The 115,343-nt window shown below is 73.5% G+C and carries 93 protein-coding genes and 1 pseudogene (1 of these 94 running past the window's edge); 30 read left to right on the top strand and 64 right to left on the bottom strand.

The features are described 5' to 3' along the window. The 3 genes in view from Q5530_RS20950 to Q5530_RS20960 are tightly spaced (each overlapping or abutting the next) and all read left to right on the top strand, a layout consistent with a single transcriptional unit that may run on beyond the window. Positions 1-556, top strand: the 3' portion of a protein-coding gene (locus tag Q5530_RS20950) for a glycosyltransferase (RefSeq protein ID WP_415364410.1). The gene continues 494 nt to the left of window position 1, outside the view; the window shows 556 of its 1,050 coding nt (coding positions 495-1,050); its start codon lies beyond the left edge, outside the window; it ends in the stop codon at positions 554-556. Continuing rightward, positions 541-1,983: a lipopolysaccharide biosynthesis protein gene (locus tag Q5530_RS20955; RefSeq protein WP_415364412.1), complete on the top strand. Its 1,443-nt coding sequence runs from the start codon at positions 541-543 to the stop codon at positions 1,981-1,983. Before Q5530_RS20950 ends, Q5530_RS20955 begins: the two co-directional genes overlap by 16 nt. After that, the gene (locus Q5530_RS20960; protein WP_415364413.1) at positions 1,980-3,191 is read left to right on the top strand and encodes a glycosyltransferase family 1 protein; all 1,212 of its coding nucleotides are present in this window, start codon (positions 1,980-1,982) and stop codon (positions 3,189-3,191) included. Before Q5530_RS20955 ends, Q5530_RS20960 begins: the two co-directional genes overlap by 4 nt. Before the next feature lie 261 nt (positions 3,192-3,452). Here Q5530_RS20960 and Q5530_RS20965 read toward each other — a convergent pair whose 3' ends face one another. Continuing rightward, positions 3,453-4,415, bottom strand: a complete 963-nt coding sequence (locus Q5530_RS20965) for a TolB family protein (RefSeq protein ID WP_415364414.1) — start codon at positions 4,413-4,415, stop codon at positions 3,453-3,455. Positions 4,416-4,516: 101 nt separating this feature from the next. Here Q5530_RS20965 and Q5530_RS20970 point away from each other — a divergent pair, with 101 nt between their 5' ends. Together Q5530_RS20970 and Q5530_RS20975 are read left to right on the top strand one after the other, a co-directional pair. Beyond that, entirely contained in the window at positions 4,517-5,632 is a 1,116-nt protein-coding gene (locus Q5530_RS20970; protein WP_415364416.1) for a hypothetical protein, read from the top strand. 1 nt (position 5,633) lies between these two features. Beyond that, positions 5,634-6,980 (top strand): O-antigen ligase family protein, encoded by a 1,347-nt coding sequence (locus Q5530_RS20975; protein WP_415364417.1) that lies wholly within the window; start codon positions 5,634-5,636, stop codon positions 6,978-6,980. A 179-nt stretch (positions 6,981-7,159) separates the two neighbouring features. Here the strand turns inward: Q5530_RS20975 and Q5530_RS20980 are convergent, their stop codons facing one another. From Q5530_RS20980 to Q5530_RS21020, 9 genes are all read right to left on the bottom strand, one after another. Further along, positions 7,160-7,720, bottom strand: coding sequence for an acyltransferase (locus Q5530_RS20980; RefSeq protein ID WP_415364418.1), 561 nt, complete (start codon positions 7,718-7,720; stop codon positions 7,160-7,162). Further along, positions 7,717-8,808 carry a DegT/DnrJ/EryC1/StrS family aminotransferase gene (locus Q5530_RS20985; protein WP_380637144.1) on the bottom strand — a complete coding sequence of 364 codons (1,092 nt, stop codon included), beginning with the start codon at positions 8,806-8,808 and terminating at the stop codon, positions 7,717-7,719. The genes Q5530_RS20980 and Q5530_RS20985 overlap by 4 nt, the downstream gene beginning before the upstream one ends. Next, entirely contained in the window at positions 8,808-9,482 is a 675-nt protein-coding gene (locus tag Q5530_RS20990; protein WP_415364420.1) for a NeuD/PglB/VioB family sugar acetyltransferase, read from the bottom strand. The genes Q5530_RS20985 and Q5530_RS20990 overlap by 1 nt, the downstream gene beginning before the upstream one ends. After that, positions 9,479-14,326 carry a DUF4082 domain-containing protein gene (locus Q5530_RS20995; protein ID WP_415364422.1) on the bottom strand — a complete coding sequence of 1,616 codons (4,848 nt, stop codon included), beginning with the start codon at positions 14,324-14,326 and terminating at the stop codon, positions 9,479-9,481. The genes Q5530_RS20990 and Q5530_RS20995 overlap by 4 nt, the downstream gene beginning before the upstream one ends. A gap of 243 nt (positions 14,327-14,569) precedes the next feature. Beyond that, positions 14,570-15,712: a DegT/DnrJ/EryC1/StrS family aminotransferase gene (locus tag Q5530_RS21000; RefSeq protein WP_415364424.1), complete on the bottom strand. Its 1,143-nt coding sequence runs from the start codon at positions 15,710-15,712 to the stop codon at positions 14,570-14,572. Beyond that, the gene (locus Q5530_RS21005) at positions 15,709-16,710 is read right to left on the bottom strand and encodes an SDR family NAD(P)-dependent oxidoreductase (RefSeq protein ID WP_415364425.1); all 1,002 of its coding nucleotides are present in this window, start codon (positions 16,708-16,710) and stop codon (positions 15,709-15,711) included. Before Q5530_RS21005 ends, Q5530_RS21000 begins: the two co-directional genes overlap by 4 nt. Before the next feature lie 22 nt (positions 16,711-16,732). Then, a complete protein-coding gene (locus tag Q5530_RS21010) occupies positions 16,733-17,833 on the bottom strand; it encodes a Gfo/Idh/MocA family protein (protein ID WP_415364427.1) in 1,101 nt (366 codons plus the stop codon). 1 nt (position 17,834) lies between these two features. Beyond that, positions 17,835-19,316 (bottom strand): sugar transferase, encoded by a 1,482-nt coding sequence (locus Q5530_RS21015; protein WP_415364428.1) that lies wholly within the window; start codon positions 19,314-19,316, stop codon positions 17,835-17,837. Between the two features lie 729 nt (positions 19,317-20,045). Then, a complete protein-coding gene (locus Q5530_RS21020; RefSeq protein WP_415364429.1) occupies positions 20,046-20,267 on the bottom strand; it encodes an RNA-binding S4 domain-containing protein in 222 nt (73 codons plus the stop codon). Between the two features lie 120 nt (positions 20,268-20,387). Between Q5530_RS21020 and Q5530_RS21025 the strand changes: the two genes are divergently transcribed. Next, complete coding sequence (locus tag Q5530_RS21025) at positions 20,388-21,290, top strand: DUF742 domain-containing protein (RefSeq protein WP_415364431.1); 903 nt, start codon at positions 20,388-20,390, stop codon at positions 21,288-21,290. Here the strand turns inward: Q5530_RS21025 and mug are convergent. Genes mug through Q5530_RS21045 form a run of 4 tightly spaced genes read right to left on the bottom strand, consistent with a single transcriptional unit; the run spans position 21,267 to position 24,885 of the window. Further along, on the bottom strand, positions 21,267-21,776 hold the full coding sequence (gene mug / locus Q5530_RS21030) for a G/U mismatch-specific DNA glycosylase (RefSeq protein WP_415364433.1): 510 nt from the start codon (positions 21,774-21,776) through the stop codon (positions 21,267-21,269). The two genes, Q5530_RS21025 and mug, sit on opposite strands and share 24 nt — an antisense overlap. Then, on the bottom strand, positions 21,773-23,575 hold the full coding sequence (locus tag Q5530_RS21035) for a bifunctional metallophosphatase/5'-nucleotidase (protein ID WP_415364435.1): 1,803 nt from the start codon (positions 23,573-23,575) through the stop codon (positions 21,773-21,775). The genes mug and Q5530_RS21035 overlap by 4 nt, the downstream gene beginning before the upstream one ends. Positions 23,576-23,621: 46 nt before the next feature. Then, positions 23,622-24,326: a copper resistance CopC family protein gene (locus tag Q5530_RS21040; protein WP_415364437.1), complete on the bottom strand. Its 705-nt coding sequence runs from the start codon at positions 24,324-24,326 to the stop codon at positions 23,622-23,624. 10 nt (positions 24,327-24,336) lie between these two features. Then, positions 24,337-24,885 (bottom strand): hypothetical protein, encoded by a 549-nt coding sequence (locus Q5530_RS21045; protein ID WP_415364438.1) that lies wholly within the window; start codon positions 24,883-24,885, stop codon positions 24,337-24,339. 172 nt (positions 24,886-25,057) lie between these two features. On the opposite strand from Q5530_RS21045, the gene Q5530_RS21050 reads away from it, so the two are divergent. The 5 genes from Q5530_RS21050 (at position 25,058) to Q5530_RS21070 (ending at position 32,313) form a co-directional block, all read left to right on the top strand. Then, positions 25,058-25,798: a response regulator transcription factor gene (locus Q5530_RS21050; protein ID WP_415364440.1), complete on the top strand. Its 741-nt coding sequence runs from the start codon at positions 25,058-25,060 to the stop codon at positions 25,796-25,798. Further along, a complete protein-coding gene (locus Q5530_RS21055; protein WP_415364441.1) occupies positions 25,776-27,212 on the top strand; it encodes a sensor histidine kinase in 1,437 nt (478 codons plus the stop codon). Before Q5530_RS21050 ends, Q5530_RS21055 begins: the two co-directional genes overlap by 23 nt. 135 nt (positions 27,213-27,347) lie before the next feature. Further along, a complete protein-coding gene (locus Q5530_RS21060; RefSeq protein ID WP_415364442.1) occupies positions 27,348-29,195 on the top strand; it encodes an ArnT family glycosyltransferase in 1,848 nt (615 codons plus the stop codon). A gap of 38 nt (positions 29,196-29,233) precedes the next feature. Then, positions 29,234-30,502, top strand: a complete 1,269-nt coding sequence (locus tag Q5530_RS21065; protein WP_415364443.1) for a glycosyltransferase — start codon at positions 29,234-29,236, stop codon at positions 30,500-30,502. Then, complete coding sequence (locus Q5530_RS21070; RefSeq protein WP_415364445.1) at positions 30,499-32,313, top strand: glycosyltransferase family 39 protein; 1,815 nt, start codon at positions 30,499-30,501, stop codon at positions 32,311-32,313. The genes Q5530_RS21065 and Q5530_RS21070 overlap by 4 nt, the downstream gene beginning before the upstream one ends. Before the next feature lie 114 nt (positions 32,314-32,427). Here the strand turns inward: Q5530_RS21070 and Q5530_RS21075 are convergent, their stop codons facing one another. The 6 genes from Q5530_RS21075 to Q5530_RS21100 form a co-directional block, all read right to left on the bottom strand. Further along, positions 32,428-33,627 (bottom strand): hypothetical protein, encoded by a 1,200-nt coding sequence (locus Q5530_RS21075; RefSeq protein ID WP_380637108.1) that lies wholly within the window; start codon positions 33,625-33,627, stop codon positions 32,428-32,430. 113 nt (positions 33,628-33,740) lie between these two features. Continuing rightward, positions 33,741-34,682, bottom strand: a complete 942-nt coding sequence (locus tag Q5530_RS21080) for a DUF389 domain-containing protein (protein WP_415364446.1) — start codon at positions 34,680-34,682, stop codon at positions 33,741-33,743. A gap of 4 nt (positions 34,683-34,686) precedes the next feature. Beyond that, positions 34,687-36,462, bottom strand: a complete 1,776-nt coding sequence (aspS, locus tag Q5530_RS21085) for an aspartate--tRNA ligase (RefSeq protein ID WP_415364448.1) — start codon at positions 36,460-36,462, stop codon at positions 34,687-34,689. Positions 36,463-36,671: 209 nt separating this feature from the next. Further along, positions 36,672-37,856, bottom strand: a complete 1,185-nt coding sequence (locus Q5530_RS21090) for a S8 family peptidase (RefSeq protein ID WP_380637105.1) — start codon at positions 37,854-37,856, stop codon at positions 36,672-36,674. A 300-nt stretch (positions 37,857-38,156) separates the two neighbouring features. Next, positions 38,157-39,272: a S8 family peptidase gene (locus Q5530_RS21095; protein WP_415364450.1), complete on the bottom strand. Its 1,116-nt coding sequence runs from the start codon at positions 39,270-39,272 to the stop codon at positions 38,157-38,159. A 56-nt stretch (positions 39,273-39,328) separates the two neighbouring features. After that, positions 39,329-40,477 carry a S8 family peptidase gene (locus tag Q5530_RS21100; protein ID WP_415364451.1) on the bottom strand — a complete coding sequence of 383 codons (1,149 nt, stop codon included), beginning with the start codon at positions 40,475-40,477 and terminating at the stop codon, positions 39,329-39,331. A gap of 637 nt (positions 40,478-41,114) precedes the next feature. Between Q5530_RS21100 and Q5530_RS21105 the strand changes: the two genes are divergently transcribed. Beyond that, positions 41,115-42,074, top strand: coding sequence for a hypothetical protein (locus Q5530_RS21105; RefSeq protein WP_415364453.1), 960 nt, complete (start codon positions 41,115-41,117; stop codon positions 42,072-42,074). Between the two features lie 12 nt (positions 42,075-42,086). Here Q5530_RS21105 and Q5530_RS21110 read toward each other — a convergent pair whose 3' ends face one another. The 7 genes and pseudogenes from Q5530_RS21110 to Q5530_RS21140 form a co-directional block, all read right to left on the bottom strand. After that, positions 42,087-43,271, bottom strand: coding sequence for an acyl-CoA dehydrogenase family protein (locus Q5530_RS21110; RefSeq protein WP_415364454.1), 1,185 nt, complete (start codon positions 43,269-43,271; stop codon positions 42,087-42,089). Next, positions 43,268-45,154, bottom strand: a complete 1,887-nt coding sequence (locus tag Q5530_RS21115) for an acetyl/propionyl/methylcrotonyl-CoA carboxylase subunit alpha (protein WP_415364455.1) — start codon at positions 45,152-45,154, stop codon at positions 43,268-43,270. The genes Q5530_RS21110 and Q5530_RS21115 overlap by 4 nt, the downstream gene beginning before the upstream one ends. Before the next feature lie 7 nt (positions 45,155-45,161). Continuing rightward, complete coding sequence (locus Q5530_RS21120) at positions 45,162-46,757, bottom strand: acyl-CoA carboxylase subunit beta (RefSeq protein WP_415364456.1); 1,596 nt, start codon at positions 46,755-46,757, stop codon at positions 45,162-45,164. Beyond that, a complete protein-coding gene (locus Q5530_RS21125; protein WP_415364457.1) occupies positions 46,754-47,905 on the bottom strand; it encodes an acyl-CoA dehydrogenase family protein in 1,152 nt (383 codons plus the stop codon). Before Q5530_RS21125 ends, Q5530_RS21120 begins: the two co-directional genes overlap by 4 nt. Further along, positions 47,902-49,535 (bottom strand): annotated as a pseudogene (locus tag Q5530_RS21130) (acyclic terpene utilization AtuA family protein). The gene Q5530_RS21125 and the pseudogene Q5530_RS21130 overlap by 4 nt, the downstream one beginning before the upstream one ends. Continuing rightward, positions 49,532-50,272 (bottom strand): TIGR03084 family metal-binding protein, encoded by a 741-nt coding sequence (locus tag Q5530_RS21135; protein WP_415364459.1) that lies wholly within the window; start codon positions 50,270-50,272, stop codon positions 49,532-49,534. Before Q5530_RS21135 ends, Q5530_RS21130 begins: the two are co-directional and overlap by 4 nt. Next, positions 50,269-50,868 carry a TetR/AcrR family transcriptional regulator gene (locus Q5530_RS21140; protein WP_415364460.1) on the bottom strand — a complete coding sequence of 200 codons (600 nt, stop codon included), beginning with the start codon at positions 50,866-50,868 and terminating at the stop codon, positions 50,269-50,271. Before Q5530_RS21140 ends, Q5530_RS21135 begins: the two co-directional genes overlap by 4 nt. Before the next feature lie 104 nt (positions 50,869-50,972). Between Q5530_RS21140 and Q5530_RS21145 the strand changes: the two genes are divergently transcribed. Beyond that, positions 50,973-52,376, top strand: coding sequence for an FAD-binding oxidoreductase (locus Q5530_RS21145; RefSeq protein ID WP_415364461.1), 1,404 nt, complete (start codon positions 50,973-50,975; stop codon positions 52,374-52,376). Between the two features lie 9 nt (positions 52,377-52,385). Here the strand turns inward: Q5530_RS21145 and Q5530_RS21150 are convergent, their stop codons facing one another. Continuing rightward, positions 52,386-52,787: a nuclear transport factor 2 family protein gene (locus Q5530_RS21150; RefSeq protein WP_415364462.1), complete on the bottom strand. Its 402-nt coding sequence runs from the start codon at positions 52,785-52,787 to the stop codon at positions 52,386-52,388. 190 nt (positions 52,788-52,977) lie between these two features. Further along, positions 52,978-53,988, bottom strand: coding sequence for a hypothetical protein (locus tag Q5530_RS21155; RefSeq protein ID WP_415364463.1), 1,011 nt, complete (start codon positions 53,986-53,988; stop codon positions 52,978-52,980). 46 nt (positions 53,989-54,034) lie between these two features. On the opposite strand from Q5530_RS21155, the gene pnuC reads away from it, so the two are divergent. The 4 genes from pnuC to Q5530_RS21175 all read left to right on the top strand — a co-directional run bounded on the left by pnuC (position 54,035) and on the right by Q5530_RS21175 (position 58,258). After that, positions 54,035-54,676, top strand: a complete 642-nt coding sequence (gene pnuC / locus Q5530_RS21160) for a nicotinamide riboside transporter PnuC (protein WP_415364465.1) — start codon at positions 54,035-54,037, stop codon at positions 54,674-54,676. Next, positions 54,673-55,797, top strand: coding sequence for an AAA family ATPase (locus Q5530_RS21165; protein ID WP_415364467.1), 1,125 nt, complete (start codon positions 54,673-54,675; stop codon positions 55,795-55,797). Before pnuC ends, Q5530_RS21165 begins: the two co-directional genes overlap by 4 nt. Positions 55,798-55,932: 135 nt before the next feature. Then, entirely contained in the window at positions 55,933-57,384 is a 1,452-nt protein-coding gene (locus Q5530_RS21170; RefSeq protein WP_415364468.1) for a YibE/F family protein, read from the top strand. Positions 57,385-57,394: 10 nt separating this feature from the next. After that, the gene (locus tag Q5530_RS21175) at positions 57,395-58,258 is read left to right on the top strand and encodes a spermidine synthase (RefSeq protein WP_415364470.1); all 864 of its coding nucleotides are present in this window, start codon (positions 57,395-57,397) and stop codon (positions 58,256-58,258) included. 12 nt (positions 58,259-58,270) lie between these two features. On the opposite strand, the gene Q5530_RS21180 is transcribed toward Q5530_RS21175, so the two are convergent. Continuing rightward, on the bottom strand, positions 58,271-58,894 hold the full coding sequence (locus Q5530_RS21180) for a hypothetical protein (RefSeq protein WP_415364471.1): 624 nt from the start codon (positions 58,892-58,894) through the stop codon (positions 58,271-58,273). A 103-nt stretch (positions 58,895-58,997) separates the two neighbouring features. Further along, entirely contained in the window at positions 58,998-59,699 is a 702-nt protein-coding gene (locus tag Q5530_RS21185) for an MBL fold metallo-hydrolase (RefSeq protein ID WP_415364473.1), read from the bottom strand. A 144-nt stretch (positions 59,700-59,843) separates the two neighbouring features. Between Q5530_RS21185 and Q5530_RS21190 the strand changes: the two genes are divergently transcribed. Continuing rightward, entirely contained in the window at positions 59,844-60,710 is an 867-nt protein-coding gene (locus tag Q5530_RS21190) for a peptidylprolyl isomerase (protein WP_415364474.1), read from the top strand. 598 nt (positions 60,711-61,308) lie between these two features. Here Q5530_RS21190 and Q5530_RS21195 read toward each other — a convergent pair. From Q5530_RS21195 to ruvC, 8 genes are all read right to left on the bottom strand, one after another. Next, a complete protein-coding gene (locus Q5530_RS21195) occupies positions 61,309-63,612 on the bottom strand; it encodes a RelA/SpoT family protein (RefSeq protein WP_380637027.1) in 2,304 nt (767 codons plus the stop codon). A 271-nt stretch (positions 63,613-63,883) separates the two neighbouring features. After that, on the bottom strand, positions 63,884-64,402 hold the full coding sequence (locus tag Q5530_RS21200) for an adenine phosphoribosyltransferase (RefSeq protein WP_415364476.1): 519 nt from the start codon (positions 64,400-64,402) through the stop codon (positions 63,884-63,886). Next, a complete protein-coding gene (secF, locus tag Q5530_RS21205; protein WP_415364477.1) occupies positions 64,399-65,604 on the bottom strand; it encodes a protein translocase subunit SecF in 1,206 nt (401 codons plus the stop codon). The genes Q5530_RS21200 and secF overlap by 4 nt, the downstream gene beginning before the upstream one ends. A gap of 1 nt (position 65,605) precedes the next feature. Then, on the bottom strand, positions 65,606-67,450 hold the full coding sequence (secD, locus tag Q5530_RS21210; RefSeq protein WP_415364478.1) for a protein translocase subunit SecD: 1,845 nt from the start codon (positions 67,448-67,450) through the stop codon (positions 65,606-65,608). Positions 67,451-67,608: 158 nt separating this feature from the next. Further along, entirely contained in the window at positions 67,609-67,983 is a 375-nt protein-coding gene (gene yajC / locus Q5530_RS21215) for a preprotein translocase subunit YajC (protein WP_415364480.1), read from the bottom strand. 323 nt (positions 67,984-68,306) lie between these two features. Continuing rightward, positions 68,307-69,440, bottom strand: coding sequence for a Holliday junction branch migration DNA helicase RuvB (gene ruvB / locus Q5530_RS21220; protein ID WP_415364481.1), 1,134 nt, complete (start codon positions 69,438-69,440; stop codon positions 68,307-68,309). Next, positions 69,437-70,027 carry a Holliday junction branch migration protein RuvA gene (gene ruvA / locus Q5530_RS21225; RefSeq protein ID WP_415364483.1) on the bottom strand — a complete coding sequence of 197 codons (591 nt, stop codon included), beginning with the start codon at positions 70,025-70,027 and terminating at the stop codon, positions 69,437-69,439. The genes ruvB and ruvA overlap by 4 nt, the downstream gene beginning before the upstream one ends. Continuing rightward, on the bottom strand, positions 70,024-70,602 hold the full coding sequence (gene ruvC / locus Q5530_RS21230; RefSeq protein WP_415364485.1) for a crossover junction endodeoxyribonuclease RuvC: 579 nt from the start codon (positions 70,600-70,602) through the stop codon (positions 70,024-70,026). The genes ruvA and ruvC overlap by 4 nt, the downstream gene beginning before the upstream one ends. Before the next feature lie 182 nt (positions 70,603-70,784). On the opposite strand from ruvC, the gene Q5530_RS21235 reads away from it, so the two are divergent. Further along, complete coding sequence (locus Q5530_RS21235) at positions 70,785-72,344, top strand: diguanylate cyclase domain-containing protein (RefSeq protein WP_415364486.1); 1,560 nt, start codon at positions 70,785-70,787, stop codon at positions 72,342-72,344. 78 nt (positions 72,345-72,422) lie between these two features. Here Q5530_RS21235 and Q5530_RS21240 read toward each other — a convergent pair whose 3' ends face one another. The 4 genes from Q5530_RS21240 to Q5530_RS21255 all read right to left on the bottom strand — a co-directional run bounded on the left by Q5530_RS21240 (position 72,423) and on the right by Q5530_RS21255 (position 75,517). Beyond that, on the bottom strand, positions 72,423-72,938 hold the full coding sequence (locus Q5530_RS21240; RefSeq protein WP_415364487.1) for a DinB family protein: 516 nt from the start codon (positions 72,936-72,938) through the stop codon (positions 72,423-72,425). A 300-nt stretch (positions 72,939-73,238) separates the two neighbouring features. Continuing rightward, positions 73,239-73,475, bottom strand: a complete 237-nt coding sequence (locus tag Q5530_RS21245; protein ID WP_415364488.1) for a hypothetical protein — start codon at positions 73,473-73,475, stop codon at positions 73,239-73,241. A gap of 190 nt (positions 73,476-73,665) precedes the next feature. Beyond that, positions 73,666-74,268 (bottom strand): uracil-DNA glycosylase family protein, encoded by a 603-nt coding sequence (locus Q5530_RS21250; RefSeq protein ID WP_415364489.1) that lies wholly within the window; start codon positions 74,266-74,268, stop codon positions 73,666-73,668. A 337-nt stretch (positions 74,269-74,605) separates the two neighbouring features. Next, positions 74,606-75,517: a DUF1996 domain-containing protein gene (locus Q5530_RS21255; RefSeq protein ID WP_415364490.1), complete on the bottom strand. Its 912-nt coding sequence runs from the start codon at positions 75,515-75,517 to the stop codon at positions 74,606-74,608. A 187-nt stretch (positions 75,518-75,704) separates the two neighbouring features. Here Q5530_RS21255 and Q5530_RS21260 point away from each other — a divergent pair, with 187 nt between their 5' ends. Next, positions 75,705-77,822: a discoidin domain-containing protein gene (locus Q5530_RS21260; protein ID WP_415364491.1), complete on the top strand. Its 2,118-nt coding sequence runs from the start codon at positions 75,705-75,707 to the stop codon at positions 77,820-77,822. A 134-nt stretch (positions 77,823-77,956) separates the two neighbouring features. Here the strand turns inward: Q5530_RS21260 and Q5530_RS21265 are convergent, their stop codons facing one another. Genes Q5530_RS21265 through Q5530_RS21290 form a run of 6 tightly spaced genes read right to left on the bottom strand, consistent with a single transcriptional unit; the run spans position 77,957 to position 85,123 of the window. After that, complete coding sequence (locus Q5530_RS21265) at positions 77,957-79,357, bottom strand: GH1 family beta-glucosidase (protein ID WP_415364492.1); 1,401 nt, start codon at positions 79,355-79,357, stop codon at positions 77,957-77,959. 45 nt (positions 79,358-79,402) lie between these two features. Continuing rightward, on the bottom strand, positions 79,403-80,407 hold the full coding sequence (locus Q5530_RS21270; RefSeq protein WP_415364493.1) for an ABC transporter ATP-binding protein: 1,005 nt from the start codon (positions 80,405-80,407) through the stop codon (positions 79,403-79,405). Beyond that, on the bottom strand, positions 80,404-81,375 hold the full coding sequence (locus tag Q5530_RS21275; RefSeq protein ID WP_415364494.1) for an ABC transporter permease: 972 nt from the start codon (positions 81,373-81,375) through the stop codon (positions 80,404-80,406). Before Q5530_RS21275 ends, Q5530_RS21270 begins: the two co-directional genes overlap by 4 nt. Before the next feature lie 3 nt (positions 81,376-81,378). Then, a complete protein-coding gene (locus Q5530_RS21280) occupies positions 81,379-82,359 on the bottom strand; it encodes an ABC transporter permease (protein WP_380637009.1) in 981 nt (326 codons plus the stop codon). Continuing rightward, positions 82,356-83,468: an ABC transporter ATP-binding protein gene (locus Q5530_RS21285; protein ID WP_415364496.1), complete on the bottom strand. Its 1,113-nt coding sequence runs from the start codon at positions 83,466-83,468 to the stop codon at positions 82,356-82,358. The genes Q5530_RS21280 and Q5530_RS21285 overlap by 4 nt, the downstream gene beginning before the upstream one ends. Beyond that, a complete protein-coding gene (locus tag Q5530_RS21290; protein WP_415364497.1) occupies positions 83,465-85,123 on the bottom strand; it encodes an ABC transporter substrate-binding protein in 1,659 nt (552 codons plus the stop codon). Before Q5530_RS21290 ends, Q5530_RS21285 begins: the two co-directional genes overlap by 4 nt. A 185-nt stretch (positions 85,124-85,308) precedes the next feature. Between Q5530_RS21290 and Q5530_RS21295 the strand changes: the two genes are divergently transcribed. The 5 genes from Q5530_RS21295 to Q5530_RS21315 all read left to right on the top strand — a co-directional run bounded on the left by Q5530_RS21295 (position 85,309) and on the right by Q5530_RS21315 (position 96,116). Then, positions 85,309-86,532 (top strand): ROK family transcriptional regulator, encoded by a 1,224-nt coding sequence (locus Q5530_RS21295; RefSeq protein ID WP_415364499.1) that lies wholly within the window; start codon positions 85,309-85,311, stop codon positions 86,530-86,532. Positions 86,533-86,808: 276 nt separating this feature from the next. Next, entirely contained in the window at positions 86,809-89,160 is a 2,352-nt protein-coding gene (locus tag Q5530_RS21300; RefSeq protein WP_415364500.1) for a glycoside hydrolase family 3 C-terminal domain-containing protein, read from the top strand. 4 nt (positions 89,161-89,164) lie between these two features. Next, positions 89,165-90,211 (top strand): LacI family DNA-binding transcriptional regulator, encoded by a 1,047-nt coding sequence (locus tag Q5530_RS21305; RefSeq protein ID WP_380637004.1) that lies wholly within the window; start codon positions 89,165-89,167, stop codon positions 90,209-90,211. A gap of 125 nt (positions 90,212-90,336) precedes the next feature. After that, on the top strand, positions 90,337-92,538 hold the full coding sequence (locus Q5530_RS21310; RefSeq protein WP_415364501.1) for a discoidin domain-containing protein: 2,202 nt from the start codon (positions 90,337-90,339) through the stop codon (positions 92,536-92,538). 143 nt (positions 92,539-92,681) lie between these two features. Beyond that, complete coding sequence (locus Q5530_RS21315) at positions 92,682-96,116, top strand: NACHT domain-containing protein (protein WP_415364503.1); 3,435 nt, start codon at positions 92,682-92,684, stop codon at positions 96,114-96,116. Here Q5530_RS21315 and Q5530_RS21320 read toward each other — a convergent pair. Beyond that, positions 96,087-96,998 carry a LysR family transcriptional regulator gene (locus Q5530_RS21320; RefSeq protein WP_415364504.1) on the bottom strand — a complete coding sequence of 304 codons (912 nt, stop codon included), beginning with the start codon at positions 96,996-96,998 and terminating at the stop codon, positions 96,087-96,089. The genes Q5530_RS21315 and Q5530_RS21320 overlap by 30 nt on opposite strands. Before the next feature lie 91 nt (positions 96,999-97,089). Between Q5530_RS21320 and Q5530_RS21325 the strand changes: the two genes are divergently transcribed. Further along, entirely contained in the window at positions 97,090-97,518 is a 429-nt protein-coding gene (locus Q5530_RS21325) for a nuclear transport factor 2 family protein (protein WP_415364506.1), read from the top strand. A gap of 70 nt (positions 97,519-97,588) precedes the next feature. Here the strand turns inward: Q5530_RS21325 and Q5530_RS21330 are convergent, their stop codons facing one another. The 8 genes from Q5530_RS21330 to Q5530_RS21365 all read right to left on the bottom strand — a co-directional run bounded on the left by Q5530_RS21330 (position 97,589) and on the right by Q5530_RS21365 (position 105,095). Beyond that, positions 97,589-98,617, bottom strand: coding sequence for a serine hydrolase domain-containing protein (locus tag Q5530_RS21330; RefSeq protein WP_415364582.1), 1,029 nt, complete (start codon positions 98,615-98,617; stop codon positions 97,589-97,591). 96 nt (positions 98,618-98,713) lie between these two features. After that, positions 98,714-99,844 (bottom strand): DUF418 domain-containing protein, encoded by a 1,131-nt coding sequence (locus tag Q5530_RS21335; protein WP_415364507.1) that lies wholly within the window; start codon positions 99,842-99,844, stop codon positions 98,714-98,716. 93 nt (positions 99,845-99,937) lie between these two features. Then, the gene (locus Q5530_RS21340; protein ID WP_415364508.1) at positions 99,938-101,044 is read right to left on the bottom strand and encodes a DUF6923 family protein; all 1,107 of its coding nucleotides are present in this window, start codon (positions 101,042-101,044) and stop codon (positions 99,938-99,940) included. Then, on the bottom strand, positions 101,041-101,802 hold the full coding sequence (locus Q5530_RS21345) for a hypothetical protein (RefSeq protein WP_415364509.1): 762 nt from the start codon (positions 101,800-101,802) through the stop codon (positions 101,041-101,043). The genes Q5530_RS21340 and Q5530_RS21345 overlap by 4 nt, the downstream gene beginning before the upstream one ends. 270 nt (positions 101,803-102,072) lie before the next feature. Continuing rightward, entirely contained in the window at positions 102,073-102,258 is a 186-nt protein-coding gene (locus Q5530_RS21350; RefSeq protein WP_415364511.1) for a hypothetical protein, read from the bottom strand. 76 nt (positions 102,259-102,334) lie between these two features. Further along, positions 102,335-103,630 carry an NAD(P)/FAD-dependent oxidoreductase gene (locus Q5530_RS21355; RefSeq protein WP_415364512.1) on the bottom strand — a complete coding sequence of 432 codons (1,296 nt, stop codon included), beginning with the start codon at positions 103,628-103,630 and terminating at the stop codon, positions 102,335-102,337. A gap of 275 nt (positions 103,631-103,905) precedes the next feature. Then, positions 103,906-104,313: a hypothetical protein gene (locus Q5530_RS21360; protein WP_415364514.1), complete on the bottom strand. Its 408-nt coding sequence runs from the start codon at positions 104,311-104,313 to the stop codon at positions 103,906-103,908. Further along, entirely contained in the window at positions 104,262-105,095 is an 834-nt protein-coding gene (locus Q5530_RS21365) for a hypothetical protein (RefSeq protein WP_415364515.1), read from the bottom strand. Before Q5530_RS21365 ends, Q5530_RS21360 begins: the two co-directional genes overlap by 52 nt. Positions 105,096-105,241: 146 nt before the next feature. Here Q5530_RS21365 and Q5530_RS21370 point away from each other — a divergent pair, with 146 nt between their 5' ends. Further along, a complete protein-coding gene (locus Q5530_RS21370; protein ID WP_415364516.1) occupies positions 105,242-105,814 on the top strand; it encodes a TetR/AcrR family transcriptional regulator in 573 nt (190 codons plus the stop codon). A gap of 87 nt (positions 105,815-105,901) precedes the next feature. Then, complete coding sequence (locus tag Q5530_RS21375) at positions 105,902-106,708, top strand: family 16 glycosylhydrolase (RefSeq protein ID WP_415364518.1); 807 nt, start codon at positions 105,902-105,904, stop codon at positions 106,706-106,708. Positions 106,709-106,802: 94 nt separating this feature from the next. Here the strand turns inward: Q5530_RS21375 and Q5530_RS21380 are convergent, their stop codons facing one another. The 5 genes from Q5530_RS21380 to Q5530_RS21400 all read right to left on the bottom strand — a co-directional run bounded on the left by Q5530_RS21380 (position 106,803) and on the right by Q5530_RS21400 (position 112,101). Further along, the gene (locus tag Q5530_RS21380; RefSeq protein WP_415364519.1) at positions 106,803-107,615 is read right to left on the bottom strand and encodes a nitroreductase/quinone reductase family protein; all 813 of its coding nucleotides are present in this window, start codon (positions 107,613-107,615) and stop codon (positions 106,803-106,805) included. 447 nt (positions 107,616-108,062) lie between these two features. Beyond that, positions 108,063-109,367, bottom strand: a complete 1,305-nt coding sequence (locus Q5530_RS21385) for an ABC transporter permease (protein ID WP_415364520.1) — start codon at positions 109,365-109,367, stop codon at positions 108,063-108,065. Continuing rightward, the gene (locus tag Q5530_RS21390) at positions 109,364-110,038 is read right to left on the bottom strand and encodes an ABC transporter ATP-binding protein (protein WP_415364522.1); all 675 of its coding nucleotides are present in this window, start codon (positions 110,036-110,038) and stop codon (positions 109,364-109,366) included. Before Q5530_RS21390 ends, Q5530_RS21385 begins: the two co-directional genes overlap by 4 nt. Further along, positions 110,035-110,985, bottom strand: a complete 951-nt coding sequence (locus Q5530_RS21395) for an efflux RND transporter periplasmic adaptor subunit (protein WP_415364523.1) — start codon at positions 110,983-110,985, stop codon at positions 110,035-110,037. Before Q5530_RS21395 ends, Q5530_RS21390 begins: the two co-directional genes overlap by 4 nt. Before the next feature lie 84 nt (positions 110,986-111,069). Further along, entirely contained in the window at positions 111,070-112,101 is a 1,032-nt protein-coding gene (locus Q5530_RS21400; protein ID WP_415364524.1) for a GDSL-type esterase/lipase family protein, read from the bottom strand. Positions 112,102-112,280: 179 nt separating this feature from the next. Here Q5530_RS21400 and Q5530_RS21405 point away from each other — a divergent pair, with 179 nt between their 5' ends. Then, entirely contained in the window at positions 112,281-114,479 is a 2,199-nt protein-coding gene (locus Q5530_RS21405) for an Ig-like domain-containing protein (RefSeq protein WP_415364526.1), read from the top strand. A gap of 4 nt (positions 114,480-114,483) precedes the next feature. Here the strand turns inward: Q5530_RS21405 and Q5530_RS21410 are convergent, their stop codons facing one another. Continuing rightward, a complete protein-coding gene (locus Q5530_RS21410; protein WP_415364527.1) occupies positions 114,484-114,903 on the bottom strand; it encodes a PPOX class F420-dependent oxidoreductase in 420 nt (139 codons plus the stop codon). A 212-nt stretch (positions 114,904-115,115) separates the two neighbouring features. Between Q5530_RS21410 and Q5530_RS21415 the strand changes: the two genes are divergently transcribed. After that, on the top strand, positions 115,116-115,295 hold the full coding sequence (locus Q5530_RS21415; RefSeq protein WP_415364528.1) for a hypothetical protein: 180 nt from the start codon (positions 115,116-115,118) through the stop codon (positions 115,293-115,295). Positions 115,296-115,343: the final 48 nt, after the last annotated feature.

The following is a 115,343-nucleotide window of genomic DNA, read 5'->3' on the forward strand; positions in this document are numbered from 1 at the left end:
GTCCTCCCCCGAGGCCGTGGTGCGCACGTCGGTGCAGCAGGCGGTCGGCGGCTACCGGCCCGACCTGCCGCACGCGGGCGACCTGGAGATGTGGATGCGCATCGCCGCGGTGTCCGACATCGGCTACGTGCGGGGCGAGCCCGCCGCCTACTACCGGGTGCACCAGCAGTCGATGATGCGCACCCGGTTCTCGTCGCTGTTCGCGGACCTGGAGCAGCGGCAGGCCGTGTTCGACCTGTTCTTCCGCGAGCACCCCGAACTGCCGGCGCGCCTGCGGTCGCTGGCCAACCGGTCGATCGCGCGCGACGCGCTGTGGCGGGCGGTGCGCGCCTACGACCGCGACCAGCTCGACGAGATCCCGGTGGCCGAGCTGGAGGACTTCGCCCGCCGCGTCTACCCCGACACCGGGCGGCTGGCCGAGCACCGGGCGTTGCGGCGGCGGCGCGCGCTCGGCCCGAAGGTGTGCAGCCGCACCCAGCTGTTCCTCGGCTCGCACCTGGTCAAGCGCGGCCGGGGCCTGGTCGGCAAGCAGCTGTGGAAGTGGCGCGGGCAGTGACCGCCGGTCTGGAGCGCAAGGTCACCTCGGCGATCCGGTGGAGCGCCGTCAACAGCCTCCTCCAGAGGCTGGGGCAGGTCGGCGTCGGCGTCCTGATCGCCCGGCTGGTCGCGCCCGAGCAGTTCGGCGTGTTCGCGGTGGCGCTGGTGGTGCTCAACATCGTGCTCAGCGTGAGCGAGATGGGCGTGAGCGTCGCGCTGGTGCGCAGCGACAAGCCCGTCGACGAGCTGGCGCCCACGGTGACCACGTTGTCGATCGCCTCGGGCGTGCTGCTGTGCCTGGCGTGCGTGGTCGGCGCGCCGTTCTTCGCCGCCGCCATGGGCACCCCGCAGGCCACCGGCGTCATCCAGCTCATGTCGGTGTCGCTGGTGGTGGCGGGCGCGTCGGCGGTGCCGGGCGCGCTGCTCCAGCGGGAGTTCCGGCAGAACCACAAGTTCGTGGCCGACACCTCGGGGTTCGTCGTCGGCACCGCCGTGGTGGTGGTGCTCGCGGTGCTGGGGTTCGGCGCGTGGAGCCTGGCCTGGCAGCGCATCGCGGTGAACCTGGTGTCGGCCGGGGTGATGTTCGCCTACACCGAGCGGCGCTACCGGCCCGGGTTCGACCCGCGGCAGGCGCGCGAGCTGCTGGCGTTCGGCCTGCCGCTGGCCGGGGCGAGCCTGCTGGTGTTCGGCGTGCTCAACGTCGACCAGATCGTGGTCGGCAGCGTGCTGGGCACCGTGCCGCTGGGGTACTACCTGCTGGCGGTCAACCTGGCGAACTGGCCGGTGGCGGCGTTCTCGCAACCGGTGCGCAGCGTGTCGCTGGCGGCGTTCTCGCAGGTCAGGAACGACCCGGAGCTGCTCGCGCGGACGTTCGCCCGCGCGTTGCGGCTGCTGGCGCTGGCGACCGTGCCCGCGTGCGTGCTGCTGGCCGCGCTGGCGGACCCGCTGGTGCGGATCGTCTACGGCGAGCGGTGGGCGCCCGCCGCTCAGGCGCTGGCGCTGCTGGTGCTGCTGGGCGCGCTGCGCGTGGCGCTGGAGCTGGGGTACGACTACCTGGCCGGCGCCGGGCGGTCGCGGGCCATCCTGGTGATCCACCTGGTGTGGCTGGTCGCGCTGGTGCCGCTGCTGGCGCTGGGCGCGCACCTGGACGGCATCCGGGGCGTGGCGGTCGCGCAGAGCGTGGTCGTGCTGGTGTTCATCGTGCCCGCGTACCTGCTGGCGTTCCGGCCCTACGGGCTGCGGGCGCGGGTGCTGGGCGCGGCCGTGGCGCGCCCGGTGCTCGGCGGCGCGGTGATGGTCGTGGTCGCGGTGGGCGTGCAGTGGGTGGTCGAGGAACCGCTGTGGCGGCTGCTGGCGGGTGGCGCGCTGGCGTCGCTGGCCTACGCCGCCGTCGTCTTCCCCCTGCGCCACGAGGTGCTGGGGCTGCTGAGGAGGAGCAAAGCGTGAGGGTCGTCCAGCAGTTGCAGCGCCGCGCGCACCAGGTCTCGCGCATCGTGCGCGAGGAGGGGGTGCGCCAGGTGGGCGTCCGCGCGCTGCACAACGCCGCGCGGCGGCTCGGGGCGGGCGCCGAGGTGTTCCCGGTGCGGCTGGAGGACGTGCGCGCCGCGGACCTCGGCTCGCCGCGGCCGGTGGTGGTGCCGCCCGTGCCGGCCGACGGGCGGCTGACCGTGAACTGGGTCAGCACGCCGCCGGCGCCCGGTTCCGGCGGGCACACCACGATGTTCCGGCTGGTCGAGCACCTGGAGTCGCTGGGGCACACGTGCCGGCTGTACCTGTACGACGTGTACGGCAGCCGAGCGGCGGACCACGAGCCGGTGATCCGGTCGGCGTACCCGGGGTTCCGCGGTCCGGTGCTCGACGTGCTGGACGGGATGGCCGACGCGCACGCCGTGTTCGCCACCGCGTGGATGACCGCCTACCCGGTGTTCAACGACCCGTGCGCGGGCAGGCGGTTCTACCTCGTGCAGGACTACGAGCCGTGGTTCTACCCGGTCGGCGGGCTGTCGGCGCTGGCGGAGAACACCTACCGGATGGGCTTCCACGGCTTCACCGCCGGCCGCTACCTGGCGGACAAGCTGCGCGGCGAGATCGGCATGTCCGCCGACCACTTCGACTTCGGCTGCGACGCGGACCGCTACCACCTGCGCGAGGGCGTGCGGCGGGACGGCGTGGTGTTCTACGCCCGGCGGCTGGCGCCCCGCCGCGCCATCGAGGTGGGCCTGCTGGCCCTGGAGGTCTTCGCCGCCCGGCACCCGGACGTCACCATCCACACCTACGGCGAGAAGATCGGCTCCCTGGGCCCGCGCCACGTCGACCACGGCCTGGTCACCCCGGACCGGCTCAACGACCTCTACAACCGCTGCTACGCCGGTCTGAGCCTGTCCATGACCAACGTCTCGCTGGTGCCGCACGAGATGCTGGCCGCCGGCTGCGTCCCGGTCGTCAACGACGCCGTCCACAACCGCGTGGTCCTCGACAACGACCACGTCCGCTACGCCCCCGCCACCCCCCACGACCTGGCCCGCGCCCTGAGCGACGTGGTCACCACCCCGGACTTCGCCGCCACCGCCCTGGCCGCCTCCACCAGCGTCTCCGGCCGCTCCTGGGACGCCGCGGGCCACCACCTGGAAAAACTCCTGACCCACTCCCTCTGACCCCGCGCGAGTCGTACGTCCAGACCTCGCGTGTCGTACGTCCGGACCCCCCGAGTTACACGTTCAACCCCGCGCGAGTCGAACGTTCACGACCACCGTGTCGAACGCTCAGGACGGGTGAGTTCACCATTCGCGACCAGGTGAGGGTTACCGGTTGGTAACCGCTGACCAGGCACGGAGCACCGCGAATGTTGAACTCGGGGGTCGCGAACGTACGACACGGTGGGTCTGGACGTACGACTCGCGATTGGTTCGTGGAGGTCAGGCCGGGGAGGGGCTGGTGGCGTCGGGGACGACGAGGGTGGCCGGGGTGGTGGCGTCCGCGGGGACCAGGTGGACCGCCGGGTGCCTGGCGTCGCGCGGGACGGCGGCGAAGGCCAGGGTGTCGTCGTCCAGCCAGGTGGCCTGGTCGTCCACGCCCGCGGTGCCGGGCAGGCGGGTCTCGGCGCCCGTGGCCAGGTCCAGCACGGCCAGGTCCCAGGGACCCAGGCGGCCGATCCGCTTCTTGTAGGCGATCCTGGTGCCGTCCGGGGACAGGGACGGGCACTCGGCGTCGCGGCGCAACGACGTGACCGCACGGGTCCGCAGGTCGCCCCGCACGAGCCAGGTGAAGCCGCCGGAGGCGAGGGTGGCGTAGAAGGTCCGGTCGTCGGTGCCGACGGTCAGGCCCCAGTAGTTGGTGTCCTGCGCCGAGTGCGGGCTGCCCTCGATGTCGGCCGCGAAGCCCTCCAGGCTCTCCACCACCTCGCCGCTGCGCAGGTCCAGGAACCCGGTGCGGGTGGAGAAACCGCCCGGCACCGCGTACGAGTCGCCGGTCACGAACGAGGTCCAGCTGACCACCTGGCCGGACGCCGACACCTTGGCGCGGCTCGGTATCCCGGGCAGCGGCACGGTCTTCACCACCGCCCCGCCGCGCGACACCTCCACCTCGTACGTCGGCCCCGGCCCGGCGAGCCGCAGGCACACCTCGGTGCCGCCCGCGCGGTAGAAGCGCTGGCACGTCCGACCGGTGGCGCTGCGCGCGCCGGGGTCGGCCAGGCTCAGCTGCTCCACCCGCGACCGGCCGTCGGCCAGCTCCACGTAGAGCAGGTCACCCCGGCCCGCCGAGGCGGCCGCGGGAGCCACCCGGGACCCCTCGCGGGCCACCGCCATCACGTAGACCGCGCCCGCCACGACGACCAGTACGATGGCGGCGACGGCGAGCACGACGCGCCGCGAGCCCAAAATCCATCACCACCTGTAACGACAAGGCGCAAGCCAACCGATTTCAGGGTAACAACACCCTTGCACACCTCTACGCAGGGTAAACGCGGATCGGGGAACGGATGGACTTCTGGGGCGCGCTGCGTGTCCTGCGGAGGCGGTGGTACATCGCGCTGCCGTCGGCGCTCCTGGCCGTGGGCGTGGCGGCGGGGGTCTTCGTGTCGATCCCGACCCGCTTCGAGTCCACCGGTGTGATGGTGTTCACCTCGCCGTCGGCGGGCGGCACCTTCTCGGAGAACGTCTCCCCCGAGGAAGCGGTCAGGATCAACCCGCTGCTGGCGTTCGACGGCAGCCTGTCGACCACCTCTCAGATCATCGCCCAGATCCTCGCCGACCCGAAGACCCGCGAGAAGCTCGGCATCGTCGAGGGCTCGACCGCGAACTTCACCGCCGCCGGCGGCGGCATGAACGGCCCGTTCATGTTCGTGGTGACCGACTGCGAGTCACCGGACGAGGCCGAGAAGCTGGTCACCACGGTGCTGGACTTCGCCCGCTCGGAACTGGAGGCGCAGCAGCGCAAGCTCAACGCCCCGGAGCCGACGTTCATCACCTCGCAGGTGATCGTGAACCCGACGACGGCGGAGGCGCAGATCGGCGGGAAGGTCCGGTACGCGGGTGCCGGGTTCGTGCTGATGATGCTGTTCACGCTGGCCGTCACGTTCGCCTCGGACAGCGTCATGGGCAAGGTCAAGCGGCGCAAGGAAGCCGCTGCCGCCGGGGAGGCCGCCGGCGACGGTGGTCCCGGTGGTGGCGGTTCGGGTGGCGGTGGTGGTTCGGGTGGTGGCGGCGGTCCGGGTGATCGTGGTCCGGACGACGCCCGTGGCGGTGACGGCGGGGGGAGGCCCCAGCAGGTCGAACGGGACGGCGGTGGGCCGATCGCCGAGGCCGTCGCGGAGGAGCGCCAAGACCGCCAGGACCGCCAGGGTCAGCAGCAGGCGCAGAACCAGCAGGGCCAGCAGGCGCGGCCCCCGGTCACCGGCCAGCCTCGTCGGCCCGACCAGCCGGTGGGCGCACCCGGGCCGCGCCCGCCCGTGCGCAGGGCGCCCACGGCCGCCGAGCAGACGGTCAAGGTCCAGCCCACGGCCAGCGAGAAGACGGTGAAGATCACCGCCGTCGGCCGACCGGACCAGCCGAAGCCCGGCGCGCCGACCTGGCCCGCCCGCGAAGACACCCCGTGAGATGAGCGCCCTGACCCGCGTGCGGCAACGCGCGGACGGCGCCACGCTCGTCTGCGCCTACCTGTTGGCGCTGCTGGTGATCCCGGCCCGCCTGGTGCTGTCCTTCGTGCCGATGACCCTGCCGCCCGCGCTCGTGGTGGCCCTCGTGCTGGGCGTGCTGTCGCTGTCCGCCCACATGGTGGACAGCCTCGGCATGGGCAAGGGCCGCAACGCGCTGCGCACCGCCGTCCTCCTCTACCTGGCCATGCACCTGGCCACCTACGCGGTCGCCACCCGCCGCTGGCTGCCCATGGACGAGCTGACCGTGGCCGACAGCGGCATGGTCCGCATCGTGGCCACCATCAGCGTGGCGATCTTCGCCTGCGACGCGATCCGCACCCGCGAGCGCCTGGACAAGGTGCTCAAGCTGGTGCTGGCCTGCTCGGCGCTGATCGCGTTCGTCGGCCTGGTCCAGTTCGGCGCCGGCGTCGACCTCGCCTCCTACGTGAGCCTGCCCGGCCTGCGCACCCAGGAGAACGCCTACTCGGCGATGGAGAGCCGGTCGATCTTCCGCCGCCCCACCGGCACCACCAACCACCCCATCGAGTACGGCCTGGTGTGCGCGATGGCCGTGCCGCTGGGCGCGCACTACGTGTTCCGCGCCCGCGACGAGGGCACGCCGCAGCTGCGCTGGTGGCTGTGCCTGGCCCTGGTCGGCCTGGGCGGGCTGACCGCGCTGTCCCGCACCGCCATCCTCGGCATGACCGTGGCGGGTGTCGTGCTGATCCTCACGCTCCCCCGCCGCCGCAAGCTGACCGTCGCGCTGATGGGCACCGCGTTCTTCCTCGGCGCGAGCCTCACCGTGCCGGGCCTGTTCGGCACGATCCGCGGCATGTTCTCCAACATCGAGGACGACCCCAGCGTCAAGGCGCGCACCGCGGACTACGAGGCGGCGGCCGACCAGATCGACCTGAACCCGTTGCTGGGCCGGGGTTTCAGCACGTTCCTGCCGACGAAGTACACGATCCTGGACAACCAGTTCCTGCTGACCCTGATCGAGAACGGCTACCTGGGGCTGTTCGCGCTCGTCGGCATGTTCCTGGCCGCCTGCTACGCGACCGTGCGGGCACGCCTGATCAGCGGCGACGAGAACCTGAAGGGCCTGGCCAGCTGCCTGCTGGCGGCGGTGCTGGTCGGCGGGATCGCCTCGGCGACGTTCGACCTGCTGAGCTTCGGCGTGGCGACCGGCATGGTGTTCACCATGGTGGGGCTGTCCGGGGCGGCGCTGCGGATCGCCTCGGCCGAGCCTGGCGCGGAGCAGCGGATGCGGGAGCGGGCGGACGTGCGGGCCGGCGGAGCGGTCCGCTAGCGGACGGGGCCGGGCGGAGCGGTCCGGTCGCGGACGGGGGCCGGCACAGCGGTCCGCCAGCGATCGCGGGCCGCCCGGCGGCGGCGGGCCAAGCCGGTGAACCACCCGGCCAAGCCGGTGAACCGCCGGGGCGGCGCCCGGTCGTGGACCGGGCGCCGCCCACCGGGCACCTCACCCGATCAGGCCGGCACCAGGCCCTTGTCGCCCTCCGCGTAGCGGTTGCCGCAGTCCGGGCACTCCAGCACGGCGTCCAGGCGCTGCCCGCAGGCGCACACCCAGCCCTTGTGCCGCGCCGGGTTGCCCGCCACGAACGCGTGCGCCGGCACGTCCCTCGTCACCACCGAGCCGGCCCCGGCGAACGCGTGCTCGCCGACCTCCACCCCGCACACCACCACGGTGCCCGCGCCGAGCGTCGCGCCCCGCCGCACCACCGTGGCCAGCAGCTCCGCACCGCCGCGCTTGATCGCCGCGCGCGGTCGCAGGTCGTTGGTGAACAGCACGTTCGGCCCGAGGAACACGTCGTCCTCGCACACCACGCCGTCGAACACCAGCGTGCCGTTCTTCACCGTCACGTTGTCCCCGAGCACCGCGCCGCCCTCGACGAACGCGCCGTCGCAGATGTTGCAGTCCCGACCGACCTGGGCCCCGGGCAGCACGTGCGCGAACGCCCACACCCGCGTGCCGTCGCCGACCTCGGTGCTCTCGCACAGCCCGCGCGGGTGCACGAAGACCCCGCTCACCGCACGGCCCCGGCCAGCGCCGCCACGACCCGCTCCTGCTGCGCCGGGGTGATCTCCGGGAACAGCGGCAGCGACAGGATCTCCCCCGCCACCGCCTCGGCCACCGGGAAGTCGCCCGGCGCGTGGCCCAGGGACTCGAACGCGCCCGTCAGGTGCACCGGGGTCGGGTAGTGGATGCCCGCGCCGATCCCGGCCTCGTGCAACGCCTTGAGCACCCGGTCGCGCTCGGCGACGCGCACCACGTACAGGTGCCACACCGGCAGGTTGCCCTCCAGCACGACCGGCGGCACCACCCCGGGCACGTCGGCCAGCATCGCCGAGTACCGGTCGGCCGCCGCGCGCCGGGCCTCGTTCCAGCCCTCCAGCCGGCGCAGCTTCGCCGACAGCACCACGGCCTGGAGCGTGTCCAGCCGGCTGTTGAAGCCCAGCACGGTGTGCTCGTACTTGCGCGGCGACCCGTGCTCGCGCAGCAGCCGCACCGCGCCCGCGAGCTCCTCGGACGAGGTCAGCACCGCGCCGCCGTCGCCGTAGGCGCCGAGGTTCTTGCCCGGGTAGAAGCTGGTCGCGGCGAGGTCGCCGAGCCCGCCGACGGCCACGCCGTGCCGCCGCGCGCCCTGCGCCTGCGCCGCGTCCTCCACGATCGGCACGCCGAACGCGCGCAGCTCCTCCACGGGCGCGGCCTGGCCGTACAGGTGCACCGGCAGCAGCGCCCTGGTGCGCGGCGACAGCGCGGCGGGCACCAGCGACGGGTCGATCAGGCCGGTGTCGGCCACGCAGTCGACCAGCACGGGCGTGGCGCCGGCGCGGGCCACCGCCTCGGCGGTGGCGATGAACGTGTTGGCGGGCAGCACGCACTCGTCGCCCGGCCCGACCTCCAGGGCGCGCAGCGCCAGCTCGATCGCGTCGGTGCCGTTGCCGACGCCGACGCAGTGCGCGACGCCCTGGTAGGAGGCGAACTCCTCCTCGAACGCGGCCACCTGGCGGCCGCCGATGAACGCGGTGGTCTTGAGCACCTCGGCCCAGCCCTCGGCGACCTCGTCGGCCACCTGGTCGTGCTGGGCACGCAGGTCCACCAGCGGGATGTCGATCACGAACCGTTCCCCTCTCGCAGTCGTCGGGCGGGGTTCCCCGCCCAGACCTCACCCGCGGGGACGTCGTGGAGCACCACCGAGCCCATGCCCACCACGGCTCCCGCGCCGATCGACACGCCTTCCCGGACCGCACAGCCCTGCCCGAGGTAGGCGCCCTCCCCGACGCGCACCGACCCGCCCAGGGACGCGCGGCCGGCGAACGTCGCGCCGTCGGCCACCTCGTCGTCGTGGGTGATCAGCACGTGCGGCATGGCGACCACGTGCGCCCCCAGGCGCAGCGGCGCGGTCACCACCGCCCCGGCCAGCAGGACCGAGCCCGGTCCCACCGCCGTGCCCGCGGCCACCGACGCCGCGGGGTGGACCAGGGTCGCGTACCGGTCGGCCGGCAGGCCGAGCCGGGCCACCACGCCCAGCCGGCCGCGGGGCCGGTGCGCGTTGGCCACGCACACCAGCACCGCCGCGTCGGTCCTCTCGTGCACCAGGTCCGACCCGCCGAGCACCGGCAGGCCGTCCAGGTCCGCGCCGTGGCGCGCCGGGTCGTCGTCCAGCGCGCCCACGGGGCGCCACAGCTCCGGGAGGAGGCGGACCGCCGCGAGGACCTCGCGGGCCAGTCCGCCGCCGCCCACGAGCAGCAGGGGCCTCGGGGTCGCGCCCACCCGCACGGCGCTCATCCGGTGGTGAACACGACGTCGACCCAGTAGTTGCTGCCCGCGTAGGACTGCTCCGGGAAGCCCGCCCCGTCGCCCTTGTACAGGCCGTTCGCCATGCCCTCCGCGCTGGCCGGCGCGCTCAGCGGCGGGCTGGTCACCGAGTTGCCCATGAAGTACCCGATGTCCACCGAGTACCGGCCGTGGGGCGCGTGGTAGGACGCCACGTACGTGGTGCCCGCGCTGACCCGCACCGGTTCGTCGAACACCAGCGCCTGCCAACCGGTGGCGGTCTCGTCGACGAACGTGCCGGTCGCCAGCTCCTGCCCGGTCGCCGACCACAGGGTGCCGGTGTGCGTGCCGGTGTTGCCCGCGCCCTTGTAGAACCGGACGCCGGTGACCTCGCCGTCGGCCGAGGGCACGAACCGCACGCCCAGCTCGTGGGGTCCGGTCGCCTCGTCCGACACCACGGTGGGCACGGTGGCCGCGCTGAACAGCGAGCACGGGCAGTTCCCGGCGGTGGTCGTGGTGAACGACCAGGTGGTCGGCGCGGTCATCGCGTTGCCGTAGACGTCGGCGATGCGCAGGCTCGCCGTGTAGGCCGTGCCACCGCCCAGCGGCGCCGCGGGCGTCCACGTCACCTGCTGCTGGTTCGCCGACAGCGACAGCGTGCCCGCGAGCTTCGCGCCGCCCTGGTCGACCAGGGTGAACTGCGCCGAGGCGAGGTCCACCGGCTCGTCGAAGCTCGCGGTCAGCGGCGCGGTGCGCGAGACCTCGCCGGCGCCGGCGAGCGGGGTGCGCCCGTTGACCACCGGCGGGGTGTTGTCCTCGTTCGGCAGGTACACCACGTCGACCCAGTAGTTGCCGCCCGCGTAGGAGTTCGTCGGGTGGCCCGTGCCCACGCGGTAGACGCCGTTGCCGCCGTCGGCGGCCGCGGGCGCGGTCAGCGGCCCGGAGACCACCTGGTGGCCGTCGAAGTACTCGCCGTCCACGGCGTACCGGCCCGTGGTCGTGGTGTACGAGGCGGTGTAGGTGGCGCCCGCCGTCACGTAGACCGGGGTGGCGAAGGTGAGCGTCTGCCAGCCGGTCGCGGTCTCGTTCTGGAACGTGCCCCTGACCAGCTCCTGCCCCGTGGGCGACCACAGGGCGCCGGTGTGCGCGCCGGTGTTCTCGGGGCCCTTGTAGAACTTCACGCCGGTGATCCGGCCGCCCGAGGTGGGCGTGAACCGCACGCCCAGCTCGTAGGTGCCGGAGTCGCCGGCCGACCGCACCGTGGGCACGGTGGCGGGGCTGAACAGCGAGCACGGGCAGATCGACGTGGTCGCGGTGGTGAACGACCAGGTGATCGGGTTCGGCAGCGGGTTGCCGTTGGCGTCGGCGATCAGCACGCTCGCCGTGTAGGCGGTGTTCGGCACGAGCTTGCCGGACGGCGTCCAGGTGATCGTCCTCTGGTCGCCGGACAGCGACAGCGAGCCGGTGAGCTTCGCGCCGCGCGGGTCGCTCAGCTCGACCTGCGCGGAGGCCGGGTCGACCGCCTCGCTGAACGTCGCCGTCAGCGGGGCCGTCACCGCCACGCCGGTGGCGCCGGCCCCCGGCGAGCGGTTGGTCGACGTGGGCGGCGTGGTGTCGCCGTTGAGGCCGTTGCGGTAGATGACGTCGACCCAGTAGTTGGTCTCGTTGTAGGTCTTGTCCGGCGCCACGCCGCCGGGGCCGTAGTGGTAGACGCCGTTGGGCCCGTCGACGCCGTCGGCGAGCGCCCGCAGGCCCGCGTGGCTCGCGCCCTGGCCGGAGAACCCGCCCGGTGTGACCGAGTAGCGGCCGTTGGGCGCGTGGTAGGACACGACGTAGGTCGTGTTCGCCTGCACCTGGACCGGTCCGGCGAAGATCAGCCGCTGCCAGCCGCTGGCGGTCTCGTTCTCGAAGGTGCCGGTCGCCAGGAGCAGGCCGGTGGAGGACCACAGGGTGCCGGTGTGGGTGCCGGTGTTGCCCGCGCCCTTGAAGAAGCGGACGCCCAGCACCTCGCCCTTGCCGTTGAAGCGGACCTTGGTGCCCACCTCGGTCGGGGTGCCGTCGTCGGCCGAGTAGACGGCCGGGCGGGCGAAGTCGTCCCAGATCGTGCAGGGGCACGCCGCGGGCCTGGTCGCGCCGGTGGTGAACGACCAGGTCGTCCGGACCGACTGGTTGCCCGCCGCGTCCGACACGCGCAGCGCCGCCGTGTAGGAGGTGTTGGGCGCCAGCGGCTGCGCGGGGGTGAGGGTGACCGTCCGGTCGCCGTTGGACAGCGCGGTCGAGCCGGACACCGCGCCGCTCGGGCCGGTCAGCGTGAACTGGGCGGAGCCGGGCGCGACGACCTCGTCGTAGGTGCCGGAGACCGGCGGGGTGAGCGGGACGGTGCCCTCGCCGGCCAGCGGCGCGGTGGCCGTCAGCAGCGGCGCGCGCAGGTCGGGGCCGGGGTCCGGCGCCCACACCACGTCGACCCAGTAGTTGCTGCCCCAGTGGGACTGCGTCGGGAAGCCGGACGAGCCGAAGCGGAACAGGCCGTTGGGGCCGTTCTCGCCGTTCTTCAGGCCGGTGAGCGGCTCCAGGGTGCGCCGCTGTTGCAGGAAGTACTCCAGGTCGTAGGAGTAGCGGCCCTTGGGGGCGAAGTACGACACCACGTAGGTGGTGCCCGCGAAGACCTGGACCGGCTGCGCGAAGACCAGGGTCTGCCAGCCGCTCGCGGTCTCGTTGACGAACGTGCCGGTGGCCAGCTGGTCGCCGGCGGCCGACCACAGCGAGCCGGTGTGCGTGCCGGTGTTGGCGGAGCCCTTGTAGAACCGGACGCCGCGCACGTAGCCGTCGCCGGCGGCGCGCCACTTCACGCCCAGCTCCAGCGGCGACGGGTCGCCGCTGTCGACCTCGGCGGGCGTGTCGGCGTCGGTCCACAGCCCGCACGGGCAGGCGCGGGCGCTCACGCCCGGCGTGGCGACCACCGGGGTGGACAGGTTCACCGAGTCGTCCACCGCGCGCACCCGCAGGCTCGCCGGGCCGGAGCTGCCCGGGGTGTAGGTGTACGTCCACGTGCCCTGGCCGGCCCGCCAGTTCGCCGGGTGCCAGCGGGTGCCGCCGTCGGTGGACACCTCGACGCCGGCGACCCGGCCGCCGCCGGTGTCGGTGACCGAGCCGCCGAAGGTGTAGGGGGCGCCGACCGCCGACACCGGCGGGACGCTGGTGAACGCGACCGTCGGCGCGGCGCCGTCGGTGCTCGCGGTGGCCTGCACGAGGCCGGTCTGGAGGGTCGCGGCGGCCACGCCCATGTCGGCCAGGAAGTTGACCGTGGCCTGCTGCATCCGGACGTCGGAGGTGGGGGTGTTGGTGAGGAAGGCGTGCTCGTCGTCCACGCCCCACGCCCACTGCACGGTGCCCGCGCCGAACACCAGCGACCCGCTCGGGTGCCGGTAGTAGGTGATCGCGTGGGTCTTGGTGTCGGGGGTGTAGTGGTCGCCGTGGTTCTGGAGCACGTACGGGCCCTCTGGCATGTCGACCGTGGTGCGGGACAGCTGCGCCACGCCCGGCGGCTGGAAACCGTTGTCCTCGACCGTGTTCCACTCGTAGCCGAGGGTGCCGGGCTGGAACGTGTAGGTGGAGCCGGCGGCCATGTTCTGGAGGTCGGTGTGCCGCCACAGCCGCATCTTGCCGTACGCGGCGGGCACCTGGAGCGAGTCGTCGCGGCGGCCGTTGACGGTGAAGATGTTGCCCAGCAACGCGTTCTCGGGACGGCCGCCGTCCTGCTCGGGGTAGCGCGGGTCGCGCCAGGTGCCGGTCCAGTCGGGCAGGTTGTCGTTCTGGGTGCCCTTGGTCTCCTTGTAGCTGGCGACGGTCCGCCAGGCCGTGCGGGCGTCGTCGATGGAGGGTTCCCAGCGGGTCTTCCAGAAGATCTCGTTGCCGGTCAGGAACGCCAGGTGCACCCCCGCCGCGCGGGCCGCCTCCACATTGGCGCGCTGCTCGTTGGACCAGTACTCGTCGTGGCCCACGGCCATGAACACCCGGTGGTTCCTGATGAGGTGCCCGCGCCGCGCCGAGTCCACGTCGGTGGTGTAGCTCAGGTCGTAGCCGTTGCGCTCCAGGAACCGCAGCATCGGGTACTCGGCGTTGAAGATGAAGTTGTCGTCCCCGTCGCCGCCGGTGTAGGGGCGGTTGTAGCTCACCTTGTACGCCTGGCCGCCCTGCCCCGGGCCGTCGCCGAAGTACAGGCTGTTGCCGCCGTAGCGGTTGTAGGCCACCCAGGTGGAGTCCGACGTCTGGAACAGGATCTTCGAGGTGCTGGTGTCGTCGCGGACGACGAACACGATCTCGTTCTCGGCACCGGTGTCGTTGCGGTGCGCCCGCGCGTAGTACAGGCCCGAGACCGCGTCCGCGGGCACGTTCCAGCTCAGCGACACGTTCCAGTTGCCGCAGTCGATCAGCGCGCTGCCGTCGGTGCCGCGCCGGCAGGGGTCCTGGTTCTGCGGGGTGGCGCGGGTGATGCGCTGCTTGAAGTGCGCGCCGACGCCGCCGTACCAGCCGAGCCGGTAGATGTCGAGGTAGTAGGAGGGCGCGCTGGTCAGCATCTTGAAGTCGACGCGGCCGCCGGGGGTGGCGCTGATGTCCGCGGTGAACCCGAGGATCGACTCGTCCCGGTAGGCGACCTGCCAGTCCGGGGTGCCCTGCCGGTCGTTCTCGCACGCGACCCTGTTGACCACCGGCGCGGTGCACGGGGCGGCCGCCGCCTCGGGGGCGCGGAACACGCCGACGACGACCAGGAGGGAGGCCGCCAGGGCGGTCACCACCAGCAGCCTCAGCAGGTCAACCGCGAGCGCGGGTCTCGCCCGCGACGGGAGGGCGGTCATGGGTCACCTCTCGGACAGAGCTGAGGACTACTGCGAGTCACTACCTGGACACTGCACCGACCGGCGCAACGCTGTTGCTCCGATCGTCGTGGCCATGCCGCCTCGCGTTACAGCCCGGCGCAAGGGGTGTTCCGCCGCTTGCCGATCACCCGGCACGCGGTCACGGTAAGTAGTCGGCGCCCGGCGCGCCCCACCCGCGGACGGCGCGCCGCCCGCGGGTGGGAGGAGGTCCTTCCGGTGGCGCTAGCGCGACACCAGGGGCAGGTCCAGCGCCGCCTTGAACTCGTCGACCACGGTGAGCTGGTCGGCTTCGCCCAGGTCGTGGTAGAGCGGGAGGATCAGCGACCGGCCGGTGAACATCTCGGTCACCGGCAGGTCGACGTGCGGGTGGCCCGCGTAGGCGGGCTCCAGGTGGGAGGCCATGATCCCGCGCCGCGCCGACACGCCGCGCGCGGAGAGCCGGGCCAGGACGTCGTTGCGCGACACCGGGGCGTCCTCGGGGAGCACGACCCAGAACGACTGGTAGTTGGTCGTGCCGTGCTCGGGGTCGCCGACCAGGCGCAGGCCCGGCACGTCGGCCAGCAGCTCGTGGTAGCGCGCCGCCAGCTCGCGCCGGCGCCGCACGATCGCGTCCAGCTTCCCCAGCTGCACCAGGCCCACCGCGGCCTGGATGTCGGTCATCCGGTAGTTGAACGCGGTCTCCAGGTAGCTCTCCACGACCGCGCCGCCGCCGCTGTGCCGCTCCGCCGCGCTGACGCTCATGCCGTGCTCGCGCAGCCGCCTGCCCCGCACCGCCCACTGCTCGCGGTCCGTGGTGAGCATCCCGCCCTCGCCGGTGGTGATCAGCTTGCGCGGGTGGAACGACCAGGCGGCCAGCTCCGCGTCCGCGCCGACCGGCACGCCGCGGTAGGTCGACCCGGCGGCGCAGGCCGCGTCCTCGACCACGGTGATGCCGCGCGGCCGGCACAGCGCGCGCACCTGCTCCACGTCGGCCGGCACACCGGCCTGGTGCACCAGGACCACCGCCCTGGTGCGCTCGGTAAGCACCTGCCCGACGGTCGCCGCGGACAGGTTGCCGGTCTCCGGCTCCACGTCGGCGAACACCGGGGTGGCGCCGCAGTAGCGGACCGCGTTGGCGGTGGCGATGAACGACAGCGACGGCACCACGACCTCGTCGTCCGGACCGATGTCGAGCAGGTGCAGCGCCACGTGCAGCGCGGTGGTGCACGAGGACAGCGCCACCGCGTGCAGGGCGGCGACACGACGCGCGAAGGCGTCCTCGAACGCGGCCACCTTCGGGCCCTGCGCGACCCAGCCGGACAGCACGGCGGCGGAGGCCGCCCGCGCCTCCTCCTCGCCCAGCCAGGGCTTCATGACGGGGATCACCGGACCGCCTCGGCGGCGTCGTCGCCCAGGGCGACCCACCACTCGACCAGTCCGCGCAACCCGTCCACCAGGCCGATCTCGGGCTTCCAGCCGAGGTCGCGGGCGGCGGCGGAGATGTCGGCCAGGCGGCGGGTGACGCCGTTGACCTTGCGCTCGGGGCCGTGCTCCAGCGGCAGTTCCGAGTCCATCGCGGTCAGCAGCGCCAGGGCCAGCTCCCTGAGGCTGGTCTCCTCGGCGCTGGCGATGTTGTAGACCTGGTCGGTGACCGGGGCCCTGGCCGCCAGGACGTTCGCGCGGGCGATGTCGTGCACGTGGACGAAGTCCATGGTCTGCGCGCCGTCGCCGAAGATCAACGGCGACTCCCCCGCGGCGATGCGCTCCATCCAGCGGATGAGCACCTCGGTGTACTTGCCGTGGGCGTCCATGCGGGGGCCGTAGACGTTGAAGTAGCGCAGCGCCACGTAGTCCAGGTCGTACATGGCCTTGAAGCTGCGCAGCATCGACTCGTTGAACGCCTTGGCCGCGCCGTAGAACGTGTCGTTGTTGTACGGGTGGTGGCGCTCGGTGGTCGGGAAGGTCTCGGCCAGGCCGTAGACCGACGCCGACGACGAGGCGACGACCTTCTTCACGCCCGCCGCGGCGGCCGCCTCGACGACCGTGAAGGTGCCGTCGACCAGGCACTCCAGCGCCAGCCTCGGTTCCTCGGCGCACTGGGTGATGCGGAGGGCCGCGAGGTGGAACACCAGGTCGGTGCCCTTCGACAGCTCGGCGAGCAGCGCGCGGTCGTTGATGTCGCCCTCGACGACGGTGAGCCGGTCGCCCGCCGCGGCGGTCGCGTCGGCCAGGTTCTCCCTGCGCCCGCGCACGAAGTTGTCCAGCACCACCACCTCGGCGGCGCCGGCGGCGAGCAACTGGTCGACCACCGCGGAGCCGATGGTGCCCGCCCCTCCGGTGACGAGGGCGCGCTGCCCGCTGATCGGCTGAGCCGCTTCCGACATGGTGCTGTCCTTCCGGTGGTGCTTACGCGGTGACGAGGGAGGTGGGGGTGGTGTGGTCGACGGTGACGAACGCGCCGCCGGCGGCCAGGCTCGCGGAGGCGGCTTCGAGGGTGGCCAGGACCCGCAGGCCCGACCAGCCGTCGGTCAGCGGGGCGCGCTTCTCGGCGATCGAGGCGGCGAACTCCGCCATCATGCCGCGCAGCGCCTCCCGCTCCGGCAGCGCCGGGGCCACGGTGTCGCCGCGGCGGTAGGAGATGATCGCCTGGCGGCGGTCCTCGTCGTCCTCGATGCGGTCGGCGCCCCGGTCGTGCACGGACAGGCGCTGCACCGCGTTGAGGTCGTCCCAGACGACCGTGCGGCGGGAGCCGCCGACGACCATGGTGCGGATCTTGGTCGGGGACAGCCAGTTCACGTGCACGTGGGCCAGCACGCCGTCGGACAGCTCCAGGGTCAGGTGGCCGACGCAGGCGCGGCCCGCGCCGATCGGGTCCGAGCCGTGCGCGGAGACCCGGGCGACGCGCACGCCGTCGGGCAGGATCGCGTCGAAGATCGACAGGTCGTGGGGCGCGAGGTCCCAGAACACGTCCACGTCCCGCTGCACGAGGCCGAGGTTGATGCGCACCGAGTCGAGGTACTGCACGGTGCCCAGCTCGCCGCCGCGCACCAGGTGCCGCAGGTGCTGCACGGTCGGCGTGTAGACGAAGGTGTGGTCCAGCATGAGGGTCAGGCCGCGGTCCTCGGCCTCGCGCACCAGCTCCAGGCCGTCCGCGTAGGTGGCCGCCAGCGGCTTCTCCACCAGCACGTGCTTGCCGGCGCGCAGGGCGGCCAGGGCGACCGGCAGGTGGGTGGCGGCCGGGGTGGCGATGGCGACCGCGTCGACCGCCGGGTCCGCCAGCACGTCGTCGAGCGAGCCGGACACCCGGACCGTCGAGTAGTCGCCCAGCACGCGGCGGGCGCGCTCGGTGTCCAGGTCGCACAGGTAGCGCAGCTTGAGCCCGGGGGTGGCCTGGGCGTTGCGCACCAGGTTCGGACCCCAGTAGCCGGCGCCGATCACGGCGATGCCGATCGGCTGGTCCATCTCGTTCTCCCTCTCGCGGCCCTCGCCGGCGCTCCGGGTGGTCATCTCAGTACGCCCCCTGCCCGCCGAACACGGCGCGGAAGGTCTTCCAGAGGATCAGCGCGTCCAGGGCCAGCGACCAGTCCTCGACGTAGCGCAGGTCGAGCCGCACGGACTCCTCCCAGGAGAGGTCGCTGCGGCCGGAGACCTGCCACAGGCCGGTCAGCCCCGGCTTCACCAGCAGCCGGCGGCGCATGTCCGGCCCGTACTTGGCGCTCTCCTCGGGCAGCGGCGGCCTCGGGCCGACCAGCGACATCGCGCCGGTGAGCACGTTGAGCAGCTGCGGCAGCTCGTCGAGGGAGTAGCGGCGCAGGAAGCGGCCCACCGCGGTGACCCGGGGGTCGTGCTTCATCTTGAACAGCACGCCCGCGCCCTCGTTGAGCTGCTGGAGCTTGGCGCGCAGCGCGTCGGCGTCGGTGACCATGGTGCGGAACTTCAGGATGGTGAACGTCGCGCCGCCCTTGCCGACGCGGCGCTGCTTGTAGAGCACCGGTCCCCTGGTGTCGATCATGATCGCCACCGCGACCGCCAGCAGCACCGGGCTGAGCAGGGCCAGCAGCAGGGTCGAGCCGACCTTGTCCACGGTCGCCTTGACCACGCGGCGGAAGCCGGTGAACGACGGCTCGCTCACCCGCAGCAGCGGCATCCCCAGCACGCCGGTGACGTGCAGGCGGGGACCGGCGAAGTCCATCAGGGCGGGTGCGACGACCATCTCGGTGCCGGTGCCCTCCAGGTCCCAGGCCAGCTGCTGGAGCCGGCGGGGCGTCCAGTAGGCGTCGGGCGTGACCGCGACGATCCGGTAGCCGCCGCGGCGCACCTGCTCGGCCAGCTCGCCGAAGCGGCCCACGACCGGGATGCCCTCCAGCTCCACGCCGATCTCGGCGCGGCCGTCGACGGTGCACACCGCGTCCACGCGCCAGCCCAGGTGCGGGGCGCGGCGGGTGCGGGAGATCAGGTCGGCGACGGTGTCGACGTTGCCCGCGGCCAGCACCGGCAGCAGGCAGCGGCCCTCGCCGCGGGCCCGGTGCAGCGGTCGGCGCAGGGCGTAGCGGACCGGGAACGCGACCAGCGCGACGGCCGGTCCGACGACGAAGACCCACAGGCGGGCGCCGGGCAGCCCCGCGGCGAGGGCGCCCAGGCCCAGCGCGACGACGGAGCCGAACAGGCCGCGGCCCAGGCGGCGGAACTCCTCCGCGCCCTGGCCGAGCACCGTGGGGTTCCAGACCCGGTTGAGGAACAGCGAGCCGAGGACCACCGCGACCGTGACCGCCTCCAGGGCGAGCATCGGCAGCGGCCCGAAGGAGGCGTGCCGGGCCTGGAGCACGGCGCCCGCGAGCACGACGACCAGGACGGTGCACAGGACGTCGGCGGCGATCACGCCGTAGCGGTAGGCGGGTTCCCAGCCGCTGACGGTCGGGTGCGTGGTGCGGCGCGTGACCCGGACCCGGGTGACGGGTCTGTGCCTCGCGTGCTGGACCTGCTCGCTCATCGTGGTGCTCCCCCGGTTGAGCCGGTACGGACGTGCATCGTTCGCAGGGCATCCCCGACGGACCCGCGTGTGGTGTGCAGCAAATGTGCGGTCGGCGTTTTTCAGCCTCGCGAACCGTCATTCGTCACACGCCGGTCGCGCGTTACACACACGGTGAAGGTGGACCGGATGCTGATTCATCAGTGCGGCACACGGCGCACACCCAGGAGGTTCACCGGGTGACTTCAGGTCACCGCCCCCGGCGTGGCGGAAAAACCCGCGTCGGCACCGGGCGACAGGCGTCCGCAGTGGCCTTTGACGTGGCGGACCAGGACCATCGCTGCGCGCCCGCACCGCGTTACAGGGGTTCTCCCGGCACGGACCGGACCGGTGCGGAAAGTAGCGGAAAAAGGACTGGACGCGTCACCCGCGAACCCGCACCGCGGCGGACCGGGGTCACCCTTTCACAGAGTGGAAGCAGCTATTCGGCGCAACGGGACCGGCACTTCAGGTGACCGCCGTGAACCAATTCCGCCCACTCGGCCCGACAGGGGTGACCAACACCACTTCTCCCGAACAATCCCTGCTGTCCCGAACGCTCAACCCGGGGGTCCTGAACGTACGACACGGGTGTCGCGAACGTACGACTCGCGGACACCCCGGCGAGTCGTACGTCCAGGCCGGGCGAGTCGTACGTTCGCGACCCCCGAGTTGAGCGTTCGGGAGGGTGAGCGGTCGTTCACGGATGGGTCAGCGCGCGGTGACCAGGCGAGCCTTCTCGGGGCCCACGGCCACGACGTCGCCGTGCTTGAGCTGGGCGCCGCGGCGGGTCTCCGGGCGGCCGTTGACCGTCACCTCTTCGGCTTCGACCAGCTCACGGGCGTGGGCGCCGTTGTCCGCCAGGCCGGCCAGCTTGAGGAACTGGCCCAACCTGATCATGTCGTCGGAGATCTCCACCTCGCGGATCCGCACCGGCCCATCATCGCGCACGGGTGCACGTGCGGACGCACGGGCACCTGGTTAACGAGGATTGCACGGACTCGAAACACGATCGACATCAGCCGGACGCGCCGGCGTCTAGGTTCCCGGGATGTGAGCACAGGCAGGTCGGAGCCGGAGCCCACCGGCGGCGCGGAGCGCGGGCGCCGTCGGTCGCCGCGCGGCGAGATCGGCGCGACCGGCGCGCGGTTCGGCTCGCAGGCCCTCCGCCGCGGGTGGGAGGAACAACCACCCGAACAGCCGAAGCCGGTCAGGCGGCGCCGGTCCCTGCGCGGCGAGGTGGGCGCCACGGGTGCCCGGTTCGGCTCCGCCGCCCTGCGCCGCAGTCTGGAGGAGAAGGACGAGCCCGGGGAGCGCCGGCCGGAGCCTGCTGTCCGCGGAAAGGAAGGGGAGCGCCGTCCGGAACCTGCTGCCGGCAGAGCGGAGGCGGAGCGCCGGCTGGAACCCGCCGCCGGCGGGGCGGAGAGGGAGCGCCGCCCGGAACCTCCCGCCGGCGGGTCGGAGGCGGGGCGCCGGCCGAGACCTCCCGGCGGGTCGGAGGCGGAGCGGTGGGCGGGGACCGTCCCGTTGCCCGACCCCGGGAGCGACACGTGGCCGGTGGTGCCGGCCGGCCGCGCGCCCGAGCCCGAACCGGAGCCGGTGGTCGAGGAGTTCTCCGGGCCGCTGGTCCGCCCCTACGCGTGGACGGGCGGTCGCACGTCCGCCGCCTACGACCTGCGGCTGGAGACGCTGCTCTCGCTGGAGGGCGGCGGCATCACGACCGCCCTGCGCGACAGCACCTCCGAACAGCGCTCGATCGTCGAGATGTGCGCGACGGGACCGCGGTCGGTCGCGGAGGTCTCCGCGCTGCTGGCGGTGCCGCTGGGCGTGGCCCGGGTGCTCGTCGGCGACCTGATCGGCATGGGCGTGGTGGCGGCGCACCACAACGCCGCCGCGCCCGGCGGGCCCGACCTGACGCTGCTGGAACGGGTGTTAGCCGGTCTGCGCGACCTCTGACCGCAGCTCGCCGAACAACTCCGCCAGGTCGGCCAGCCGGTAGTGCGCGTTGAGCCCGCTCGGGTTCGGCAGCAGCCACAGCCGCGACGACGCGATGGGCTCGGGCTGCGGCCCCACCTTGGCCGCCTTGCGCCCGAACGCCGTCCGGTAGGCCGTCACGCCCACCACCGCCACGAACCTCGGCCGGTGCTCCCGCGCCACCTCGGTCAGCCGCTCGCCGCCCGCCCGCAGCTCCTCGGCGGTCAGCTCGTCGGCCCGCGCGCTCGGCCGCGCCACCAGGTTGGTGATGCCCAGCCCGAGGTCGAGCAGCTCGTCCTGCTCGGACGGGTCGAACCGGCGCGGGGTGAACCCGGACAGGTGCAGCGCGGGCCAGAACCGGTTGCCCGGCCGGGCGAAGTGCCGGCCCCGGGAGGCCGACATCAGACCGGGGTTGATCCCGCAGAACAGCACGTCCAACCCCGGCTTCAGCACGTCGGACAGCGTCACGCCACCACCACCGGGACACCGTCGACGACGAGCCGCCAGTCCGTGGAGGAGAACGCGGCCGGGTCGATCTCGCCGTGCTCCTGCACCCACTCGATGATCAGCTGCCGGATCTCCAGCTGCTGGTTGTGCAGCACCGGGGCGGTGGCCACGTGCGGGAAGTTGCCGCCGCCGGACTGCCGGTAGTTGTTCACCGCCACCGCGAACGCCCGGTCGGGCGCCACGGGCGCACCGTCGTAGGCCAGGCCCACCACCCGCTGCCCGACCGGTCGGGCCAGGTCGATGTCGTAGGTCAGCGGCGCGTCCAGGCCGGCGGCCACGTCGTAGAGGTAGTCGGGCGTGCCGTTGGCGTTGGTCAGCGCGTCGGGCTGGTGCGGCCCGGCCGTGCCCACCGCCTTGAAGTAGCCCGCCGAGCGCTCCAGGTAGTCCTTGAGCTGCGCGCCGGTGAGCCGCACGCCGAGCAGGGTGTTGTCGTAGACGTAGAGGCCGGCCACGTCGCGCACCGACACCTCGCCCGCCGGGATCGCCGCGGCCTTGTTGAACGGCGAGGCCAGCGACAGCACCGGCAGCGCCTCGGCCAGGCCCGCCTTGAGCGCCTCGCCCTGCACGCGGTTGACGAGGTCCAGCACGGCGGTGTCCTCGTACCGGGCGGTCGCGGCGGACATCGCGGCCCGGGACGTGCCGATCTTCGAGTTCACGTAGGCCACCACGCGCTCGTGGTCGTCGCGCAGCTTGCGGACGATCACCGGGTCCTCGGCCGAGGTGGTGGTGTCGAGCACCCGGGAGCGGGACGCGGTCGGCTGCCAGCCCCGCCGGGGCGTCCACTCCAGGTCGAACTCCATCACGCTGAGCCGCTTGCCCCAGAACAGGGGCTCGGTCAGCAGGACCTGCCGCCCGGTCTCCCGGTTGGTGACGAACCGCTGCGCGATCTCGGTGTGCGCGTGGCCGACCAGGATCGCGTCGATGCCGGGCACCTCCTCGGCGACCAGCGCCGAGCAGTTCTCCGGGAACGGCAGCAGGTCGCCCAGCGAGGAGGACAGGTCCGCGCCCGAGTGCGCGGCGACGACGACCAGGTCGGCCCCCGCGGCGCGGACCCTCGGCACCCAGTGGCGCGCCTGCTCCAGCACGCCCGGGAAGGTCATCTTCCCCTCGACGTGCGCCTTGTCCCAGATGGCGATGCCCGGGTTGGTCAGGCCGAGGACGCCCACCCGCAGCGGCGCGGAGCCGGTGCGCCACACGGTCTTGACCACGTAGGGGCGGAACGCGGGCCGGCCGGTGGCCGAGTCGACCGCGTTGGCGGCCAGCAGCGGGAAGTCGAGCTGCTTCTCGAACTCGCGCAGCAGGGGGATGCCGTAGTTGAACTCGTGGTTGCCCAGGGCCGCGGCGTCGTAGCCCAGCTCGTTCATGGCGGTGGCCATCGGGTGCGCCTTGCGGCGGCCGATGGGCTCCACCTTGGCGTAGTAGTAGGCCAGCGGGGTGCCCTGGATGGTGTCGCCCGCGTCGACGAGCAGGGTGCGGTGCGCGCCGCGCTCCCGGCGGATCGCCTTGACCAGGGTGGACAGCTTCGCCAGGCCGATGTCGTTGTGGGCGCTGTCGTCGAACTCGCGGTCGGCGAAGTAGTCCCAGTTGAAGACGTTGCCGTGCAGGTCGGTGGTGCCGAGCACGGTCAGCGTGAACCGGCGCGCGCCGGCGGTCCGGTCGTCCGGGGCGGCGTGCGCCGTCGAGTGGAAACCGGTCGCGGCGAGCACGGTCGCGGCACCGCCCGCGAGGAGGGCGCGGCGGTGCAGGGGGGATCCGGTCATGGGGTGACCGTAGCCATTGACGGTTGACCGCTCGACCGGAAAACCCTCAACCGGCGTCGTCGGCGCGGTCGGCGGTGGTCGCGGCCCCGTCGGTCGCCCCGGTGGGCGCCCCGTCGTCGGTCGCGGCGGAGCGGCGGCGGCCCAGCGCGACCGCCACGCCGACGGCCGCCAGCGCGACCGCGGCCAGCACCCACACCCACACCGGCACCCCGCCGTCGTCCTCCTCCGCGGCGGTGGCGGTGGCGACGGCGGAGGAGGTGGTGGCCGCCGTGGTCGCGGTGGTGGTGGTCGCCGCCGCGCTGCTGGTGGCGGCCTCCGTCGTGGTGACCGGAGGGGCCTCGGTGGGCGGGGTCCCGGCCTTGGTGGTCGGGGCCTGCCCGGTGGCCGGCGCGGGCAGGGTGAAGGTGATCACGCCGTCCACGAAGTCGCCGTCGAGGGACTCGACCCGCCAGGCCAGCGCGTGCTGCCCGGCGGGCGAGCCGCTCGCCTTCAGGGGCACGACCAGGCTGGAGCCCTGGGCGCTGATCTCGCCCAGCGGCCACGCCGCGCCGTCCGGGCCGGTCACGGTGATGCCGGCGCTCTCCGCGGGCACCGGCTCGCTGAACGTCAGCGTCAGCTGCTGGGGCCGCTGGGCCAGGGTCGCCCCGTCGGCCGGGTCGCTGGAGATCAGCTCGGTGTGGGCGAACGCCGGGGACGCGGCCCCGACCAGGGCCAGCACGGCCAGCAGCGCCGAGAGCGCCAGTCGCTTCATACCGGTAGTTCTACCGGGTCGGGGGCGTTCCCCGCCCGTCCGCCGGCGGCCGGTCGCCGGACTGCTGCCTGCCGCCGCCGTCGCCCCGCACGGCCTTGCCCTCCAGCACGGCGTCGGCGGTGGCGCCGGAGGCCACGACGGTGACGGTGTCGCCGGTGTCGATGTCGGCCAGGTCGCCCTGGCCGCCGTTGACCCGGGTGTCCTCGCCCACCCGGTAGGTGGTGGTGTAGCCGTCGGGGCTCTTGACCGTGATGGAGGCGTCGGAGACCTCGGTGACCTCGCCGTTCTGGAACTCGCCGTGCTGCGCGTCCCCGAACGGGCCGCCCATCACCACCAGGCCGCCGGGACCGCCCTTCACGCCGTAGCCGCGCGGTCCGCCCAGGCCCTGCCGGGCGGCCTCGGAGTTGCCGGCGGCGTAGATGACGCCACCGCCGGCCGCGGCGATGCCCACGGCGACGGCGATCGCGACGAGGGTCCTGCGGCCGTTCCAGCCGGGACCGGGGGCGGCCTGCGGTGGCGGCGGGTCACCCCAGGTCGGGTTCTCGGGTTCGGTGCTCATGGCGACCACGGTCGCGGGCCCGCCTGTGCGTGGGCTGTGCGGTCCTTGGGCGGCCGCTGTGCGTGGGTCGCTGCGCGTCGCCCGCCGTGTCTCGGCAGCCCCGGCGGCGGTTCACAGGTGGTACACAGGACCGGCACAGCAGGGGCTCAAGGGCCGCGCACACGATGGGAGCATGCGCTCAGTGTCCGCAGCAGGGCCGTCCCCTGAACTCCGCCGCCCGGACGGCAGACCCGTGCGCGTCCTGGTGGTGGACGACGAGTCCACCCTCGCCGAGCTGATGTCCATGGCGCTGCGGATGGAGCGGTGGGAGGTGCGCACCGCGCTGGACGGCACGTCCGCCGTGCGCGTGGCGCGCGAGTTCCACCCGGACGTGGTCGTGCTGGACGTCATGCTCCCCGACTTCGACGGCCTGGAGGTGCTGCGCCGGCTGCGCGCCGACGCGCCCGGCCTGCCGGTGCTGTTCCTGACCGCCAAGGACGCCGTGGAGGACCGCATCGCCGGGCTCACCGCGGGCGGCGACGACTACGTCACCAAGCCGTTCAGCCTGGAGGAGGTCGTGCTCAGGCTGCGCGGCCTGCTGCGCCGCACCGGCGTCACCGAGGCGACCGCGGGCACCGAGCTGGTGGTGGGCGACCTGGTGCTGGACGAGGAGACGCGCGAGGTGCGCCGCGGCGGCAGGTCGGTCGACCTGACCGCGACCGAGTTCGAGCTGCTGCGGTACCTGATGCGCAACCCCCGGCGGGTGCTGTCCAAGGCGCAGATCCTGGACCGGGTGTGGAGCTACGACTTCGGCGGCCAGGCCAACATCGTCGAGCTCTACATCTCCTACCTGCGCAAGAAGATCGACGCGGGCCGACCGCCGATGATCCACACCATGCGGGGCGCGGGCTATGTCCTCAAACCTGCGCCCTAGGGCGTGGTCGCTGCGCACGCGGCTGGTCGTGGGGCAGCTGGCCCTGCTCGCCGTGGTGTGCGCGGTCATCGGCGTGGTGAGCGGGTTCGCGCTGCGCGACTTCCTGACCGACAAGCTGGACGAGGAGCTCGGCCGCACCGCCGACCGCGTCACCCGCGCGCTGCCGCCACCGCCGGGCAAGCGCCCCGACGACCCGCTGACCGGCCCGGGGGTCGGCACCGGCACGCTGCTGGTCGTGCTCGACCCGGGCCGCGCGCCCGCGGGCGTGCGGCTCGACGACAGCGCCGAGGCCGAGGACCTGCCCGCCGAGGTGAGCGCGCTGGTGGCCTCGCGCACGGGCGGCGCGCCGCGCACCGTGGACCTGGGCGGGGACCTCGGCGAGTTCCGGGTGGTCGCCACCCCCACGCGGACGGGCGAGGTGGTGTTCACCGGCCTGTCGCTGGACGACGTGAACAGCACGGTGTGGCGGCTGGGCCTGATCCTGGGCGGGGTGTCGCTGGCCGGGCTGCTGGCGGTGAGCCTGGCCGGGACGTTCGTGGTGCGCCGCGCGCTGCGGCCGCTGGACCGGGTCGCCGACACCGCCGCCCGCGTGGCGGAGCTGCCGCTGCACCAGGGCGAGGTGGCGCTGGCCGAGCGGGTGCCAGAGCAGGACACCAACCCCGACACCGAGGTCGGCAAGGTCGCCCTGGCGCTGAACAGGATGCTCGGCCACGTCGGCGGCGCGCTGGAGGCCAGGCACGCCAGCGAGACGCGGGTCCGGCAGTTCGTCGCCGACGCGAGCCACGAGCTGCGCACGCCCCTGGCCGCGATCCGCGGGTACGCCGAGCTGACCCGCCGCAGCACCGACGAGGTGCCGCCGCAGGTCGGGCACGCCATGCGGCGGGTGGAGTCCGAGGCGGTGCGGATGACCTCGCTGGTGGAGGACCTGCTGCTGCTCGCCCGGCTGGACGCGGGCCGGCCGCTGGGCCGCGAGCCGGTCGACCTGTCGCGGCTGGTGGTGGACACCGCCGCCGACGCGCGGATCGCGGGCCCCGACCACGAGTGGCGGCTGCGGCTGCCGCCGGAGGCGGTGCTGGTCACCGGGGACGAGCACAAGCTGCACCAGGTGCTGGCGAACCTGCTGTCCAACGCCCGCGTGCACACCCCGCCCGGGACCACGGTGGTGACGTCGCTGTCCACCGGCGGCGGCGCGGTGGAGGTGGCGGTCACCGACGACGGGCCCGGCATCCCGGAGGAGGCGCAGGGCGAGGTGTTCGAGCGGTTCGCGCGCGGCGACACGTCCCGCTCGCGGGCGGCGGGCAGCACCGGGCTGGGGCTGTCGATCGTGGCCGCCGTGGTGGCGGCGCACGGGGGCGACGTGCGGGTGACGAGCCGGCCGGGCCGGACCACGTTCACGGTCCGGTTGCCGCGCTGACGCTGAGGCTGGCGCTGGCACTGGCACTGGCACTGCCGAAGGCGAAGGCGTTACCGACGCGGGCGACGCGACGCGCACAGCCGGTTCACAGCGCGGCCACAAGGACCACCCAGGCCGGCCGGACACGCTCGGCCCATGCGAGCGCGACTACCCCTGTTGCTGTTGTCGGCCGGGACGGCGGTGCTGTACCTGTGGCGCCTGGGCGATTCCGGGTGGGCCAACGCCTACTACTCCGCCGCCGCCCAGGCCGGGGCGGGGAGCTGGCACGCGTGGTTCTTCGGCGCCACCGACGCCGCGGGCGCCATCACCGTCGACAAGACGCCGGCGGCGACGTGGGTCATGGGCCTGTCGGCCCGGCTGTTCGGGGTCGACGCGTGGAGCATCCTGGTCCCCCAGGCGCTGATGGGCGTGGCGAGCGTGGCGCTCCTCCACGCCGCGGTGCGCCGCACGGCCGGTGAGGCGGCCGGGCTGATCGCGGGCGCGGTGCTGGCGCTGACGCCGGTCGCGGTGCTGATGTTCCGGTTCAACAACCCCGACGCGCTGCTGGTGCTGCTGCTCGTGGCCGGGGCGTACTGCGTGGTGCGGGCCACCGAGACCGCCTCGCCCCGGTGGCTGGTCCTGGCGGGCGCGGCGGTGGGCTTCGCGTTCCTGGCCAAGATGCTCCAGGCGTTCCTGGTGCTGCCCGCCTTCGGCCTGGTGTACCTGGCGTTCGCGCCCGCCGGACTCGGTCGGAAGGTCGGGCACCTGGTTGCCGCGCTGGGTGCGGTGGTGGTCGCGGGCGGCTGGTGGGTGCTGGCCGTCGAGCTGGTGCCCGCCGACTCACGGCCGCACATCGGCGGCTCGCAGGAGAACAGCGTGCTCGAACTCGCGCTGGGCTACAACGGTCTGGGCCGGCTGACCGGGGAGGAGGTCGGCAGCGTCGGCGGTGGTGGCGGTTGGGGCGCCACCGGGTGGAGCAGGCTGCTGGGCGCGGAGATGGGCGACCAGATCGCCTGGCTGCTGCCGACCGCGGTGGTGCTGCTCGTCGCGGGCTGGTGGGCGGCCGGGCGGGGCGGGGTCGGGCAGGGCCACGCCGGACAGGGCCACGCCGGGCGGGGGCCGACCGGGCGAGAGCAGGCCGAACGGGGCCGGGCCAAGCGGGTCGGGCTGGTGCTGTGGGGTGGCTGGCTCGTGGTCACCGCCGCGGTGTTCAGCTCGATGAACGGGATCATCCACGCCTACTACACGGTGGCCCTGGCGCCGGCCGTCGGCGGGCTGGTCGGGATCGGCGCGGTCGCCCTGTGGCGCGAGCGGCGGGAACCGGTCGCCGCGGCGGCGCTGTCGGGCGCGGCGGCCGTGTCGGCGCTCCAGTGCTACCTCCTGCTGCTGGACTGGTCCGCGCTGCTCGCCTCGGTGGTGCTGGTGCTCGGCCTGCCGGCCGCGGTGGGCCTGTTCCTGGCCGCGGTCGCGCCCGCCGCGGTGGTCGTGCCGGTCGCGCTGGTCGCCGCGCTGCTCGGGCCCGGCGCCTACTCGGTGGCCACGGCCGCCACCCCGCACTCCGGCGCGATCCCCAGCGCGGGCCCGGACCGGACCGGCGGCGGGGCGTTCCTCTCGCGCGTCGGCGGCAAGAACGGGCCCGGTGGCCTGTTGAACGCCAGTGAGCCCGGCGAGGAACTGGTGGCGCTGCTGCGCGACAGCGACGGCTCCACGTGGGCCGCGGCGGCGGTGGGGTCCAACAACGCGGCCGGGTTCCAGCTCGGCAGCGGGAGGCCGGTGATGGCCGTCGGCGGGTTCAACGGCACCGATCCCGCGCCGACGCCGGAGGAGTTCCGGCGGCTCGTGGCCGAGGGTCGGGTCCACTACTTCCTCGGCGGCGCGGGGATGCCCGCCGAGAGCGGCAGCGACGCGTCCGAGCGGATCGCCGAGTGGGTCGAGGAGAACTTCACCGCCACCACCGTGGACGGCGTGGCCGTCTACGACCTCACAGCCGGGGCACAGGCATGACACACGAAGCGCCCAGCCCGTCCCGCGACGGTGGGCCCATGACACCCGCGACGTTCCCGACGACCACGGTCCTCGACGTGGTGGTCCCCGTGCACGACGAGGAACGCGACCTCGCGCCGTGCGTGCGCAGGCTGCACGCCGACCTCGTCCGCGGCTTCCCCTACACCTTCCGGATCACCATCGCGGACAACGCGAGCACCGACCGGACCGCCGAGGTCGCCGACGCGCTGGCCCGCGAACTGCCCGGCGTGACGGCCGTGCACCTGCCGCACAAGGGCCGGGGCCGCGCGCTCAAGGCCGTCTGGTCCACTTCGGACGCCGCGGTGCTGGCCTACATGGACGTCGACCTGTCCACCGACCTGGCCGCGCTGGCGCCGCTGGTGGCGGCGCTGGTCTCCGGTCACTCCGACCTGGCGATCGGCAGCCGGCTCGCCCGCGGCGCGCGGGTCGTGCGCGGGCCCAAGCGGGAGTTCATCTCCCGCTGCTACAACCTGATCCTGCGCGGCACGCTCGCCGCCCGGTTCACCGACGCCCAGTGCGGGTTCAAGGCCATCCGCGCCGACGTGGCGCGCCGGCTGCTGCCGCACGTGGAGGACACCGGCTGGTTCTTCGACACCGAGCTGCTGGTGCTGGCCGAACGCGCGGGCGCGCGCATCCACGAGGTCCCGGTGGACTGGGTCGACGACCCCGACAGCCGGGTGGACATCGTCCCCACCGCGGTGGCCGACCTGCGGGGCGTGGCCCGGGTGATGCGCGGCCTGGCGACCGGGCGCATCCCCGTCGGCGAGCTGAGCGCCCAGCTGGGCAGGCGACCGCTGGAGCCGCACGCGCCCGGCGTGCCCGCGGGGCTGGTGCGGCAGTTGGTGCGGTTCAGCGCGATCGGCGTGGTCAGCACCCTGGCCTACCTGCTGCTGTTCGTGCTGCTGCGCGGCGGGGTGGGCGCGCAGGGCGCGAACCTGGTGGCGCTGCTGGTCACCGCGATCGGCAACACCGCGGCGAACCGCCGGTTCACCTTCGGCGTACGCGGGAGGGGGCACGCGGGGCGGCACCAGGTCGAGGGGCTGCTCGTCCTCGCCCTGGGCCTCGGGCTGACCAGCGGCGCGCTCGCGCTGGCGCACCGGGTCGCCCCGCCCGGCGGTCACGCCGAGCTGGCCGCCGTCGTGGGCGCCAACCTGCCGGCCACCGTGCTGCGGTTCCTCCTGCTGCGCAACTGGGTCTTCCGCCCGCGCCCGCCCGCCGGGACCACCCCGCTCACCGGGACCACCGAGGCCGTTCCCGACACCCGAACCCTGGAGACCACCCGATGACCGCGACCCTGAGCGCACCCGCCCCGGCGGCGCACGACGCGCCGACCCCGAACCGGGGCTGGACCACCCCCGCGCTGGTCGTGCTGCTGGCCGGCACCGCGGTGCTGTACCTGTGGGACCTCACCGCCTCCGGCTGGGGCAACAGCTACTACTCCGCCGCCACCCAGGCCGGCGCGCGGAGCTGGACCGCCTGGCTGTTCGGCGGCTCGGACGCGGGCGGCGTGATCACCGTCGACAAACCGCCGGCCGCGCTGTGGGTCAGCGGGCTGTTCGCGCGGGCCTTCGGCTTCTCCAGCTGGACCGCGCTCGCGCCGCAGGCGATCGAGGGTGTGCTGGCGGTGTGGCTGCTGCACGCCACCGTGAAGCGGACCTCCGGCCCGGTCGCCGGGCTGCTGGCGGGCGCGGCGCTCGCGGTGACCCCGGTGGCCGTGCTGGTGTTCCGGTTCAACCTGCCCGACGCGCTGCTGGTGCTGCTCCTGGTCGCCGGGGCCTACTGCACGGTGCGGGCGCTGGAGGCGGCCTCCGGTCGGTGGCTGGCGCTGGCCGGCGTGGCGGTCGGGTTCGCGTTCCTGGCCAAGATGGGACAGGCGCTGCTGGTGCTGCCCGCGTTCACCGCGGCCTACCTGCTGGCCGCGCCGACCTCCCCGGGCCGGAGGTTCCTGCACCTGCTGGGCGCGGGACTCGCGGTGGTCGGGTCGGCGGGCTGGTTCGTCCTGCTGGTCGAGCTGTGGCCGGCGGGGTCGCGCCCCTACATCGGCGGCTCGTCCAACGACTCGCTGTGGGAGCTGGCGCTGGGCTACAACGGCCTGGGCCGCGTCTTCGGCGGCGGTGGTGCGGGCGGCGTGGGCGGTGGCATGGGCAACGGCAACATCGGCTTCGGCGGCAGCACCGGCGCCGACCGGCTGTTCGGGGCGAGCATGGGCGGGGAGATCTCGTGGCTGCTGCCCGCCGCGCTGATCGGGCTGGTGGCCGGGCTGTGGTTCACCCGCCGCGCGCCGCGCACCGACCGCACCCGCGCCGCGCTGGTGTTGTGGGGCCTGTGGGTGCTGGTCAACGGGGTCGTGTTCAGCTTCATGAGCGGCATCACCCACCCGTACTACACGGTCGCCGTGGCGCCGGGCGTCGCCGCGCTCGTCGCCATCGCCGGGCGCGAGCTGTGGCGGGGTCGTCGGCACCTGCCGGCGCGCGTGGCGCTCGCGCTCGTGGTGGCCGCCGCCGGGTTCTGGGGCTTCGCGCTGCTCGCCCGCCACCCCGACTGGGCGCCCGCCCTCCGCTGGGTGGTGCTCGCGCTGACCGTGCCGGTGGCCACGGCGGTCGTGATGGGCGTGCGCCGGGTCGCGGCCCTCGCCGCGCTCACCGCGGTGCTGTCCTCGGCCGCGTTCGGGTTCGCCACCGCCGCCACCCCGCACAGCGGGTCCATCCCCCTGTCCGGGCCCGCGGCGTACGCGGGGCCGGGCGGCGGTCCCGGCGGGGGTGACGAGATCGCCGGCGGGGCCTCCGCCGAGCTGGTCGACCTGCTCAAGGGCACCGACCGCACGTGGGCCGCCGCCACGCTCAGCGCGCAGAGCGCCGCGGGGCTGGCCCTGGCCTCCGGCAGGTCGGTCATCGGCATCGGCGGCTGGAGCGGCGGCGACCCCGCGCCCACGCTGGAGGAGTTCCGGCGCTACGTCGCCGAGGGGCGGATCGGCTACTTCGTCGCCGATGGGCCTGGCCCGGGTGGCCGGGGTGGGGGCGGGGAGATCTCCGAGTGGGTGGCGGCCAACTTCGAGGCGGTCGACGTGGGCGGGTCTACGGTCTACCCGCTGGGTTAGCCGTCGCGGGGCGGAGCCGGCTGGCCGGCGGCCGGGTTGGTTGGCGGCCGGCGGCCGGGCTGGTTGGCCGGGCGGGCTGGCGGCTGGCGGGCAGGCGGGCAGGCGGGCGGAACGCTAGCGGAACGCCGGGTACAGCGGCAGCTCCACGACCGCCGCCCCGTACCGCGAGACCAGCGCCGAGACCACGTCATCGGCGTGCGCCGCCACGTGCTTGACCCCCAGCGCGAGCGCGTCGGCCCGCAGCCGCACCCACCGCGCCACCAGCACCTGACCGCGCGGAGGCGAGTCCAGGGGCCGGTGGCCCGAGGGCAGCGCCGCGCCCAGGCCGGGCAGGGCGCGCCACGTGCCCAGCCACACCCACAGCAGCTGCGCCTCCAGCAGCCGGGGCAGGAAGACCGCGTCGTCGTCCAGGTCCGGCCACACCGACGACACCTCGGCCCGCCACGCCGCGACCATCGCCTCCGACATGCCCGCGGGCAGGCCGTAGGCGCACCAGCACGACGGGAACGGCACCCGCAGGCACGCGGCGTCGAACACGACGTCCCGCACGCAGCCGCCCTCGAAGTCCAGGAAGCGCACGCCCCGGCTGGTCACCAGGTGGTTGTCCGGGCAGGAGGTGGACGGGCTGAACGCCCGCCTGCGGGACGTGGCGAACCCGCGCACGGCCTGGTCGGAGAACTCCCGCACCGGCTCCGGCGTGGACACCCCCAGCGACCCGGCGAGCAGGTCGGGCAGGCCGGCCAGCGCCGCGTGCACGTCCACCGCGATGGGGTCGGCGCAGCACTGGCTGCCCTGGCGGCGCATCAGCGCGTCGAAGTCGGCGTCGCGCCCGGCGGTCGCCGCGTGCAGCCGGCCCATGGCGTGCGCCCAGGCCAGCAGGCCCCGCTCGGCGGTCCGCGCGTCCGAGCCGAGCAGCTTCTCCGCCAGCCGGGGCGCCTTGCCCAGGTCCTCCAGCACGACGAGCCGCTTGGCGTTGTCCTGCGCCACCAGCTCCGGGGTCAGCCGGTCCTCGCCGGGCAGCGCGGTGAGCAGCTTGTGGCTCACCACCTCGTGCGCGAACGGGTCGCGGTCGGCCACCGGCGAGGGGTAGCGCTTGAGCACCAGCGTGCGGGGCAGCGAGAACGGGGTGCGCGTCACGCGGACGCGCGCCACCACGGACCGGCCCGCTCCCCCGAGGTCCTCCGGGTCGGCCAGCCGGACCGGCGCTCCGAACCTCCCGCTCAACACGGACTCCGCCGCCTTCACCGCGTCGTCCAGCTCGGAGGGGGCAGCGTCGTCGATGTCCTGGGGGCCGGCGGTGATGTCCAAGCTCATTGCCTCCGACCCTACCCCCGGTGGCGACCGACGTGACAGAACCCGTCCGGGCACCGTGACGGTAGTGCTCACCCGGCACCCGGTGCCACCTTTTGGCCGGATTGGCGCGCCGATCAGCCGGTCGACAGCGGTCTGCCCACGTCACGGGGCCGGCGACGCCGGTTGCGCACCGCCAGGACCAGCGCCGCGGCCACCACGACGCCCACCAGGTTCACCGCCAGCTGCGTGATCGAACGGAGGCATATGTCCCACTCCCCGAGAACGGCGGCGACCGCGGCGTAGCCCGCCGCGGGCACGGTGGTGACCGAAATGAACACCCCGACGAGCGCCGCCGACTTGGCCGACGTCATCGACAGCATCCCGGCCGCGCCCGCCAGCAGGGCCACGATCAAGGAGAACGGGCCGACCTCGAACACGAAGTCCACCTGGTGCCCGGCCAGCGCCAGGTCCCGGTCGAACAGGTCGGTGTAGGAGCCGAGCCACGCGCCGACCGCGGTGATCAGCATCGCCAGCGGGAACCCGAGGGCGAGCGCGGCGCCGGCCCGGCGCACCAGGTCCCAGCGCCGCAGCACCAGGCCGACCGCGATGGCGGCCAGCGGCCCGAACTCCGGGCCCACCACCATCGCGCCGACCAGGGTGACCGGGGAGTCGGTGACCACCGCGACCGCCGTGAGCAGGCACGCGATGGTCAGGAACGCCTGGAAGGTGGCGTTGAGCCGGGACTCCTCGCCGGTGCGGGCGATCAGCTCCTCCCACACCACGGCGTCCGCGCCGTCGCCCGGCACGGACGCCTCGGCGCGGTCGGCCGCGTCGGACAGCGCCGTGTCGATGACCTCCAGCGTGACCCCGCCGTCGCGGTCCAGGCCGAGCGCGCACAGGGAGGCCACCACCTCGTCGGTGGCCTCCCGCGCGACGTCGGCCTCGACCACGTCGCCCGCGGGGCGGACCGCGGCGCCGCGCAACAGCACCAGGTGCGTCACGCCGGGGTGCTCCCGGAGCAGGTCGAGCACCCGGTCGGTGCGGTCGACCGGGCTCACGGCCCGCAGGTGCAGCACGGTCTTACTGCTGCTTGTCCGCCGCGGGCTTGGCGTCCACGCCCGCCTCCTTGCGCTGCTGCGCGGTGATCGGCGCGGGCGCCGCGGTCAGCGGGTCGTAGCCGCCGCCGCTCTTGGGGAACGCGATGACCTCGCGGATCGAGTCGTAGCCGCCGATCAGCATGGCGATGCGGTCCCAGCCGAACGCGATGCCGCCGTGCGGCGGGGCGCCGTACTTGAAGGCGTCGAGCAGGAAGCCGAACTTCTCCTGCGCCTCCTCGGGGCCGATGCCCATGATCCCGAAGACCTTCTGCTGCACGTCGGCGCGGTGGATCCGGATCGAGCCGCCGCCGATCTCGTTGCCGTTGCAGACGATGTCGTAGGCGTAGGCCAGGGCGCTGCCCGGCTCCTCCTCCAGCCGGTCGGCCCACTCCGGGGTCGGGGAGGTGAACGCGTGGTGCAGGGCGGTCCACTTGCCGCTGCCGACCGCGACGTCGTCGCTCTTGTCGGCGGCCTCGAACATCGGGAAGTCGACGACCCAGACGAACGACCAGGCGCCTTCCTCGATGAGGCCGACCCGGTGGGCGATCTCCACCCGGGCCGCGCCGAGCAGGGCGCGCGCGCCGTCCGGGTCGCCCGCGGCGAAGAACACGCAGTCGCCGGGGTTCGCGCCCACGGCCTTGGCCAGGCCGTCGCGCTCGGCGTCGGAGAGGTTCTTGGCGACCGGGCCGCCGAGCGTGCCGTCCTCGCCGACCAGCACGTAGGCCAGGCCCCGGTGGCCGCGCTGCTTGGCCCACTCCTGCCAGGCGTCGAGGGTGCGGCGCGGCTGGGAGGCTCCGCCGGGCATGACGACCGCGCCCACGTACTGGGCCTGGAACACCCGGAAGGGGGTGTCCTTGAAGTACTCGGTCAGCTCGGTCAGCTCCAGGCCGAAGCGCAGGTCGGGCTTGTCCGAGCCGTACTTGGCCATGGCCTCGGCGTAGCTGATCCGGCGGATCGGCAGGCTGACCTCGTACCCGGCCAGGTCCTTCCACAGCGCGCGGATGATCTTCTCCGACAGGGCGATCACGTCGTCCTGCTCGACGAAGCTCATCTCGATGTCGAGCTGGGTGAACTCCGGCTGCCGGTCGGCGCGGAAGTCCTCGTCCCGGTAGCAGCGGGCGATCTGGTAGTAGCGCTCCAGGCCGCCGACCATCAGCAGCTGCTTGAACAGCTGCGGCGACTGCGGCAGCGCGTACCAGGAGCCGGGGCGCAGGCGGGCGGGCACCAGGAAGTCGCGGGCGCCCTCGGGGGTGGAGCGGGTCAGCGTCGGGGTCTCGACCTCGACGAAGTCCTCCGCGTGCAGCACCTCGCGGGCGATCCGGTTGGCCTCGCTGCGCAGGCGGACCGCCTTGGCCGGGCCGCTGCGGCGCAGGTCCAGGTAGCGGTGCCGGAGGCGGGCCTCCTCGCCGACCTCCAGGTGGTCGTCGAGCTGGAACGGCAGCGGGGCCGCCTCGTTGAGCACCTCCAGGGAGGAGGCGTAGACCTCGACCTGACCGGTGGGCAGGTCGGGGTTCTCGCTGCCCTCGGGGCGGCGCGACACCTCGCCGACGACCTTGACCACGAACTCCGAGCGGAGGCGGTGGGCGCGCTCGGCCATCTCGCCCTCGCGGAACACCACCTGGGCCACGCCGGAGGCGTCCCGCAGGTCGATGAAGATGACACCGCCGTGATCGCGCCTGCGGGCCACCCACCCGGTCAGGGTGACGGACTGCCCGGCGTGCTCGGCGCGGAGCTTCCCGGCCTCGTGCGTGCGCATCACGGGTACAGCTCTCCTCGGGGTAGCTCAACTGACGGTCGGTCGTCAAGGCTAGCCAACGGCCCCGTGGCCGGCGCCACCAGGTTTCGCCCACGACCGGGGCAGCGGTCCGCGGCGGCTCCGGGAGGACCGGGGCCGGACCGGACCGGGGCCGCGAACGCGGACGGGGCCGCCCCCTGGAGGGACGGCCCCGAACCGGCGGGTGGAGCGGGTCAGGCGGTCGGCGCCAGGTAGAGCAGGCGGTTCGGGGAACCCGAGCCGGGGCTGCCCACCACGCCGGTGGTCGCCTGGGCGACCAGGTAGCTCGCCACCTGGGCCGGGGTGGCCGCGCGGTTGCCCTGGAGGTAGCGGGCCGCCGCGCCGGCGACGTGCGGGGCCGCCATCGAGGTGCCGCTGATGGTGTTGGTGGCGGTGTTGCTGGTGTACCACGCCGAGGTGATCGACGAGCCGGGCGCGAAGATGTCCACGACCGAGCCGTAGTTCGAGTAGCTGGCGCGGGCGTCGGTGTTGGTCGTCGCGCCGACGGTGATGGCCTCGGTCACGCGGGCCGGGGAGAAGCCCGACGCGTTGGCGTTGCTGTTGCCCGCCGCGAGGGAGTAGGTGACGCCCGCCGCGATCGAGCGGCGCACGGCCGCGTCGATGGTGGTGGAGGCGCCGCCGCCCAGCGACATGTTCGCCACGGCCGGCTTGACGTGGTTGTTGGTCACCCAGTCGATGCCCTCGACCACGTCGGCGGTGGTGCCGGAGCCGGCGTTGTTCAGCACGCGGACGCCGTAGACGGTCGCGCCCTTGGCCACGCCGTAGGTGCTGCCGGCGATGGTGCCCGCGACGTGCGTGCCGTGGCCGTTGCCGTCCTGGGCGACGCTGTCGTTCTCGACCGCGTCGTAGCCGTTGCGGGCGCGGCCGCCGAAGTCGTTGTGCGAGATGCGCACACCGGTGTCGATGACGTAGACGTTCACGCCCGAGCCGGTGGAGGTGTAGTTGTAGGTGGTGCTCAGCGGCCGGTTGCGCTGGTCGATGCGGTCGATGCCCCAGGTGGCGTTGGTCTGCGTGGCCTGGGTGGTGAAGACCTGGTCCTGCTCGACGTACTCGACGGCCGGGTTGGCCGCGAGCCGCTTGGCGGCCTTCTCGGGCAGCGACACGGTGAAGCCGTTGAGCGCCTTGCTGAAGACGGTGTCGACCTGACCGCCGTACTGCTTCGCCAGGCCGTCCGCGGACGCGGCGGAGCCGTCCTTGAGCTTGACGATGAAGTGGTTCTGCACCTTGTGCGCGGCGTCTGCGGCGCGGATCTCGCCCTCGGCGGCCTGCGCCGGGGCGGCCAACAGGGACGTCGCGGTGACGGCGAGCGCCGTCGCCCCAACACCGGCCAGGACCCGGACCTGTCGTGACTGTCGCATGCGGCTTCCTTCTACGATGCGGTGGCCCGACCTCAACCCGAGGAGCTTGCAGGGCTCGGGTGGGTGACGTTGGGCCACCTTGCCCTCGCTGACGGTCACCAACGTAAGCAACCAGGTGGTTTGTCCGGAAGTGTGAACTTTTCCCAGTTGGTTCGACTGCGTCAACAATCCGAGTGACCTGCGGTTTCCCGAAACGTGGGAGACGTGGTAGAACCCCGGCCCCGCCGTCCCACCCGGCCACCGCGTTCGGCTTCACCGAGGGGGTGAGCCGGTGGCGCGCCACCGGCTCACCCCCTCGGCTCACCTGGTGGGTGACCAGTGGAGCAGCCGGCCCCAGGACAGCGGCGTCGCCTCGGTGACCACGGCGGCGTGCACCTGCGCCGGGGTCGCCGTCGGGTTGAACTGGAGGTACCGCAGGGTCACGCCGGTGACGTGCGCGGTGGCGAACGACGTGCCGCTGAGCGTGTTGGTCCCGCCGGAGCCCCACGGCACGGTGATGTTCACGCCCGGCGCGTACACGTCGACCACGCTGCCGTAGTTGGAGAACGAGGCGCGCGTGTCGGTGGCGGTGGACGCGCCCGAGGTGATGGCCTCGCGCACCCGGGCCGGGGAGGAGTTCGCCGCGTCGGTGTTGCTGCCGCCCGCGGTCACCGAGGCGGTGACGCCCGCCGCGATGAGCCGGCGCACGGCGTCGTCGACCGCGGTCGAGGCGGCGCCGCCCAGGCTGAGGTTCGCCGAGGCCGGCTTGACGTGGTTGCGGGCCACCCAGTCGATGCCCGCGACAACGCCGGCGGTGCTGCCGCTGCCGGAGGCGTCGAGCACCCGGACGCCGCACACCAGGCCCTCCTTGGCCACGCCGTAGGTCCGGCTGGCGATCACCGCCGCGACGGCGGTGCCGTGGCCGTTGCCGTCCTGCGGGACGCCGTCGTTCTCGATGACGTCCCAGCCGCCGCAGGCGCGGCCGACCAGCTCGGGGTGGGTGGTGTTCAGGCCGGTGTCGATGACGTAGGCCCGGGTGCCGCGGCCGGTGGAGGTGTAGCTGTAGGCGCGGTCCAGCGGCAGGGCGCGCTGGTCGATGCGGTCCAGGTTCCACGGCGGGTTGACCTGGGTGGCGTAGGGCCGCACGACCTGGTCCTGCTCGACGTACTCGACGGCGGGGTCCGCGGCCAGCCGGCGCGCCTGCCGCTCGGTCAGGGTCGCGGCGAAACCGCGGAACGGGCCGGTGTAGGTGCGGGTGACCTGCCCGGCGAGCCGGTCGGCCGGGTCGGGCGCGCCGTCCCTGACCTTGACGACGTAGCTGCCGGGGACGGCGTCGGGCGAGCCCGCGTGCAGGACCGCGGCCTCGGCGTGGGCGGGGACGGTGAAGGCGGTGAGGGCCAGGGCTACGACGCCCAGGCCGGGCAGGAGCTTGCGCACGGCACGTCCTTCCTCAGGGGTGGCAGGGGGTTTCACCGGAGGGGTGGCAGGGGGTTTCACCGGGTGGGGGGCCAGTGCAGGAGCCGACCGCCCCACGGCAGCGGGGTGGCCTCGCGCACGATCTCGGCGTGCGCCCGCGCGGGCGTGGCGGCGGGGTCGGTCTCCAGGTACCGCGCGGCCACGCCGCTGACGAACCCGGTGGCCATGGACGTGCCGCTCAGGGTGGTCGTCGCGGTGTCGCCGGTGTGCCAGGCCGATTGGATCGCCGTGCCCGGGGCGTGGACGTCGACGCCCGCGCCGTAGTTGGAGAACGACGCCCGCGCGTCGGTCTGGGTCGAGGCGCCGACGGTGACCGCCTCGACGACCCGGGCGGGCGAGGTGCCGCCGACACCGGCGTTGCCGCCGCCGGCGCTGACCGCCGTGGTGACGCCCGCGGCGATCAGCCGGCGGACCGCGTCGTCCAGCGCGACCGACGCGCCGCCGCCCAGGCTGATGTTGGCCACGGCGGGCTTGACGTGGTTGGCGGTGACCCAGGCGATCCCGGCGATGACGCCGGAGGTGGTGCCGCTGCCCGAGCCGTTGAGCACGCGCACGGCGCAGATCCGCACGTCCTTGGCCACGCCGTGGGTGCTGCCCGCGATGACGCCCGCGACGTGCGTGCCGTGGCCGTTGTCGTCCTGGGCGACGGAGTCGCCGTCGACCGAGTCGTAGCCGTGCACCGCCCGGCCGCCGAACTCGGCGTGCGTGGTCCGGACGCCGGTGTCGATCACGTAGGCGGTGACGCCCCGGCCGGTGGTGGTGAAGTCGTACCGGGTGTCCGGCGGCAGGGCCCGCTGGTCGATCCGGTCCAGGCCCCAGGGCGCGCCGGGCCGGGTCCGGGCGGGGACGGCGCGCAGGACCCGGTCCTGCTCGACGTACTCCACGCCCGGGTCCGCGGCCAGCCGGCGGGCCTCCCGCCCGGTCAGGGTCGCGGCGAAACCGCGGAACGGGCCGGGGAAGGCGCGGGTGATCCGGTCGGCGAACCGCGCGGTCACCCGGTCGGCGGCCGCGACGTCGGCCGGCTTGACCACGTAGCCGCCGGGGACGGCGTCGGGCGAGCCCGCGTGCAGGACCGCGGCCTCGGCGGGGGCGGGGGCGGCCGCCAGGGCGGCGGCCAGGGTGACGACCAGGGTCGCGCCGGCGAGGCCCGGTGGGGGCTTGCGCATGGGCGTTCCTCCGCGGGGTGGGGGAACCGGCGCGGGTCGCGCGCCGGGAACCCAGTGTGCCGAACCCGGCCGGGCCGCGGGGAGGCGTCGCGGGCGCGGGTTCGGGGAGAACCGCGCCCGTCGGTCATTGGACATCCATTCAACACTGTGGAGAAATACCGACGAAGCCTTTGCGAAAGAAGTGCGCGGCTTCTCCGCGCCGTTGCGGAGAACTCGTTCGACACTTCTCGGTGGAACACCGTTCCGCAGTCCGGATACGACGGTGTGACCAGCGCTTATGCCGACCCGGGCGGCCTGCCGCAGGTCGGCGCGCGTGCGCCTGCACGTGCGCCCGCGTGCGCTCGTTATCTCTCCCTGAAGTGATCTTGACCACGTCGATGTGCCCCACATCACCCCACGTAGCCAAGGCTGTGCGGGATGCTCGACGGCGGGCGGACCGGGGTGGCCCGGTGCCCGGATCGGCCCGAGCAGGGCCTTCACACCCCTGCTGTTAATGAGAATTCAAACATTCCACCGCCGACGGGATTCGGCGGCCGATTCGGTTAAATTCACGCCGACAAACCCGATCGGCTGTACCGCGCCGGCGATTTCGCGCGATAACGTCGCTCGCCTTGTCCACAGGGAGAACGGAGCGAAGATGCCAACGCCAGTCGTCGGACAGGAATCGCGACTGCGCGATCCCCGACGGGTCGACACGGGGGCCGACCCCTTCGCGGACGCGTTGCGGGCCGCGATCCGGGCGAAGGGCCTGAGCCTGGAGCGGGTCCAGCACAAGCTCCGGGGGCGCGGGGTGGCCGTGAGCATCGCCGCGTTGAGCTACTGGCAGTCCGGCAGGCGGCGACCCGAACGACCGGACTCGCTGACCGCCGTGGGCCACCTGGAGGAGATCCTGGAGGTCGGCGAGGGGGGCCTGAGCGCGCTGCTGGGTCCGCCGCGGCCACGCGGCAAGGCCAGGCCGAGGACGCGGGTGCCGGGACCGGAGGGCTGGGTCGGCGAGAACGACTACGCGTCGATCGCGGAACTGCTGGCCGACGTCGACACCACCACCGACCAGGACCTGACCCGGCTCAGCCTGCGCGACCAGGTCGAGCTGGCCATGGACGGCAGCACCCGGCGGGTGCGCTCGCGGCAGGTGCTGCGCGCCGAGCGGTCGGGCGTGGACCGCGTGCTGCTGGGGTACGACACCCGGCTGCCCGGCGACCCGCTGCCGGTCATCGGCACGCTGCGCTCGTGCCGGCTCGGGCGGGTGTCCGCCGACCCGCGCAACGGGCTGATGGTCGCCGAGCTGCTGTTCGACCGCCCGCTGCGCCGCGGCGAGCGGACCGCCGTCGAGTACGAGCTGATCCACGTCGCACCGCACCACCCGACGTTCGACAACACCTACTCGCGCCGCTTCCGGCACCCGGTGCGCGAGTACGTCCTGGAGGTCAGGTACGACTCGCGGTGCCGGCCCTCCCGCTGCGAGCAGTTCACGACCGGCCTGACCGGCGGGGAACCGACCGACGTGCACGAGACCCCGGTGGACACCTGGGGCTACGCCTACGCGGTGGCGCTCGACTCCGGCCCCGGCGTGGTCGGTCTGCGCTGGGACTGGTGACCCCGGCGGGGACTAGTAGGAGCGCGGCAGCCGCAGGGTGTGCTGTGCCACGAAGTTCAGGATCATCTCCCGGCTGACCGGGGCGATCCGGGACAACCGGGACGCGGCCAGCATGGCGCCCAGTCCGTACTCGGACGACAGCCCGTTGCCGCCGTGCACCTGGATGGCCTGGTCCACCGCCCCCGCCACCGCTTCCCCCGCCGCGTACTTGGCCATGTTGGCCGCTTCACCCGCGGCCCGGTCCTCCCCAGCGTCGTAGAGAGCCGCGGCCTTCTGGGTCATCAGTCTCGCCAGTTCGACCTGGATCGCGCACTGCGCCAGCGGGTGCGCGACGCCCTGGTGCGCGCCGATCGGCGTGTCCCAGACGGTCCTGGTGCGGGCGTACTCCCCCGCCAGGTCCAGTGCGCGGCGGGCCATGCCGGTGGCGAACGACGCCGCCATGATCCGCTCCGGGTTGAGCCCGGCGAACAGCTGGGCCAGCCCCGCGTCCTCGGCGCCCACCAGCGCGTCGAGGGGCAGCCGGACGTCGTCGAAGAAGCAGGTGAACTGCTTCTCCGGGGACACGACCTCCATCGGGATGTGCCGGTGGGTGAAGCCGGGCGCGTCGGTCGGCACGATCATCAGCGACGGCCGCAGCCGGTCGCCCGGCGCCGCGCCGCGCGGGGCGCCGGGGGCCACGTGCCGGGCCACCACCAGCACCGCCTCGACCTCGTCGACCCCGGAGATGTAGTACTTGCCGCCGTCGAGCACCCACTCGTCGCCGTCGCGGCGCACGGTGGTGGTGAGCCGGTGGGCGTTGGAGCCCGCGTCCGGCTCGGTGATGGCGAACCCCATCTTCGTGGTGCCGGCCGCGAAGCCCGGCAGCCACCGGCGCTTCTGCTCCCCGGTGCCGAAGCGGGCGATGACCGTGGCGCAGATGGCGGGCGAGACCACGGTCAGCAGCAGCGGGCACCCGGCGGCGGCCAGCTCCTCGCAGACCGCGGCGAGGTCGCCGATGCCACCGCCACCGCCGCCGTACTCCTCGGGCACGGCCACCCCGAGGTAGCCGAGCCGGCCCGCGTCGGCCCACAGCTCGTCGGTCTTCTCCCCCGCCCTGGCCTTGGCGGTGAAGTACTCGTGGCCGTACCGGCGGCCCAGGGCGGCGACCGCCGCGCGCAGGGCCCGCCGCTCCTCGCTCTCGGTGAAGTTGACCGTCATGACGCCCCCGCCTCCACAACCGCGAGCAGCTCGCCCGCACCGACCTGCCGACCCGCCTCGACGAGCACCCGCTCGACCACGCCGCCGTGCGCGGCGAGCACGCGGTGCTCCATCTTCATCGCCTCCAGCACGAGCAGCTCCGCGCCCGCCTCCACGCGCTGCCCGGCCTCGACCGACACCCGCACCACGGTGCCCGGCATGGGCGCCGCGGTCGCGCCCTCGACTCCCGCGGCCCGCCGCTCGGGGAACCGGGGCCGCAGCACCAGCGCCACCGGCCCGACCTCCACCCGGTCCCCGTGCACCTCGACCGGGAACGTCTCGCGCACCCCGCCGAGCTCCAGCGTGACGGCGTCCGGCGACGCGGCCACCACGGTCGCGTCGACGTCCGTCACCACGCCCGCGCGGGTGTGCCGGTACTCGACCGCCACCTCCCGGTCGCCGTGCCCGAACACCACGCGCTGCGGCTGCGAGGGCAGGTTGCGCCAGCCCGGCGGCAGGGCGGTGCGGCGGCGCTCGGCCAGCGCGAGCGCGGCGGCCAGCGCGGCGGGCCGCGCGTCCACCTCGGGGGCCGCGGTGAGGCCGTGCTCGTCGAGGAACCCGGTGTGGGTGTCGCCCGCCTCGAACGCCGGGTGGCGCAGCGTGCGCACCAGCAGGTCGCGGTTGGTGACCAGGCCGTGCAGCCGCGCGCCCGCCAGCGCGGCGGCGAGCTTGCGCACCGCCGCGCGCCGGGTCGGGGCCCACGCGATCACCTTGGCCAGCATCGGGTCGTAGTGCACGCCGACCTCGCTGCCGTCCTCCACACCGCTGTCCACCCGCACGCCGCCGGGCAGCCCCGCGCCGGGCACGGCGAACCGGTGCAGCGTGCCGCTCGCGGGCCGCCAGTCGCGCGCCGGGTCCTCCGCGTAGAGGCGGGCCTCGACGGCGTGGCCGTTCGGCGCGGGCGGCGCGGCGGGCAGGCGCTCGCCCTCGGCGACGGCGAGCTGCCAGGCCACCAGGTCGAGCCCGAACACCTCCTCGGTGACCGGGTGCTCCACCTGGAGCCGGGTGTTGACCTCCAGGAAGTGGAACGCGCCGTCGTCGGCGTAGAGGAACTCCACCGTGCCCGCGCCGACGTAGCCGATGGCCCGCGCGGCGGTCAGCGCGGCGTCGACCAGCCGCGCCCGCGCCCCCGGGGTCACCGCCGGGCTCGGCGTCTCCTCGATGATCTTCTGGTGGCGGCGCTGCACGGAGCACTCCCGCTCGCCCAGCGCCCACACCGTGCCGTGGGCGTCGGCGAGCACCTGCACCTCGACGTGCCGGGCGCGCTCCAGCAGCGGCTCGCAGAACACCGTGCCGTCGCCGAACGCCGACTCGGCCTCCCGCCGCGCCGACTCCAGGCACCCGGCCAGCTCCGCGCGCGAGCGCACCACGCGCATCCCGCGCCCGCCGCCGCCCGCGGCCGCCTTGACCAGCACGGGGAACTCCGTGACGGCGTCCGGGTCCAGGTCGGGCAGCACGGGCACGCCGGCCGCCGCCACCCGCCGCTTCGCGGTGACCTTGGAGCCCATCGCCTCGATCACCCCCGGGTCGGGCCCGACCCAGGTCAGCCCGGCGGCCAGGACCGCGCGGGCGAACGCCGCGTTCTCGGACAGGAACCCGTAGCCCGGGTGCACGGCGTCCGCGCCCGCCGCCAGCGCGGCGGCCACCAGCAGGTCCGCCCGCAGGTAGGTGTCGGCGGGCGCGGCGCCGGGCAGGCGCACCGCCGCGTCGGCCTCGCGCACGTGCGGCGCGCCCGCGTCGGGGTCGGAGAACACCGCCACCGGCGAGACGCCCAGCTCGCGGCACGTCCGCACGACGCGGCGCGCGATCTCGCCCCGGTTGGCGACCAGCAGCCTGCGGATCATCCCCACCTCACATCCGGAAGACGCCGTAGCCGTCGGCGCCCCTGATCGGTCCACTGTGGATCGCGGACAGGCACAGGCCGAGGACCGTGCGGGTGTCGCGCGGGTCGATCACGCCGTCGTCGTAGAGCCGCCCGGACAGGAACGGCGCGAGCGACTGCTGCTCGACCTGCTCCTCGACCACGCGGCGCATCGCGGCGTCGTGCCCGTCGTCGTAGGGCTGCCCCTTGGCGGCGGCGGCCTGCCGCGCCACGATCGACAGCACGCCCGCGAGCTGGGCCGGGCCCATGACCGCGGACTTGGCGTTGGGCCAGGTGAACAGGAACCGGGGGTCGTAGGCCCGGCCGCACATGCCGTAGTTGCCCGCGCCGTAGGAGGCGCCCATGACCACGGTCAGGTGCGGCACGGTGCTGTTGGACACCGCGTTGATCATCATCGCGCCGTGCTTGACGATGCCGCCCTGCTCGTAGCGCTCGCCGACCATGTAGCCGGTGGTGTTCTGGAGGAACAGCAGCGGGGTGTCGGCGGCGTTGGCCAGCTGGATGAACTGGGTGGCCTTCTGCGCCTCCTCGCTGAACAGCACGCCGCGCGCGTTGGCCAGCACCCCGACCGGGTAGCCGTGCAGGTCGGCCCACCCGGTGACCAGGCTCGTGCCGTAGTCGGGCTTGAACTCGTCGAACCGGGAGCCGTCGACCAGCCGGGCCAGCACCTCGCGCGGGTCGAACGGCACCCGCGGGTCGGTGGGCACCAGGCCCAGCAGCTCCTCCTCGTCGAACAGCGGCGCCTCGACGGGCCCCGGCGCCGGGCCGAGCTTGCGCCGGTTCAGCCGGGCCACCACGCGGCGGGTGAGCCGGATCGCGTCCACCTCGTCCTCGGCCACGAAGTCCGCCAGGCCGGAGGTGGTGCCGTGCATCCGCGCGCCGCCCAGCGACTCGTCGTCGGACTCCTCGCCGGTGGCCATCCTGACCAGGGGCGGGCCGCCGAGGAACACCTTGGCGCGGTCCTTCACCATGATCACGTAGTCGGACAGGCCCGGCACGTACGCGCCGCCCGCGGTGGCGTTGCCGAACACCGCGCTGATCGTCGGCACGCCCGCCGCGGACAGCCTGGTCAGGTCGCGGAACGCCCGGCCGCCGGGGATGAAGATCTCGCTCTGGCTCGCCAGGTCCGCGCCGCCCGACTCGACCAGCCCGATCAGCGGCAGCCGGTTGGCCAGCGCGATGTCGTTGGCGCGGAAGGTCTTGCGCAGCGTCCACGGGTTGCTCGCGCCGCCGCGCACGGTCGGGTCGTTGGCGACGACCACGCACTCCACGCCCTCGACCACGCCGATGCCGGTGACCACGCTCGCGCCCAGCGGGTGGTCGGTGCCCCACGCGGCCAGCGGCGACAGCTCCAGGAACGGGCCGTCCGGGTCCACCAGCAGCTCGATCCGCTCGCGGGCGAGCAGCTTGCCGCGCCGGTGGTGGCGCTCGGTGTACTTGGGCCCGCCGCCCGCGAGCGCCCTGGCGTGCTCGGCGTCCAGCTCGGCGAGTTTGCCCAGCAGGGCCTCCCGGTTCGCGGCGTACTCCGGGGAGCGGGTGTCCAGCGCGGTCCGCAGCGTGCTCATGCCGTGTACCCCAATCGCCTCGCCGCCAGCTCGGTCATCACCTCGGTCGCGCCGCCGCCGATGCCCAGGATGCGCGCGTCCCGGTAGTGGCGCTCGACCTCGGTGTCGCGCAGGTAGCCCGCGCCGCCGTGCAGCTGCACGGCCTGGTCCACCACGTGGGAGCACGCCTCGACGGCCGCGTTCTTGGCGAAGCACACCTGCGCCACGGCTTCCTCGCCGCGCGCCACGCGCGCCGCCACCTCGCGGGTGTAGGTGCGGGCGAGGTCGACGCGCTGCGCCATCCCCACCAGCCGGTGGCTCACCACCTGGCGGGCGATGAGCGGCTTGCCGAACGTCTCGCGCCGCCGGACGTAGGCCGCGGTGAGGTCCAGGGCGCGCTGCGCCGTCGCGTACGCCTGCACGGCCAGGGAGATCCGCTCCGCCTGGAACTGCCGCATGATCAGCCCGAACCCGGAGTTCTCCGCGCCCACCAGGTTCGCCGCGGGCACGCGGGCCCCGACGAACGACAGCTCCGCGGTGTCGGAGCAGTGCCAGCCCATCTTCTCCAGCCTGCGGTCGACGGCGAAGCCGGGCGTGCCCCGCTCGACCACGAGCAGGCTCACCCCCTGGTGGCCCGGACCGCCGGTGCGCACGGCCGTGGTCACGAAGTCGGCCCGCGCGCCGGAGGTGATGAAGGTCTTGGCCCCGTCCACCACGTAGTGGTCGCCGTCGCGGCGCGCCGTGGTCCGCAGCGCCGCCACGTCCGACCCGCCGCCGGGCTCGGTGATGGCCAGCGCCCCGATCAGCTCGCCCGCCAGCGCGGGCCGGGCGAACCGGTCGACCAGCCCCGGGCCACCCGCGTCGATGATGTGCGGCACCGCGATGCCGTGCGTGAACAGCGCGGCGACCAGGCCGGACGAGCCGCCCGCCTGGATCAGCTCCTCGGTCACCACGACGGTGTCGAGCAGGTCGCCCGCGCCGCCCGCGGCCTCGGGGAAGCCGATGGCCAGCAGGCCGATGGCGGCGGCGCGCCGGTGCAGCTCGCGGGGCAGCTCGCCCGCGCGCTCCCAGTCGGCCAGGTGCGGCACCACCTCCCGCTCGGTGAACCGGCGGACGGTGGCGCGCAGGTCGCGGCGCTCCGGGGTGTCGAACAGGTCGGTCGTGGTCACAGCAGGTCCTCCGGGACGTCCAGGTGCCGGGAGCGCAGCCACTCGCCCAGCGCCTTGGCCTGCGGGTCGAACCGGGTCGAGGACGCGACGCCGTCGCCGAGCAGGCCGCGCAGCACGAAGTTCAGCGCCCTGAGGTTGGGCAGCTCGTACCGGACGACCTCGCCCGCCTCGGGCAGCAGCTCCCCGAGCCGGGTGGCGGTCAGCTCGGCGCGCAGCCACTCGTACCGGGCGTCCGTGCGCACCCAGACGCCCAGGTTGGCGTCGCCGCCCTTGTCGCCCGAGCGGGCGCCGGCGATGGTGCCGAGCGGGACCTTCCGGGTGGGAACCTCTCGAGTGGGAACCTCTCGGGCAGGAACCTCTCGGGCGGGAACCTCTCGGGCAGGCCCGCTCATACCTCGACCACCTCCCCGCCGGGCAGCACGACCCGGTGCGGCACGGACCCGCGCGGCACGTAGGCGGCCCGGTACACGCCGAACGGGGTGCCGTCGCCGGGCGGCGCGGTGACGTGGAAGCCCGGGTAGGAGGCCAGCGCCAGCTCGACGCCGGCCCGGGAGAACGCCTTGGCGCGCTTCGGGTCCGGGGTCTTGATCGTGACGTGGAGCAGCGCGCTGGCCGTCTCCTCGGTGTCGGCGTCGGCGCGGTCGGTGCGCGCCAGGGTCCAGGTCAGGCCGTCCGCGCCGAGCGCGCCCTCCAGCTGGCGGCGCACCAGGTCCGCCTTGGCGTCCACGTCCAGGCCGGTGAGCACGAACGTGGTGGAGTTGCGGAACCCGCCGAGGGTGTTGAGGCAGACCTTGAGCGTGTCCGGCGGCGGCGAACCCCGGACCCCGGAGATCCGCACCCCGCGTTCGTGCGGGTCGAGCCGGATCGTGTCGAAGTGGCTGACCACGTCCGGGCCGGGGTAGGCCGGGTCGCCGATCTCGTAGAGCAGCTGCGCGGTGACCGTGTCGACGGTGACCGCGCCGCCCGTGCCGGCGTGCTTGGTGATCAGCGCCGACCCGTCGGCCTCGACCTCCGCGATCGGGAACCCCGGCCGCGCGGCGTCGATCTCGGTGAAGAACGCGTAGTTGCCGCCGGTGGCCTGGGCGCCGCACTCCAGCACGTGCCCGGCGACGGTCGCGCCGGCCAGCCGGTCCCAGTCCGCGCGGTCCCAGCCGAAGTGCGCGGCGGCGGGGCCGACCACCAGCGAGGCGTCGGTGACGCGGCCGGTGACCACGACGTCCGCGCCCGCCCCGAGCGCTTCGGCGATGCCCCACGCGCCCAGGTAGGCGTTGGCGGTGAGCGCCCCGGGGAAGTCCGCGCGCAGGTCGTCGCCGGTCACGTGGGCGACCTTGGCGCCGGTGCCCAGCGCGTCGATCGCCCTGGCCAGGCCGGCGGGGTTGAGGCCGCCCGCGTTGGACACGATCCGCACCCCGCGCTCCAGCGCCTCGCCGAGCTCGTCCTCCAGCTGGCGCAGGAAGGTGCGCGCGTAGCCCAGCTCCGGGTCCCGGGCCCGGTCGCGACCCAGGACGAGCATGGTCAGCTCGGCCAGGTAGTCGCCGGTGAGCACGTCGAGTTCGCCGCCGCGCAGCATCTCGCGGACCGCGGTGAAGCGGTCGCCGTAGAAGCCCGAGGCGTTGCCGATGCGGATCACGAGCTCTCCCGTCCCGGGCCGGGCGGACCCGCGAACGCCTGGGCGATGGGCAGCCAGGCGGTCGCCACCGGGCCGACCGCGGTGACCGCGAGGTCGTCGCGGTGGCGGCGCCGGGTGGCGAGCAGGCAGAAGTCCAGCGCTGGGCCGGTGATCCGGTCCCCCGCGTCCTCCGGGCCCCACGCCCACGGCTCGCCGCCGGGCCCGGTCAGCTCGACCCGCACCGGCTCCGGCGGCACGGGCAGGCCGTTGACCAGGAACGCGAAGCCGAACGCGCGGACCGCGAGGTGCGCGACGTGCCGCAGCCGCCGGGTGGGCTCGCGGACCGCGCCGAGCGCGTCGGCCACGTCCTGGCCGTGCGCCCACGTCTCCATCAGGCGGGCGGTGGCCATGGACGTCGGGCTCATCGGCGGGCCGAACCACGGCACCCTCGTGCCCGGCGGCACGGCCGTCAGCGCCCCGGCCAGCTCCTCCCGGCCCGCGCGCCAGTCCGCCAGGGTGACCGGCTCCGCCGCGCCCCGGTCGACCAGGTCGGGCGTCGCCGTCCGCAGCAGCTCGGCGAACGCGGCCGGGTCGCGGGCGGCCAGCACGGCGACGCGGTCGGTCCAGCGCAGGTGGGCGACCTGGTGGGCGATCGTCCAGCCCGGCGCGGGCGTGGGCCGCGACCAGTCGGCCCCGGCCACCAGGTCGTCGAGCACGCGGCTCTCGTCGCGCAGGTCCGCCAGCAGCTCGTGGATCACCGCGCCCTCCCCAGGGCCGTCTCCAGCATTCGCGCCCAGTGCCGCACGATGCGCTCGCGGCGCCGGCGGTCGTCGGTGAGCTGGTTGGCCAGGGCCAGGCCGCGCACCAGGTCCAGGGTGATCTGCACGGCCTCGCGCACGCCCGGCTCGCCCTCGTCCGCGTCCAGCAGCTCCACCGCCAGCCGGTGCGTCTCCCGGCCGAGCCGGGTCTCCAGCGGCACCACCACGGTCCTGAGGTCCGGGTCGGTGCGGGCCGCGACCCACAGCTCCAGCGCGGCGGTGAACAGGTCGCTGGCGTAGAAGTCGGCGATCAGCCCGACCACGGCGACCGTGGTGCTCCCGGCCTCGCGGGCGCGGTCCCTCAGGTGCTGGACGCTCTCCGCGCCCAGGTGCTCGACCGCGGCGGCGACCAGCTCGCCGCGGGTGCGGAAGTGGTGCAGCTGGGCGCCGCGGGACACGCCCGCGCGTTCCGCCACCACCGTCGTCGTCGTGCCGGACCAGCCCAGCTCCACGAGGCAGTCGACGGTCGCCTCCATGAGCTTGCGCCGGGTCTCGCGGCTGCGGTCGGCCTGCCGCTGCCTGGTCTCGGTGGCCATGCGGGCGAGTGTTCACCGCTACTAACAAACAGTCAAGACTGTTTGTTAGTAGCGCGGCCGAACGGTCGGCGCGGTCGGCCTCACCCGGTGTGATGATGTCCGGCATGGTCGTGTCACGGCGGGACGTGCTGCGGTGGACGGGAACCGGCGCGGTCGGGGCGCTGGCCGGGACGACCGGTTCGCCGCCGAGGTGGGCCCGGCTGCGGGAGCGGCTGTCCGGCGAGCTGCTGCTCCCCCGCGACGACGGCTACGACACCGCCCGGCTGCCGTTCAACAGCCTGTACGACCACCACCGGCCGGCGGCGATCGCCCGCTGCGCCGGCCCCGACGACGTGCGGCACTGCCTGGCGGAGGCCCGGCGCTCGGGCACCCCGGTGGCCGCGCGCGGCGGCGGGCACAGCTACGGCGCCTACTCCACCCCGGACGCGGGCCTCGTGGTCGACCTCGCGCCGCTGTCCGGGGTCGAGGTGCGGCCGGACGGCACGGCGGTGGTCGGCGCGGGCGCGCGGCTGCGCGACGTCTACGCCGCGCTGGTCGCGGCGGGCCGCGTCCTGCCGCTGGGCAACTGCCCCTCGGTCGGCATCGCCGGGTTCACCCTGGGCGGCGGCCTCGGCTGGCTGGACCGCGCCTACGGCCTGACGTGCGACTGGCTGCGGTCGGCGCGGGTGGTGACCGCGGACGGCCGCCTGCTCACCGCCTCGGCCGAGCGCGAGCCGGACCTGTTCTGGGCGCTGCGCGGCGGTGGCGGCGGCAACTTCGGCGTGGTCACCTCGTTCGAGTTCGCCACCGCCCCCGCGCCGCCCGCGTTCACCGTGTTCCGGGCGCGGTTCCCGGCCGGGTCGGCGGCGGACGTGCTGGGCGCGTGGCAACCGTGGAGCACCGCCGCGCCGGAGGCGGTGTCGAGCACCTGCGTGGTGCTGCCGAACGGTTCGGTGGACGTGACCGGCTGCGCCGCGGGCCCGGCGGCCGGGCCGCGCGCCGAGGTGGCCCGCCTGCTCGCCGCGGTCGGCACGCCGGCGCCCCTGGAGGACGCCGAGGTCGACTACGCGACCGCGGTGGGGATCATGACCGGCGGCCACCCTCCCCGCAACGCCTTCCGGGCGTCCTCGCGCCTCGCGGACCGGCCGTGGACCGACCCGGCGGCCGTCGCGGGCACCCTCGACGGCCGCCGGAGCGCGCTGCTGATCCTCGGCGCGCTGGGCGGGGCGATCGACCGGGTCGACCCGCGCGGCACGGCCTACCCGCACCGGGGCGCGCCCACCTCGGTCGAGGTGTTCGGCACGGTGGCCGACCGCCCCGCCGCCGAGGTGACCCGCGAGGTCGACGAGGTGCAGCGGGCGCTGGTCCCGCTGGTCGGCCGCGGCACCTACGTCAACTACCTCGACCCGCTCCAGGAGGACTGGGCCCGGACCGCCTACCGGCACAACCTGCCGAGGCTGCGCCGGATCGCCCACCGCCACGACCCGGACGGCGTGCTGCGGTTCCCCCGGTCGGTCACCGCGCGGTGAGCCGGCCCCTCACCACCCGCCCTGGACCATGGTCTGGAACAGCCACTTCCCGTCCCTCTTGACCAGCAGGTCGCCATAGCGCACGACCTGCGAGAAGTCCCCGGCGGTGATGGTCGCGTCGGTGATCACGAACACCAGGTCGGCGGAGACGAAGTGCGGGGTGCGGACCGACTCCATCCCCACCTCGCCGTCGCCCAGGCTCGCCGCCATGTCCCGCAGGAACCGCTCCCGGTCCCACGCCTGCGCCGACCCCTCGGTGACCGCGTTGACCGGGAACAGCGCCAGGTCGGCCATCCCCTCGACGTCCTTGGCCACCGCCAGGGCGTCCCACTGCGCGAACCACGCGAGCACGCCCGCCACGTCTTCCCCGGTCGGCGCGAAACCCGCCCCGACGCCCGGTGCTGAAGTCATGCCGTACAGCGTACCGTACCTCGTACGGCAGGGTGGTGGACCGGTCGTGCGCGGTGTTCGGCCGGTGCGCGGTGTCGACCGGCGTCCGGCGCTCGTCCGGCACCGGCGTGCCTCCCGCGTCCGGCGCACGCCGGCACCGGTCGCCACCCCCGCGGGCGTCCACAGAGGAGCCCGGCACCGCCGGGCCCGGTCAGTCGCGCGGGCCGTCACCGGGGCAGTTGTGGCTGATCAGGCCGTTGGCCACGAAGTCGCCGGTGCCGGTGGTGATGTCGTAGAGGGCCCGCGACGTGCCCAGCCACTCCACCGACACCACCTCCAACCCGGGGGTCACCGGCACCGCCACGTCCTCCACCGCGCTGCCGCGCGCGAGCACCGGGCCGATCAGGTGCAGGAACCGCAGCCGCGCGGCCGGCCCGCCGACGACCCGCACGCCGCGCACCTCGACCACGTGCGGCACCTCCAGCCGCAGCAGCGCCCGCACCGCCGCGTCGAACACCGCGCCGTCCGAACTGGACAGCACCAGCTCGCCGCCGGCGGAGCTGCCGCGCGCGTCGAACAACCCCGCCAGGAAGCCCTTCGACCACTCGTCGCCCGGTCCGGCACCCGGCTCGGCCAGGTCGACGTCCCGGGGCACCCGGCCGCCGCCGAACTCGCGCAGGCGCGCCAGCACGTCCGGGTCGCACGACGCGCCGCCGCGCACCGCGCCCCACAGGTAACCCCTCCGGTAATCCGCCAAGTGCGCGGGCGGCGCGGCGAACCGGCCCGTGCCGACCAGGCGCGAGCCCTTCACCAGGTGCGGCCGCTCGCCGGCGTCCTCGCACCGGCCCGGCGTGAGGTGCCGCCAGCCCTCGTCGGTGAGGAACCGGTGGTCGCCGCTGGCCACCACCTGCGTGCCGTCGCCCAGCGTCAGCCGGTAGGCGGGCCTGGTCGCCTTCCAGTGCGCCCGCACGCGGGTGACCACGAACCGGCCCCCGCGCGTGCCGAACACCTCCTCGCCCACCGCCAGCTCCGCGATGGGCCTGGTGCGACCGTTGGCCAGCAGCACCGGCGTGTCGCCGGCCAGGCAGCGGGCGGGTCCGGGGTCCGCCCGGTGGCGGGGAAGGCCGGCGGGCCCGGCACTTCGTACGCTGCGCACCAGTCCCGGCAACCCCGGCGGGCCCTGCCGCCGGTCCGCCCCGTCCCCCTGCCCGTCCCGCCTCATGAGCCCATTCGAACACGTGTTCGAACAACGGTCAAACGGAGTTCCCTTGTCCCCGCTGGACGTCATCCTGTGGCCCTTCGACAACCCCGCGCTCACCTTCGCCGGGAACACCACGAGCTGGGGCGAGGTGGTGGGTTTCGTCACCGGCGCGCTCTGCGTGTGGCTCGTGGCCCGGCAGAACCCGCTCAACTGGCCGATCGGCATCCTCAACAACCTCGCCTTCCTGGTGCTGTTCGCGACCTCCGGCCTGTACGCGGACTCCGGCCTCCAGGTCGTCTACATCGCACTCGCGCTGTACGGCTGGTGGGCGTGGCTGCGCGGTGGTGCGGACCACTCCGCGCTGCCGGTGAGCCGCACCACGCGGGCGCAGTGGTGGTCGCTGCTGGCGGCGGGCGTCGCGGGCACGCTGCTGCTGGTGTGGGTGCTCACCTCGTTCACCTCCTCCACGGTGCCGTGGGCGGACTCCGCGACCACCGCGCTCTCGCTGCTGGCGACGTGGGGCCAGACCCGCAAGAAGGTCGAGTGCTGGTGGCTCTGGATCGCCGCGGACGTCATCTACGTCCCGTTGTACGCCTACAAGGACCTGTGGCTGACCGCGATCCTCTACGTCGGCTTCATGGCCCTGTGCGTGCTCGGTCTGCGCAACTGGACGAAGGCGCTGCGCGCGGACGAGGCGGTCGCCGCGTGACCGACTTCGACCACGCACTCGTGCTCGGCAAGTTCTACCCGCCCCACGCCGGGCACCACAACCTCATCCGCACGGCCGCGGCGCGCAGCCGGCGCACCACGGTGACCGTGCTGGCCTCCCGCGCGGAGTCGATCCCGGTGGCCGACCGGGTGGCGTGGCTGCGCGCCGAGCACGCGGGCACGCCCGGCCTGGTGGTCCTGGGCGACGTCGACGACCACGAGATGGACTTCGGCAGCGACGCCGTGTGGGAGCTGCACATGGGCGTGGCGCGGGCGGTGCTCGCCCGGCGCGCCATCCTGGACGGCGACCCGTCCTCGGCGGCCGTGGACGCGGTGTTCTCCAGCGAGCGCTACGGCGACGAGATGGCCCGGCGGCTGGGCGCGCGGCACGTGCTGGTCGACCTGGACCGCACCGCGTTCCCGGTGTCCGGCACCGCCGTGCGGGCCGACCCCCGGGCGCACTGGGACCACCTGGCGCGGGCGACCCGCGTCGGCCTGTGCGCGCGGATCGTGGTCCTCGGGGCCGAGAGCACCGGCACCACCACGTTGTCGCGGCAGCTCGCGGAGCACCTCGGCGCACCCCGGGTGCCCGAGTACGGCCGCGCGCACACCGAGGCCAAGCTCGTCGCCGCCCGCGCGTTCGACCCCGGCGCCGACGTGGGGGGTCTGGTGTGGACGGTCGGCGACTTCCAGGACGTGGCGCGGCGGCAGGGCGAGCTGTCCGACGCCGCGGTGTCCGGGCCGGTCCTGGTGTGCGACAACGACCCGTGGGCCGCGACCGCGTGGGCCCACCGGTACCTGGGCGCGCCGCGCCCGGACGTCGCGCCGGACGCCCCCCGCCCCGCCCTGTACCTGCTGACCGACCACGTGGGCGTGCCGTTCGAGCAGGACGGGTGGCGGGACGGCGAGCACCTGCGCGCGTGGATGACCGGGTTGTTCCGGGAGGGCCTGGCGGCGCGCGGCGTGCCGTGGCGGCTGGTCACGGGACCGCCGGACCAGCGGCTGCGGCAGGCGCTGGAGAGCTGCGAGGAGGCCGTCGCCGGGCACTTCCGGTTCACCGACCCGCTGGGCCAGGCGGTGGCCGGCACCCGGTCCGGCACCACCCGGTCGTCGGCCGGGTAGCCGATCGGCACACCGCGAACGCCCGCTCGTCCTCGTCGCGCCAGGCGGCGCCCGCGACCGCGCCGGCCGGAGCGACCGGCGCGGGACCCGCACCGAACCGTCCGGAACGCGGACGCCGGAACCGGTTCGGGCAGTATGTGCGCCGTGCACGCCAAGGACCTCATCGCCGCACACGGCCACGGCCACGGGCACGGCGGGCCCACCGAACCGGCCTCCCGACGGGTGCGCAAGCTGCTGCTGGTCCTGCTGCTGCCGCTGGTGCTGGCCACCGCGGTCGGCGCGGTCCTGCTCCACCCGTTCGGGCGGGACCAGCCCACGGGCGCGGAGGCCGGGATCACCCAGGTGCCCGTGCGCGGCGACGTGACCGCGGTGGCCCAAGGCGGGTGCGGGCCCGACACCGGGCAGCCCGGCGCGACCGGCTGCGTGCTGGTCACCGTGCGGATGACCGACGGCGCGGCGGCGGGCCGGGACGTGCGGGTCCCCGTGCCCGACCAGCCGGGCACGCCGAGCTTCGCGGTCGGCGACGCGGTGGTGCTGTCCTACGGCGGCGGCGACCCGAACGACAACTCGTCCTACCAGCTGGCCGACTTCCAGCGCGGCGTGCCGCTGCTGCTGCTGGGGCTGCTGTTCGCGGCGGCGGTGCTGCTGCTGGGCCGCTGGCGGGGCCTGGCCGCGCTGGGCGCGCTGGCGCTGAGCCTGGTGGTGCTGGTGGTGTTCGTGCTGCCCGCGATCCTGGCCGGCGAGAGCCCCCTGGCGGTGGCCGTGGTCGGCGCCGGTCTGATCATGTTCGTGGTGCTGTACCTGACGCACGGGGTCTCCGCGCGCACGTCCACGGCGGTGCTGGGGACGCTGGCGAGCCTGGCGCTGATCGGCGTGCTGGGCGCGGCGTTCTCGGCGTTCTCGAAGCTCACCGGGCTCGACCAGGACAGCGCGAACCTGGTGGCGCTGCTCGGCCACGGCATCGACACGCGGGGGCTGCTGCTGGCGGGCACGATCATCGGCGCGCTCGGCGTGCTGGACGACGTGACCGTGACCCAGACCAGCGCGGTGTGGGAGCTGCGGCGGGCCAACCCGGCGCTGGGGTTCGGCGAGCTGTACGCGGCCGGGTCGCGGATCGGCCGGGACCACCTGTCGTCGGTGGTGAACACGCTGGTCATGGCGTACGCGGGCACGGCGCTGCCGTTGCTGCTGGCGTTCTCGCTCTCCGGGCGCACCCTGGGCGAGGTCCTGACCGCGCAGGACGTGGCACAGGAGGTCGTGCGGACCCTGGTGGGCAGCATCGGCCTGGTCGCGGCGGTGCCGATCACCACCGCGCTGGCCGCGTTCGTGGCCAACCGCGAGCCCGTGCCCGACGCGGCGGCCCCGGAGCCCGAGCCGACCGGGCCGGAGACCACGCAGGAGGCCCCGGAGGAACCCACCCCGTACCGCGAGCCGGACCTGCGCCGGCACCGGGTGTCGGGCGACCTGCGCACCGGCTACGACCCGGCCAAGGGCCCCTGGCGGCGGCCCCGGCGCGCGCGGACCGCACCGGACGACCGGCGGTCGCCGCGTCCGGTGGGTGACGCGGGGGCGCCGCCGCCGGGATAGGTTGTCCGGCGTGGGACGCATCCGGAAGGCCGACGGGACGATCACCAGGGAGGTCGACTCGGGCATCGCGGAACTCGTCCCCGACCCGGACGTCCCCCGGGCGTGGACGCTGCGCCTCAACGGCACGCCCCAGTCCCACGTCGACCTGGACGACCCGACCCACCTGGAGTTCGAGTACGTGCGCCGCCTGGGCCACGTGGCCGACCTGGTGGCCGACCCCGGCGCGCCCGTGCGGGCCCTGCACCTGGGCGGCGGGGCCTTCACCCTGCCGCGCTACATCGCCACCACCCGGCCCCGCTCCAGCCAGCAGGTGGTCGAGATCGACGCGGCGCTGGTGTCCCTGGTCCGCGGCGTGCTCCCGCTGGACCGCAACTGGCGGCTGCGCATCCGCACCGGCGACGCGCGCGCCGTGCTCGTCAAGGCCCCGGAGGCGACGTTCGACCTGGTGGTGACCGACGTGTTCGCGGGCGCCCGCACCCCCGCCCACCTGACCTCGATCGAGTTCGTCAACCAGGCGGCCCGCACCCTGCGCCCCGGCGGCGTCTACGCGGCCAACATCGGCGACGGCGGCGGCCTGGCGTTCGCCAAGTCCCAGGCGGCCACCGTGCGGGCCGTCTTCCCGCACGTCTGCGTGCTGGCCGAGCCCACCGTCTTCCGCGGGCGCCGCTTCGGCAACTTCGTCCTGGTGGCCTCGCACGCGGAACTGCCGGTGGCCGCCCTGACCCGCCGCACCGCGGGCGACCCGTTCCCGGGGCGGGTCGAGCACGACACCTCGCTGACCCGCTTCATCGGCGGGATGCCCCCGACCACCGACCAGAACGCCACCCCGTCGCCGTCGCCCCCGAAGGGGACCTGGGGCCTGCCGGACGACTAGCGGCGGGCCGCTTCAGTCCAGCGTCGAGACGAACCGCGAGATCGCGTCCGGGTTCAGCTTCTGCGCCAGCCGCCCCGAGGGCGCCATCGAGCCCAGCCGGTACAGCGGCCGGTCGGCCGCGGCCAGCCCGCGCGCCTCCGCCCGCAGCTGCGCCACCAGCAGCTCGGAGAACACCAGCCCCGGCGCGTCACCCCGCCCGGCCAGCACGTCCGCCAGCCGCCGCAGCGGCAGGACGCCCTGCTCGCGACCGCCCGTGCCCGCGTAGAGGGCCAGCGCCAGGTTGATCGCCTTCCCGCCGCCGCGCACGAGCAGCCCGACCGTCCGCGTCCCGCGCATGTCGGTCACCAGCAGGTCCAGCTGGTCGGCGGCGCGCAGGTCCACCGACCGCGTGCCGAAGGCGCGCACCGACAACACGTGCCCCTCCAGCCACACCCGCCGCCGCGCCTCCGAGACCGCCAGCAGCAGCAGCGGCACGGCGAACACCGCCGCCGTGACCAGCCCGGCCGTCCGCCCGGCGAGCAGGCCCAGCAACCCGCCGAACGCGGCGGCGACGATCAGCGCGCCGATCGCGACCGTCCGGGCGCGCTTGCGCACCGCCTTCGGGTCCAGCAGGTCCAGGGGGATCCGCTCGCTCACCGGCCCAACGCCTCCACGTCCGCACGCGGTGCCGGACGCCCGGCACCGACTCCTCGAACCGCACACCGACCGACCGCCGCCCCGGGGGCGGGCGAGGTGCCCACTACAGCCCTCGGCGAGGCGGGGCCGGCGCGTCCCCGTCACCCAGGTCCACCAGGAACGGGTTGCCGGCGCGCTCGCGACCGATGGTCGTCGTCGGCCCGTGGCCGGGCAGCACCACCGTGTCGTCGGCCATCGTCAGCACCTTCGTGCGCAGCGACGTCAGCATCGCGGCGTGGTCGCCGCCCGGCAGGTCCGTGCGCCCGATGGACCCGGCGAACAGCGTGTCGCCCGCCAGCACGAGCCGCCCGCCCTCCTCGGTGCCGGTGCGGAACATCACCGACCCGCCGGTGTGCCCCGGCGAGTGGTCGACGGTCAGCCGCAACCCGGCCAGGTCCAGCTCCGCGCCGTCGGCCAGCTCGCGCACCTCGCGGGGCTCGCGCAGCTCCAGGCTCCCGCCGAACATGGCCCGCGACTGGGCGCCCATGCCCCGCATCGGGTCCGACAGCATCCAGCGGTCGTCCGGGTGGACCCACGCCGGCACGTCGTTGCCGTCGCACACCGGCGCGACGGAGAAGCAGTGGTCGAAGTGCCCGTGCGTGAGCAGCACCGCCACCGGGGACAGCCGGTGCTCCCGCAGCGCGGCGGCGATCGGCTCGGTCGCGCCCTGCCCCGGGTCGACGATGAGGCACGGCTCGCCGACGTCCGCGGCCAGCAGGTAGCAGTTGGCCTGGAGCGGGCCGGTCGGGAACCCGATCACCAGCACGGGAGCACCTCTCAACGGCAACGGATCGACAACGGATCCCGGCGGACCCCTCAAGCAGCCTATCCGGCATACACCGGCTATATACGAGCCCCCTAGACTGCTCACCGATCGTCGCCGTCGACGGGAAAGCCAGGGAGGTCTGAGGTGCCGACGAACGTACAGCGCCGCGAGCAGGCGAAGCGGAAGCTGGAACGTCAGCTCGCCCGCAGGGTCGAGCGCGCGAAGCGGCGCCGCACGGTCGCCATCATCGCGACCGCCACCGCGGTGGTCCTGGTGGCGGGCGGCGTGTACTTCCTCGCTTTCGCCAACGACCCGGACACGCCGACCGACGCCGCCGCCGCGTCGTCCACGAGCGCCGCGCCGGTCGACATCCCGACCGAGGTCCTGCCCCTGCCGACCCGGCCGACGGCGCTCGCGAACCCGGTGAACTGCGAGTACCCGGCGTCCTCGGAGCCGGCCGCCAAGGAGGGCACCAAGGCCCCCGAGGCCGCGGGCATCGCCTCCACCGGCACCGCCGCGGCCACCGTCAAGGCCAACATCGGCGAGCTGAAGCTGACCCTGGACCGCGCCCTCGCGCCGTGCACGGTGAACAGCTTCATCAGCCTCGCCAAGCAGGGCTACTACGACGGCACCACGTGCCACCGCATCGGCACCCAGGGCCTCCAGATGCTCCAGTGCGGCGACCCGACCGGCAGCGGCTCCGGCGGTCCGGGCTACACCTTCGACAACGAGACGTGGCCGGAACTCACCTACGGCCGCGGCTACCTGGCGATGGCGAACGCCGGCACCGACGAGCAGACCAAGAAGGGCACCAACGGCAGCCAGTTCTTCATCGTCTTCGGTGAAGCCCAGCTCCCGCCCGACTACACGGTCTTCGGCAGCCTGGACGAAGAGGGCCTGAAGCTGGTCGACGACGTGGCCCGAGCCGGCCACGACGGCTCCTTCGACCCCTCCCCCGGCGGCGGCAAGCCGAACAAGGAAGTGAAGTTCGAGACCGTCACGGTCGCCTGAGCGAAGACGTACGCAGGGGCCCGGCAACCCTCACGGGTTGCCGGGCCCCTGCGCCTTCCCCATTCGTCAGCCCACCGGGGCCGACACACCGCATGGTCGCAAGGGCCACTGACGTTTCGCTGACACCGCACGCACGCGCACCGAAGGCAGAACCCACCGATCCCGAACGTTCGACCCGACGATCCCGAACGTAGAACTCACCCGTCCCGAGCGTTCGACACGGTGGTCCCGAACGTTCGACTCGCGCGGTCTGAACGTGCAACTCGCGGGGTCTGAACGTACGACTCGCCCGACCTGAACGTACGACTCGCGGGGTCTGAACGTACGACTCGCGCGAGGTGGGCTTGGAGCCCGCCGACGGGTCCGGTGGTGCGACGGGTCCGGGGCGTGCAGTTGAACGCTGTGGGGTGCTCGTGGTCTCCCGTATGGCCTGGGCGCAGCCCTACCGCGCTTGTCCAGGGGGTGTCGCACGCTTTTCGCGACACCCCCTGGACAAGGGTGGTTGCCTCAGGCAGGCCATACGGGAGACCACGAGCCGAGCCCCTCCCCCGGCGGCCTGCCCAGCGGCGAGCGCCAGCCCGTGAACACCGAGAAAGAACTACGAGGCCGAGGTCACGCGGTACACGTCGTACACGCCCTCCACCGACCGAACCGCCTTCAACACGTGCCCCAGGTGCTTCGGGTCCCCCATCTCGAACGAGAACCGCGACACCGCCACCCGGTCCCGCGACGTCGTCACCGAAGCCGACAGGATGTTCACCTTCTCGTCGGCCAGCACCTTCGTCACGTCGGACAACAACCGGTGCCGGTCCAGCGCCTCCACCTGGATGGCCACCAGGAACACCGACGACGACGACGGCGCCCACTCCACGTCCAGCAACCGCTCGGGCGTCCTCAGCAACTCGTCCGCGTTGGTGCAGTCCGTCCGGTGGACGGAAACCCCACCCCCGCGCGTGACGAACCCCAGGATGTCGTCCCCGGGCACCGGCGTGCAGCACCGCGCCAGCTTCACCCACACGTCGGCGGCGTCCCGGACGATGACGCCGGCGTCGCCGGTGACCCGCCGCCGGGCCACCGTGGACGGCGTGGACCGCTCCGCCAGCTCGTCCTCGGCGTGATCGACCCCGCCCAGCTGGGCCACGAGCCGCTGCACCACGTGCCGCGCGGAGGTGTGCCCCTCCCCCACGGCCGCGTACAGCGCGGACACGTCCGGGTAGTGCAGCTCCTTCGACAGCGCGCCCATCGAATCGGCCGACACCAGCCGCTGGAGCGGCAGCCCGACCCGGCGGACCTCCTTCGCGATGGCGTCCTTGCCGACCTCGATGGCCTCTTCCTTGCGCTCCTTCGCGAACCACTGCTTGATCTTGGCCTTGGCCCTGGGCGAGGCGGCGAACGACAGCCAGTCCCGGGACGGCCCGGCGCCCTCCGCCTTCGAGGTGAAGATCTCGACGACCTCACCGTTCTCCAGCTTGCGCTCCAGCGCGACCAGCCGGCCGTTCACCCGCGCCCCGATGCAGCGGTGCCCCACCTCGGTGTGCACGGCGTAGGCGAAGTCGACGGGCGTGGACCCCGTCGGCAGCGTCACCACGTCGCCCTTGGGGGTGAACACGAAGATCTCGCGCGCCGCCAGGTCGAACCGCAGCGACTCCAGGAACTCGCCGGGGTCGGCGGCCTCGCGCTGCCAGTCCAGCAGCTGGCGCATCCAGGCCATCTCGTCGACCTCGACGCCCTTGCCGCTGTGCGTGCCCCGGGTCTCCTTGTACCGCCAGTGCGCCGCGATGCCGTACTCGGCCGTGCGGTGCATGTCGTAGGTCCGGATCTGCACCTCCAGCGGCTTGCCGTCCGGTCCGATCACGGTCGTGTGCAGCGACTGGTACACGCTGAACCGGGGCTGGGCGATGTAGTCCTTGAACCGGCCGGGCATCGGCTGCCACAGCGCGTGCACCACGCCCATCGCCGCGTAGCAGTCGCGGACCTCGTCCACCTGGATCCGCACGCCCACCAGGTCGTGGATGTCGTCGAAGTCCCGACCGCGCACGATCATCTTCTGGTGGATCGAGTAGTAGTGCTTCGGGCGACCCTCCACCTTGGCGGTGATCCGCGCGCCCTCCAGCTGCTGCGACAGCTCGTTGATCACGCCGCTGAGGTAGGTGTCGCGGGACGGGGCCCGGTTCGCGACCAGCCGCACGATCTCGTCGTACTTCTTCGGCTGGAGGATGGCGAACGCCAGGTCCTCCAGCTCCCACTTCACCGTGGCCATGCCCAGCCGGTGCGCCAGCGGGGCCAGCACCTCCAGCGTCTCCCGCGCCTTGCGGGCCTGCTTCTCCGGCGGCAGGAAGCGCATGGTGCGCATGTTGTGCAGCCGGTCGGCGAGCTTGATGACCAGCACGCGCGGGTCCTTGGCCATGGCGATGACCATCTTGCGGATGGTCTCGGCCTCGGCCGCCGCGCCCAGCTTGACCTTGTCGAGCTTGGTGACCCCGTCGACCAGCAGCGCCACCTCGTTGCCGAAGTCGACGCGCAGCTGGTCCAGTGAGTAGTCGGTGTCCTCGACCGTGTCGTGGAGCAGGGCGGCGACCAGCGTGGTCGTGTCCATGCCCAGCTCGGCGAGGATCGTCGCCACGGCCAGCGGGTGGGTGATGTAGGGATCGCCGGACTTCCGCCGTTGCGGGCGGTGCTTCTCCTCCGCGACGTCGTAGGCGTGCTGGAGCAGCGCCAGGTCGGCCTTCGGGTGCAGGTCCCGGTGCACCGCGGCCAGGGGTTCGAGCACCTGCTTGACCGGTGCGGCCCGCTGGGCGGTGATCCGACGGGCCAGCCTCGCGCGCACTCGCCTGGTCGCCGAGGGGGGCCGCGCGGGCACCGGCTGCGGCGACGACTGGGCGGATTCGATGTCCTGGCTCAACCACGCTCCTCGGGTCTAGGAACCGAGGATAACTCCGTCGGGCGGGTTGCTCCGTGCGCGAACCGATGAGCGGCGCACTTCACACGACGAACAGCACCCCGGGCTTCGGCCGCACGGGTCGCGCACCGACCTGCGTGAACACGCTCCCACCGGGTTTCCGGACCCGCCGGCCACCCTTGCCCGAATGGAGTACGAACACCCGGCGCGCCCAGCCGAGGACACCGGCCGACCACCCGCGGGCAGCAGACCGGCAGCCGACCCGACCACCCGCCTACACCGCGAGCAGCGCGTCCACCCGTCGCCCGCCCAACCGCTCCCGACCGCCCAACCCGGGGATCTCCAGCACCACCGACACCCCGGTCACCACCCCACCCGCGGCCTCCACCAGCTCGCACGCGGCCGCCGCCGTGCCGCCCGTGGCCAGCACGTCGTCCACGACCACGACCCGCTGACCGGGCAGGACGGCCTCGGCCGGCAGCTCCAGGGTCGCCTCGCCGTACTCCAGCGCGTAGGACACCCGGTGCGCCACGGCCGGCAGCTTCCCGGGCTTGCGCAGCGGCACGACCCCGTACCCCCACCCGTACCCCAGCGCCGCCCCGAGCAGGAACCCCCGCGACTCGATCGCCGCGACCACCTGCGTGTCCGGGTCGATCCCGCCCTGGAGCCCGTCGACCACGGCGCGCAGCGCGTCGGGGTCGGCGAAAACGGGCGTGAGGTCCCGGAAGACGACCCCCTGCCGGGGGAAGTCCGGGACCTCACGCATCAGGTCGAGCGCTCGATCGAGCTTCAACGGTGCTTCTTGCCGGTCGGCCGACGACGGGAGTCGGCCGACTTGGCCGTGCGCGACGGGGCGCCCGCCGCCGCGGTCAGGGCCTTCTCCCGCCGCAGTTCGGCCTGCAACGCCTCGTCGTCGCTCGACTCCACGAGGATCGACTCGTCCGCGGTGGTCTCCGCGAGCACGCCCGCCTCGCCGGCGGCGGCCTTGCGGGCCAGGTTCTCCCGCCGGGCCCGCACGCGGGCGGCCTGCGCCTTGTAGCGCGCGTCGCGCATCTTCAGGTCCACCGCGACCGGGGTGGCGATGTAGATGGACGACAGCGCGCCGACCGCCATACCCGCCAGCTGCACCAGCGCGAGGTCCTTCAGCGTGCCCACGCCGAGCAGGCCGACGCCGATCGCCAGCAGGCCCAGCACCGGCAGCAGCGCGATCAGCGAGGTGTTGATCGACCGCATCAGGGTCTGGTTGACCGCCAGGTTGGCCGCCTCGCCGTAGGTGCGGCGGGTCAGGCCCAGCAGGCCCCGGGTGTTCTCCTTGACCTTGTCGAACACCACCACCGTGTCGTACAGCGAGAAGCCGAGGATGGTCAGCAGACCGATCACCGTCGCCGGCGAGACCTCGAAGCCGACCAGCGAGTAGATGCCCGCCGTGATCACCACGTCGTGCACCACCGCGACCAGCGCGGCGATCGCCATGGACAGCTCGAAGTACAGCGCCAGGAAGATCATCACGGCGACGAAGAACACCGCGAGGGCGATCAGCGCCTGCGTGGTGATCGCGCCGCCCCAGGACGCCGACACGGCGCTGTCGCTGATGGCCTGGACCCCGCCGGTGGGCTGGAGGTCCTCGTTCAGGCCGGCCTTGAGCTCGGCGACCTGGTCGGCGTCCAGCGTCTCCGACCGGATCTGGATGGTCGCCGACTCGCCGGTGCCCACGGTCTGCACGGCCGTCGGGTCCTCGCCCAGCGCCTTGGTGAAGCTCTCCTGGGCCTGCTCGACCGTGATCGTGCCGGCCGAGCTCTGCGCGGGCAGCTGGACCCGGGTGCCGCCGGTGAAGTCGATGCCCAGGTTGAAGCCCCGGAGCACGATCGACAGCACGCAGACCAGCAGGACCAGGCCGAAGATCGCGTACCAGCGCTTGCGCTTGCCGATGATGTCGAACGCGCCGTTGCCGACGTAGAGCCGCTGGAAAATCCCAAGCTTCTTGGGCTCGGACACGTCAGGCCCCCTTCACGGCGGTGCCCTTGGCGGCCCGGTCCTCGACGGCCGCCTGGACGGCGCCACCGAGACCGGTCAGCTTCGGGCTGGACAGCTTCTTCGTCTTGGAGACCAGGACGACCAGCGGGTGCGTGACCAGGAAGACCACGATGAGGTCGAGCACGGTCGACATGCCGAGGGTGAAGGCGAAGCCCCGCACCTGGCCGACGGCGATCACGTACAGGATGGCCGAGGCGAGGAAGCTGACCGTGTCCGCCGACAGGATCGTCCGCCGCGAGCGCACCCACGCCCGGGGCACCGCGGAGCGGAACGACCGCCCCTCGCGCACCTCGTCCTTCAACCGCTCGAAGAACACCACGAACGAGTCCGCGGTGATACCGATGGACACGATGAACCCGGCGACGCCCGCGAGGTCGAGGGTGAACCCGATCCAGCGGCCGAGCAGGATGAGCACCGCGTAGACGATGCCGCCGGAGAGCACCAGCGACAGGATCGTCAGCACGCCGAGCAGGCGGTAGTAGAACAGGCAGTACAGGAACACCAGCGCCAGGCCGATGCCGCCCGCGAGCAGGCCCGCCTTCAGCGAGGCCAGGCCCAGCGTCGGGGACACGGTCTCGGCCTCGGACGCCTCGAACGACAGCGGCAGCGAGCCGTACTTGAGCACGTTGGCCAGGCCGGTCGCGTCGGCCTGGGAGAACTGGCCGCTGATCTGCGTGCTGCCGCCCAGGATGGGCTCGTTGATGTTGGGCGCGGACACGACCTCGCTGTCCAGCACCACGGCGACCTGCTGCTGCACGTTCGCCGAGGTGAACTTGCCCCACTTCTCGCCGCCCTCGCCCTTGAAGGTGAGGTTGACGATGAAGCCGGCGCCCTGCGGGTCGGTGCCCGAGATGGCGTCGTCGATGTCCTCGCCGGTCAGCCGCGAGTACAGGCTGTAGTCGTCGTCCTGGACGCTGCCGTCGTTCGGCGGGAACACCGGGCCGAGGACGTACTTCTCGGTCTTCTCCCGGTTGCAGGTCAGCAGCGGCAGGTTCGGGTCGTCGTTGCCGAGCAGCGGGTCGACCGTGGGGCAGGTGAACGCGCCCAGCGCCTGCGAGACGGTCTGCGCGTCCAGCGTGGTCAGCTGGGGGTCCTGCCGGCAGGTGCGGGCCTCCTGGATCGCCCTGGGGGTCTCGTCGGAGTACTGGCCGCCGAACACCGCGCGGCAGTCCACCTGCGGCTCGGGCGGGGCCGACGGCTCGCCGGCGGGCGCGGACGGGTCGGTCGGCGGGGCGGGGGTGTCCGCCGGCGGCGCGGTCGTGGTCTCCGGCTGGGCCTGCATCGGGGCCGGGCGGCCCTGGGCGGTCGTGGTCGGCGCGGACGCCGACTCGGACGGCGCGCTGCTGCCGGTCGTGGCCGGCGCCTCGGAGCCCGAGGTGGGCGCCGCGCTGCCGGTCGTGGACGGGGCGGGCTCCGGCTGGGCGTTCGGCACCGGGGCGCCGATGACCTTGCGGAAGTTCAGCTTCGCGGTCTGGCCGAGCCGCTTGGCGCCCTCGCTGTCGGAACCGGGGACCGTGATCACCAGGTTGCTGCCGTCCCGGACGACCTCCGCGCCGAGCACGCCCAGGCCGTTGACGCGCGTCTCGATGAGCTCGCGGGCCTGGTCGAGCGACTCGTCGGAGGGGGCCTGGCCGTCAGGAGCGCGGGCGGTCAGCGTGACGCGCGTGCCACCCTGGAGGTCGATACCGAGCTTGGGTGTCGCCTTGCCGTTCCCGGTGAAGAACACCAGGGAGTACAGCGCGACCACGATGAGGACAAATGCGCCCAGGTACTTCGCGGGGCGGATTTGCCCGGCCGGAGGTGCCACGGTCCGTCCGTCTCCTGATAGTTGACAAGGTCAGCGAGGGCGCAGCGTACCGCTCGTGGTGTGAGCTGCGCGTCACTGCCCGGAGTCGGCACTTTCACAGTTGCCGGCTCCGGGCCAGGTGGGAGCGCCCGGCGGGCGCCCGCCCCTCCCCGCGGGGACTACTTCTTGGTGTCGTGCTGCACGGGCTCCTTGACGTCCTGCACCACCACGTCGTGCTCGGTCGCCGGGGTCTCGTCGTCGACGTCGTCGACCACCGCGTCGGTGGTCCCGTCCTCGACGGCGACCTTCTCGCGGACGGCCTGGCGCAGCCAGGTGGTGACCACGCCGGGGGCGGTCTCCAGGTCGATCGTGGTGTCGTCGCTCGCGTCGGCGACGGTCGCGAACAGCCCGGAGGTGGTCATGATCCGGTCACCCGGCTCCAAGGACGTCAGCAGGGCCTGCTGCTCCGCGACCGCGCGCTTCTGCTTCCGGGCGCTGAGGAACAGCGGCACCGCGAGCAGCACGAGCATCAGCGGGAAGAGCAAGGATTCCATGATTCTCCGATCAGCCGGACGTGCGAGCCACGTGTAGGTGCGCCCGGAACATCCGATTTTCTGGGGGCTGGTCCTGATTGTGCCAGGTCAGCAATCCCGGTCACCCGCAGGCGTCACCCAACCACGCGGCGGGCCCCGCCTCAAGCCCCCGGCCGGCCCCTGACCAGCCCGCGCCCGACCGGCACGGCCCCGACCGGGGATCTTCGACCGGTTCGACCGGTTCGCCCGGCCGAACGACCCCGGCGGGCCCGTCTCGACAGGCGCGCCCACAGCGGGCGTTCGCCGGTCGACCCGTCCCCGGTCCGTCCCCGGCCGGCCGGGGCTCAGCCCGCGTCGTCGAACAGCGGCCGGGTGCTCTCGCCCGGCGCCCGCGCGGGCGGCTGGAGCCCCAGGTGCAGCCACGCGGTGGCGGTGGCCACCCGGCCGCGCGGCGTCCGGGCCAACATCCCGGCGCGCACCAGGTACGGCTCGCACACCTCCTCGACCGTCGTGGGCTCCTCCCCCACGGCCACGGCCAGCGTGGACACCCCCACCGGCCCGCCGCCGAACGAGCGGACCAGCGCGCCGAGCACCGCCCGGTCCAGCCGGTCCAGCCCCAGCTCGTCCACGTCGTAGACGGCCAGGGCGTCCCGGGCCACCTCCAGCGTGACCGCGCCGTCGGCCCGCACCTCCGCGTAGTCCCGCACGCGGCGCAGCAGCCGGTTGGCGATGCGGGGCGTGCCCCGCGACCGGCCCGCGATCTCCCGGGCCCCGTCCGCGCGGAGGTCGACGCCGAGGATCCCGGCCGAGCGGCGCAGGATCAGGTCCAGCTCGTCGGGGCTGTAGAACTCCATGTGGCCGGTGAAGCCGAACCGGTCGCGCAGCGGACCGGTGAGCGCGCCGGACCGGGTGGTCGCGCCGACCAGGGTGAACGGCGCGATGTCCAGCGGGATGCTGGTCGCGCCGGGCCCCTTGCCGACGACCACGTCCACGCGGAAGTCCTCCATCGCCAGGTACAGCATCTCCTCGGCGGGCCGGGCCATCCGGTGGATCTCGTCGATGAACAGCACGTCGCCCTCGACCAGGTTGGACAGCATCGCGGCCAGGTCGCCCGCGCGCTCCAGGGCCGGGCCGGAGGTGATGCGCAGGGACGCGCCCAGCTCGGCGGCGATGATCATGGCGAGGCTGGTCTTGCCCAGTCCGGGCGGGCCGGACAGCAGCACGTGGTCCGGCGGCGAGCCCCGCCGCATCGCACCGTGCAGCACCAGCTCCAGCTGCTCGCGGACCTTCGGCTGGCCGACGAACTCGTCCAGGTCCTTCGGCCGCAGGGTGGTCTCGACGTCGCGCTCGGTCGGGTCGGGCAGCGGGTTGAGGGTGTCCTCCTCCGGATACGCCTCGTAGTCGCCGGCGTAATCACCGGCGTGCGCCCCGACGCGCTCCCCGACGTGCTCCCCGACGTGCTCCTCCGGGTGGCTCATCGCTTGCGGCCCAGGGCGGCGAGGGCCCGGCGCAGCACCTCGGAGGTGCCCAGCGAACCGTCCGCGGCCAGCACGGCGTCCACGGACTGCTCGGCCTGCTTCGCCGGGAAGCCGAGGCCGAGCAGGGCCTCGGTGACGTGGGTGCGGACCCGGCCGGAGTCGCTCACCGCGTCGGGCGCGGAGGCGAGTTGGCCGACCTTGTCGCGCAGCTCGATGATCAGCCGCTCGGCGCCCTTGCGGCCGATGCCGGGCACCTGGGTCAGCACGGTGATGTTGCCCTCGGCCAGCGCCGCCCGCAGCTTGTCCGGCTCCAGCACGGCCAGCGTCGCCAGCGCGATCCGCGGCCCGATCCCGGACACCGTCTGGAGCAGCCCGAACAGCTCGCGCGCCTCGGCGTCGGCGAACCCGAACAGGGTCAGCGAGTCCTCGCGGACGACCAGCGAGGTGGCCAGTCGGCCCTCCTCGCCGCGGCGCAGCGAGGCCAGGGTCGCGGGGGTGGCCTGCACGGCGAAGCCCACGCCCCCGACCTCGACGACCGCGTGGTCGAGCCCGATGGACAGCACCTGCCCGCGCAGCGACGAGATCACTGGGCATTCCTCCCGGTCTTGGCGACGGCTTGCGCCAGTCTCGCGCGGTGCGCCTTGGCCAGTTCAGCCGCCCTCGCCTGCGCCTCCTCCATCCGCGTCTTCATGGGCGCCCGCCACAGGTGGCAGATGGCCAGCGCCAGCGCGTCCGCGGCGTCGGCGGGCTTGGGGGCGGTCTTGAGCCCGAGCAGCTTGGTCACCATGGCGGTGACCTGCGCCTTGTCCGCGCGGCCCGAGCCGGTGACCGCGGCCTTGACCTCGCTGGGCGTGTGGAAGACGACGGGCAGGCCGCGGCGCGCGGCCGACAGCGCCACCACGCCGCCCGCCTGCGCGGTGCCCATGGCGGTGCGCACGTTGTGCTGGCTGAACACCCGCTCGACGGCCACCACCTCGGGCCGGTAGGTGTCCAGCCACCGCTCGACGGCGTCGGAGAGCTGGAGCAGCCGCACCGCCAGGTCCTCGTCGGCGGGGGTGCGCACGACGTCCACCGCCACCGGGCGCACGGTGCGCCCGGGACCTCCGTCGACGACCCCGAACCCGCACCGGGTCAGGCCCGGGTCGACCCCGAACACGCGCACGCTGCAATCCCCTCGACCCGTGGGCGAACACCAGTTCGAACTCTAGAGGTCGCGGCGGCCACGCACGCCCTTGACACGCGCACGGTGACGAACGGGAACCCCCGATCGACACAGCGTCACCAAACTCACTACAGTGACCCGGTCCACCTGATCGACTCCAGTCGCGGCATAGGCGGGGTGCCATGACCCTGAGGCGGTTCGGCGTCATCGCCACTGCCGTCTGCGTCGTGGTCCTCGTGCTGGTGTGCCTCGTCGTCTCCGGTGTGCTCAACCGGCACGCCTCCGTGGCGCTGGACAAGTTCACCCAGCTCACCGCCGCGATCGCCGCGATGCTGTCGTACTGGCGCGCGGGCCTGGCGCGGCAGGGCGCGGCCCGGCGCTGGCGGCTGTGGATGGCCGCGGCGATGGCGAGCCTGGTGGTGGGCCTGTGCGCGTGGATCTGGGGCCAGGTGTTCCTGGGGGTGGCGCTGCCCTCCTCGACGCTGGCGCAGCTGGGGTTCATGGTGGTGCCCGCGTTGACGCTGTGCGCGGTCGTGGTGCTGTCGCACGGCGGGTCGGGCACGTTCCCGGGCAACCGCAGCAGGCTGGTGATCGTGCTGGACGGCCTGATCGTCGTCGGCTCGCTGTTCGTGCTGACGTGGGTGTCGCTGCTGGAGTCGATGGTCCGGGCGTGGGCGATTACGGGGCTGGGGTTCGCGTCCGTCGTGGCGCACCCGGCGTCGTACCTGGTGATGCTGGTCGTGCTGCTGGTGTCGTCGTGGACGCACCGCTCGGTGCGGCAGCTGCCGGTGCTGTTCATCGCGCTGGCGGGCCTCGCGCAGTCGGCGTCGGGGTGGGTGTTCGCCTACCTGGTGAGCAAGGGCGCCACCGCCATCCCGACGGTCGCCGACATCGGCTTCATGGTGTCCCCGGCGCTGTTCTTCCTCGGCTCGATCGCGCCGGGCGGGACCGGCCGGGAGCGCGGCGGCTCGGCGCGGCTGCGCGCGGGCGAGCTGCTGCACCTGCTGGTGCCGTACCTGCCGATGGTGGTCACCGGCCTGTTCATCGTGGTCGGCACGGCCACCGGGGTGCGGCTGGACCCGCTGGAGATCTACGTCGGCCTGAGCGTGGTGCTGCTGGTGATCGCGCGGCAGCTGCTGACCCTGATCGACAACGTGAGGCTGCTCGACCAGCTGCGGGAGAGCCGGGAGCGGCTGCGGCACCAGGCGTACCACGACCCGCTGACCGGGGTGGCCAACCGGGCGCTGTTCCGGGAGCGGCTGACCGCGGCGCTGGCCGGGCCGTCGCCGGTGGTGGTGCTGTTCATCGACGTGGACGGGTTCAAGGACGTCAACGACAACCACGGCCACGCCGAGGGCGACGCGGTGCTGCGGATCGTGGCCTCGCGGTTGCAGCGGTGCGTGCGAGCGCAGGACGTGGTGGCGCGGCTGGGCGGGGACGAGTTCGGCGTGCTGGTGGACGGCTACCCGCAGCCGCCGGAGGAGATCGGGTGTCGGGTGCTGGAGGCGCTGCGGGAGCCGCACCGGACCGCGGCGGGCGCGCACGAGGTGCGGGCGTCGGTCGGGATCTCGCACCGGGGTGCCTTCGACCCCTCGCTGACCGCGGACGACCTGCTGGGCCACGCGGACGCGGCGATGTACGCGGCCAAGCGGCTGGGCAAGGGGACGGTCGTGGTGCACGGGTCGGTCGAGGCCGGGGTGGGTGCGGAGGTGGGCCCGGAGATGGACCCGGAGCTGACGTGAGCCCGGGGGCGCTGACGGGGTGGGCGCTGACGGGGTGGGCGCGGACAGGGTCGGCCCGGACCGCGCCGCCGCCGGCCGTCAGCCCATCGTCTTCTGGCCGTCGATGGTCTCGCGGATGATGTCCGCGTGGCCCGCGTGCTGCGAGGTCTCGGCGATGAGGTGCAGCAGGACGCGGCGGACGGTCCAGGAGGCGCCGGACTCGAACCAGGGCGCCTCCGGGAGCGGGTGGGCGGTGTTCAGGTCGAGGTCCTGGAGGACGCGCTCGGTCTCGCGGGCGGTCTCCTCGTAGGCGGCGAGCAGGCCCTCCAGCGTCTCGTCGCCGGCCATCCGGAAGTCCGCGCCCCAGTCCCGGTCCGAGGAGTAGTCCGGCATCTCCATGAGCTCGGCACCGCCGACCGCGAAGCGCAGCCAGCTCCGCTCCGTCTCGGCCACGTGCTTGATCAGCCCACCGACGCACAGCTCGCTCGCGGTCGGCTGCTGCCGGGCCTGCTCGTCGGTCAGGTCCCGGGCGGTGTGGCGGAGGAAGCCGCGGTGCAGGGCCAGGGTGCCCAGCAGGTCGGAGAGCTCGGTGGCGGTGGCGATCGCGGTGGTCATGGGTCCCGTCCTTCGTTTCGGTGTCAGGACCAAGCTAGGACCTATTGCGGACAACTCCGGTCCGCGATGTCGACCGACGGGGAATTTTCCCGGTTTGGTTCAGGCCGACGATGCTCGCGTTGAGCGCGGTCGCGAAGCCGACCCCGGGCCCGCACGACGAGGGCGAACACCGCACGTGGGCTACACGGCACCCGGGCCCGCACGACGAGCGGCGAGGGCTCGGCCCAACCGGCCCAGCCGGCTCGACCGACCTCCGCCGGCTCGACCGACCTCCGCCAACTCAGCCAGACCCGACCGACCTCAAGCGGCGGCGTGCCGAGCCGACCCGTCGGCCACCAGCAGCGCCCGCCCGGCGGCGGTCAGCCGGGCGGGCCCGACCCCGGCCGCGATGAGCCCCGCCCGCACCAGCCTCGGTCCGGCGAACTGGTCGCAGCAGCCGATGCCGTCGACCAGGAGCGTGCCGGCCGCGTACACGCAGCGGCCGTCGGCAACAGCCCTCAGCACGGCCCGGTCCCTCGGGGTGATGGTGGTGTCCATGGCGGTCTCCTCCGCGGTCAGGCGCGCTCACCCGTTCGTCGCGACCGAGACTGCCCGGCTCCGCCGTCCTGACGGAGGGAGAACCCCTGCACCGACAACGACTTCGTGCACTCCGCCACCCACCGGCCCGCACTCCGCCGGCTACCACCCCGCGTACGGCCGTTCGGCCCACCCCTTCACGTTCAGCCGTTCAGCCCACCGCCGCCGACGCCTGCCGGAAGGCGTCCACCAGCTGCGGCCACCGCCCGGTCCGGTCGCGGTTGATCGACAGCGGCGACGGGTGCGGCGCGTTGAACACCTTGAGCTTGTGCCCGCGCCCGGACAGGTTCCACCCGGTGCCCGCCGGTCGGCCCAGCACCACCACCGCCTTGAGGTCGGACAGCATCCGCAGCAGCTCCACCAGGTACGGCACGGCCGTGCGCAGGTCCGCGGGCGTGGGCGTGCGGCCGTTGAGGTTCCAGGGCACCACGTTCCACGCCAGGCACACCCGCCGCGACAGCCCCGCCTCGCTCATGGCGGCGAAGCCGTTGGCGGCGGTCGGGTCGTCGTTGTCCAGCGAGTTGATCCCGGACTTGGTGGAGCCCGCGCCCGGCGACTCCAGCAGCAGCAGGACCTTGCTGTTCACCCCGCCCCCCGCCGGGTCGAACAGCGGGACTTCGGCCTTCCGCTCGGTCGCGATGCGCTGCGCGAACTCCGTCAGCTTCGCCATGTGGGGCGCCTTGATCAGCGCCATCTTCCGGGCGACGGTCACGGGGTTGCGGTGGGCTCTCGGCGCGGTGGGGAAGACATCCATGGTCAGCAGCGTCCCCGGACGGCCGAACCCCGACCATCCGCCGTCCGGGCGGCACCGCCCCCGCCACCCGCACCGCGCGTCACAAAACCATCGCGAGTCGTACGTTCAGACCCATCGTGTCGTACGTTCCGGACCCCCGAGTTCAACATTCAGGACCCATCCGGCCTGCACCGGCCCGCGGGAGCCCACGCTCCCCCGACCGACTCGAACGTAGAACTCGGGGGTCCTGAACGTACGACACGGTCGACCTGAACGTACGACTCGCGACTGTTGGGGGTTGTGACGCCGGGGTCGGGGCCTTGCGGGGACGCCCCCGGGCGTCCCCGCAAGGGGGTGGCTACCGCGGGAGGCGGTAGTCCGGGCCCAGCGCCGCGCCGCGGTGCGGCTTGTACTGGTCGTAGCCGCGCGGGTCGCACTGGAGGCCGCCGTTGACGCAGTGCGAGACCAGCGCCTGCAACGTGGGCGCGTCCCAGGCGTTCATGAAGTCGTAGTGCCAGGTGTAGCCGCGGCCCGAGGCGAGCCTCACCCGCGACATGTCACCGGACACCGGGAACGCCATCTTGAACTCCAGCATGGGCACCGGGACGGGGTGCGTCGCCGGGCACACGAGGGTCGAGCGGACCGGGTAGGCCATGTGCGACCTGTGGTCCGCCGAGTCCAGGTCGCGCCCGTTCCAGCAGCTGGGCGCCTGGTAGCGGACGTTGAGCTGGCTGCCCGGCGCGCACCAGGACGGGATGTCCCAGTTCTTGAAGCTGTCGCCGCACTCCCAGCCCTCCACCGCGCCGGGCGCGGTGCGGAACTCGTCCTGGCTCGCCGTCGGGTTGCCGACGACGAACCTCAGGCCCGGCGGGAACGACCGGACCTGCCGGTAGTCCAGGATCCCGGACTTGTAGTAGACGACCTGCGGGCCGGTCGGCGGCACGACCTGGTCGCCGTTGTAGACCGTGGGGAACCAGTACGCCGACTTGTCGTCGGGCGTCCGGCAGTTGGTCTGCCCGGCCTTGAGCGAGTCGTTGGTGCTGCTCGCGGTCGTGGTGGGGTTGCCGAGGAACGTGTGCATGTGCGACGCGCCCGGCAGTCGCGGGAACACGATCGGGTCGTCCGGGCGGTGGTGGGTGACCGAGCAGTTGGCCTGGAACTCGTGGTGCGTGACCAGGTCGTCCGCCTGGGCGGGCGAGCCTGCCGAAAGCAGGGATGCCAGTAGGCCGAGTGCCGGGGCGGCAACCAGCGCGCTGAGTTTTCGGGACACCTGTGTCCTCCTGCCGACGTGGGTGACGTGGCTTGGAGAGCGCTCTCCCACATGAGGCTGCCCGCTGCTCCACCCGGGTGTCAATAGGCCAGGCGTTGACAGACGCGTAGTCGGTTCGTAACGTTTCGAGCCGGGTTGAGAGAGCGCTCTCCCGCACGTCAACCCACTCGATCCGGCAGGAGACGCCATGTACCGCCTCCGATCCGCCGGCGCGGCGGTCGCGCTGCTCCTGGGACTCGCACTCGTCCCGGGCACCGCGACCGCCGCGCCGGTCCTGCTCTCGCAGGGCAAACCCGCCACCGCGTCCTCGACCGAGGGCGCGGGCACACCCGCGTCGGCGGCCGTCGACGGCGACGCGGGCACCCGCTGGGCCAGCGCCTGGAGCGACCCGCAGTGGCTGCGCGTCGACCTCGGCGCCACCTCGACCCTGAGCCGCGTGGAGCTGGACTGGGAAGGCGCCTACGCCACGTCGTTCCAGCTCCAGGTGTCCGGCGACGGCAACGCCTGGACCACGGTCCACACCACCGCGAACGGCACCGGCGGCCGGCAGGGCTTCGACGTCACCGGCTCCGGCCGCTACGTCCGCGTGCACGGCACCCAGCGCGCCAACGGCTACGGCTACTCCCTCTGGGAGTTCCGCGTCTACGGCACGCAGGGCACCGGCCCCCAGCCCGGTGGCGGCGTCCGCGTCACCGGCTCGCAGGGCAACTGGCAGCTCACCGTCGACGGTCAGCCGTGGACGGTCAAGGGCCTCACCTGGGGCCCGCCCGCCGCCGACGCCGCCCGCTACATGCCCGAGCTGAGGTCCATGGGCGTCAACACCCTGCGCACCTGGGGCACGGACGCCTCCACCCGCCCGCTGCTCGACGCCGCGGCCGCCAACGGCCTCCGGGTCATGAACGGCTTCTGGCTCCAGCCCGGCGGCGGCCCCGGCTCCGGCGGCTGCGTCAACTACCTCACCGACACCGCCTACAAGACCGACATGCTCGCCACCATCCGCCAGTGGGTGACCACCTACAAGGACCACCCCGGCGTGCTGATGTGGAACGTCGGCAACGAGTCCATCCTCGGCCTCCAGAACTGCTACTCGGGCACCGAGCTGGAGAACCAGCGCGTCGCCTACGCCCGGTACGTCAACGAGGCCGCGCTCGCCATCAAGGCCATCGACACCAACCACCCGGTGACCAACACCGACGCGTGGACCGGCGCGTGGGCCTACCTGAAGGCGCACACGCCCGCGCTCGACCTGTACTCGGTGAACTCCTACGGCAACGTGTGCAAGGTCCGCGACGACTGGGTGGCGGGCGGCTACACCAAGCCGTACCTGCTCACCGAGGCGGGCCCGGCCGGCGAGTGGGAGGTGCCCAACGACGTCAACGGCGTGCCCAGCGAGCCCACCGACGTGCAGAAGCGCGACGGCTACACGCAGGCGTGGAACTGCATCACCGGCCACCGGGGCGTGTCGTTCGGCGGCACGCTGTTCCACTACGGCACCGAGTACGACTTCGGCGCGGTGTGGTTCAACCTGACCCCGGCGGGCAAGAAGCGGCTGTCGTTCTACGCGGTGCAGCGGGCGTTCGGCGGCGCCACGCCGGCCAACACCCCGCCGGTGATCTCCGCGATGAACCTGCCCACGTCGGTCCCGGCGGGCGCGCGGCTGGACGTCGACGTGGCGGCGAGCGACCCGAACGGCGACCCGATCACCTGGTCGGCGGCGTTCAACTCGAAGTACATCGACAACAGCGGCGGCCTGGCCGCCATCCCGGTGCAGGTCAACGGCAACCGGCTGACCGTCACCGCGCCCGACCGGCTGGGCGTGTGGAAGGTGTACGTGACGGCCGAGGACGGCCGGGGCAACATCGGCATCGAGACCAGGTCGGTCCGGGTCGTCGCGCCGCGGCCGACGGGGGTCAACGTCGCGCAGGGCAGGCCCACCACCGCCTCGTCCTACCAGCAGGTGGGCGACGGGGCGCCGTTCCCGCCGGGCAACGCCACGGACGGCAACGCGGTCACCCGCTGGGCCACCGACTGGTCCGACCCCCAGTGGCTGCGGGTCGACCTCGGCGCGGTGACCACCTTCCAGCACGTGCAGCTGGTGTGGGAGGGTGCGTTCGGCCGAGCCTACGAGATCCAGGTCTCCGACGACGGGAACACCTGGCGGACCGTGCACGGCACGACCACCGGTAACGGCGGGGTCGACTCGATCGACGTAACGGCGAGCGGCCGGTACGTCCGGCTGCACGCCACCCAGCGCGGCACCGGGTGGGGTTACTCGCTCCACGAGTTCGGCGTCTACCGGCGCTGATCCGACAAGACGGGCGGTGGCCGGGAGGAGTGGGTCCTCCCGGCCACCTGCCTTGTGCGCGTCCCGGGAGTGGGTTGCGCGCACGAAGAGGGGCGTCCCGCGTCACGACCGCGGGGCGCCCCTCACTGCTCGGATCAGCTGCCCCGGACCCGGCGGATGGTGTCCCGGTACCAGAGCGCGCTGCTCTTGGGCGTGCGCACCTGGGTGGCGTAGTCCACGTGCACCAGGCCGAACCGCTTCTCGTAGCCGTAGGACCACTCGAAGTTGTCCATCAGCGACCACGCGAAGTACCCGCGCACGTCCGCGCCCAGCTCACGGGCCTTGGCCACGGCCGCGATGTGCGACTCCAGGTAGGCGGTGCGGTCGTCGTCGCGGACGAAGCCGGTCTCGTCGGCCTCGTCGTCGAACGCCGCGCCGTTCTCGGTGATCACCATCGGCACGCCGGGGTACTCCCGGCCGAGCTGCACCAGCAGCTCGGTGAAGCCCTCGGGGATGATCTCCCAGTCCATCGCGGTCACCGGCAGGCCGAACCGCACGGTCCGGTCCACGGGCAGCCCGTCGGCGTCGGTGGTGTTGCCCTGCTCGTCGACGCCGGAGAACCTGTGGCTGGAGTAGTAGTTCACGCCCAGCACGTCGATGGGCTGCCGGATGATCTCCAGGTCGCCGTCCTGCACCGGGATCGCCACGCCCCGCCGCGCCAGGTCGGCCACCACGTCCTCGGGGTAGTGGCCCTTGACCAGCGGGTCGAGGTAGATGCGGCGGGACAGGCCGTCCGCGCGGCGGGCCGCCTCGCGGTCGACCTCGCTGTCGGTGGCCGGCGAGGAGTGGCTCATGTTCAGCGTGATGCCGAACTCGGTCGGCTCGGTGGCCGCCTCGCGCATCCGCTGCGTGGCCAGGCCGTGGCCGAGCAGCAGGTGGTGCACGGCGTGGATGGCCGCGCCGAAGTCCTGCCTGCCGGGGGCCTGGCGGCCCTCGTAGTAGCCGAGCATGGCCGAGCACCACGGCTCGTTGAGCGTGGTCCACTCGCGCACCCGGTCGGACAGGGCGTCGAAGACCAGCATCGAGTAGTCGGCGAACCGGTAGGCGGTGTCGCGGGCGGGCCAGCCGCCCGCGTCCTCCAGCTCCTGCGGCAGGTCCCAGTGGTACAGCGTGACCCACGGGTCGATGCCCTTGGCGAGCAGCTCGTCCACCAGCCGGTCGTAGAAGGCGAGGCCGGCGGGGTTCACCGGGCCCCGGCCGCCCGGCTGCACCCGCGGCCAGGCCACGGAGAACCGGTAGGTGTCCACGCCGAGCGAGCCGATCAGCGCGACGTCCTCGGGCATCCGGTGGTAGTGGTCGCAGGCGACGTCGCCGTTGTCGCCGTCGTGGACCATCCCGGGGGTGCGGCAGTAGGTGTCCCAGATGGACGGTGTGCGACCGTCCTCCTCGTGGGCCCCCTCGATCTGGTACGCGGAGGTCGCCACGCCCCAGCGGAACGAGGCGGGCAGCGTGTCGATCGCGGGGTCGAGCCCGACGGTCGGCGCCGTGGTGTCCATGGATCTCCTCAGGAGGTCTTCGACCGGGTTGTCGTGGACCCGGTCTCAGAACCCGTCGTCGTGAACGGGGTGCAGCCAGCAGGCCACGGTGCGGCCGGGTCCCACGTGGTCGTGGGGCACGCCCAGCACCGGGACCTCCACACCGCAGCGCTCCATTGCGTGCGGACAGCGTGGGTGGAACGAGCAGCCCGACGGCATGGCCCTCAGGTCGGGCGGCGAACCGGGGATGCCGGTCAGCTCGCGCTTGGGGCCGCGCAGGGCGGGGAAGGAGTTCAGCAGCCCGTGGCTGTAGGGGTGCTTCGGCTCGCGGTAGAGCTGGGCGGAGCTCGCCTCCTCGACGATCCGCCCGCCGTACATGATCGCGATCCGGTCGGAGAACTCGACCAGCAGGGACAGGTCGTGGGTGATGAACACGACCGAGAAGCCCAGCCGCTCGCGCAGCTCGACCAGCTGGCGCAGGATCTGCCGCTGCACCACCACGTCCAGCGCGGTGGTCGGCTCGTCCATGACGACGACCTTCGGCTCCAGCGCGAGCGCCATGCCGATCATCACGCGCTGGCGCATCCCGCCGGAGAGCTGGTGCGGGTAGCTGTCCAGCCGGTCGGCGGCGATGCCGACCAGGGACAGCAGCTCGCGGGCCCTGGCCAGGCGGGACGCGCCGGTGCTGCGCGGGTCGTGCGCCCGGATCACGTCGGTGAGCTGGGTGGAGACGCGCTGCACCGGGTTGAGCGAGTTCATCGCGCCCTGGAACACGATCGCGGTCTCCGCCCAGCGGAACCGCCGCAGCTCCGCCTCGGTCATGCGGAGCACGTCCACGGGGCCGTCGTCGGTGTGGAAGAGCACCTCGCCGCCGCGGACGACGCCCGGCGGCGGCAGCAGCCTGGTCAGGCCGTAGGCGAGGGTGGACTTGCCGCTGCCGCTCTCCCCCGCGAGGCCGAGCACCTCGCCCCGGTGCAGGGTGAGGTTGACGTCGCGGATCGCGTGCACGGCGTCGTCGCCGAGGCCGTAGTCCACGTCGAGGCCGCGGATCTCCAACACGGCGTCGGTCACTTGGTCTCCTTGCCGAGCACGGGCGTGAAACCGACGCGCATCCGCACGGTGCGGCCGTCGGCGGTCTTGACGCTGGTCTTCCCGCCGCCGCGCAGCCGGGGGCTGACGAACTCGTCGATGCCGAAGTTGACCAGCGACAGGGCGGTGCCCAGCAGCGCGATGGCCAGGCCCGCGGGCACGAACCACCACCACGCGCCCTGGCCGAGCGCCTGCTGGCTCTGGGCCCAGTACAGGACCGTGCCCCAGTTCCAGCCGCTGCCCGCGCCGACGCCGATGAACGCCAGCGTGATCTCCAGCGTGACCGCGAAGATGACCGTGCCGACGAAGCCGGAGGCGATGACCGCGGTGAGGTTGGGCAGGATCTCGAACAGGATGATCCGCCAGGTCGACTCGCCGGTGGCGCGCGCGGCCTCCACGTAGTCGCGGCGGCGCAGCGAGAGCGTCTGCGCCCGCAGCACCCGCGCGCCCCACGCCCAGGAGGTCAGGCCGATGAGCAGCGCGATGGTGAGGGTGCCGGTCTCGGGCAGCGTGGACGTGATGATGATCATCAGCGGCAGCGCCGGGAGCACCAGGAACACGTTCGACAGCGCGGACAGCACCTCGCTGCCCGCACCGCCGAGGTAGCCGGAGGTCACGCCGACCAGCACCGACAGGATGGTGGCGACGACGCCGGCCACGAAGCCGACGACGATGACGCTCTGGGTGCCCACGATGACCTGGCTGAAGATGTCCTGGCCGAGGTGGGTGGTGCCGAACCAGTGCGCCGTCGACGGCGGCTGGAGCAGGTCGTTGCTGCGCGCCGACGGGTCGTACGGGGCGATCCACGGCCCGATGACCGCGATCAGCGCGAAGAAGCCCAGGAGCACCAGGCCGACGGTGGCCTTGGGGTTGGCCACGAACCTCAGCCGGCGGCGCTTGGGCGGCGTCGCGACCGGGGTCGCGGCGGCGGTGGTGGGGACGACGGTCACGGCTCAGCCCTCCCGTCGGGTGCGCGGGTCGAGCGCGAGGTAGGCCACGTCGGCGAGGAAGTTCGCCAGCAGCACGGACAGCGTGATGATGAGGAAGATGCCTTGCATGAGGGGGTAGTCCTTGGCGCCGACCGCCTGGAACAGCTGGAGGCCGAGCCCCGGGTAGGAGAACACGATCTCGACCAGCAGCGTGCCGCCGACGATGAAGCCGAGCGAGAGCGCGAAGCCGGAGACGTTGGGCAGCAGCGCGTTGCGGGCCGCGTAGGCCACCATGACGCGCCGGTCGGACAGGCCCTTGGCGTGCGCGACGGTCACGTAGTCCTCGGAGGCCACCGTGACCATCATGTTGCGCATGCTCAGGATCCAGCCCGCCATCGAGGAGACCAGGATGGTGAACGCGGGCAGCAGGCCGTGCCGCAGCACGCTGCCGATGAACTCCAGGTCCGGGTTCGGCACCAGGCCGGAGTCGTAGGCGCCGGACGCCGGGAAGAAGCTGCCGGGCCCGCTGAGCAGCGCGATGGCGATCAGCCCGAGCCAGAAGTACGGGATGGACGACAGGAACGTGGTCACCGGGATCAGGGCGTCGGCCCAGGAGCCGCGCCGCCAGCCGATGCCCGTGCCCAGGGCCGTGCCGATGAGGAAGCCGAGCACGGTGGTGACGCCCACCAGGCCCAGCGTCCACGGCAGGCCGTCGCCGATGACCTGCGACACCGGGGACGGGAAGTAGGTGAACGACAGGCCCAGGTCGCCGCGCAGCAGCTGGCCCAGGTAGGTGAAGTACTGGTCGAGCAGGCCGGCGTTCTTGTCCAACCCGAACAGGACGTAGAGCGACTGCACGGCCTCGCTGGTCATCTGGCCGCGCGAGCGGGTGATCAGCGCCTGCACCGGGTCGCCGGGGATGAGCCGCGGGATGAAGAAGTTGATGGTGATCGCGGCCCACGCGGTGAACAGGTAGAACGCCAGGCGCTTGAGGATGAAGCTCACAGCACCTCCTCGCCGGTCCGGGCCTCGACGACGCGGAGCTTCGTCCGGGCGGTCTCCGACAGGTCCTCGCCGTAGAGCCAGCAGGCGGCGAAGTGGCCCGGTCCGTCGCCGAGGGCGAACCTCGGCGGCACCTGCTCCGCGCAGACCCTCATCGCGTGCGGGCAGCGCGGGTTGAACCGGCAGCCGGGCGGCGGGGTGATCAGCGAGGGCGGTTCGCCGGTGCCGCCGTCCTTCTCCTCCGCGGCGGGCCGGTCGGGGTCCGGCGCCGAGTCGATGAGCAGCTGCGTGTACGGGTGGGCGGGCCGCTGCGTGACGGTCTCGCTGTCCCCGCCCTCGACCACGCCGCCCGCGTACATCACGAACGTCTCGTCGGCGAAGTAGCGGGCCGAGGCGATGTCGTGGGTGATGTAGAGGATCGCCAGTTCCAGGCGCTCCTTCAGGTCGCGCAGCAGGTTGAGCACGCCGAGGCGGATCGACACGTCGAGCATCGACACCGGCTCGTCGGCCAGCAGCACCTCGGGGTCCGCACCCAGGGCGCGGGCGATGGCCACGCGCTGGCGCTGGCCGCCGGACAGCTCGTGCGGGAACTTGTCGACGTACCGCTCCGGCGGCGTGAGCTGCACGCGGGTGAGCAGGTCGGCGAGGGCGCGCTCCAGCTCGGCGGGCGTGCTGCCCGCGTTGCCGTGGATCTTCAGCGCCCGGGTGAGGTGGTAGCGCACGGTGTGCACGGGGTTCAGCGAGGCGAACGGGTCCTGGAAGATCATCTGGACCCGCTTGCTGTACGCCCGGAAGCGCTTGCCACCCCTGGTGTCGACCGGCTCGCCGTGCAGCCGGACCGCGCCGGAGGTCTGGGGGTAGAGCTGCGCCAGCAGGCGGGCCACCGTCGACTTGCCCGAGCCGGACTCGCCGACCAGCGCGGTGACCCGGCCGCGGTGCAGCCTGAGCGTCACGTCCTCGACCGCGCGCACGGAGCGCGCGGCCCGGGACAGCAGCTCGCGCCCGCGCTTGCGGACCGGGAAGTGCTTGGTCAGGCCATCGGCCTCCAGGACCACCCCGGAAGACGGGGGTGGGGTGGTCCCGGAGGCCGACGGTGCGGCGCTCTTCGTCATGCGGCCGGCTTCAGGTGCAGGACGACGTCGAGCGCGTTCTCCAGCGTGGGTTGGGCGGGCGCGTACGGGTTGGACTCGTCCGGCCAGCCGATCCAGTTCTTGGTGCTGTACTGGCCGCCCGCGTTGGCCGCGGAGGTGATGGCGACCGGCATGTCGCGGACGTGGATCTGCTGGATCTTGTGCAGCGCCGCGGTCCGGGCGGCGTCGTCGGCGGCGTTGGCGTACTCGTTGAGCAGCGCCGTGGCCTCGGGGTTCTCGTAACGGCCGTAGTTGCCGTTGATGCCGCCCTCGCCGACCGGCTTGTACAGCGCGCCGTCCATGATGTTCTGGTAGATGTCGTACGGCGTCGGACCGTTGTTGGTCCAGTGCAGCGCGGCCTGGAAGTCACCGGTGTCCAGCGCCTTGGTCCAGGAGTCGGCGTTCGGCAGGTCGACGGTCGCCTGGATGCCGATCTCGGAGACGTTGTCCTTGATGATCTCCAGGTTCGTCACGTAGTCCGACCAGCCGGAGGGCACGGTCATCTTCAGCGTGACGGGCTGGCCCGACGGGTCCTTCAGCGTGTCGCCGTCGAAGGTGAAGCCGTTGTCGGTCAGCTCCTTCTTGGCGGCCTCGACGTCGACCGTGACGATCCGGTCCTTGAACTCCGGCGCGAGGTAGGAGGTGCCGGCGGGCGTCGGGATGCCGGTGATGTTGTCGACCTTCGGGTAGAAGTACCCGGCCTCGCCCTGGGTGAAGATGTCGTCGCGGTTGATCACCATGTTGACCGCGCGGCGCAGCGCCGGGTTGTCCCACGGCTTGACCTTCGTGTTGAACCACAGGCCGTGGATGCCCAGCACCGGCGGGAACCAGAGCTTGTAGTGCTCGGGGTCCTTGGAGGTGTAGACGGCCTCGTAGTTCGGGATGAACACGAAGCTCCACTCGGCCGCGCCGGTGGCCAGGGCGGTGGTCTGCGCGTTGTTGTCGCTGTAGGAGGTGTAGCGGACCTCCTTGACGGCCGGCAGGTCCTGCCAGTACGAGTCGCGCACGGCCAGGGTGACGGTCTGCGGCGTGAAGGTCTTCAGCGTGTACGGGCCGCTGCCGACCGGGCTCTTGACCGTCTCGGTGGTGGGGCTGGCGATCGCGGACCAGATGTGCTTCGGCACGATCAGCTGCTCGAAGATCTTCTTCTGGTTGACGAACTGCGACCGCGGGAAGCCGACCTCCACCTTGTTGCCGGAGGAGGAGATCCGGTCGTAGGGGACCGACTCGATGTTCAGGCCGGGGTTGGCCTTGAGCAGCTCGAAGGTGAACGCCACGTCCTCGGCGGTCAGCGGCTTGCCGTCCGACCAGGTCACGCCGTCGCGGATGGTCAGGGTCAGCTTGCTGTAGTTCTCGGCCCACTCCCACTCGGTGGCCAGCCACGGCTTGAACTTCTCCGTCGGGTTGGTCTCGTTGACCATCGCCAGCGGTTCGAAGATCAGCCGGCGGTAGCCCAGGGAGCTGGCGGCCGACGAGTTGAGGAACGGGTTGTTGTTCTCGGTCTGCGGACCGTTGGGCATGCCGACGTTCAGCACGCCGTTGGCGTCGCTGCTCGCGCCGGGGTTGGAGGTCGAACAGGCTGCCGAGAACAGCAGTGCTGCCGCGACGGCGAGGGCGGACGTTCGCCTGAGTCGCATGGGTTCTCCTTGTCGGGGGCGGGGGGAGAGCGCTCTCGGTGGTGCGGACCGCGGGTGCCATCGCGGCTGGGACGCTCGACGCGTCCTCGTGTCGTTGCAGACCTAACCCCGGTGAGCCAAGTCACGTCAATCACGAACAGGTTACAAACTTAGTCTAATTTTAAGTCGCAAACTAAGGTCGGCCCATGGCCCCGAAGCGCACCACCGTCCGCGACCTGCGTCGCCAGAACCGGGCGACCCTGCTGTCGACGCTGTTCTTCGACGGGCCGTTGAGCAGGTACGAGCTGTCGCGGCTGTCCGGGCTGTCGGCCGCGACGGTGTCGAACGTGACCGCGGAGCTGGTGGAGGACGGGCTCGTGGTCGAGGCCGGTTCGGTGGACTCCGACGGGGGCCGGCCGCGCGTGCTGCTGCGGGTGAACCCGGCGTTCGGGCACGTGGTGGGCGTGGACGTCGGGGAGACCGGGATCAAGGTCGAGCTGTTCGACCTGGGGCTGACCCAGCTGGCCGCGCGCGACCACGCGCTGTCGCCCTCCTCCCCCGCCGCCGTCGCCTCGCTGGTGGCGTCCTCGGTCCGGGACGTGGTCGCGGCGGCGGGCGTCCCGGTCTCGACCGTGCTGGGCGTCGGGGTCGGCGTGCCCGGGACGGTCGAGCAGGGCGCCGCGGCCGTCGTGCACGCGCCCACGATCGGCTGGGACGCGGTGCGCCTGGAGGAGCTGATCCGGGCGGCGGGCGGCACGTGGCCGCTGTACGTGGAGAACGGGGCCAAGACCCAGGGCCAGGCCGAGATGTGGTTCGGCGCGGGACGCGGGGCGCGGCACGTGGTGATAGCCCTCATCGGCTCCGGCGTGGGCGCGGCCGTGGTCACCGACGGGGGCGTCTACCGGGGCGCGACCAGCTCGGCGGGCGAGTGGGGGCACACCACGATCGTCTACGGCGGCCGGCCGTGCCGGTGCGGGGCCCTGGGGTGCCTCGAAGCCTACGTCGGCGCCGAGGCCATCCTCGACCGCTACCGGAAGGCCCGCGGCCGGAACCTCTCCGCCGGCGGCGAGCAGTCCACGGTGGCCGCCCTGATCGCCGCCGCGGCCCACTCCCGGACGGCCGCCCGCGTGCTCGACGAGACCGCCGGCTACCTCGGCGCGGGCATCGCCAACCTGGTCAACCTGTTCAACCCGGAGCGCATCGTCCTCGGCGGCTGGGCCGGCCTGGCCCTGGGCGCGCACCAGCTGGACCGGATCGTCGCCGCCACCCGCGCCCACGCGCTGCGCCACCCGTTCGACCAGATCTCCATCGAACTGGGCCGCTTCGGCCCGGACGCCGTGGCCGTCGGCGCCGCCACCCTCCCCGTGGCCGCCCTCCTGGAGGGCGCCGCCGACCCGCGCAAGTCAACCCCCCGCGCCGACATCGCCTAACCCCTTACTCCCCTTACTCCCTTACCTACTCCCGAGTTGCGAACTCACCCGACCTGAACGTACGACTCGCGCGAGTCGTACGTTCGTGGCCCGCGAGTCGTACGTTCACGACCCCCGAGTTCAGCGTTGGGGCGCGAGTCGAACGTTCGGGACGGGTGTGTCGAACGTTCAGGACCCCCGAGTTCTGCGTTCGGGTGAGCGGGTGGGGAGCATTGACAGGGGTGGGGTGGTGGGTGAGGGTGGTTCGGAGAGCGCTCTCCGAACTAGGGGGACCCGGTGGACGACGTCGAGTTGGACCTGCTGGTGGGCAAGTTGGACCTGGGGCGGAAGGTCCGGCTGCTGACCGGGGCCACCACCTGGCGCACGGCCGAGGAGCCCGACATCGGGTTGCGGGCGGTCGTGATGTCCGACGGGCCGGTCGGGGTGCGCGGCCAGGGCTGGGACGAGCGCAGCACGTCGTTGGCCCTGCCCTCGCCCACGGCGCTCGCCGCGACCTGGGACGCGGGGCTGGTGGAGCGGCTGGGGCTGCTGCTGGCGGCCGAGGCCAGGCGCAAGGGCGTGGACGTGCTGCTGGCGCCGACGCTGAACCTGCACCGGTCGCCGTTCGGCGGGCGGCACTTCGAGTGCTTCTCCGAGGACCCGCTGCTGACCGCCCGCACCGGCGCCGCCCACATCACCGGCGTGCAGCGCGGCGGCGTCGCGGCCACGGCCAAGCACTACGTCGCCAACGACTCCGAGACCGAGCGCCTGACCCTGGACGCCCGGGTCGACGAGCGCACCCTCCGCGAGGTCTACCTCCTCCCCTTCGAGCACGCAGTCGAGGCCGGGGTGTGGGTGGTCATGTCCGCCTACAACGGCGTCAACGGCACCACCATGTCCGAGAGCCCGCTGCTGGACGAACCGCTCAAGGGCGAGTGGGGCTTCGACGGCGTCGTGGTCTCCGACTGGGGCGCGGTCCGCTCCACCGCCGCCTCCGCGAACGCCGGGCAGGACCTGGCCATGCCCGGTCCGGACGGCCCGTGGCGCGACCTGGTCGACGCCGTCGAGCGCGGCGAGGTGCCGGAGAGCGCGGTCGACGCCAAGGTCAGGAGGCTGCTGCGGCTGGCGTCGCGGGTGGGCGCGCTCAACGGGTCCACGCCGACCGCGCCGCGCGTGGAGCGGCCCCTCGACCTGCTGCGCGAGGCGGTCGCCAAGAGCACCGTGCTGCTGCGCAACGACGGCGTCCTGCCCCTCTCCCCCGGCACGACCGTCGCCGTCCTGGGCCCGAACGCCGCCACCGCCCGCATCCAGGGCGGCGGCAGCGCGGGCGTCTACCCCGAGTCGGTCGTCTCCTTCCTCGACGGCCTGCGCGAGGTCGCCGAGGTCACGCACACCCCGGGCGTCTGCCTCGACCACCGCCCCACGCCCCTGACCACCGACGACACCCGCCACCCGGTCACCGGCGAGCCCGGCCTGCTGGTGCGCGTGCTCGACGCCGACGGGGCCGAGCTGACCGCCGAGCACCGCCTGCTGGGCCGCGTGCTCGAGGTCCCGCCGGTCGAGGGCGCGCGCACGGTCGAGGTGCACGGCGTGCTCACCGCGCGCACGGCGGGCGAGTGGCGCCTCTCCGTGGCCGGGTTCGGCCGCCTCACCCTGGACGTGGACGGGGAGCGCGTGCTGGACGAGCACGTGCCGCTGGACACCGACGACCCCGCGGTCATCCACCTGACCCCGCCGCACCGCCAGGTCGTCGCGCGCCTCGGAGCAGGCCAGGAGGTCGACCTCGTCGCCCGGCGCGAGCTGCCGGAGCACACCGGCACCGCGACCGTGCTGGCCGCCGACCCGCCGGAGCCGGACGCGGACGAGGAGCTGGCGCGGGCGGTCGGGCTGGCCCGGGGCAGCGACGTCGCCGTGGTCGTGGTCGGCACCACCGACGAGATCGAGAGCGAGGGCTTCGACCGCGCCTCACTCGCCCTGCCCGGCCGCCAGGACGAGCTGGTCCGGGCGGTCCGCGCGGTCAACGAGCGGACCGTGGTCGTGGTCAACTCCGGCGGCCCGGTGGAGCTGCCGTGGCGCGACGAGGTGGCCGCGGTGCTGCTGGCCTGGTTCCCCGGCCAGGAGGCCGGGCACGGGCTGGCCGACGTGCTGTTCGGCGTCCGCGAGCCCGGCGGCCGGCTGCCGACCACGTGGGCGGCGGAGCAGGCGGACGTGCCGGTGTCGGACGTGCGGCCGCGGCACGGCGTGCTGCGCTACGACGAGGGTCCCGCCATCGGGCACCGGGCCTGGCGTCGCGCGGGGGTCGCGCCCGCCTACTGGTTCGGCCACGGCCTGGGCTACACGACCTGGTCCCACGAGCACGCCGAGCCGACGCCGGGTGGCGTGCTGGTCCGGGTGCGCAACACCGGGCCGCGGGCCGGCCGCGAGCTGGTGCAGGTCTACGCGGCGGACGGCAGGCTGCTCGGCTGGGCCCACGCCGAGGCGGGTCCCGGCGAGGCCGTCGAGGTGGCCGTCGAGCTGCCCGACCGGGTGTTCCGGCGCTGGACCGCGCACGGCTGGGTGGTCGACCGGGACACGGACCTGCTGGTCGGGCGCAGTGCCGGGGACACGCCGCTGAGGATCGGAGAGCGCTCTCCGCACGTGGCAGAATGAGCGCATGAGCAGATCGCCGTCGACGCCGCCGCCGACGTTGGAGGACGTGGCACGGGTCGCCGGCGTGTCCAGGGCCACCGTCTCGCGGGTCGTCAACGGCACCCGGAACGTGGACCGCAAGATCCAGGAGGTCGTGCGCGCGGCCATCGACCAGGTCGGCTACGCGCCCAACCGCGCGGCCCGCTCGCTGGTGACCAAGCGGGCCGGGACGATCGCCCTGGTCGTCTCCGGCGCGGGCGAGCAGGGCGAGGAGTCCTCGTTCGCCTCGCAGGTGTTCTCCGACCCGTTCTTCGGCCGGGTCGCCAGCGGCGTGCTGGGCTTCCTGCGCACGCGCGGGGTGCACCCGGTGCTCATGGTCGCCGACACCGAGCGCGCCCGCGAGGACGTGCTGGCGTTCCTGCGGCAGGGCAGCGCGGACGGCGCGCTGCTGGTCTCCACGCACGCCGAGGACCCGCTGCCCGCCCGCCTGGTCGACGCGGAGCTGCCCGCCGCGCTGTTCGCCCGGCCCGCGCGGCCGGTGCCGATCAGCTACGTCGACCTCGACCACCAGGCGGGCGCGAAGCTGGCCGCGGACCGGCTGGTCGAGCGCGGCTGCCGGCAGGTCGCCACGATCTCGGGACCGCTCGACGTCCCGGCCTCGCAGAACCGGTTGACCGGGTTCCGGGATTCGGTGGCACGTCACGGTTTTCCGTACGTCCCGATCGCCGAGGGCGGGTTCACCGCGGCCAGCGGCGAGGCGGCGATGGAGCGGCTGCTGGCCGAGCACCCCGGCATCGACGGCGTGTTCGCGGCGAACGACCTGATGGCGCAGGGCGCGTTGATGGTGCTGCACAAGCACGGCCGCCGCGTGCCGGAGGACGTCGCGGTCATCGGCTTCGACGACAGCAGCCCCGCGCTGACCTGCCGGCCGCGCCTGACCACGGTGCGCCAGCCGGTGGAGGACATGGCCGCGGGAATGGCGCGCCTGCTGCTGGACCACGTGGACGATCCGGCTTCACCGCCCCGGTCGGTCATCTTCGAGCCCGTGCTGGTGGTGCGCGAGTCCGCTTGAGACGTCCGTTGACGTTTTCGCAACCTCGGCGTTACGCTCCGAGAGAGCGCTCTCTCAAGCGCCTCCGGTGCCACGGAGGCAACAGCTCCGGGCCTCTGCCGCCCCTTACCTAGTCAGGTAGGACCATGAGCTCTCCCCGTTCCCGTTTCGGAGTGTTGACCGCCGCGCTGGCCGTTGGCCTCGTGGCGGTCATCAGCCCCCTCTCTCTCCCCGCGCAGGCCGCCGAGTGCGGCACGTCCAACGCGGCGCTGAACCGACCGGCGACCGCGTCGTCCGTGGAGAACGGCGGCACGCCCGCCTCCGCCGCGGTCGACGGCAACACCGGCACCCGGTGGGCCAGCGCCTTCTCCGACCCGCAGTGGATCCAGGTCGACCTGGGCTCCACGCAGCAGGTCTGCCGCGTGTCGCTGTCCTGGGAGGCCGCCTACGGCCGCTCGTTCCAGGTCCAGCTGTCCGACAACGCCTCCACCTGGAACACCGTCTACTCCACCACCACCGGCACCGGCGGCGCCCAGAACCTGACCGTGGCGGCCTCGGGCCGCTACGTCCGGGTGTACGGCACGGCGCGGGCGACCGGTTACGGCTACTCCCTGTGGGAGCTCTCGGTCAACACCGAGACCACCGGCGGGCCGACCATCCCGCCGACCGACCCGCGCAACCCGGACTTCGGTCCGAACGTGCTGGTCTACGGTCCCGGTTACGACCGTGTCGCGATGCAGAACCGGTTGAACCAGATCTCCACCCAGATGAGGACCAACCAGTTCGGTTCCGAGCGGTACGCCGTGCTCTACAAGCCCGGTGTGTACGACGCCGACGTGAACCTGCGCTTCTACACCCAGGTGGCGGGCCTCGGCCTGCGCCCGGACGACGTGCGGCTCAACGGCCACGTGCGCGTCGAGGCGGACTGGTTGCAGCAGGGCGACAACCCGAACAACCTCGGCAACGCCACCCAGAACTTCTGGCGCCAGGCCGAGAACATGTTCGTCAACCTGCCAGCCGGCCAGATCGAGCGGTGGGCCGTGTCGCAGGCGGCGTCGTACCGGCGGATGCACCTCAGCGGCCAGGTCCAGCTGTGGAACGGTGGTGACGGCTGGGCGTCCGGCGGTCTCATCGTGGACAGCAAGATCGACGGCCTGACCGTGTCCGGTTCGCAGCAGCAGTTCCTGACCCGCAACAGCAACCTCGCGGGCGGCTGGTCCGGTTCGGTGTGGAACATGGTGTTCGTCGGCTCGCCGGGCGCTCCCCCGCAGCACTTCCCGAACCCGTCGCACACCACGGTCGACACCACGCCGGTCGTGCGCGAGAAGCCGTTCCTGTACTTCGAGAACAACGAGTACAAGGTGTTCGTCCCGGCGCTGCGGCAGAACTCGCGCGGCACCAGCTGGGAGAACGGCACGCCCGCCGGCCAGTCCATCTCGCTGGCCGACTTCTTCATCGTCAAGCCGGGCACGCCCGTCGCGACGACGAACGCGGCGCTGGCGCAGGGCAAGCACCTGCTGCTGACGCCCGGCGTGCACCGCCTGACCGACACGATCAACGTCACCCGGCCGAACACCGTGGTGCTGGGCCTGGGTCTCGCGACCCTCTCCCCCGACACCGGCAAGCCGGCCATGGCGGTGTCCGACGTGGACGGTGTGAAGCTCGCGGGCTTCCTCGTCGACGCGGGTGTGCAGAACTCCCCCGTGCTGCTCCAGCTGGGCCCGGCGAACTCGTCGGCCTCGCACGCCGCCAACCCGACCTCGATGCACGACGTGTACCTGCGCGTCGGCGGTCCCCAGGCGGGCAAGGCGACGGTCTCGCTGGAGGTCAACAGCGACAACGTGATCATCGACCACACCTGGGTGTGGCGCGCCGACCACGGCACGGGCCCCACGGGCTGGACCGCCAACACCGGGCGCAACGGCGTGATCGTCAACGGCGACAACGTCACCGCGTACGGGTTGTTCGTCGAGCACTACCAGCAGTACAACACGATCTGGAACGGCAACGGCGGCCGCACGTACTTCTACCAGAACGAGCTGCCGTACGACCCGCCGAACCAGGCCGCGTGGATGAACGGCTCGCAGCTGGGCTGGGCCGGGTACAAGGTGGCCGACCACGTCACCACCCACGAGGGCTGGGGCATGGGCGTGTACTCGTTCAACCAGGCCGATCCGAGCATCCGGACGGCGAACGGGTTCGAGGTGCCCAACCGGCCGGGTGTGCGGATGCACGACCTGGTGACGGTGTCGCTGGGCGGGGTCGGCACGATCGACAACGTGATCAACGGCATCGGCGGGGCCGCGAACCTCGCCACGCAGCAGCGGTACGTGGTCGACTACCCGTGAGTTGAGCGCGCGGTCCTCCCCGCCGGGTCCTCCCCGGCGGGGAGTTCCCCCTTTTTTCACGGCCCGGACGACCCGCGAATTGCGGTTCGGCGTCCCGGATCGGCGCTTAAGATCGGCCGACACCACCGGCTGATGGGGTACCCGTGTCGCGTCCCGACCTGTTCACGTACACCGGAGCGCTCCGGGTCCTCGGCAGGTACGAACGGCCCGTGTTCGACAAGGCGGGCGTGGTGGCGGGCGGCGCGATCCTCGCCGCCGGCGGGGGGCTGATCGACCCCAAGAACGAGGCGGTGGCCTCGCTCCGCAGGGTGCTCGACGGCGTGTCGGCCAGGCTGACGGGGTTGTCGGGCGTCAACCGCCAGGAACTCGTGGCCGCCGCGCACACCGTGATCGCGGTCGTGTCGATCTTCGAGGTGTACCGCGACCACCTCGGCCGCCGGTTCGACGAGCTGGAGGTCACCGATCGGGAGAAGTTCGAGGCCCTGGGCGTCGAGCCGTCACCGGGCGGCCGGGAGGTCCGCCGGCTCCAGGCGCTGGCGGCGCTCGGGGTGCCGGCGCCCAGCGCGACCCGGGGCTTCCACGAGAACCTCCGCGGCAGGCTCTCCGACTTCCTCGCCAGGGGGAGCGCGATGGTGGCGGACTTCCTCAACGGGTTGGGGATCGAGCTGTCCGAGCCGCTCCCGGTCGAGGGGATCCGGGCCCGGTACGCGGACCACTACCTGCGGTTGGCCGCGGAGATCCCCGAGTTCCAGGTGTGGACGCTCATCGGTGAGCACTCCGCCACCCGGGCCGAGGTGAGGACCGTGGGCGCGGAGGTGCTCGACGCGCTGTCCGCCCAGTCGACCTCCATGGAGCGGCTGTCGCGGTTGCTGTCGCTGTTCGCCCCGGGTGAGCTGCCGTGGGACCGCGGGTACCGCAGGAAGCTCGAGAACTTCGCCGTGGCGGCCCTCGCCAAACCCCTCCTGCGGACCGGTGCCGACGCCGCGCCCGCGCACGCGCGGTTCCCCTCCGTCGAGCGCGGTTTCGTGGCGCCGGGGTACCGGTTGGCCGTTCACGACGACGGGTGCACACCCTCGTCGGAGGACTGGTGGGCCGAGACCACCGAGGTCAGGGGGGACATCGACGCCTTCTTCGCGGCGCACCTGGCGAGCCCGGACAGCACCGCGCTGCCCCTGCTGGTCCTGGGCCACCCCGGCGCGGGCAAGTCGCTGTTGATGAGCGTCCTCGCCGCCCGGGTGCCCGCTCTCGGGTACACGGTGATCAACGTCCCGCTCCGCAGGGTCAACGCGGAGGACCCCGTGGCGCGGCAGGTCGAGACCGCGCTGAAGGAGGTGCTGTCGGAGCGGGTCGACTGGGGCAGGCTCGCCGACGAGTGCGGGAGGGACAGCATCCCGGTGGTGCTGCTGGACGGGTTCGACGAGCTGGTCCAGGCGAGCGGGGTGACCCAGTCGAACTACATCCGGCAGGTGGCCGATTTCCAGGAGCACCAGAAGGACCTCGGACGCCCTGTAGCGGTGATCATCACCTCTCGTCCGCTGGTCGTGGACCGGGCTCGAATCCCCGACGGGACACCGGTGCTGAAGCTGGAGGCGTTCGACGACGAGCGCGTCGACGAGTGGCTGGGCGCCTGGAACGAGGCGAATGCCCAACTGCCCGGCTTCCGCCCGCTGGCACCGGGACAGGTGCTGCACCACGGGAACCTGGCGAGGCAACCGCTCATCCTCCTGATGCTCGCCATCTACGCCGCCGACCCGGAGAACCCGCTGCCGGACGACGAAGGGCTGTCGAGGGCCGAGCTCTACGAGCGCCTGATCGACTCGTTCGTGCTCCGCCAAGCCCGCGACAAGAGCCGGGTGCGGCCGTCCCGGGAAGAGGTCGGCCGGCGGGTCAGGCTGAGCAAGACACAACTCAGGGTCGCCGCCCTGGCCATGTTCAACCGCGGTCGGCAGTACGTGACGGCGGCGGAGCTGAACCAGGACCTCGCGGCCGTCCTCCGTTCCCCCGAGGCCGTGCAGCGCAGCACCTTCGACGACCCGCTCGGCCAGGCGGACCACACCGTGGAGAAGTTCTTCTTCATCCACTCCGCCGAGGTGAACCGGCACGGCGGTCACCGCCGCACGTACGAGTTCCTGCACGCCACCTTCGGCGAATACCTGATCGCCGAGGTGTCCTTGGCGCTGCTGAAGAACATCCTCGCCAAGGAGCGGCTGCGCGAGTCGGACCCCTTCAGCGGCGCCCGACGGCTCGACGACGGCCTGCTGTTCGCGCTGATCTCGCACCAGGCGTTCACCAAGCGCCGGCCCGTCCTCGACTTCGCGGCCGGGCTGTTCGACGCCGAGGACCGGGAAACCCGAACCGGTCTCCTCGCCGTGCTCGACACCCTGGTCGGCTCGGTCCACGAGCGGGCCGAGCACGACGAACACCCGGGCTACGCGCCCTCATCGGCGCACCTGATATCCCGGACGGCAACCTACTCGGCGAACCTGGTCTGCCTGCGGGTGCTGCTCGGCGACGCGGGCGTACCCCTGAACCGGTTCTTCCCGGACCGGGACGACGAACTCCCCCGGTGGCGCTCGATGGTTCGCCTGTGGCAATCCGGCCTGGACGGGGACGGGTGGGAGAGCCTGCTCGACACCCTGACCCTCGTCCGGCACGACGATGTCCGCCACGTCGCCCGGAGAAAAGACCGACACCGGGGTCACCTGGTCGAAGAGGCACAACTGCTGGAAGACCCGGTGCTCGAGGGAATGGCCCGGGTGGGCAGCTTCTTCGTCGGGCACCGGATCTCCGCGAGCCCCGGCGAACAGGAACTCGTCGGCAAGGTCGCCCAGTGGATCGCCATCACTTCCGGGGTGTCCGGCACAGCCGGCAGCCTGCCGTGGGACATGTACATCCTCGAGGAAGTCCTCGGTGAGATCGAGGCCGGCACGCCCCTGAGCGACACGACCCAGGAAGCCCTGATGTTCGCCTTCTCCAGGGAGGCGTGGAGACTCCCCCGCCCTGTGGTGGCGCGCGCCCTCGAAGCCCTGGACCTGTGGCCCACCCGACCCTTCGAGTTCATCTCCACCCTCTGCTCCCACCCGGAACTGCTGGAGGAGCGAAAGGACCTGACCGGCCGGGTACTGCGCTCTTTGAACAGGGGACCCTCCTACGACTTCGGCCTGCTCATCGCGGCGTGGCTGGCGGACCGAAGGGCGAACAGGGGCATGCCCGGTCTCCACCGACTGGTGGAAGAACTGGGCATGGAGGCACGGAGAAACGCCAGCACGGACTGGGGCAGTGCGTACATCCCGGTCGAGTCCGTCGAGTACCTGGCCGGACCCGACGCCGTCGCCTGGTCTTTCGACAGGCACCTCTTCGCCTCGGTGTCCACCGCGACCGACCGGCTCCTGCGCGGGGTCGAGCCGCGCCACTTCCTCGCGTTGGTCGAGAAATTCACCAGCGGGACCGACGAACCCTCCCCGGAAGAGGAGGACATCAGGCGGTTCATCGGACGCTACCTGGAACAACAGGGGCACGTGGAAGGGATACCGGACCTCCCCACCGCCCTAGAGGTCCTGCGGAGCCTGGTCCGCTGATCGAACGGTCGTCTCCACGAACGCCCGCACCACCTCGCTCCGCGTCTCCGGCACCCACGCCACCGCGATCCGCAGCGGTTCGATGTCGGGGATCGGCCGCCACGCCAGGTCCGGGTGGGCGTAGTACAGCGCCATCGACTCCGGGCCGATGCACACCGCGGCCCCGGTGGCGACCTGCTCCAGCATCTCCTCGACGTTGTCGTTCTCCGGGCCCCACACCGGTTCGCGGCCGTCCGGCCTCGGGTTCACCGCCCACCAGTCGACCCACTCGCGGGGCGCCTTGCGCGTCCACATCAGCGGTTCGTCGCCCAGGTCGGCGATGGACACCTCCGGCCGGGCGGTGAGGCGGTGGTCGCGGGCCAGGGCGACGTACCTCGGTTCGGTCGCCACGACCCTGGCGTGCAGACCGGCGGTGTCCGCGGGCAGCCAGACGAAGGCCACGTCCACCAGGCCCTGGCGCAGGGCGTCGGGTTCGCCACCCCAGTCGAAGCGCTTGGGCTCGATGGTCACCTCCGGCCGGTGGCCGGCGAACGCCGCCCTGGCCCGGCGGGCCACGCTGCCGCCGCCGGAGGCGACGAAGCCGACCCGCAGGACGTTCATCTCGGCGGCCGCGGCGGAGCGGACCACCCGGGTGGTCTCCTGCCAGTCGCGCAGCACGCCGCGGGCGAGGGGGAGCATCTCGGCCCCCGCGACGGTCAGCCGGATCTCCCGCCCGGTGCGCACGAACAGGTCCGCGCCCAGGTCCTCCTCCAGCTGCCTGATCTGCCTGCTCAGCGCGGGCTGGGACACGTAGAGGTCCCGGGCCGCCCCGGTGAAGCTCAGCCGGTCGGCCACGGCCACGAAGTAGCGCAGCACCCGCGTGTCCACGTCGAGGGGACTCATGCCCAAAGGGTATGGGCACGGGTATTGGACCGACGAGGCCGCCGGTGGTGGGGTTGACGGGCCACCAGCCGGGTTGAGGAGGAGCTGACCGGTGTCCCAGGACCACCCCAACGTGGAGCTGATCCGCGCGTACTACGAGGCTTACGCCTCGGGCGACGTCCCCGCGTTGAAGGCGTTCTTCGCCGACGACGTCCGGTGGACGATCCCCGGCCGCCACCCGCTGTCGGGCACGAAGGTCGGCGTCGACGAGGTGCTGGAGTTCTTCGGCCAGCTGGCCAAGGCGGGCTTCCGGGCGGAGCCGCTGTTCCTGGCCGCGGACGGGGACTGGGTCGTCGACCTGCACCGCGGCTGGAGCACGAACCCCGAGGGCCTGGACATCACCTGGGCGCTGGCGTTCCGGATCGAGGACGGCCGGATCGCCGAGGCGGTCAACTTCGCGCAGGACCAGAACGCGGCCGACACCTACTTCTGGGACAACTACCCGCCGGCGGACGTCCGGACCCGGCTGAAGCACGCCTGAACCGAAGGGGGCGCGGGGAGCCGGGTGCCGTCGCGGCCCGTGAGGAGGGGTCCGCGACGGCACCCGGTGGTCACGCCGGGCAGAACACGTCGCTGAACAGCCCGATGACGGCCTCGGCGGGCACCTCGCCCGGCAGCGGGTTGTACGACAGGGTGGCCCGCCTGCCGTCGTCGGAGCGGACGGCGTAGGTGAGGTAGCCGATCAGCTCGCCGCCGTGGCCCCAGACCGACCGGCCGCACGGCAGGTCGTAGCGCTGGAGGCCCAGGCCGTAGGCGAAGATCGAGCCCGTCGGCGTGGTGGTGCGCATCTCGGCGAGGGCCGACGGGCTGGTCAGGCGCCCGCCCAGCAGGGCGTCGAGGAAGCGGTTGAGGTCGCCCGCGGTGGAGATCATCTCGCCCGCGGCCCAGTCCAGCGACGGGTTCATCAGGGTCGCGTCCACCAACCGGCCGTCCACCTCGGTGTAGCCGCGGGCGTGCGGGCGCGGCAGGCCGGGGCGGTCGCCCGGCACGCTGGTGTGCCGCAGGCCCAGTGGCTTGACGATCCGGTCGGTCACCTCGACGCCGTAGGGCCTGCCGGTGACCCGTTCGACCAGCGCGCCGGCCACGACGTAGTTGGTGTTGGAGTAGCGCCAGCTCGTGCCGGGGTCGAAGTGCGACGGGTGGCGGAACGCCTCGTCCAGCAGCTGCCGGGGTTCGTGGTGGCGGAACCGCTCGGCGCCGCGCCAGCGGTTGGTGGACCAGCCCTCACCGTGGGCGTAGTCGTAGAGGCCGCTGGAGTGGGACAGGACCTGTCGCACGGTGATCTCGCCGCCCCGGGGCACGCCGTCGACGTACCGGGCGATCGGGTCGTCCAGGCGCACCCGGCCCTCGTCCACCAGTTGCAGCACGACGGTCGCCACGAACGTCTTGGTGACGCTGCCGATGCGGAAGTGCCCGTCCACGCGGGCCTCGCCGGCCGCGTGCGCCCTCGTGCCGGTGTCGTCCTCCACCCGCACGAGGGCCGCCGAGGCCCAGCGCTGGTCCACCCAGGAGTCGAGCTGGTCGACCGGGGACGCGCCGGTCGCGGTGAGGGCCGCGACCAGCGCCACAGTGTTGATCATCACGGGGTCGACGCTACGGAGGCCCGGAGGCCCGGACCATGGGGCCGGCCTCCGGTTCCGCGGCGGGAAACCGGAGGTCCGCCCCGGGGGAGAACCTCACCCCCGGTCGACCGCCCGGGGCCGGGCGAGCCGCTGCGGCGCCCGGTGGGCGCGGTCCCACAGCGCCTCCAGCGGGCCCCGGGAGAACCTGGTCAGCCACCAGGACGCGCCCACCACCAGCAGGGTGGAGACGGCGAACCAGACGGCGACGGTGAACCAGGGGCCGCCGAAGCGGGTCGCCAGGCCCAGGCCCCACGGGTAGCAGAGCACCGACGCCAGCAGGTTCTGCGCGACGTAGCAGCTCAGCGCGGTCCGACCGACGGCGGCGAGGCCGGCGCGCAGCACGCCCTGCTCCGCCCGCATCCGGTTGACCAGCCAGGTGATGCCGCCCAGCAGGCCGAACGCCACCAGCGGCGCGCACAGGTACCGGTCCACGGCGAACCAGTCCGGGCCGGCCAGGGTGGTGAGCACGTTCAGCGGCACGCCCAGGCCCAGGCCCCAGACCACGAGGCGGCGCTGGAGGCGCAGCCCGCGCGGCGAGTCCTCCAGCGCACCGGCCGCGAACAGCCGCGCGCCCACCAGGAACAGCACCGTGCTCAGCGGCAGCACGAAGAACACCTCGCCGCGGAAGTAGGCGAAGTGCTCGACCCGGACCCGGACCTGCGTCCACCAGCTGTCGACCGGCAGCACCACCCCGTCGTTCAGCTCCACCCCGCCGACGACCAGGGCCAGGGTGACCAGGCCGATCAGGAGCACGTGCACCAGGCCGACGCCGACCAGCCAGGCCGTCACCGCGCGCGTGCTCCGGCCGACCAGGAAGGCGACCGCGACGGACACGACGGCGTAGAACGCGAGCACGTCGAACTCGAAGATCAGCACGTAGTGCAGCAGGCCCTCGACCAGCAGCAGGGCCGAGCGCCACAGGTACCAGCCGGGCCAGCGGGCGCCCCGCCGCAGCGCCGACCGGTGCTGGATGGCCAGCCCGATGCCGAACATGATCGACAGCAGGGCCAGGAACTTGCCGTTCGACAGCATCCGCAGCAGCGCGCCGCCGTCGTCCTCCCCGCCCATGAGGTTGAGGAACCCGGTGGCCCCGTGCGGGTGGGTGAACACCCACGCGTTGGTGCCGAAGGTCCCGAGGATCGCCACCCCGCGCAGCACGTCCAGTGCCGCTGTCCGACCGCTCATACCCCGGAACGTAGGAGCCGAGGTACCCGCGCGGCGTCCCTCGACCGTACCCGCCGGCGTCCTACCTTCGGAGGACGCCGGGTGCGCTGCGGGCTAGCGGCGGCGCATCGCCGACTGCCCCGCGACCGCGCCCATGCCCACGATCAGCAGCAGCGCCACGAGGCCCCAGCGCCGCTGGTCGCGCACGGTGTCGTCGGCCACGACCTCCGCGCCGCCCTGCCGGTCCGGCAGCTCGATGTCGGGCGCCGGCGGGGCGGGCGAGGGCGGGGCCGGTGACGACGGGGTCGGCCCGGGTGGGGTCGGCCGGGGGGCGGGCGGGGGCACGACCGCCGGGTTCGTCGTCGTCGGCGGCGGTCCGGGCGGGGGCGGGGGCGGCGGCACGAGCGGCGGTCGGGTCGTCGTGGTGGGCGACGGCGGGTCGGGCGGGTCCGGTGGGTCGGGTGGGTCCGGCGGGTCCGGCGGGTCGATCGAGGGCGGCGGCGTGTACAGGCAGCTGGACGCGTCGGTGGTGTGCCGCGACGGCCGGGAGGAGATCTCCGTGACCAGGCCCGAGCCGTCCAGGGCGATCCGGTAGAGCGTGCTGCGGCCGTCGTGGCGGTTGTTGGTGGCGTACAGCGAGCCGTCCGGGCTCAGGGTCACCGCGCCGTACGCGCTGCCCGCGGGCAGGCGGCCGACGCCGCGCACCGTGGTCACCCGGCCGGTGTTCGGGTCGATCTTCACCACCTCGGGGCGGCCGTGCCCCCGCGTGGCCACGCCGTACAGCAGGCCGTCGGCGGCGTTGAGGTCGAAGTCGTCCACGGTCAGGCCGTGGGCGGGCCACAGCGACGCCTCGCGCGTGATGCGCCCGAACCCCGGTCCGTTGCGGTTGATGTCGACCGAGTACAGCCACGGGCCGACCCGCACCACCAGCCGCTCGCCCACCACCGCGCCGGCGTCCGCGTGCCGCAGCAGGTACACGGGCTTGGAGGGGGCGCCGACGAGCCGGCCCGAGCGGTCGAGGGAGACCACCCGGCCGTCGTCGTCCACCCCGTACACGAGGTCCTGGGCGTGCGAGTAGCCGATCGCGTTGAGCCGCCGGTCGAGCGTGCCCAGCTGCGTGGCGGCCCCGGTCGGGAAGTCCAGCCGGAACACCGCCGAGGGCCCGTGCCCGGCCTCCACCTGGAGGACGGTGCACGTCGCCTGCGCCAGGAGCTCGATCATCCGAACCGCGCGACGGCCGCCTGGAACGCCTCGGGCGTGACGTCCGCGCCCCCGGCGAACGGGTTCTGGAGCTGGTAGGTGGCGTACAGCAGCAGGGTCAGGGTCGCGGCCAGGGTGGCGGTGACGATGATGTGCGTGCGCAGCTTCGGGCCGCCGCCGAACAGCAGCGGCAGGAACACCGCCAGCACGGTGCCGATGGCCAGCACGAACCAGATGACCGCGGTGACGCCGCCACCGGCCGCGTCGAGCCGCGACTGGCGGGCCTCGTAGACGTCCCACAGCTTCGTGGCGGCCTCGGTCTTGCGGTCGATCTGCCACGTGTCCTCGGCGGGCGCCTCGGCCACCACGCGGCGCAGCCGGTCCAGCTGGTCCCAGCCCGTGTCGGAGGACTCCCGGCCCTCGCGCATCGCGGGCCACTCGTCGTTGATGACCGTGGTGGCGTAGGCGCGCGACAGCGCCCTGACCTCCTCGCCGACGGCCGGGGAGATCGCCTCGCCCGCCCAGGTGGCGGCGACCAGGCCGTCCGCCTCCTGGTAGGAGGCCGCCTCGGCGTCGGCCACCGCGTCGAACAGGGCGATGAGGACGAACGCCACCAGCACGGCGTGCAGGCCCGCCACGATCGTGAAGACCTGGTTGGACGCCTCGCTGTTGGCGTCCCGGGTCTCGGCGTCGCCGTACCGGCGGATCAGGTAGGTCAGCACCGCGGTGGTGAGGGCCGCGCCGCCGACCCACAGCAGACCTATGAGGTAGATGCTCATCCCGGCCCCCGCGAGTCCCGAGAGGCATTCCACAGATCTGCGAATTCCACGTATCGCACCGTAGTCATGAATTCACACTCGATACAAGGCGATTCATCCTTGCGCGGTCGAACAACAAACCCACAGGTGACCTGGGTAGACCATACCACCCGACCAGGCCGTTCTGCCCCGCCGGAATGCGGCTATCTACCCCCGAAGGGATTACTTCCCTAATCCGAACGAGTGCATTCTGCGATGACCCAGAGTTGTCGAACAGTGCTCACCTTCGCCTCATCCGGCGAGCAGCGACACCTGTCCCCCTGATGTGCGGCCGACCACGGGCACCGGCGACGGCGGCCGCCTTGCACGATCGTGCGCGGCGACCACCCCGGGCAGGTGATCGCCGGGCACGGAGCCGGTCACGCCGAACCGCAGCGCCACGCCGAACCGCAGCGCCACGCCGGCCCGGAGCGGCACGGACACCGGGTGCGGCCACGCCGGTCGGGCACCGGCGCCCGACCGGCGGGCGCGGCACGCCGCACCGGTCGCGCGGTCAGGCCCGGCGGGAACGGCCCACCGCGACCCGCGCCGCCACGTCCGGCCGGAACAGGGCCGTCGGCGGGTCGAGCAGGCCGGTGACCCGGATGAACATCCGCGCCACCCGGGGGTCGTGGGCCGCCGCGCGCTGCACCCGGGCGACGTACCGGTTGAGCAGCCGGGTGGACGGCGACCGGTGGCCGGCCACCTGCGGCAGCGCCAGGTCGCCGAGCGCGTTGAGCAGCCACACCGGGTCGACGATGCGGGCCGCCGCGCGGAAGAACCGGCCCGCCAGGTCGCCCTCGCCCGCGCGCAGGCAGCGGCGCAGCGCCTCGGCCTCCAGCGCGGCGACCGTCATGCCCTGGCCGTAGATCGGGTTGAAGCTGCACAGCGCGTCGCCGAACACCAGCAGCCCCGGCGGGAACTCGCGCAACCGCTCGTAGCGCCGGCGCAGGCTGGTCGGGAAGCGGTGCAGCAGCGGTTCGGTCAGCGGGGACGCGGACTCGATCGCCCGGAACACCGAGGGCGGCGCGGCGCGGCGCACGAACTCCAGGTGGCCCCGCTCGTCGACGGGCGGGTGGACGCCGCCGACGCCGACCGCGGTGAGCATCCACCGGTCGCCGCCGTGCTTGGCCAGCGCGAACCCGGTCGGCCTCGCGGGCGCCGGGCCGACCAGCACCAGGTGGTCCGGGAACGGCTCGGTCAGCCGGACCAGCCGGCTGACGTAGGCGGCGTCCACCTCGATCCGCTCCTCGACCGGCGTGGGGTGGCCGAGCGCCCCCAACCACGTCGCCGCCCGACCGCCGCGGCCCGTGGCGTCCACCACGAGGTCGGCGGCCAGCACCCGCTCCACCCCGTCGCGCACGACCCGCGCCCCGGTGACCCGCCCCCGCTCGGACACCAGCCCGACCGCCTCGCACCCGGTCCGGACCTCCACGCCGGGCAGGTCGGCCACGCGTTCGCGGACGGCGCGCTCCAGCACCGGCCTGGGCACCTGCACGGCCGGCACTCCGACGTCCGCGCGGGCGAACTCGTGGCCGCCCAGCACGAGGTGGGCGCCCGCGAAGTCCGCGCGCGGCGAGCCCTCCTCGACGAGCCGTTCGGAGAGGCCGGGGAACATGGCGTCGACGGCCTGGACGCCACGTGGCAGGAGGGTGTGGAAGTGCCTGCCCTGCGGCACCCCGCGCCGGTGGTCCGGGCCCGGCGGGAGCGCGTCCCGGTCGAGCACCACCACCTCGTCGTGCAGTCCGGCCAACGCCCGCGCGGCCAGCAGGCCGCCCATGCTCGCACCCAGCACCACAGCAGTCGACATGCCTCGACCCTGGCACGGGTGGGGCGCGTGGTGAAGCCCGTTCCGCGGCGGCCTGCGCCACCCGCTGGAGGAAGTGCGGGACCGTTCGGTGTCATCGCCCGTTCGGTCCCACCGGCGGTTCGGCGTGATCGGCCGTTCGGCGTCGGCGGTGTCGGCGGTGGTGTTGGCGGTGTTGGTGTTGGCGGGGATGGTGTTGGCGGGGATGGTGTTGGCGGGGATGGCGTCGTCGATGGTTCGGCGTGATCGGGGATCGCGTCGGCGTCGGGCGCGCGGCGCTACCGGATGGTCGAGCCGCGCACCACCGGGTTCGCCGCGCCGAGGAAGAAGATCCCCCGGTAGCCCGGCGTCTCGAAGCCCGCGCTGGGGTTGCGGCGCAGGGTGGAGCCCTCGACGCTCATCGTGCCCGTGCGGTCGTTGCTGACGAAGAACACCGCGCCGCCGCCCTCGTTGGCCCGGTTGTCCTCCACCACGCTCCCGGCGATGCGGAGGTCGAACGCGTTGCCGTCGGCGTGGATCGCGCCGCCGCTGCCGCCGCCCGGGGTGCCGGCCCGCGCGGGGTTCGCGCCGCGCCCCACCGCGGAGTTGCCGCGCAGCACGCTGTTCAGCACCACCCAGGACACGCCGATGCTGCTCAGCGCCCCGCCGTTGGCGCAGGTGCCGCCGTCGAAGGTGCTGTCGACCACGAAGACCGGCCCGCCCCGGTGCTGACCGAGCACCCGCAGCGCGCCGCCGCCGAGGTCGGGACCGTGCTCGTCGCACCTGTGCGCAGGAACGTGGAGTTGACGACCTTGACCCGCCCGCCGCGCACGAACACCGCGCCACCGCCACCGCCCTCGGTGTCGTCGCCGGTCGAGTCGCCGTCGACGAGGGTGAGGTTCTGCACGGTCAGCCGGGGGTGGTCCTGGTCCTGGCAGTGCGAGGTGGTGATGCCCTGGGCCCGGTCGCAGGTGTTCTGGTAGAGGATGCGCCGCCGGCCGCCGCCGCTGAGCGTCACCAGTCCCCCGCCGTCGAGGACGGTCTCGCGGCCGGAGTCGTTGCGCACCTTCGCGGTCTCGGTCATCGCGATGGTCACCGGGTCCGGGCCGCAGTCGAACGTGATCACGCCGCCGGCCGCGACCGCCGCGACCACGGCCTGCGAGGTGCAGCCCACGGGCGTGCCGGCGCCGATCACCGTGGTCGGCGAGGAGGTGTCGACGGCGGCGGCCCCCGCCGGCACGGGCACGCCGCCGGCCGGGTTGCCCGCCCTGGTCGGGGAGGGCCGGGCGGGCGGGGGTTCCGTGGTGGTCGTGGCGGTGGTCGTCGTGGCGGTGGTCGGGCCGGGAGGAGGAGTGGTGGTGCGCGGTCCGGTGGTGGGGTCGGGCAACGAGGCCAACGGGGGCAGCGGGGTGCCCGCCTCGGGCGCGCCGCAGCTGGAACCCCCCGCCAGCAGGACCACCAGGACCGCGACCACCGAGCCACGCGACATGCCGGGGACCCTAGCCCTCCGCACCGGCACCGAGCCCGGTTTCGCCTCCAAGCCCGACACCGACCCCGGTTACCGCTCTCGCCCCGGCATCAACCCCGACACCGCCCCCGGTTGACAGCGGAATGTGTGAGTGGTTGATTACACCTGTGCCGGAACCCACGCGTGAACGTCGACTCTCCACCGCCGATGAACGCCGCGACACCGTGCTGCGGACCGCGCTCGGCGCGTTCGCGGCACGCGGCTACTACGGCACGACCACCGGTGAGGTCGCCAAGTCCGCCGGGATCTCGCAGGCTTACGTCTACCGGCTGTTCCCGGACAAGGAGACCCTGTTCGTCGCGGTGGTCGAGCACTGCTTCGCGCGGATCCGGGAGAGCCTGGCCGACGGGGTGGCCGGGACCGGGGGCAGCACGCCCGAGGCGGTCCTCTCCGCGATGGGCGAAGCCTACGCGCGGCTGATCGCCGAGGAGCGGCCGCTGCTGTCGGTCCAGATGCACGCCCAGTGCGCGGCGCTGTCCGAGCCGGCCGTGCGCGAGGTGGTGCAGCGCGGGTACGCCCGCGCGACCGAGTACGTGCGGGGCGTGTCCGGGGCGGACGAGGCGCGGGTGCAGGAGTTCTTCGCCAGGGGCATGTTGTGCCACCTGGTGGTGGCGTCCGCGGCGGACGAGGTGGACGCGCCCTGGGCGCGGACGCTGTCCGCCGGGATCCGCCACCACTGAGCCCGCCGGCCGTTGACGCGGGCCCGGGTCGGTCCTACGTTCGGGGAACGCCGCCTCGTCAACGTCGTCGAGGGAAGGCACATCGTCGTGGCACTCAGTCGACGCGGTTTCCTGGTGGGCAGCGGGGCCGGCCTGGGGCTCGGGCTCGGGCCCGTCGCCTCCGCCCGGACCGGGGCGGCCGCCTGGGAAACGGTCATCAGCGGCTCGTTCGCGAACTACGGCACGTTCGAATCGGTCTGGAACTACCGCTACCCGTGGGGATCGGACCACAACGGGTCGGCGCGCATGTACGCCAGTGCGTCGGACCACAACCACGTGTACCTGGAGGGGTCCACGCTGGTGCTCAAGGCCACGCGCATCACCTGGGACGAGGGCACCAGCTCGGCCGACCCGCACCTGCCGATCCGGTACCACTCGGGCGCGGTCCACGCCAAGCAGCACGTGCTGGTCTCCGACCAGTTCCCGAACTGGGAGGTCCGGGGCGAGTTCCAGGCGCCGTCGGCGCGCGGCACCTGGCCCGCGTTCTGGCTGACCGGGGTGAACTCGTGGCCGCCGGAGAGCGACATCCTGGAGTACAAGGGTGACGCGCGGAACTGGTTCAACACCTACCGGAACGCGAGCGGGGGCTGGTCGAACACCATCCGCCCGGTGTCGAACCCCGGTTCCTGGCACGAGTACCGGGCGTGGATCGCGAAGGTGAGCCCCACCGACGTGGACATCCACTACTACCTGGACGGCACCTGGGTGGGGCAGCACCGGGGCGCCGCCTTCGTCGGCAAACCCCTGTGGGTCGTCATCAACCTCCAGATGGAGGGGTCGTCGGGAGGCTCCGGCCCCACCTCCGACACCCTCTACCGCGCCCGCAACCTCTACGTGGGCCGCACCCGCTCCTGACCCGCGAGTCGTACGCCCAGACCGGGCGAGTCGTACGTCCAGGACCCCCGAGTTCACCGTTCGCGCGCCACCGGCGGAGCGGGTGCGGACGTCGTCAGGCGTCGAGGAACGGGATCAGCTGCTCCTCCTCGTAGGTCAGGTGCGCTTCGAGGTCGGTGATCAGCCGGTCGACGTCGGCGCGGAGGGTGACCGGGTCGTCGCGGTCCAGGGTCCGCCGGAGCTCGGCCAGCAGGCCGGCGATGTGCTCGTGCTCCCCGCGCAGGCGGTCCAGGGTGGGGCCGAGTTCCGGGAACCTGGTCTCCAGCCCCGGGAACGTGCCGGTGTCCTCGGCGGTGTGGTGGAAGCTCAGGCCCTGGCACGCGGTCAGGCAGTTGACCTTGAGCTGGGCGCCGAGGGTGGTGCCGGAGGCGGCCACCTCGCTCCGGATCGTCCGGAGTTCACGGCGGAAGGCGTCGTGGACCAGCTTCAGCGCCGCGCCCCAGCTGGACGCGTTGGGCGGACCGCCGGCGACCTGTTCCAGGGCCACCACGGGGATCTGCCGGGTGGTCTTGGCCTGGTACTCGGCCCAGCCGGGATCGGCCTCCACCGCGCGGGCCCACACCGCGTCCCGCTCGGCCCCGGCGAGGACGACCGCCTTGGCGTCGTAGGTGAAGACCCCGTCCTCGACCTGGACGACCGGGTTCGCCCTGAGGTTGTGGAACCAGGCGGGGTGGCGCGGGGAGCCGCCGGCCGAGGCGATGACCAGGATGCGGTCCCCGTCCGGCAGGTAGCCGACGGGGGTGGTGTGGCGGTCGCCCGTCCGGGCGCCCGTGGTGGTCAGCAGGACGAGCCTGCCGCCCTCGAACGGGCCGCCCACGCGGCCGTTGTTGGCGCGGAACTCCTCGATCACCTGCCGGTTGAAATCCATGCGTCGTGCTCCTCTGCTCGGAAATGGCCCGTTTTTGGGCATGGCGGTGCCACCACGGCATTGTTCGGCCGTGTTCGGGCAGCGCTTTGTGGTTGAAGTCGCGAAATGCCTCAGGCGAACGGGAACGGTTCGCGCGGGTGTCGGCGCGACAGGCCGCGCCGGGGCGGTCGTGCGCGCGGGTGCGCCGGTGAACGCCCTGGAGGTGGGTGCGTCGCGCGGACGTGCGCCGATGGCCGCCGCGGCGAGGCGGCAGCGGGGGACGTCACGTGGCGAAGTGCGCGGAAACCCGGTGGCGCGGCGGACCTCGGGCCCGCCCGGCGGTCACGCCGAGGCCGGGGAACTCTCTCGTGCTTGGCTCAAGGCCGACCCGGCAGTCACGGGCGCGAGCTTATCGGGAATCGCGCACAGCGGCAATGTTCCCGCGAACGCGGTGGGAAAAGCGGTGGTTCAGGCCCGCATGACGGTGGCGATCGGGATCCTGGCCGCGCGCAGGGCGGGGACCAGGCCGCCGAGGACACCGGCCACCAGGCCCGCGATGACGCCCGCCACGCCCGCCTGCCACGGGAACCCCACCTCCGCCAGCGCCGGGAAGCGGGAGCCGAACAGGGTGCCCGCCACCCGGAGCGCCAGGGCGGCGGCGCCGATGGCCAGCGCGGCGGTCAGCAGGCCCGTCAGGAGGGTCTCCGCCAGGACTATGCCCGCCAGGAGCAGGCGGGGTGTGCCCACGGCCCGGCGGAGCGCGAACTCCTCCACCCGCTCCCCCACCGTCGCCAGGCCCACGTTGAGGATGCCCGCGACGCCGATCAGCAGCACCAGCGCGGCCAGGCCCAGGAAGATCCAGCGCATCAGCGACAGCTGGGTGGACATGCGCTCCAGGGTCTGCACCGTGGTGGCGGAGATGGCCTCCTCCCGGGTGCCGGACGCGAGGAGCCTGGCCCTGAGGGTGTGCTCGACCTCCGCGCCCGCCGGGGAGATGAGGACCTGGAGGCCCGCACCCCGCCGGGGGTCCCCCAGGCCGGACACCGGGAGCCAGTTGAGCAGCTCGTCGGCGCGGACGTAGGCGGTGGGGCGGTAGCCGCCGTCGTCCACCACGCCGACGAACCGCGGGGTGGGGTTGTGGGTGGCGCCGTCCAGGCGCATCTCCGCCGGGACCCGGTGGCGGGTGAACGCCCTGGCCGCGTGCTCGTTGAGGACCAGCCCCGGCGACAGGGACGGGTCGCCGGTGAAGTCCAGCCACCGGCCCCCGGTGGGCCGGAAGGGGCGGAAGGCGCGGATGTCACCCGTCAGCCCGACCAGCTCCAGCTCGACGGCCTGCCCCGGCGGCACGTCGGCGTTCCCGTCGTCCAGGGGGCGGCAACCGGTGGCGTCACAGGTCATCGCGGGGCCGTAGGCGGGTTCGTCGACGGGGCCGCCGCCCTCGTTGACGGGCTTCACGCCCGGTTCGCCGATGATCGCGCGGGTCGTGGTCACGGCCACCGCGTCGGTGCGGCCGCGCAGGACTTCGAGGGCCACCGGGACGGTCCGCCCCTCCGGCGACAGGTACACCTGGCGCGTGCCGTCCCTGCCCTGCTGGAGCTCCACGTCCTCCAGCACGGCCCGGTTGGCGATCACCGAACCCGCCTGCACCGCCACCACCGCCAGCACGCCCATGAACAGGCTGATCATGGACAGGAACGTGCGCAGCTTGCGGGCCCTGATGCCCTGGCCGCCGATGACGAGGGACGACCGGAGCCGGCCGGAGAACCCGATCACGTCAGCACGCCCCCGGTCAGCCGGAGGGTCCGGTCCATCTTGGCCGCGTGGTCCCGGTCGTGGGTGACCAGCACCAGGGCGCAGCCCCGCTCGGTGGTCTGGCGCAGCACCTCCACCACGAGGTTGCCGGTCTCGGTGTCCAGGGCGCCGGTGGGCTCGTCGGCCAGGACGACGCGCGGTTCCCGGACGAGGGCGCGGGCGATGGCCACGCGCTGCTGCTCGCCGCCGGAGAGCCGGGGCGGCTTGTGCGCGGCCAGGTGCGCGATGCCGACGCGGTCGAGCGCGGCCAGCACCTTCGCCCGGCGCTTGCGGCGGGGCAGCCAGCCCTGGCCGTTGACCAGGGCCATGGCCACGTTCTGCGCGGCGGTGAGGTGCTTGAGCAGGAAGAAGCGCTGGAACACGAAGCCGAACTCGGCGCTGCGCAGCGCGGCGGCCCGGCGTTCGGGCAGGCGGGTGATGTCCTGCTCCCCCAGCAGGTACCGGCCGCCGTCCGGGCGGTCGAACAGGCCGATGAGGCTGAGCAGGGTGCTCTTGCCCGATCCCGAGCGGCCGAGGATGGCGACGCTGTCGCCGACGTGCACGGTGAGGTCCACGCCGGCCAGGATGGTGCGCGGCTCCTCCTGGCCCTTGAGGGTCTTGGTGATGCCGTCGAGGGTGAGCAGCGCGGTCACCGGTCGGCCGCCGGGGGGAGGTCGGGTCCGGGCACGGCCAGGGTCTCGTCGCCGGCGAGGCCCGACCTGATCTCGACCACCCGGCCGTCGGTGAGGCCGAGTTCGACGTCCCGGGTCTGCTTGGCGCCGTCGGGGCCCACCACGTCGACCTTGCCCCGGCCCTGGCCGCCGGCGACCGCCTCGATCGGCACGACGAGCGCGTCCAGCGCGGTCGCGGTGACCAGTTCGAGGGTGGCGGTGGCGCCGTTGATCAGCCGCACGTCGGCGGGCGCGGTGCAGACCAGGCGCAGGCCCGTGGGTTCCGAGGAGGAGGCGGGCGGGGCGTCGTCCGGCGGCGGCGGGACGTCGGCGGGGTCCGGGACGTCGCGCGGCGGCGGGGCGGGGACGGTGCCGGGCGGCAGCGCGGCGATGGTGCCCAGGAGCGCGCAGGCGAACGGGCCGGGGCCGTTCTTGATCTGCGCCTGCACGGTGCCCCGCGCGGCGTCGGCGATCCGGTACGCCTGCTCGCCGTCGATGTCGGCGACGATGCCGTAGCCGGCGTGCCTGGCCGACGCGATGGGCATGCCCGCGGTGACGGTGGCGCGGTCGTCGACCAGGCGCCCGCCGAACGTCGCGCCGGCGGGCACGTCCACGTTGTTGGGCCTGCCCTGGTCCCACACCGTGGCGAAGCGGGTCGGCCTGGTCGGCGTGCCGGTGGTCTCCGGGACGACGAGGTAGCGCACCTGGCCCGCGACCGGCGAGGCGATGCCGAACACCGGGTTCATGGTGACCGTGCCGGTCAGGCTCACCTTGTTCGTCAGGTCCTGCCGGGTCGGCTCGGCCGTGGTCCGCACGGTGCCGCGCGGGGCCAGGTCCGGGTCGAGCGGCTCGGGTCCGGTCGAGGTGCACGCGGCCGCGGCGAGCGCCACCGCGGCCAGCCCGCACGCGCGGACGAAGGCGTTGTCCAACACCGGTCCCCCCAAAGCCGATCCCCTGTCCGGTCGCGCCAACCTACCGGTATGACGCCCGTGGGGGTGGGGAGGTTGCCCGGCCTACTGCACGGCGTGCAGCCTGCCGTCCGCGCCCTCCAGGCAGCGCGCGCTGCCCGCGCCGCTGGTGACGAACTCGGTGATGCAGTTGCCCAGCTGCTCGTGCGCGGCGGCGTTGGGGTGGAACGACTGCTGCGCCAGGTGCAGGCCGATGGCGTCGAGCCCGCCGTTGATCAGGGCGTACGGGTCGACGGTGAGCCTGCGCTGCCACTCGCCGCTGGTGGTGGCGCCCTTGCTGCACCCCTCGCGGTTCTCCGTGGCCCGGGAGAAGTCCAGGAACTTCACGCCGGCGCGGGAGGCCGCGCCGCGCAGCGCCTCGCTGAGCTGCGGCACGGCCACGGTGCGGCCGTAGCCGGCGTCGGCCAGCCGCAGCGGGCAGCCCTGCGGGCCGTGCAGGATGCGGTCCATCCGCTCCGTCACCGGGGAGGCGTAGGAGGTGAGGACCAGGTCGTACTGGCCGTTGGCGTAGCCCGCGGTGCTCATGGCGGCGCGGACGTCGCGCAGCGCGGTCTCCACCTTCGGCGCCATCGCGGCGAGCCGGCCGGGCCACTCGCGTTCGAGCTCGGTGCGGCAGGCGGGGCCGAACGGGTTGGCCCACGCGACCACGCAGTCGACCATGGTGTCGGCGAAGCGCGGGTCGTCGTTCGCGCCGACCTGGACCACGACGGTGGTCACCCGGTACTGGCGGGCGATGTCGATCAGCCGCCGGGCCTGCGAGCCCTCGGTGTAGTGCACGGTGTCGGCCAGCGAGACGTTCGCAGAGTCGGCGCCCGAGCAGGCCAGGTTGACCGTCCGGTCGGCCAGCCGCGTGCGGTGCACCATGGCGACGGTCGAGCGGTGGCACCAGTTGCCGTTCTCGCCCTCGGTGCCGTCCTCGTAGGAGCCGGCGCCCTCGCCGGACATGGCGCTGTCGCCGAGCGAGACGACGGCGGTCGGCCGGTCGTCGACCGCGCCCGCGGTGAGGGGGACGGTGACCAGCGCACCGCCGGCCAGGACGAGGGCGCCGGTGACGGCGGCCCAGAGCTTCCTCGACACGACGGACCTCCACGGGGCGATTCGGTCAACCGACCGTAAGCGGTCGCTCACGGGGTGACAACAGGCCGTTCGGTGGGACGTGCCGGCGGTTCGGCAGTCCGCAGGGGTGGGCCGCCCTTCGGCGGTCGCCGCGGTCCGGGGCTTTGCGACGCTGGGCTCCCGTCGTCGAGGGAGGCCGTATGCGCGCGCTTCTGGTGGCACTGGTGGTGCTCGGCGCCCAGGCGGTGGGGGTGGCCCACGCCGCGGTCTTCACCGCCCGGGTCAACTTCTCCGACCAGGCGACCACCCCGCCCGCGGGGTACGCGCGGGACTTCGGCGAGGCGTACGGGCCGCGGGGCAACGGCCAGACCTACGGCTGGGTGGCGCCGGGCACGACCACGCCGCTGTCGCTGGTCGGCAACGGGCGCAACCGCGGTGGCGGCGGCGACGTGCGGTTGGCGACCCTGGTGCACGCCCAGCTGCCCCCGTCGTCGCCGGGGGTGGCCACGCCGGGCAGCTGGGAGATCGCCGTGCCCGCCGGTTCCTACCGCGTGACGGTGTCGGTCGGCGACGCGGGCACCGCCGTGGACAGCGCGCACTGGCTCAACGTCGAGGACCAGAACGCGGTGGCGGCGTTCAAGCCGACCTCGGCGGTGAAGCACGCGTCGGCGACGCGGGTGGTCGTGGTGACCGACGGGCGGCTGACGCTGTCGCCGCGCGGCGGCGCCAACACGAAGGTGAACCACGTCGACGTGGACGGGCTGCCGGACGGCTCGCCGTCGGTGCGCGCGGCGACGCCGGCGAACCTGGCCACCGGGGTGCCGCCGACCTCCAGCGTGGTGGCGGACCTGCGGTTGCCGGCGGGCGCGGTGGACCCGGCGACGCTGTCCTCCGCCACGGTGCGGCTGACCCGGGTGTCGGACGGGACCGCGGTGCCCGCGAACGTGATCACCAGCGGGGGCGGCGACGTGGTCAACGTGTCGCCGCTCGCGCCGCTGGCCGCCTCGACGGCCTACCGGTTCGAGGTGACCGACGGGGTGCGGGACGTGGCGGGCACCGCGTTCCAGCCGTTCTCCTCGGTGTTCACCACCGGCACCCCGGCGAGCGCCGGGCCGGTCGCGTTCGAGCAGGTCTTCGGGGTGGCCGGCGGCGCGCCGTTCACCAGCGTGGCGTTCGGGCCGGACGGCAGGCTGTACGCGGCGACGTTCACCGGGCAGGTCAGGCGCTACCCGGTCAACGCCGACGGGACGCTGGGCACCGCGACGGTGATCGACACCGTGCGGGAGCACGCGGTCGCGGCGGGGTTGCCGGGCGCGCCGAACCGGACCGTGATCGGGCTGGCGTTCGACCCGGCGTCGACGCCGTCCGCGCCGGTGCTGTGGGTGACCGACAACTTCGGCGGCACGTCCAACGCGCCCGACTGGTCGGGCAAGGTGGCCCGGTTGAGCGGACCGGACCTGGCCACCTACACCGAGGTCGTCACCGACCTGCCGCGGTCGGTCAAGGACCACGAGACGAACTCGCTGGCGTTCGGGCCGGACGGCGCGCTGTACCTGACGCAGGGCTCGATGAACGCCATGGGCGCGGCGGACCCGACGTGGGGCAACCGGTCCGAGCACCTGCTGAGCGCGGCGGTGCTGAAGCTGCACCCGTCGCGGCTGCCGGCGGCGCTGCCGGTGAACGTGCGCACCGAGGCCGGTGGCTCCTACGACCCCTACGCGGCCGACGCGCCGTTGACGATCCACGCCACGGGCGTCCGCAACGCCTACGACCTGGCGTGGCACCGCAACGGCCACCTGTACGTGCCCACGAACGGCTCGGCTGCCGGCGGCAACGCGCCCGCCACGCCGTCGCCGCTGCCCGCGTCGTGCGCGTCGCGGGCGGACGGGCCCTACACCGCGCCCGCGGTGCCGGCGGTGCCGAACAACGCGCAGGCCGAGACCGACTACGTGTTCGACGTGAAGCCCGGCAGGTACTACGGCCACCCGGCCCCGGTGCGCTGCGAGTGGGTGCTCGCGGGCGGCAACCCGACGTCCGCGGCGGACCCGTTCCAGGTGAACGCCTACCCGGTGGGAACGCAGCCGGACCGCAACTTCGACCTGGCGGGCACCTACGACGCGGGGCTGCACGCCTCGGCGAACGGGGCGCTGGAGTACCGGGGCGGTGCGTTCGGCGGCCGGCTGGACGGGAGGCTGCTGGTGGTGCGCTACTCGTCCGGGCAGGACATCCAGTTCTTCGACGTGGCCGCGAGCGGCGCGCTGTCGAACCGGACCACCGGCGCCACCGGGATGACCGGGTTCAACCAGCCGCTGGACCTCGCGCAGAGCCCGACCACCGGGTTCCTGTACGTGACGGAGCTGGGCGCGAGCCGGATCACGCTGCTGCGGCCGGCGGCGTGAGGCTTCAGGGTGCGGCGTGCTCGGCCCTGCGGGTCGGGTACCAGGCGTCGCCCGCCGGTTCGCCCGCCATGTTCCAGCTCCAGGACGTGACGGGCGTGATCCGGACGTAGGTGCCGGGGCCGATCATGCCGACGCGGTCGAAGGGCTGCTCGGCGCGGCCGTAGACGCGGACGCCGCGGGCGATGAGCGGGTGGGCGGAGACCATGTCGTCGAAGACGAGCGCGACCTTGTCGTGGCCCGCCGCCACGTTCCGGTACTTCCGGGTGCGCGGGAACGACCCGCCCGGTCCGCCGACCCAGAAGTAGGCGCCGTCGAACTCGCAGGCGACGGGCACCACGTCGGGCTGGCCGCCGTCGGCGACGGTGGCGAGCCGGGCGAGGGGGCGGGCGCGGAGGTAGGCGAGTTCGGCCTCGGTGAACGACACCGGTCACTCCTGTCGGGTCGGGGGTGGACGAGGGTAGCGCCCACCACCCGGACGGAGCAGCCGAATTTCCCGGAGTTAATGACGCTTTCACTCTGTTGCAGCAGCGTAACGAGCATATTTGCCCTGTCGAAAGGGTATCCGAGTCTCCCCCGCCCGGTTCGACCGAGGAGCGCGACGATGGGCACCTCAACCACCCTGTCCAGGAGGTCGTGATGGCACACGTGGGAGACCTGATCGACGTCCGCAGCGGAGACGAGTTCTACCAACCCACTCCTTTCGGCCTGGTGTACCCGACCTGCACGGCGGACGGCGCGGCGCCGCCCAGCCAGCGCGGGCGGACCTGGGAGCACCTGACCGCTTCCGGCCGCGAGCTCCGGCCGGCGGGCGGGTGAAGCCCGGCGCATACCCACCGACGGGGTCGTAGGCAGCAGCCTACGACC

The organism is Saccharothrix sp. BKS2, from assembly GCF_047689505.1.
In the GTDB taxonomy this organism is placed as follows: domain Bacteria; phylum Actinomycetota; class Actinomycetes; order Mycobacteriales; family Pseudonocardiaceae; genus Actinosynnema; species Actinosynnema lopnurensis.

Excerpts from the sequence above, each read along its gene's own strand:
- Q5530_RS21115 (WP_415364455.1), bottom strand. The coding sequence starts at position 45,154 with ATGATCCGCAGGCTGCTGGTCGCCAACCGGGGCGAGATCGCGCGCCGC.
- Q5530_RS21245 (WP_415364488.1), bottom strand. The coding sequence starts at position 73,475 with ATGGACACCACCATCACCCCGAGGGACCGGGCCGTGCTGAGGGCTGTT.
- Q5530_RS21090 (WP_380637105.1), bottom strand. The coding sequence starts at position 37,856 with ATGCGACAGTCACGACAGGTCCGGGTCCTGGCCGGTGTTGGGGCGACG.
- Q5530_RS21355 (WP_415364512.1), bottom strand. The coding sequence starts at position 103,630 with ATGTCGACTGCTGTGGTGCTGGGTGCGAGCATGGGCGGCCTGCTGGCC.
- Q5530_RS21065 (WP_415364443.1), top strand. The coding sequence starts at position 29,234 with ATGACACCCGCGACGTTCCCGACGACCACGGTCCTCGACGTGGTGGTC.
- yajC (WP_415364480.1), bottom strand. The coding sequence starts at position 67,983 with ATGGAATCCTTGCTCTTCCCGCTGATGCTCGTGCTGCTCGCGGTGCCG.
- Q5530_RS21250 (WP_415364489.1), bottom strand. The coding sequence starts at position 74,268 with ATGGATGTCTTCCCCACCGCGCCGAGAGCCCACCGCAACCCCGTGACC.
- Q5530_RS21335 (WP_415364507.1), bottom strand. The coding sequence starts at position 99,844 with ATGAGCGGTCGGACAGCGGCACTGGACGTGCTGCGCGGGGTGGCGATC.
- Q5530_RS21365 (WP_415364515.1), bottom strand. The coding sequence starts at position 105,095 with ATGTCGCGTGGCTCGGTGGTCGCGGTCCTGGTGGTCCTGCTGGCGGGG.
- Q5530_RS21330 (WP_415364582.1), bottom strand. The coding sequence starts at position 98,617 with ATGATCAACACTGTGGCGCTGGTCGCGGCCCTCACCGCGACCGGCGCG.
- Q5530_RS20975 (WP_415364417.1), top strand. The coding sequence starts at position 5,634 with ATGAGCGCCCTGACCCGCGTGCGGCAACGCGCGGACGGCGCCACGCTC.
- Q5530_RS21170 (WP_415364468.1), top strand. The coding sequence starts at position 55,933 with ATGTGCGCCGTGCACGCCAAGGACCTCATCGCCGCACACGGCCACGGC.
- Q5530_RS20970 (WP_415364416.1), top strand. The coding sequence starts at position 4,517 with ATGGACTTCTGGGGCGCGCTGCGTGTCCTGCGGAGGCGGTGGTACATC.
- Q5530_RS21345 (WP_415364509.1), bottom strand. The coding sequence starts at position 101,802 with ATGAGCATCTACCTCATAGGTCTGCTGTGGGTCGGCGGCGCGGCCCTC.
- Q5530_RS21050 (WP_415364440.1), top strand. The coding sequence starts at position 25,058 with ATGCGCTCAGTGTCCGCAGCAGGGCCGTCCCCTGAACTCCGCCGCCCG.
- ruvB (WP_415364481.1), bottom strand. The coding sequence starts at position 69,440 with ATGAGCCACCCGGAGGAGCACGTCGGGGAGCACGTCGGGGAGCGCGTC.
- Q5530_RS21070 (WP_415364445.1), top strand. The coding sequence starts at position 30,499 with ATGACCGCGACCCTGAGCGCACCCGCCCCGGCGGCGCACGACGCGCCG.
- Q5530_RS21340 (WP_415364508.1), bottom strand. The coding sequence starts at position 101,044 with ATGATCGAGCTCCTGGCGCAGGCGACGTGCACCGTCCTCCAGGTGGAG.
- Q5530_RS21405 (WP_415364526.1), top strand. The coding sequence starts at position 112,281 with ATGCGCGCGCTTCTGGTGGCACTGGTGGTGCTCGGCGCCCAGGCGGTG.
- Q5530_RS21040 (WP_415364437.1), bottom strand. The coding sequence starts at position 24,326 with ATGAAGCGACTGGCGCTCTCGGCGCTGCTGGCCGTGCTGGCCCTGGTC.
- Q5530_RS21415 (WP_415364528.1), top strand. The coding sequence starts at position 115,116 with ATGGCACACGTGGGAGACCTGATCGACGTCCGCAGCGGAGACGAGTTC.
- Q5530_RS21305 (WP_380637004.1), top strand. The coding sequence starts at position 89,165 with ATGAGCAGATCGCCGTCGACGCCGCCGCCGACGTTGGAGGACGTGGCA.
- Q5530_RS21260 (WP_415364491.1), top strand. The coding sequence starts at position 75,705 with ATGTACCGCCTCCGATCCGCCGGCGCGGCGGTCGCGCTGCTCCTGGGA.
- Q5530_RS21005 (WP_415364425.1), bottom strand. The coding sequence starts at position 16,710 with ATGTCGGAAGCGGCTCAGCCGATCAGCGGGCAGCGCGCCCTCGTCACC.
- Q5530_RS21285 (WP_415364496.1), bottom strand. The coding sequence starts at position 83,468 with ATGACGAAGAGCGCCGCACCGTCGGCCTCCGGGACCACCCCACCCCCG.
- Q5530_RS20990 (WP_415364420.1), bottom strand. The coding sequence starts at position 9,482 with ATGAGCGCCGTGCGGGTGGGCGCGACCCCGAGGCCCCTGCTGCTCGTG.
- Q5530_RS21310 (WP_415364501.1), top strand. The coding sequence starts at position 90,337 with ATGAGCTCTCCCCGTTCCCGTTTCGGAGTGTTGACCGCCGCGCTGGCC.
- Q5530_RS21320 (WP_415364504.1), bottom strand. The coding sequence starts at position 96,998 with ATGAGTCCCCTCGACGTGGACACGCGGGTGCTGCGCTACTTCGTGGCC.
- Q5530_RS21145 (WP_415364461.1), top strand. The coding sequence starts at position 50,973 with ATGGTCGTGTCACGGCGGGACGTGCTGCGGTGGACGGGAACCGGCGCG.
- Q5530_RS21140 (WP_415364460.1), bottom strand. The coding sequence starts at position 50,868 with ATGGCCACCGAGACCAGGCAGCGGCAGGCCGACCGCAGCCGCGAGACC.
- Q5530_RS21240 (WP_415364487.1), bottom strand. The coding sequence starts at position 72,938 with ATGACCACCGCGATCGCCACCGCCACCGAGCTCTCCGACCTGCTGGGC.
- Q5530_RS21265 (WP_415364492.1), bottom strand. The coding sequence starts at position 79,357 with ATGGACACCACGGCGCCGACCGTCGGGCTCGACCCCGCGATCGACACG.
- Q5530_RS21235 (WP_415364486.1), top strand. The coding sequence starts at position 70,785 with ATGACCCTGAGGCGGTTCGGCGTCATCGCCACTGCCGTCTGCGTCGTG.
- Q5530_RS21075 (WP_380637108.1), bottom strand. The coding sequence starts at position 33,627 with ATGAGCTTGGACATCACCGCCGGCCCCCAGGACATCGACGACGCTGCC.
- Q5530_RS21035 (WP_415364435.1), bottom strand. The coding sequence starts at position 23,575 with ATGACCGGATCCCCCCTGCACCGCCGCGCCCTCCTCGCGGGCGGTGCC.
- Q5530_RS21380 (WP_415364519.1), bottom strand. The coding sequence starts at position 107,615 with ATGGATTTCAACCGGCAGGTGATCGAGGAGTTCCGCGCCAACAACGGC.
- Q5530_RS21295 (WP_415364499.1), top strand. The coding sequence starts at position 85,309 with ATGGCCCCGAAGCGCACCACCGTCCGCGACCTGCGTCGCCAGAACCGG.
- Q5530_RS21055 (WP_415364441.1), top strand. The coding sequence starts at position 25,776 with ATGTCCTCAAACCTGCGCCCTAGGGCGTGGTCGCTGCGCACGCGGCTG.
- Q5530_RS21155 (WP_415364463.1), bottom strand. The coding sequence starts at position 53,988 with ATGAGGCGGGACGGGCAGGGGGACGGGGCGGACCGGCGGCAGGGCCCG.
- Q5530_RS21120 (WP_415364456.1), bottom strand. The coding sequence starts at position 46,757 with ATGAGCACGCTGCGGACCGCGCTGGACACCCGCTCCCCGGAGTACGCC.
- Q5530_RS21110 (WP_415364454.1), bottom strand. The coding sequence starts at position 43,271 with ATGACGGTCAACTTCACCGAGAGCGAGGAGCGGCGGGCCCTGCGCGCG.
- Q5530_RS20995 (WP_415364422.1), bottom strand. The coding sequence starts at position 14,326 with ATGACCGCCCTCCCGTCGCGGGCGAGACCCGCGCTCGCGGTTGACCTG.
- Q5530_RS21290 (WP_415364497.1), bottom strand. The coding sequence starts at position 85,123 with ATGCGACTCAGGCGAACGTCCGCCCTCGCCGTCGCGGCAGCACTGCTG.
- Q5530_RS21060 (WP_415364442.1), top strand. The coding sequence starts at position 27,348 with ATGCGAGCGCGACTACCCCTGTTGCTGTTGTCGGCCGGGACGGCGGTG.
- Q5530_RS21100 (WP_415364451.1), bottom strand. The coding sequence starts at position 40,477 with ATGCGCAAGCCCCCACCGGGCCTCGCCGGCGCGACCCTGGTCGTCACC.
- Q5530_RS21150 (WP_415364462.1), bottom strand. The coding sequence starts at position 52,787 with ATGACTTCAGCACCGGGCGTCGGGGCGGGTTTCGCGCCGACCGGGGAA.
- Q5530_RS21045 (WP_415364438.1), bottom strand. The coding sequence starts at position 24,885 with ATGAGCACCGAACCCGAGAACCCGACCTGGGGTGACCCGCCGCCACCG.
- Q5530_RS21015 (WP_415364428.1), bottom strand. The coding sequence starts at position 19,316 with ATGAGCGAGCAGGTCCAGCACGCGAGGCACAGACCCGTCACCCGGGTC.
- Q5530_RS21105 (WP_415364453.1), top strand. The coding sequence starts at position 41,115 with ATGCCAACGCCAGTCGTCGGACAGGAATCGCGACTGCGCGATCCCCGA.
- Q5530_RS21010 (WP_415364427.1), bottom strand. The coding sequence starts at position 17,833 with ATGACCACCCGGAGCGCCGGCGAGGGCCGCGAGAGGGAGAACGAGATG.